The organism is Streptomyces sp. NPDC001889, from assembly GCF_053594535.1.
The window spans coordinates 1-112,927 of the sequence record NZ_JBSFER010000004.1 but is presented as its reverse complement, the minus strand read 5'-3'; the positions used below and the strand labels follow the sequence as shown (position 1 = coordinate 112,927).

At 73.3% G+C, this 112,927-nt stretch carries 99 protein-coding genes, 7 tRNA genes and 1 pseudogene; 74 read left to right on the top strand and 33 right to left on the bottom strand.

Annotated elements, in window-relative coordinates:
* Positions 1 to 453 precede the first annotated feature (453 nt).
* Positions 454 to 1,791 (top strand): transcriptional regulator, encoded by a 1,338-nt coding sequence (locus tag ACWCRA_RS05750; RefSeq protein WP_351555130.1) that lies wholly within the window; start codon positions 454 to 456, stop codon positions 1,789 to 1,791.
* 263 nt (positions 1,792 to 2,054) lie between these two features.
* Entirely contained in the window at positions 2,055 to 2,585 is a 531-nt protein-coding gene (locus ACWCRA_RS05745) for an NUDIX domain-containing protein (protein ID WP_351559722.1), read from the top strand.
* 31 nt (positions 2,586 to 2,616) lie between these two features.
* Here ACWCRA_RS05745 and ACWCRA_RS05740 read toward each other — a convergent pair whose 3' ends face one another.
* Positions 2,617 to 3,477, bottom strand: coding sequence for a 3-hydroxybutyryl-CoA dehydrogenase (locus ACWCRA_RS05740; RefSeq protein WP_351559724.1), 861 nt, complete (start codon positions 3,475 to 3,477; stop codon positions 2,617 to 2,619).
* A 170-nt stretch (positions 3,478 to 3,647) separates the two neighbouring features.
* On the opposite strand from ACWCRA_RS05740, the gene ACWCRA_RS05735 reads away from it, so the two are divergent.
* On the top strand, positions 3,648 to 4,898 hold the full coding sequence (locus ACWCRA_RS05735) for a glycoside hydrolase family 10 protein (RefSeq protein WP_351559726.1): 1,251 nt from the start codon (positions 3,648 to 3,650) through the stop codon (positions 4,896 to 4,898).
* 70 nt (positions 4,899 to 4,968) lie between these two features.
* Here the strand turns inward: ACWCRA_RS05735 and ACWCRA_RS05730 are convergent, their stop codons facing one another.
* Positions 4,969 to 5,160, bottom strand: coding sequence for a DUF1918 domain-containing protein (locus ACWCRA_RS05730; RefSeq protein WP_351559728.1), 192 nt, complete (start codon positions 5,158 to 5,160; stop codon positions 4,969 to 4,971).
* Between the two features lie 209 nt (positions 5,161 to 5,369).
* Positions 5,370 to 6,284 (bottom strand): DMT family transporter, encoded by a 915-nt coding sequence (locus ACWCRA_RS05725; protein ID WP_351559730.1) that lies wholly within the window; start codon positions 6,282 to 6,284, stop codon positions 5,370 to 5,372.
* On the opposite strand from ACWCRA_RS05725, the gene ACWCRA_RS05720 reads away from it, so the two are divergent.
* Together ACWCRA_RS05720 and ACWCRA_RS05715 are read left to right on the top strand one after the other, a co-directional pair.
* Positions 6,283 to 7,773 (top strand): aminotransferase-like domain-containing protein, encoded by a 1,491-nt coding sequence (locus ACWCRA_RS05720; protein WP_351559732.1) that lies wholly within the window; start codon positions 6,283 to 6,285, stop codon positions 7,771 to 7,773. The two genes, ACWCRA_RS05725 and ACWCRA_RS05720, sit on opposite strands and share 2 nt — an antisense overlap.
* Before the next feature lie 73 nt (positions 7,774 to 7,846).
* A complete protein-coding gene (locus ACWCRA_RS05715) occupies positions 7,847 to 8,422 on the top strand; it encodes a histidine phosphatase family protein (protein WP_351559734.1) in 576 nt (191 codons plus the stop codon).
* Positions 8,423 to 8,854: 432 nt separating this feature from the next.
* On the opposite strand, the gene ACWCRA_RS05710 is transcribed toward ACWCRA_RS05715, so the two are convergent.
* A complete protein-coding gene (locus tag ACWCRA_RS05710) occupies positions 8,855 to 9,439 on the bottom strand; it encodes a CGNR zinc finger domain-containing protein (protein WP_451066907.1) in 585 nt (194 codons plus the stop codon).
* 56 nt (positions 9,440 to 9,495) lie between these two features.
* On the opposite strand from ACWCRA_RS05710, the gene ACWCRA_RS05705 reads away from it, so the two are divergent.
* Positions 9,496 to 10,677 (top strand): MFS transporter, encoded by a 1,182-nt coding sequence (locus tag ACWCRA_RS05705; RefSeq protein ID WP_451066906.1) that lies wholly within the window; start codon positions 9,496 to 9,498, stop codon positions 10,675 to 10,677.
* 70 nt (positions 10,678 to 10,747) lie between these two features.
* Here the strand turns inward: ACWCRA_RS05705 and ACWCRA_RS05700 are convergent, their stop codons facing one another.
* Complete coding sequence (locus tag ACWCRA_RS05700; protein WP_351559774.1) at positions 10,748 to 11,206, bottom strand: carboxymuconolactone decarboxylase family protein; 459 nt, start codon at positions 11,204 to 11,206, stop codon at positions 10,748 to 10,750.
* Positions 11,207 to 11,335: 129 nt separating this feature from the next.
* Between ACWCRA_RS05700 and ACWCRA_RS05695 the strand changes: the two genes are divergently transcribed.
* Positions 11,336 to 12,121: a hypothetical protein gene (locus ACWCRA_RS05695; protein WP_451066905.1), complete on the top strand. Its 786-nt coding sequence runs from the start codon at positions 11,336 to 11,338 to the stop codon at positions 12,119 to 12,121.
* A 159-nt stretch (positions 12,122 to 12,280) separates the two neighbouring features.
* Positions 12,281 to 14,500 carry an NADP-dependent isocitrate dehydrogenase gene (locus tag ACWCRA_RS05690; RefSeq protein ID WP_351559778.1) on the top strand — a complete coding sequence of 740 codons (2,220 nt, stop codon included), beginning with the start codon at positions 12,281 to 12,283 and terminating at the stop codon, positions 14,498 to 14,500.
* A 137-nt stretch (positions 14,501 to 14,637) separates the two neighbouring features.
* Here the strand turns inward: ACWCRA_RS05690 and ACWCRA_RS05685 are convergent, their stop codons facing one another.
* Together ACWCRA_RS05685 and ACWCRA_RS05680 are read right to left on the bottom strand one after the other, a co-directional pair.
* Positions 14,638 to 16,071, bottom strand: a complete 1,434-nt coding sequence (locus ACWCRA_RS05685) for an NAD(P)/FAD-dependent oxidoreductase (RefSeq protein ID WP_451066904.1) — start codon at positions 16,069 to 16,071, stop codon at positions 14,638 to 14,640.
* Positions 16,072 to 16,187: 116 nt separating this feature from the next.
* A complete protein-coding gene (locus tag ACWCRA_RS05680; RefSeq protein WP_451066903.1) occupies positions 16,188 to 17,420 on the bottom strand; it encodes an MAB_1171c family putative transporter in 1,233 nt (410 codons plus the stop codon).
* 880 nt (positions 17,421 to 18,300) lie between these two features.
* On the opposite strand from ACWCRA_RS05680, the gene ACWCRA_RS05675 reads away from it, so the two are divergent.
* From ACWCRA_RS05675 to ACWCRA_RS05660, 4 genes are read left to right on the top strand one after another with little or no spacing between them, the layout of a single operon-like run.
* Positions 18,301 to 19,251: an alpha/beta hydrolase gene (locus tag ACWCRA_RS05675; protein WP_451066902.1), complete on the top strand. Its 951-nt coding sequence runs from the start codon at positions 18,301 to 18,303 to the stop codon at positions 19,249 to 19,251.
* On the top strand, positions 19,244 to 20,581 hold the full coding sequence (locus tag ACWCRA_RS05670; RefSeq protein ID WP_451066901.1) for an acyltransferase family protein: 1,338 nt from the start codon (positions 19,244 to 19,246) through the stop codon (positions 20,579 to 20,581). Before ACWCRA_RS05675 ends, ACWCRA_RS05670 begins: the two co-directional genes overlap by 8 nt.
* Before the next feature lie 17 nt (positions 20,582 to 20,598).
* The gene (locus ACWCRA_RS05665) at positions 20,599 to 21,897 is read left to right on the top strand and encodes a histidine kinase (protein ID WP_451066900.1); all 1,299 of its coding nucleotides are present in this window, start codon (positions 20,599 to 20,601) and stop codon (positions 21,895 to 21,897) included.
* Positions 21,894 to 22,565, top strand: coding sequence for a response regulator transcription factor (locus tag ACWCRA_RS05660; protein WP_351557872.1), 672 nt, complete (start codon positions 21,894 to 21,896; stop codon positions 22,563 to 22,565). Before ACWCRA_RS05665 ends, ACWCRA_RS05660 begins: the two co-directional genes overlap by 4 nt.
* 167 nt (positions 22,566 to 22,732) lie before the next feature.
* Here ACWCRA_RS05660 and ACWCRA_RS05655 read toward each other — a convergent pair whose 3' ends face one another.
* The gene (locus ACWCRA_RS05655) at positions 22,733 to 23,134 is read right to left on the bottom strand and encodes a MerR family transcriptional regulator (RefSeq protein ID WP_451066899.1); all 402 of its coding nucleotides are present in this window, start codon (positions 23,132 to 23,134) and stop codon (positions 22,733 to 22,735) included.
* 79 nt (positions 23,135 to 23,213) lie between these two features.
* Here ACWCRA_RS05655 and ACWCRA_RS05650 point away from each other — a divergent pair, with 79 nt between their 5' ends.
* Together ACWCRA_RS05650 and ACWCRA_RS05645 are read left to right on the top strand one after the other, a co-directional pair.
* Positions 23,214 to 24,122, top strand: a complete 909-nt coding sequence (locus tag ACWCRA_RS05650; RefSeq protein ID WP_351557868.1) for an NAD(P)-dependent oxidoreductase — start codon at positions 23,214 to 23,216, stop codon at positions 24,120 to 24,122.
* Between the two features lie 31 nt (positions 24,123 to 24,153).
* Positions 24,154 to 25,086: a phosphotransferase gene (locus tag ACWCRA_RS05645; protein ID WP_351557866.1), complete on the top strand. Its 933-nt coding sequence runs from the start codon at positions 24,154 to 24,156 to the stop codon at positions 25,084 to 25,086.
* A gap of 86 nt (positions 25,087 to 25,172) precedes the next feature.
* Here ACWCRA_RS05645 and ACWCRA_RS05640 read toward each other — a convergent pair whose 3' ends face one another.
* Entirely contained in the window at positions 25,173 to 25,523 is a 351-nt protein-coding gene (locus ACWCRA_RS05640) for a YciI family protein (RefSeq protein ID WP_351557864.1), read from the bottom strand.
* 243 nt (positions 25,524 to 25,766) lie between these two features.
* Between ACWCRA_RS05640 and ACWCRA_RS05635 the strand changes: the two genes are divergently transcribed.
* The 7 genes from ACWCRA_RS05635 to ACWCRA_RS05605 all read left to right on the top strand — a co-directional run bounded on the left by ACWCRA_RS05635 (position 25,767) and on the right by ACWCRA_RS05605 (position 31,990).
* Complete coding sequence (locus ACWCRA_RS05635; RefSeq protein WP_351557862.1) at positions 25,767 to 26,186, top strand: helix-turn-helix transcriptional regulator; 420 nt, start codon at positions 25,767 to 25,769, stop codon at positions 26,184 to 26,186.
* A 10-nt stretch (positions 26,187 to 26,196) separates the two neighbouring features.
* Positions 26,197 to 26,616, top strand: a complete 420-nt coding sequence (locus ACWCRA_RS05630; protein WP_351557860.1) for a VOC family protein — start codon at positions 26,197 to 26,199, stop codon at positions 26,614 to 26,616.
* Between the two features lie 87 nt (positions 26,617 to 26,703).
* Positions 26,704 to 29,112: an excinuclease ABC subunit UvrA gene (locus tag ACWCRA_RS05625; RefSeq protein WP_351557859.1), complete on the top strand. Its 2,409-nt coding sequence runs from the start codon at positions 26,704 to 26,706 to the stop codon at positions 29,110 to 29,112.
* A gap of 91 nt (positions 29,113 to 29,203) precedes the next feature.
* Complete coding sequence (locus tag ACWCRA_RS05620) at positions 29,204 to 29,701, top strand: hypothetical protein (RefSeq protein ID WP_351557857.1); 498 nt, start codon at positions 29,204 to 29,206, stop codon at positions 29,699 to 29,701.
* Positions 29,698 to 30,129, top strand: a complete 432-nt coding sequence (locus ACWCRA_RS05615) for a transcriptional regulator (RefSeq protein WP_451066898.1) — start codon at positions 29,698 to 29,700, stop codon at positions 30,127 to 30,129. The genes ACWCRA_RS05620 and ACWCRA_RS05615 overlap by 4 nt, the downstream gene beginning before the upstream one ends.
* Before the next feature lie 80 nt (positions 30,130 to 30,209).
* A complete protein-coding gene (locus ACWCRA_RS05610; protein ID WP_451066963.1) occupies positions 30,210 to 31,082 on the top strand; it encodes an ABC transporter ATP-binding protein in 873 nt (290 codons plus the stop codon).
* A complete protein-coding gene (locus tag ACWCRA_RS05605) occupies positions 31,079 to 31,990 on the top strand; it encodes an ABC transporter permease (protein ID WP_451066897.1) in 912 nt (303 codons plus the stop codon). Before ACWCRA_RS05610 ends, ACWCRA_RS05605 begins: the two co-directional genes overlap by 4 nt.
* Positions 31,991 to 32,026: 36 nt before the next feature.
* Here ACWCRA_RS05605 and ACWCRA_RS05600 read toward each other — a convergent pair whose 3' ends face one another.
* Together ACWCRA_RS05600 and ACWCRA_RS05595 are read right to left on the bottom strand one after the other, a co-directional pair.
* Positions 32,027 to 32,548, bottom strand: coding sequence for an AAA family ATPase (locus tag ACWCRA_RS05600; protein WP_351557851.1), 522 nt, complete (start codon positions 32,546 to 32,548; stop codon positions 32,027 to 32,029).
* A gap of 122 nt (positions 32,549 to 32,670) precedes the next feature.
* Entirely contained in the window at positions 32,671 to 33,843 is a 1,173-nt protein-coding gene (locus tag ACWCRA_RS05595; protein WP_451066896.1) for an epoxide hydrolase family protein, read from the bottom strand.
* A gap of 80 nt (positions 33,844 to 33,923) precedes the next feature.
* Between ACWCRA_RS05595 and ACWCRA_RS05590 the strand changes: the two genes are divergently transcribed.
* The 6 genes from ACWCRA_RS05590 to ACWCRA_RS05565 all read left to right on the top strand — a co-directional run bounded on the left by ACWCRA_RS05590 (position 33,924) and on the right by ACWCRA_RS05565 (position 39,492).
* A complete protein-coding gene (locus ACWCRA_RS05590; RefSeq protein ID WP_351557848.1) occupies positions 33,924 to 34,499 on the top strand; it encodes a CGNR zinc finger domain-containing protein in 576 nt (191 codons plus the stop codon).
* Between the two features lie 138 nt (positions 34,500 to 34,637).
* Positions 34,638 to 35,666, top strand: coding sequence for an N-acetyl-gamma-glutamyl-phosphate reductase (argC, locus tag ACWCRA_RS05585; RefSeq protein ID WP_351557847.1), 1,029 nt, complete (start codon positions 34,638 to 34,640; stop codon positions 35,664 to 35,666).
* Positions 35,663 to 36,817 carry a bifunctional glutamate N-acetyltransferase/amino-acid acetyltransferase ArgJ gene (gene argJ / locus ACWCRA_RS05580; protein WP_351557845.1) on the top strand — a complete coding sequence of 385 codons (1,155 nt, stop codon included), beginning with the start codon at positions 35,663 to 35,665 and terminating at the stop codon, positions 36,815 to 36,817. The genes argC and argJ overlap by 4 nt, the downstream gene beginning before the upstream one ends.
* Positions 36,814 to 37,746, top strand: coding sequence for an acetylglutamate kinase (argB, locus tag ACWCRA_RS05575; RefSeq protein WP_351557843.1), 933 nt, complete (start codon positions 36,814 to 36,816; stop codon positions 37,744 to 37,746). The genes argJ and argB overlap by 4 nt, the downstream gene beginning before the upstream one ends.
* The gene (locus ACWCRA_RS05570) at positions 37,746 to 38,948 is read left to right on the top strand and encodes an acetylornithine transaminase (RefSeq protein ID WP_451066962.1); all 1,203 of its coding nucleotides are present in this window, start codon (positions 37,746 to 37,748) and stop codon (positions 38,946 to 38,948) included. Before argB ends, ACWCRA_RS05570 begins: the two co-directional genes overlap by 1 nt.
* Before the next feature lie 7 nt (positions 38,949 to 38,955).
* Positions 38,956 to 39,492, top strand: a complete 537-nt coding sequence (locus ACWCRA_RS05565; RefSeq protein ID WP_351557841.1) for an arginine repressor — start codon at positions 38,956 to 38,958, stop codon at positions 39,490 to 39,492.
* Between the two features lie 293 nt (positions 39,493 to 39,785).
* On the opposite strand, the gene ACWCRA_RS05560 is transcribed toward ACWCRA_RS05565, so the two are convergent.
* Positions 39,786 to 40,370: a pyridoxamine 5'-phosphate oxidase family protein gene (locus ACWCRA_RS05560; RefSeq protein WP_351557839.1), complete on the bottom strand. Its 585-nt coding sequence runs from the start codon at positions 40,368 to 40,370 to the stop codon at positions 39,786 to 39,788.
* 118 nt (positions 40,371 to 40,488) lie between these two features.
* On the opposite strand from ACWCRA_RS05560, the gene ACWCRA_RS05555 reads away from it, so the two are divergent.
* Positions 40,489 to 41,682: an argininosuccinate synthase gene (locus ACWCRA_RS05555; protein ID WP_351557837.1), complete on the top strand. Its 1,194-nt coding sequence runs from the start codon at positions 40,489 to 40,491 to the stop codon at positions 41,680 to 41,682.
* A 122-nt stretch (positions 41,683 to 41,804) separates the two neighbouring features.
* Entirely contained in the window at positions 41,805 to 43,232 is a 1,428-nt protein-coding gene (gene argH, locus ACWCRA_RS05550; RefSeq protein ID WP_351557835.1) for an argininosuccinate lyase, read from the top strand.
* Here the strand turns inward: argH and helR are convergent.
* Positions 43,183 to 45,417, bottom strand: coding sequence for an RNA polymerase recycling motor ATPase HelR (gene helR / locus ACWCRA_RS05545; RefSeq protein WP_451066895.1), 2,235 nt, complete (start codon positions 45,415 to 45,417; stop codon positions 43,183 to 43,185). The genes argH and helR overlap by 50 nt on opposite strands.
* A 313-nt stretch (positions 45,418 to 45,730) precedes the next feature.
* On the opposite strand from helR, the gene ACWCRA_RS05540 reads away from it, so the two are divergent.
* Together ACWCRA_RS05540 and ACWCRA_RS05535 are read left to right on the top strand one after the other, a co-directional pair.
* Positions 45,731 to 46,285, top strand: coding sequence for a TetR/AcrR family transcriptional regulator (locus tag ACWCRA_RS05540; protein ID WP_351557831.1), 555 nt, complete (start codon positions 45,731 to 45,733; stop codon positions 46,283 to 46,285).
* Positions 46,282 to 47,820, top strand: a complete 1,539-nt coding sequence (locus ACWCRA_RS05535; protein ID WP_351557829.1) for an MFS transporter — start codon at positions 46,282 to 46,284, stop codon at positions 47,818 to 47,820. The genes ACWCRA_RS05540 and ACWCRA_RS05535 overlap by 4 nt, the downstream gene beginning before the upstream one ends.
* Before the next feature lie 61 nt (positions 47,821 to 47,881).
* On the opposite strand, the gene ACWCRA_RS05530 is transcribed toward ACWCRA_RS05535, so the two are convergent.
* On the bottom strand, positions 47,882 to 48,571 hold the full coding sequence (locus ACWCRA_RS05530) for a lysophospholipid acyltransferase family protein (RefSeq protein ID WP_351557827.1): 690 nt from the start codon (positions 48,569 to 48,571) through the stop codon (positions 47,882 to 47,884).
* A 210-nt stretch (positions 48,572 to 48,781) separates the two neighbouring features.
* On the opposite strand from ACWCRA_RS05530, the gene ACWCRA_RS05525 reads away from it, so the two are divergent.
* The 3 genes and pseudogenes from ACWCRA_RS05525 to ACWCRA_RS05515 all read left to right on the top strand — a co-directional run bounded on the left by ACWCRA_RS05525 (position 48,782) and on the right by ACWCRA_RS05515 (position 50,842).
* Entirely contained in the window at positions 48,782 to 50,005 is a 1,224-nt protein-coding gene (locus tag ACWCRA_RS05525; protein WP_351557825.1) for a glycerophosphodiester phosphodiesterase, read from the top strand.
* Positions 50,006 to 50,102: 97 nt separating this feature from the next.
* Positions 50,103 to 50,297, top strand: a pseudogene (locus ACWCRA_RS05520) (sigma-70 family RNA polymerase sigma factor); the annotation flags it as partial.
* A gap of 38 nt (positions 50,298 to 50,335) precedes the next feature.
* The gene (locus ACWCRA_RS05515; protein ID WP_351557823.1) at positions 50,336 to 50,842 is read left to right on the top strand and encodes a GNAT family N-acetyltransferase; all 507 of its coding nucleotides are present in this window, start codon (positions 50,336 to 50,338) and stop codon (positions 50,840 to 50,842) included.
* Between the two features lie 10 nt (positions 50,843 to 50,852).
* Here the strand turns inward: ACWCRA_RS05515 and ACWCRA_RS05510 are convergent, their stop codons facing one another.
* Both ACWCRA_RS05510 and ACWCRA_RS05505 read right to left on the bottom strand, forming a co-directional pair.
* Positions 50,853 to 51,314, bottom strand: coding sequence for a hypothetical protein (locus ACWCRA_RS05510; protein ID WP_351557821.1), 462 nt, complete (start codon positions 51,312 to 51,314; stop codon positions 50,853 to 50,855).
* A gap of 2 nt (positions 51,315 to 51,316) precedes the next feature.
* Positions 51,317 to 51,676, bottom strand: coding sequence for a hypothetical protein (locus ACWCRA_RS05505; protein WP_351557819.1), 360 nt, complete (start codon positions 51,674 to 51,676; stop codon positions 51,317 to 51,319).
* A 1,137-nt stretch (positions 51,677 to 52,813) separates the two neighbouring features.
* Between ACWCRA_RS05505 and ACWCRA_RS05500 the strand changes: the two genes are divergently transcribed.
* The 8 genes from ACWCRA_RS05500 to ACWCRA_RS05465 all read left to right on the top strand — a co-directional run bounded on the left by ACWCRA_RS05500 (position 52,814) and on the right by ACWCRA_RS05465 (position 64,298).
* Positions 52,814 to 53,899, top strand: a complete 1,086-nt coding sequence (locus ACWCRA_RS05500; RefSeq protein ID WP_351557025.1) for a methionine ABC transporter ATP-binding protein — start codon at positions 52,814 to 52,816, stop codon at positions 53,897 to 53,899.
* A complete protein-coding gene (locus ACWCRA_RS05495; RefSeq protein ID WP_351557022.1) occupies positions 53,896 to 54,699 on the top strand; it encodes a methionine ABC transporter permease in 804 nt (267 codons plus the stop codon). Before ACWCRA_RS05500 ends, ACWCRA_RS05495 begins: the two co-directional genes overlap by 4 nt.
* A 54-nt stretch (positions 54,700 to 54,753) precedes the next feature.
* Positions 54,754 to 55,578 carry a MetQ/NlpA family ABC transporter substrate-binding protein gene (locus ACWCRA_RS05490; protein ID WP_451066894.1) on the top strand — a complete coding sequence of 275 codons (825 nt, stop codon included), beginning with the start codon at positions 54,754 to 54,756 and terminating at the stop codon, positions 55,576 to 55,578.
* A 170-nt stretch (positions 55,579 to 55,748) separates the two neighbouring features.
* Complete coding sequence (locus ACWCRA_RS05485; RefSeq protein ID WP_351557016.1) at positions 55,749 to 56,384, top strand: GNAT family N-acetyltransferase; 636 nt, start codon at positions 55,749 to 55,751, stop codon at positions 56,382 to 56,384.
* A 307-nt stretch (positions 56,385 to 56,691) separates the two neighbouring features.
* The gene (gene cbiE, locus ACWCRA_RS05480) at positions 56,692 to 57,918 is read left to right on the top strand and encodes a precorrin-6y C5,15-methyltransferase (decarboxylating) subunit CbiE (protein ID WP_351557013.1); all 1,227 of its coding nucleotides are present in this window, start codon (positions 56,692 to 56,694) and stop codon (positions 57,916 to 57,918) included.
* A gap of 345 nt (positions 57,919 to 58,263) precedes the next feature.
* Positions 58,264 to 61,758, top strand: coding sequence for a nicotinate-nucleotide--dimethylbenzimidazole phosphoribosyltransferase (gene cobT, locus ACWCRA_RS05475; RefSeq protein WP_451066893.1), 3,495 nt, complete (start codon positions 58,264 to 58,266; stop codon positions 61,756 to 61,758).
* A gap of 422 nt (positions 61,759 to 62,180) precedes the next feature.
* Complete coding sequence (cobA, locus tag ACWCRA_RS05470) at positions 62,181 to 63,413, top strand: uroporphyrinogen-III C-methyltransferase (protein ID WP_451066892.1); 1,233 nt, start codon at positions 62,181 to 62,183, stop codon at positions 63,411 to 63,413.
* Positions 63,414 to 63,479: 66 nt separating this feature from the next.
* Complete coding sequence (locus tag ACWCRA_RS05465) at positions 63,480 to 64,298, top strand: TrmH family RNA methyltransferase (protein WP_351557004.1); 819 nt, start codon at positions 63,480 to 63,482, stop codon at positions 64,296 to 64,298.
* A gap of 159 nt (positions 64,299 to 64,457) precedes the next feature.
* Here the strand turns inward: ACWCRA_RS05465 and ACWCRA_RS05460 are convergent, their stop codons facing one another.
* The gene (locus ACWCRA_RS05460) at positions 64,458 to 65,675 is read right to left on the bottom strand and encodes a serine/threonine-protein kinase (RefSeq protein ID WP_351557001.1); all 1,218 of its coding nucleotides are present in this window, start codon (positions 65,673 to 65,675) and stop codon (positions 64,458 to 64,460) included.
* A 672-nt stretch (positions 65,676 to 66,347) separates the two neighbouring features.
* On the opposite strand from ACWCRA_RS05460, the gene ACWCRA_RS05455 reads away from it, so the two are divergent.
* The 3 genes from ACWCRA_RS05455 to ACWCRA_RS05445 all read left to right on the top strand — a co-directional run bounded on the left by ACWCRA_RS05455 (position 66,348) and on the right by ACWCRA_RS05445 (position 68,559).
* Entirely contained in the window at positions 66,348 to 66,554 is a 207-nt protein-coding gene (locus ACWCRA_RS05455) for a hypothetical protein (protein WP_351556998.1), read from the top strand.
* A 611-nt stretch (positions 66,555 to 67,165) separates the two neighbouring features.
* Positions 67,166 to 68,140, top strand: coding sequence for a phosphotransferase family protein (locus tag ACWCRA_RS05450; protein WP_451066891.1), 975 nt, complete (start codon positions 67,166 to 67,168; stop codon positions 68,138 to 68,140).
* A 65-nt stretch (positions 68,141 to 68,205) separates the two neighbouring features.
* On the top strand, positions 68,206 to 68,559 hold the full coding sequence (locus tag ACWCRA_RS05445; protein ID WP_451066890.1) for a TFIIB-type zinc ribbon-containing protein: 354 nt from the start codon (positions 68,206 to 68,208) through the stop codon (positions 68,557 to 68,559).
* A 66-nt stretch (positions 68,560 to 68,625) separates the two neighbouring features.
* On the opposite strand, the gene ACWCRA_RS05440 is transcribed toward ACWCRA_RS05445, so the two are convergent.
* The 5 genes from ACWCRA_RS05440 to ACWCRA_RS05420 form a co-directional block, all read right to left on the bottom strand.
* A tRNA-Val gene (locus ACWCRA_RS05440) sits at positions 68,626 to 68,700 on the bottom strand.
* Between the two features lie 70 nt (positions 68,701 to 68,770).
* Positions 68,771 to 68,842, bottom strand: a tRNA-Val gene (locus ACWCRA_RS05435).
* A 45-nt stretch (positions 68,843 to 68,887) separates the two neighbouring features.
* Positions 68,888 to 68,959: transfer RNA gene (locus ACWCRA_RS05430), tRNA-Val, on the bottom strand.
* A gap of 1 nt (position 68,960) precedes the next feature.
* Positions 68,961 to 69,034: transfer RNA gene (locus ACWCRA_RS05425), tRNA-Cys, on the bottom strand.
* Between the two features lie 37 nt (positions 69,035 to 69,071).
* Positions 69,072 to 69,144, bottom strand: a tRNA-Gly gene (locus ACWCRA_RS05420).
* 168 nt (positions 69,145 to 69,312) lie between these two features.
* On the opposite strand from ACWCRA_RS05420, the gene ACWCRA_RS05415 reads away from it, so the two are divergent.
* The 4 genes from ACWCRA_RS05415 (at position 69,313) to ACWCRA_RS05400 (ending at position 73,890) form a co-directional block, all read left to right on the top strand.
* The gene (locus ACWCRA_RS05415) at positions 69,313 to 70,389 is read left to right on the top strand and encodes a chorismate-binding protein (RefSeq protein ID WP_351556989.1); all 1,077 of its coding nucleotides are present in this window, start codon (positions 69,313 to 69,315) and stop codon (positions 70,387 to 70,389) included.
* A 22-nt stretch (positions 70,390 to 70,411) separates the two neighbouring features.
* Positions 70,412 to 71,248: an aminotransferase class IV gene (locus ACWCRA_RS05410; protein WP_351556986.1), complete on the top strand. Its 837-nt coding sequence runs from the start codon at positions 70,412 to 70,414 to the stop codon at positions 71,246 to 71,248.
* A gap of 100 nt (positions 71,249 to 71,348) precedes the next feature.
* Positions 71,349 to 72,188 (top strand): GNAT family N-acetyltransferase, encoded by an 840-nt coding sequence (locus ACWCRA_RS05405; protein WP_351556983.1) that lies wholly within the window; start codon positions 71,349 to 71,351, stop codon positions 72,186 to 72,188.
* Between the two features lie 118 nt (positions 72,189 to 72,306).
* Positions 72,307 to 73,890, top strand: a complete 1,584-nt coding sequence (locus tag ACWCRA_RS05400; RefSeq protein WP_351556980.1) for a GMC family oxidoreductase — start codon at positions 72,307 to 72,309, stop codon at positions 73,888 to 73,890.
* A 7-nt stretch (positions 73,891 to 73,897) separates the two neighbouring features.
* Here ACWCRA_RS05400 and ACWCRA_RS05395 read toward each other — a convergent pair whose 3' ends face one another.
* Together ACWCRA_RS05395 and ACWCRA_RS05390 are read right to left on the bottom strand one after the other, a co-directional pair.
* A complete protein-coding gene (locus ACWCRA_RS05395) occupies positions 73,898 to 74,665 on the bottom strand; it encodes an IclR family transcriptional regulator domain-containing protein (RefSeq protein ID WP_451066889.1) in 768 nt (255 codons plus the stop codon).
* Positions 74,666 to 75,111: 446 nt separating this feature from the next.
* Entirely contained in the window at positions 75,112 to 75,621 is a 510-nt protein-coding gene (locus ACWCRA_RS05390; protein WP_351556974.1) for a DsbA family protein, read from the bottom strand.
* 189 nt (positions 75,622 to 75,810) lie between these two features.
* Between ACWCRA_RS05390 and ACWCRA_RS05385 the strand changes: the two genes are divergently transcribed.
* Positions 75,811 to 76,245: a hypothetical protein gene (locus tag ACWCRA_RS05385; protein WP_351556971.1), complete on the top strand. Its 435-nt coding sequence runs from the start codon at positions 75,811 to 75,813 to the stop codon at positions 76,243 to 76,245.
* 114 nt (positions 76,246 to 76,359) lie between these two features.
* A complete protein-coding gene (locus ACWCRA_RS05380; RefSeq protein WP_351556968.1) occupies positions 76,360 to 76,521 on the top strand; it encodes a hypothetical protein in 162 nt (53 codons plus the stop codon).
* 14 nt (positions 76,522 to 76,535) lie between these two features.
* Here ACWCRA_RS05380 and ACWCRA_RS05375 read toward each other — a convergent pair whose 3' ends face one another.
* Together ACWCRA_RS05375 and ACWCRA_RS05370 are read right to left on the bottom strand one after the other, a co-directional pair.
* Positions 76,536 to 77,093 carry a CGNR zinc finger domain-containing protein gene (locus ACWCRA_RS05375; RefSeq protein ID WP_351556966.1) on the bottom strand — a complete coding sequence of 186 codons (558 nt, stop codon included), beginning with the start codon at positions 77,091 to 77,093 and terminating at the stop codon, positions 76,536 to 76,538.
* Positions 77,094 to 77,320: 227 nt separating this feature from the next.
* Positions 77,321 to 77,734 (bottom strand): SsgA family sporulation/cell division regulator, encoded by a 414-nt coding sequence (locus tag ACWCRA_RS05370; protein WP_003959770.1) that lies wholly within the window; start codon positions 77,732 to 77,734, stop codon positions 77,321 to 77,323.
* Positions 77,735 to 77,924: 190 nt separating this feature from the next.
* On the opposite strand from ACWCRA_RS05370, the gene ACWCRA_RS05365 reads away from it, so the two are divergent.
* Both ACWCRA_RS05365 and ACWCRA_RS05360 read left to right on the top strand, forming a co-directional pair.
* Entirely contained in the window at positions 77,925 to 78,413 is a 489-nt protein-coding gene (locus ACWCRA_RS05365; protein ID WP_351556964.1) for a TIGR02611 family protein, read from the top strand.
* A gap of 54 nt (positions 78,414 to 78,467) precedes the next feature.
* Positions 78,468 to 78,539: transfer RNA gene (locus tag ACWCRA_RS05360), tRNA-Val, on the top strand.
* Positions 78,540 to 78,708: 169 nt separating this feature from the next.
* On the opposite strand, the gene ACWCRA_RS05355 is transcribed toward ACWCRA_RS05360, so the two are convergent.
* A complete protein-coding gene (locus tag ACWCRA_RS05355; RefSeq protein ID WP_451066888.1) occupies positions 78,709 to 81,108 on the bottom strand; it encodes an SCO7613 C-terminal domain-containing membrane protein in 2,400 nt (799 codons plus the stop codon).
* Between the two features lie 101 nt (positions 81,109 to 81,209).
* On the opposite strand from ACWCRA_RS05355, the gene ACWCRA_RS05350 reads away from it, so the two are divergent.
* Both ACWCRA_RS05350 and ACWCRA_RS05345 read left to right on the top strand, forming a co-directional pair.
* Positions 81,210 to 81,704 (top strand): SRPBCC family protein, encoded by a 495-nt coding sequence (locus ACWCRA_RS05350; protein WP_351556959.1) that lies wholly within the window; start codon positions 81,210 to 81,212, stop codon positions 81,702 to 81,704.
* Positions 81,695 to 81,766: transfer RNA gene (locus ACWCRA_RS05345), tRNA-Val, on the top strand. Before ACWCRA_RS05350 ends, ACWCRA_RS05345 begins: the two co-directional genes overlap by 10 nt.
* 605 nt (positions 81,767 to 82,371) lie before the next feature.
* Here ACWCRA_RS05345 and ACWCRA_RS05340 read toward each other — a convergent pair.
* Positions 82,372 to 83,103, bottom strand: coding sequence for an exonuclease domain-containing protein (locus ACWCRA_RS05340; protein ID WP_351556956.1), 732 nt, complete (start codon positions 83,101 to 83,103; stop codon positions 82,372 to 82,374).
* Positions 83,104 to 83,293: 190 nt separating this feature from the next.
* Between ACWCRA_RS05340 and ACWCRA_RS05335 the strand changes: the two genes are divergently transcribed.
* Complete coding sequence (locus ACWCRA_RS05335; RefSeq protein WP_351556953.1) at positions 83,294 to 84,433, top strand: hypothetical protein; 1,140 nt, start codon at positions 83,294 to 83,296, stop codon at positions 84,431 to 84,433.
* A gap of 126 nt (positions 84,434 to 84,559) precedes the next feature.
* A complete protein-coding gene (gene thrS / locus ACWCRA_RS05330) occupies positions 84,560 to 86,536 on the top strand; it encodes a threonine--tRNA ligase (protein ID WP_351556950.1) in 1,977 nt (658 codons plus the stop codon).
* A 143-nt stretch (positions 86,537 to 86,679) separates the two neighbouring features.
* Here the strand turns inward: thrS and ACWCRA_RS05325 are convergent, their stop codons facing one another.
* Positions 86,680 to 87,351, bottom strand: coding sequence for a potassium channel family protein (locus ACWCRA_RS05325; RefSeq protein ID WP_351556947.1), 672 nt, complete (start codon positions 87,349 to 87,351; stop codon positions 86,680 to 86,682).
* A 66-nt stretch (positions 87,352 to 87,417) separates the two neighbouring features.
* Here ACWCRA_RS05325 and ACWCRA_RS05320 point away from each other — a divergent pair, with 66 nt between their 5' ends.
* On the top strand, positions 87,418 to 87,978 hold the full coding sequence (locus tag ACWCRA_RS05320; protein ID WP_351556944.1) for an HIT family protein: 561 nt from the start codon (positions 87,418 to 87,420) through the stop codon (positions 87,976 to 87,978).
* A gap of 72 nt (positions 87,979 to 88,050) precedes the next feature.
* Here ACWCRA_RS05320 and ACWCRA_RS05315 read toward each other — a convergent pair whose 3' ends face one another.
* Both ACWCRA_RS05315 and ACWCRA_RS05310 read right to left on the bottom strand, forming a co-directional pair.
* Positions 88,051 to 89,706, bottom strand: a complete 1,656-nt coding sequence (locus ACWCRA_RS05315) for a hypothetical protein (RefSeq protein WP_351556941.1) — start codon at positions 89,704 to 89,706, stop codon at positions 88,051 to 88,053.
* 216 nt (positions 89,707 to 89,922) lie between these two features.
* Positions 89,923 to 92,130, bottom strand: coding sequence for an elongation factor G-like protein EF-G2 (locus ACWCRA_RS05310; protein WP_351556938.1), 2,208 nt, complete (start codon positions 92,128 to 92,130; stop codon positions 89,923 to 89,925).
* A 433-nt stretch (positions 92,131 to 92,563) separates the two neighbouring features.
* Between ACWCRA_RS05310 and pgsA the strand changes: the two genes are divergently transcribed.
* The 15 genes from pgsA (at position 92,564) to ACWCRA_RS05235 (ending at position 108,055) form a co-directional block, all read left to right on the top strand.
* On the top strand, positions 92,564 to 93,223 hold the full coding sequence (gene pgsA / locus ACWCRA_RS05305) for a phosphatidylinositol phosphate synthase (protein WP_351556935.1): 660 nt from the start codon (positions 92,564 to 92,566) through the stop codon (positions 93,221 to 93,223).
* Positions 93,220 to 94,134, top strand: a complete 915-nt coding sequence (locus ACWCRA_RS05300; protein WP_351556932.1) for a phosphatidylinositol mannoside acyltransferase — start codon at positions 93,220 to 93,222, stop codon at positions 94,132 to 94,134. The genes pgsA and ACWCRA_RS05300 overlap by 4 nt, the downstream gene beginning before the upstream one ends.
* Positions 94,131 to 95,291: a glycosyltransferase family 4 protein gene (locus ACWCRA_RS05295; protein ID WP_451066887.1), complete on the top strand. Its 1,161-nt coding sequence runs from the start codon at positions 94,131 to 94,133 to the stop codon at positions 95,289 to 95,291. The genes ACWCRA_RS05300 and ACWCRA_RS05295 overlap by 4 nt, the downstream gene beginning before the upstream one ends.
* Positions 95,292 to 95,448: 157 nt before the next feature.
* On the top strand, positions 95,449 to 95,994 hold the full coding sequence (locus tag ACWCRA_RS05290; protein WP_351556926.1) for a LemA family protein: 546 nt from the start codon (positions 95,449 to 95,451) through the stop codon (positions 95,992 to 95,994).
* Between the two features lie 147 nt (positions 95,995 to 96,141).
* Positions 96,142 to 97,065 (top strand): pyridoxal 5'-phosphate synthase lyase subunit PdxS, encoded by a 924-nt coding sequence (gene pdxS, locus ACWCRA_RS05285; protein WP_351556923.1) that lies wholly within the window; start codon positions 96,142 to 96,144, stop codon positions 97,063 to 97,065.
* On the top strand, positions 97,065 to 97,664 hold the full coding sequence (gene pdxT, locus ACWCRA_RS05280; protein WP_451066886.1) for a pyridoxal 5'-phosphate synthase glutaminase subunit PdxT: 600 nt from the start codon (positions 97,065 to 97,067) through the stop codon (positions 97,662 to 97,664). The genes pdxS and pdxT overlap by 1 nt, the downstream gene beginning before the upstream one ends.
* A gap of 63 nt (positions 97,665 to 97,727) precedes the next feature.
* Positions 97,728 to 98,480, top strand: a complete 753-nt coding sequence (locus ACWCRA_RS05275) for a YebC/PmpR family DNA-binding transcriptional regulator (RefSeq protein ID WP_351556917.1) — start codon at positions 97,728 to 97,730, stop codon at positions 98,478 to 98,480.
* A gap of 155 nt (positions 98,481 to 98,635) precedes the next feature.
* The gene (gene ruvC / locus ACWCRA_RS05270; RefSeq protein WP_451066885.1) at positions 98,636 to 99,280 is read left to right on the top strand and encodes a crossover junction endodeoxyribonuclease RuvC; all 645 of its coding nucleotides are present in this window, start codon (positions 98,636 to 98,638) and stop codon (positions 99,278 to 99,280) included.
* Complete coding sequence (gene ruvA, locus ACWCRA_RS05265) at positions 99,277 to 99,894, top strand: Holliday junction branch migration protein RuvA (RefSeq protein ID WP_351559159.1); 618 nt, start codon at positions 99,277 to 99,279, stop codon at positions 99,892 to 99,894. The genes ruvC and ruvA overlap by 4 nt, the downstream gene beginning before the upstream one ends.
* Before the next feature lie 85 nt (positions 99,895 to 99,979).
* Positions 99,980 to 101,068 (top strand): Holliday junction branch migration DNA helicase RuvB, encoded by a 1,089-nt coding sequence (ruvB, locus tag ACWCRA_RS05260; RefSeq protein ID WP_351559161.1) that lies wholly within the window; start codon positions 99,980 to 99,982, stop codon positions 101,066 to 101,068.
* A gap of 164 nt (positions 101,069 to 101,232) precedes the next feature.
* Entirely contained in the window at positions 101,233 to 101,691 is a 459-nt protein-coding gene (yajC, locus tag ACWCRA_RS05255) for a preprotein translocase subunit YajC (protein WP_351559162.1), read from the top strand.
* A 146-nt stretch (positions 101,692 to 101,837) separates the two neighbouring features.
* Positions 101,838 to 103,646: a protein translocase subunit SecD gene (secD, locus tag ACWCRA_RS05250; protein ID WP_351559164.1), complete on the top strand. Its 1,809-nt coding sequence runs from the start codon at positions 101,838 to 101,840 to the stop codon at positions 103,644 to 103,646.
* Between the two features lies 1 nt (position 103,647).
* On the top strand, positions 103,648 to 104,781 hold the full coding sequence (secF, locus tag ACWCRA_RS05245; RefSeq protein ID WP_351559166.1) for a protein translocase subunit SecF: 1,134 nt from the start codon (positions 103,648 to 103,650) through the stop codon (positions 104,779 to 104,781).
* Positions 104,778 to 105,320 carry an adenine phosphoribosyltransferase gene (locus tag ACWCRA_RS05240; protein ID WP_451066884.1) on the top strand — a complete coding sequence of 181 codons (543 nt, stop codon included), beginning with the start codon at positions 104,778 to 104,780 and terminating at the stop codon, positions 105,318 to 105,320. The genes secF and ACWCRA_RS05240 overlap by 4 nt, the downstream gene beginning before the upstream one ends.
* A 170-nt stretch (positions 105,321 to 105,490) precedes the next feature.
* Complete coding sequence (locus ACWCRA_RS05235; protein WP_351559170.1) at positions 105,491 to 108,055, top strand: RelA/SpoT family protein; 2,565 nt, start codon at positions 105,491 to 105,493, stop codon at positions 108,053 to 108,055.
* Between the two features lie 9 nt (positions 108,056 to 108,064).
* Here ACWCRA_RS05235 and ACWCRA_RS05230 read toward each other — a convergent pair whose 3' ends face one another.
* Complete coding sequence (locus tag ACWCRA_RS05230) at positions 108,065 to 108,802, bottom strand: response regulator transcription factor (RefSeq protein ID WP_351559172.1); 738 nt, start codon at positions 108,800 to 108,802, stop codon at positions 108,065 to 108,067.
* Complete coding sequence (locus ACWCRA_RS05225; RefSeq protein WP_451066883.1) at positions 108,799 to 110,103, bottom strand: sensor histidine kinase; 1,305 nt, start codon at positions 110,101 to 110,103, stop codon at positions 108,799 to 108,801. Before ACWCRA_RS05225 ends, ACWCRA_RS05230 begins: the two co-directional genes overlap by 4 nt.
* A gap of 274 nt (positions 110,104 to 110,377) precedes the next feature.
* On the opposite strand from ACWCRA_RS05225, the gene ACWCRA_RS05220 reads away from it, so the two are divergent.
* On the top strand, positions 110,378 to 112,516 hold the full coding sequence (locus tag ACWCRA_RS05220; protein WP_351559176.1) for an MMPL family transporter: 2,139 nt from the start codon (positions 110,378 to 110,380) through the stop codon (positions 112,514 to 112,516).
* Positions 112,517 to 112,927 lie beyond the last annotated feature (411 nt).

Here is a 112,927-nt window from a genome sequence, read left to right as displayed (position 1 = left end):
GATTCCGGACGCGCCCCTGTGTGTTCCCCGCCGGAGCGGACAGCAAGGGGCCGCCGCGCGACTGGACGCGCGACGGCCCCGGTGGGCCCGGCGCGGAGTGGGGTGACACCGCGCCGGACCCGTCGGCGGTCCTCCGGCCGCTCGCAGCGTGGGTCGTTGCGGCGGAAGGCGGCGGGAGGACCGCCGGGTGCGGCCGGCGCCGCCCGTCCTGCCGCGGAGTGTCGGGCAGTTCAGCAGGACGGACGGCGCTCACGGCGACCACCGCACTGATACGAGGGGGAGCCCGGTGGTCCGGCCGCCTCTGTGAGAGGCATTCCAGTCAACACGCGTGCCCGGTACGGCGGCAGAGCACGCGCCGCCCCGGTCGGGGTACTCCGTTCACACCCCGTGCGAAGTGCCGCTCGCGGCGCGTGCCGTCCACTACGCTGAGCTGACCGAGCCCCCGGAGTGGCCATGCAGCCCAACACCCTGCTCGACGCCCTGCTGGACGAGGCGGGTTTCTCCCACGCGGGCCTGGCCGCCCGGGTGAACCAGGCCGGTCGCGCCCGGGGGCTGGCCCTGCGGTACGAGCACACCGCCGTGGCCCGGTGGCTGAAGGGCCAGCGCCCCCGGGGCCAGGTGCCCGACCTGCTGTGCGAGGTGCTCGCCGGCCGGCTCCAGCGCGCTCTGACCCTCGGTGACATCGGCCTCGGAAGCCCCGGCGACACCGCCGACCCGTCGTCCCCGCTCTCCGGTTTCGTCGAGCGGGCCGCCGCCCTCTGGCGCTCCGACGAACAGCAGCGCCGCCACATCATCGAGGCGCCCGCCGTCACCGGAACGCCCGCCGTGATGCCCGTCTGGGAGTGGGAGAACCCCCCGGAGGACGCCGATGTCTCCCGTACCGGAAAGAACCGTGTCTCACCGGCCGACATCGGTATGCTGCGGGCCGCGCGCGCCCACTACGAGCTGATGTACCGACGGGCGGGCGGCATGGCGACCCGCGCCCGGATCGTCGGATTCCTCAACGCCGAGACCGCGCCGCTGCTGCGCGGCACCTACAGTGACGCCCTGGGGCGGCAGTTGCACCGGGCGACCGGCGGGCTGGTCGCGGTCGCCGGGATCTGCGCGTACGACTCCGACGCCCACGGCCTGGCCCAGCGCTACTTCCACCAGGCGCTGCGCCTGGCGAAGGCCAGCGGGGACCGGGGGCTCGGCGCCTATGTGATCGCGCTGCTGGTCAACCAGTCGCTCTTCATGGCCGAGTACCGGCAGGCGGTGGCCTTCGCGGAGGCCGCGCTGCGGGCCTCCGGCGGCCGGATCACTCCGGCGCTCGCCGCCGATCTGCACGCCATGCAGGCCAAGGCGTACGCCCATCTCGGCGACGGCGGGGCCGCGCTGGGCTGTATCCGGCGGGCGGAGCAGGAGGCGGAGCGGATTCGTCCGGTGCACGAGCCGGACGAGACCGGCTATGTGCAGCCGGGGCTGGTCAATGTGCAGGCCGCCGAGGCGCTGCTCAGCCTGGGGGATCTGCGCGCCGCCCATGAGCACGCGACGGCGGCCGTGGGCGTGCCCGCGCACGACCGGGGCCGGGTGCACCGGCTCGCCATGCTCTGCCAGATCGAGCTGCGGCAGGGCGAGGCCGACCGGGCGGCGGGGACGGCCGGGGAGATGGCCGAGCAGGTGCGGGGGATGGAGTCGCAGCGGCTGCGGGACCGGCTGCGCGCGGTGCGCGAGTATCTGGTGGCGAGTGGCTCCGCCCGGGCGGCGGAGGCGACGGAGCTGATCGACGGGGCGCTGCGCGTGCCGCTCTGACCGCCGGTGGCGCGGCTCGGCCGGCTGTCCTCCCGGCCGAGCCGCGCCGGGTGCGCCGGGTGCGCCGGGGCTCCGCCCTCCGCCCGGCCGGGGTGCCGTGCGCGGGCTGCCCGGTGGGGCGCCCGGAGGAGGCCCGAAGGACGCCCGCCGCGTGCCCGCCGGATGCCCGAAGGACGCCCGCCGGATGCCCGGCGGATGGCTTTTCCGACCCTCCGGCCGCTGCTGCGATGTTGCCACCTACTGGTCGAAAGGTGGCCCAGAACGTGCAGTGGACGAACTTGAACGAACAAAATGTGTATGAGAACCGCTGGTTCAGCGTCAATCTGGCCGATGTCGCTCTACCGGACGGCCGACGGCTGGACCACTTCGTGATACGGATGCGCCCGGTCGCGGTCGCCACCGCCGTCAACGACGCCAATGAGGTGCTGCTGCTGTGGCGGCACCGTTTCATCACGGACAGCTGGGGGTGGGAGCTGGCCGCCGGGGTGGTCGAGGACGGCGAGGACATCGCGGCGGCGGCGGCCCGGGAGATGGAGGAGGAGACCGGGTGGCGCCCGGGTCCCCTCCAGCCGCTGATGTGCGTCGAGCCGTCGAACGGACTCACCGACGCCCGCCACCACCTCTACTGGTCCGATTCGGCCGTCTGGACCGGTCACCCCGAGGACGACTTCGAGTCCTCGCGCCGGGAGTGGATTCCGCTCAAACTGGTGCCCGACATGATCGCCCGCGGTGAGGTCCCGGCCGCCAATATGGCGGCCGGGCTGCTGATGCTCCACCATCTGCGGCTCGGCTGAGCCGGCCGTGGCGCCGGGGCGCCCGGCGGGGTCAGGAGTACGGGTAGAAGCCCGCGCCCGTCTTGCGGCCGAGGCGCCCCGCGTCCACCATCCGCTGGAGCAGCGGGGGAGCGGCGTACAGCTGCTCCTTGTACTCGCTGTACATCGAGTCCGCCACCGACGCGACCGTGTCCAGACCGATGAGGTCGGCGAGCTTCAGCGGGCCCATCGGATGGGCGCAGCCCAGCTCCATGCCGTTGTCGATGTCCTCGCGGCTGGCGATCCCCGACTCGAACATCCGGATCGCCGAGAGCAGATACGGGATGAGGAGGGCGTTCACCACGAAGCCCGAGCGGTCCTGGGCGCGGATGGGGTGCTTGCCGAGGACCTTCTCCACCACGGCCTCGGCGCGCAGCACGGTCTCCTCGGAGGTGGTGAGCGCCGGGATCAGCTCCACCAGCCGCTGGACCGGGGCCGGGTTGAAGAAGTGGATGCCGATGACCTGGTCGGGCCGGGAGGTCGCGACGGCCAGCTTCACCAGGGGGATCGAGGAGGTGTTGGAGGCGAGAATCGCGTCGCGGCGGGTGACCACCTGGTCGAGCACCTGGAAGATCTCGGTCTTGACCTGCTCGTTCTCCACGACGGCCTCGATGACGAGATCGCGGTCGGCGAACTCCCCGAGGTCAGTGGTGAAGCTGAGCCGCTCCAGCGTGGCGTCCCGCTCCATCTCGGTGATCTTGCCGCGCTCGGCGGCCTTCGCGAGTGAGTTGTAGAGCCGGGTCCGGCCGATCTCCAGGGCCTCGCCCGTGGTCTCGGCGACCTTCACCTCCAGCCCGCTGCGCGCGCACACCTCCGCGATGCCCGCGCCCATCTGGCCACAGCCCACCACTCCGACGCGTGCAATGTCGGCCATTGAGTCCGTCACCTCGTGCCTTTCGCTGATCCAGTGCTGGTCGTGCGGGGGCGGCCCCGCCGGGCTCACCGGCGGGACCGCGACCCTCGCACGTTACTCCGCGCGGTGCCGTGGATGACGGCCAGGGGCGGGCATGCTGTCGGCAGGGACCGAGAGAGGCGAGGGTGCATATGGCACATTTCGGGAGAAGAGGGTTTGTGGCCACGGCGGCGGGCGCACTCGCCGGGCTGACGGTCACGGGGGACGCCGCCGCGGCCCCGGAGCGGTCACCGGCCGGGGGCCGCGCGTCGTACCGGGACTTCCGGGGGATGTGGCTGGCGACCATCACCAACCGCGACTGGCCCTCCCGCGCGGGCCTCGGCGCCGATCAGCAGCGCCGTGAGCTGCTCGCCCACCTCGACACCGCCGTCGACCGCCGGCTGAACACCGTCGTCCTCCAGGTCCGGCCCGCCGCCGACGCGCTGTGGCCGTCGCCGCACGAGCCGTGGTCGCAGTATCTGAGCGGTACGCAGGGCAAGCACCCCGGCTGGGACCCGCTGGGCACCGCCGTGACCGAGGCCCACCGGCGCGGCCTGGAGCTGCACGCCTGGTTCAACCCCTACCGGGTCGCCACCCACACCGACCCGTCCCGGCTGGCCGAGAGCCACCCGGCCCGCAAGCACCCGGACTGGGTCCTGCCGTACGGCGGGAAGCTCTACTACAACCCCGGCATCCCGGAGGTCCGCGCCTTCGTCCAGGACGCGATGATCGACGCCGTACGCCGCTATGACATCGATGCCGTCCACTTCGATGACTACTTCTACCCCTACCCGGTCGCGGGCCAGAGCTTCGACGACGGCGAGACCTACGCCCGGTACGGCTCGGGCTTCGCCGACCGGGCGGCCTGGCGCCGCGACAACATCGACCGGCTGGTACGGGAGATGTCCGCGCGGATCAAGGAGACCCGGGCGGGCGTCCGGTTCGGGATCAGCCCCTTCGCGGTCTGGCGCAACCGCTCCACCGACCCGCGCGGCTCGGACACCCGGGCCGGGGTCCAGACCTACGACGATCTGCACGCCGACACCCGCACATGGGTCCGGCAGGGCTGGATCGACCATGTGATCCCGCAGATCTACTGGCACATCGGCTTCGGCGCCGCCGACTACGCCAAGCTGGTGCCCTGGTGGAACGAGCTGGTACGGGGCACGGGCGTCGACCTCGTCATCGGCGAGGCCCTCTACAAGGCGGGCGACCCCGCCCAGCCCGAGCCCTGGCAGGACCCGGCCGAGCTGTCCCGGCATCTGACACTCACCCGCGACTACGGCGGAGTGCGCGGGCACTGCTTCTTCTCCGCCAAGGAGGTCGGGGCCGACCGCAACGGCGCGATGGCGCGTGTGGTCGCCGACCACTACCGGGACGCCGCGCGACGGCGGAGAGGGTAGGCGGGGCCGCCCGGCCGGAGAGACCTCCGGCCGGGCGGCCGTGGTGTCGCGGGGGCGGCGCCCGGGTCCGTCAGACGGGCTCGTGCGGCCTGATCACACAGTCGGGGCCCGGCGACATCACCGTCTCGTGCCCGTCCTCGAAACGGACCCGGAACGGAGGAGCGCCTTCCGGCCCCAGCACCTCGACAACCTCGGCGACCCGGTCGTGCTGCCCCACGGTCCTGCCGTGCACCAGCAGCTGATCGCCCACCTGTGCCCGCATCGGGATCGACCTCCTCGACCTCATCGAAGGCGGTGGTCCGTGGTTCCGAGTCTACGGCGGGGTCCGCGACGCGCATCCGCGCCGCCGCCCCCGGGGCCGGCGCCGGCCCCGGGATGGGCCCGCGCCGTTCGGGGGCGGCACCCGGACGGGGCCCGTGCTCGGGGCCCGTCCGGCGCCCGGCGGGGGCCGGCCGCTCCGGGGCGGGCGGCTCAGCTGCGGGCGCGCTGGGTGACCGCGATGCACAGCAGCACCCCGCCGGCGGCGAGCGGCGCGGCCGGGGAGAGCCGCTCGCCGAGCAGCGCCACCGACCACACCAGCGTCAGCAGCGGCTGCGCGAGCTGGAGCTGGCTCGCCCGGGCGATGCCGATCGCGGCCATGCCCCGGTACCAGACGTACAGCCCGAAGAAGGACGAGACAGTCGCCACCCAGACCAGACCGGTCACGCCCTGGGCCGTCAGCCGCACCGGCTCCAGAGCCAGGGCCACCGCCGAGCCCGCCAGGGAGAGCGGCAGACACAGGACGAGGGACCAGCCCGCCACCTGCCACCCCGGGATCTCACGGGCCAGCCGCCCGCCCTCGGTGTAGCCCGCCGCGCACACCAGCAGCGCCCCGAGGAGATACAGATCCCCGCTCCGGAACCGGCCGCCGCTCTCCGCCACCGTGAACACGACCACCACCGCCGCCCCGGCCACCGCCGCCAGCCAGAAGGCGGGGGAGGGGCGCCGGCCGGTGCGGACGGCCGCGCAGCCCGCGGTGGCCAGCGGCAGCAGCCCCACCACCACGGCGGCGTGGGAGGTGGTGGAGGTTTCGAGGGCGAGGGTGGTCAGCAGCGGGAAGCCCACGACCACACCCGCGCAGACCACCGCGAGAGAGCCCCAGTGGCGGCGCTCCGGCAGCCGCACCCGCAGCGCCAGCAGCACGCCGCCCGCGACCAGCGCGGCGAGTGTGCCGCGCACCGACACCAGCGACCAGGGGCCGAAGGACTCCAGACCCCAGGCCGTGGCCGGGAAGGTGAGCGAGAAGGCGACGACTCCCAGCGCGGCGACCAGGGTGCCGCTCAGGGCCGCTGGGCGGCCGGTGACCGCTATCGGAGAAGGGAGAGTAGCGCTATCCTGTGCTGTCATGCATGAGCGTAGCAGTGTGGCCGAACTGGCAGCGGTGCTGAGAAATGAGCTGGACCGCTATCCCCATGGTGGAAAGCTGCCGTCGAGTCGAGCGCTGGTGGAGCGCTTCCGGGTCTCCCCGGTGACCGTCTCCCGCGCCCTGGCCCGGCTCACCGCCGAGGGCCTCGTCGTCACCCGCCCCGGCGCCGGTGCCTTCCGGGCCGAGGGCCGCGACCGCACGCCCGTCCCCGGGGACACCTCCTGGCAGGAGGTGGCGCTGAGCGCCGACCCCTCCGCCGACGCCGTGCCGCGCACCGTCGACGCCTCCGGGGTGCTGGTCACGCTCGCCGCCCCGGCACCGGGCGTCATCGAGTTCAACGGCGGCTATCTGCACCACGCGCTCCAGCCGGAGCGGGCGATGGCCGCCGCCCTCGCGCGGGCCGGGCGCAGGCCGGGGGCCTGGGGGAGGCCGCCATCGGAGGGCCTCCCCGAACTGCGCGAATGGTTCGCCCGGGGGCTCGGCGGCACCCTCGCGCCCGCCGATGTGCTGGTGACGGCCGGCGGGCAGTCCGCCCTGACCGCGGCCCTGCGCGCGCTCGCCCCGCCCGGCGCGCCCCTTCTGGTCGAATCCCCCACCTATCCCGGGATGCTCGCCATCGCCCGCTCGGCGGGGCTGCGGCCCGTGCCCGTCCCCGTGGACGCCCAGGGGGTCCGCACCGAACTGCTCGCCGAGGCGTTCCGCGCCACCGGCGCGCGGGTCTTCGTCTGCCAGCCGCTCTACCAGAACCCCACCGGAGCGGTGCTCTCCGCCGAGCGGCGCCCAGAGGTGCTGCGCATCGCCCGCGAGGCCGGGGCCTTCGTCGTCGAGGACGACTTCGCCCGCAGGCTCGCCCACGAGGACGCGGGCCCGCTCCCGGAGCCGCTCGCCGCGGACGACCGCGACGGGGTGGTGGTCCATGTCGGCTCGCTGACCAAGGCGACCTCGCCCAGCCTGCGCGTGGGGATGCTCGCGGCGCGCGGGCCGGTGCTGGAGCGGCTGCGCGCCATCCATGTGGTGGACAACTTCTTCGTCTCCCGGCCGCTCCAGGAAGCCGCGCTCGAACTGGTCGGATCGCCCGCCTGGGCACGGCATCTGCGGTCGGTGGCGGCCGAGCTGACCACCCGGCGCCGCGCCATGACCGCCGCTCTCGGGCTCCGGCTGCCCGAACTCGCCCTGCCGTACGTCCCGTCCGGGGGCTTCCACCTCTGGCTGCGGCTGCCCGAGGGCGCCGATGAGGCGGTGCTGCACTCCGCCGCCCTGCGCGCCGGAGTGGCCATCGCGCCCGGCCGCCCGTACTTCAGCGCGGAGCCCCCGGCCGCCCACGCGCGGATCAGCTTCGCCGGGGTGGCGGGCGGGTCGGAGATCGCCGAAGGGGTGCGGAGGCTGCGGGCGGCGGCCGACGAGGCGCTGGGCCGGCGGTGGGGCAGTGGTGGGGCCGCGGTGGGTGACGCCGCCGGAAACTCCTGGTGAACCCCTGCTCGCCGGGGCGGAGTGGACCGTTCTGTCTCTTGACCACCCGGCGCCCGGGGCTCACTATCTCGCCATGAGTGTCCGGATCACGCTGGTTGCCGCCGGTCGCTGTTCCTCCCTGCTCGCGGAGCGCTTCGGCGACGACCGGTCCCTCGACCGGACCGGCTGGTACGAGGTGCAGCTCGCCGCCCCCGCCCTGCTGCCGCTCAACGCGGCCGAACTCCGCTACTGCTCCCCGACGCCCCGCAGCCGGACCACCGCGCAGGCGCTCGGCTACGCCCCCATGGCGCAGCCCGCGCTGCGCGACTGCGACATGGGCCGCTGGCGGGGCTTCACCCTGGCGGAGGTGGCGGCGGTCGACCCCGGGGCGGTGGACACCTGGCTGAGCGATCCGCGCGCGACGCCGCACGGAGGGGAGTCGCTGCTCGCGTTCATCCGGAGGGTGGGGGGCTGGCTGGATACGCGGCCGGCGGGGGAAGGGGGGTGGGTGGTGGCGGTCGCGGAGCCGTCGGTGGTGAGGGCTGCGCTGGTGTACGCGCTGAAGGCTCCGCCGCACGCGTACTGGAGTGTGGAGGTGCGGCCCCTGTCCACTCTCACCCTCCAGGGCACCTCGGGTTACTGGACCCTGCGCCTGGAGACCCCGACCTGACCCCTCTCACGCCTCCATCGCCGGCGGGGCTGCCTCCGCGTCGCCCTGCCGCGAGCCCGTCACCGCCCGAGTGCCGGTCCGTCTGGGGGCAGCTCTCAGAGCCGCCGGCTCTGGGGGAGCTTGAGGACGGCCCCTGTGCCACAGGACCCCGCACAGTGCGGGCCACGGTCGGGGGCCGGCCCCCGAACCCCCGCTCCTCAAACGCCGGAGGGGCTGGATTTCGTGCCTCAGCCCGCTGGAGGGGCCGGGGGTGTGTGGCTGAAACGCCGGAGGGGCCGGGTGGTGCGGCTCAGCCACGGGTCGGGTGGTGCGGTTCAGGTGGCGGAGAGGTCGGGTGGTGCGGTTCAGGTGGCGGAGAGGGGTGAGAGGGTGCCGCTCACGCTGCGGAGGGGGCGGGTGGTGCGGGGCAATCCGGGGGAGAGGCGGGCCGGGTCAGGGGGAGCGGTGGGCGCGGCGGTGGGCCGCGACGCGTTCGCGGGTCGCGCAGCGGCGCGAGCAGTAGCGGCGCCCCGGCCCACCCCCCTGAACCAGAAACACATTCCCGCAGGCCGCCGCCGCACACACCCCACCGGGCCCCCGCTGCCGATCCCACACCAGCACCATCAGCGCCAGACACGAGGAAGCGAGCATCCACTCCCCCCAGGGCGCGTCGTCGTCGCCGTCCAGATGGGGGTGCCAGGGGGACGCGCCCCGGTGCGAGGTCAGGCGGAGGCGCCCGGCGCTCCGGGGCAGCAGGTCGTTGAGGCGGGCGGCGGCCTCATCCACCCCGTCGGCCGCGAAGACCTCGCGGAGCCGCACGGCGGCCTCCCGCATCTCCGCGACATCCCGTTCGGCCGGCTCGGGAGCCCCCGCCTCCCCGTGCTCGCGCAGCACCCGCGCCAGCGCGGCGGGGGACGGCGGACCGGTCTCGGCGGTCAGCACATTGATCAGGGCCGCGGTGCGCCGGGCCACGGCGGAGACCGAGTGCCGGGCGGACCACGCGCTGCCCGGGGCCGGAGGGTCCGAAGGAGCTGCCATGAGGCGAATGTAACGCATCTGGCGCATATTTGAGTTACCTGAGTAACGTCCTGGAGATGGGAAAGCGTTACGGCCTGTGGGGTTACACAGCGGGAGCCACCGCCGCCCGCACCGGCGACGAGATGGCGGGCCCGGCCCTTCTCCTGGCGGGAGCCGCCCTCACGGGATCGGCCGCACCGGCCTCGGCGCTGCTCGCCGGGATGACGGCCGCCGCCGCGGTGGGCGGCCCGCTCATCGGCGTACTGCTCGACAGATCCCCGGCCCCGGGCCGGCTGCTCGCCTCGGCCCTCGCCGGGTACGCGCTGGCGCTGGGCGCCGTCCTGCTCTGCCTCGGCCGCGCCCCGCTGGAAGCGGCCGTCCTCGTCGCCGTCGCCGCGGGCCTCCTCGCCCCCGCCCCGGCCGGCGGCTGGACCGCCCGGCTCCCGGACGTGGTCCCCCCGGCCGCCCTCCCCCGCGCCAACGCCCTCGACGCCCTCACCTTCAACGCCGCGAGCCTGGCGGGCCCGGCCCTCGCCGGAGTCCTCGCCCAGCTCGCGGGAGCGCGTGCGGGGGTGGCGGCGGCCGTCGCCCTGATCTGTCTGGCGCTCCCCTCCGCCCTCCGCCTCCCGCGCGGGGCCGCACCGGTCCCGGGCCACCCGGCGCGGGACCCCCGCCCGCCGGGGCTCCCGCGCGAGGTGGCGGCCGGGTTCCGGGCCATCGTGCGGAGCCGCCCCCTCGCCCGTGCCACGGCGGCCTCCACCGTGTCCTGCGCCGCCGAGGGCATCTTCGTCGCCTGCACCCCGCTGCTCGGGGAGCGGGTGCTCGGCGGCGCCGGGCCCGGAGTGCTGCTGCTCTCCGGGGTGGCCGCGGTGGCCCTGGCCGCCAACGCGCTGCTCGCCCGCCGGCCCGCCCTGCTGCCCCCGGACACCGCCGTCGCGCTCTGCCCCCTGCTGCTCGCCGCCGCGATGGCACTCGCCGCGACGGGCGCCCCGCTCCCGCTGCTCGCGGCGGTCGTCCTCGCGGGTCTGGGCGAGGGACCGCAGCTCACCGCGGTGTTCGCGATCCGGCACCGGGAGGCGCCCGATCACCTGCGCGCCCAGATCTTCACCACCGGCGCGAGCCTCAAGCTCACCGGCTTCGCCGCCGGCGCGGCCATCGCGGGGCCGCTGGCACAGCGGTCGCCGGCCGGCGCGCTGCTCACCGCCGCGGGCGTCCAGCTGCTCGCGGCCCTCTGCGCCGCCCTCCGGCCCCGCCGATGACCCCCGGACCCGGGGCCTTCCGTGTGGACCCGACCCCGCTCACTGATCCAGCCCGATCCACACGAAAGACCTACCAGCTCCCGCCCGCCGGCTGCCGGGTCGTCACATTGATCCGGTTGAAGAAGTTGGTCAGGCTGATCATCAGGACGAGCGACGCGATCTGCTTCTCGTCGTAGTGGTCGGCCACCTCGTCCCAGACATCGTCCGGCACCGCGTCCGACTGGTCGCTCAGCCGGGTCATGGACTCCGCCAGCCGCAGCGCGGCCCGCTCCGCTTCGGTGAAGAAGGGGGTGTCGCGCCAGGCGGCCACCGCGTTCAGCCGCTCATCGGTCTCGCCGTCCTTCTTCGCCAGCGGATACGCCCCGACCAGGCAGTAGCTGCATCCGTTGATCTGGCTGGCCCGCTGGTGGACCAGGTGCAGGGTGAGCGGCTCGACCCCGCCCTCCTCCTTCGCCGCCCTGATCGCCTCCAGGATCGCCGGGTAGACGGTGGGGAAGACCAGTGCCGGGTTCTTCATGCGTGCTGTCACAGCGTTCTCCTGTTAGAGCCGTTCGATGATCGCTTCCACTTCTCTGACGTTTCCCGGCGGGAGAATGTGACAGCGCGCGCCGGCGACTTCCGACCGCCGGCGCCGATCCGACCGGGGAAGGCCGCGCCCATGCACGCTCTCGAACTCTTCACCGCCGCGCTGAACGGGGACGACGGCCGGCTCCGCGCCCTCGCCGGACCCACCGGTCTGCTGTGTGCCGTCCCCGCGCTGTCGAGCGTGCTCCTGGTGGAGAACACCGCCGGCGAAACCCAGCGCGCCACCCTCGCCCTCGCCGGTCCGAACGGCGGGGGGATGGTCCGCACCGTGCCGCTGCCCCGCTCCTTCCGGGTGCGCGCCCTCGCCGAGGAGGGCGGGGAGTACGTCCTGACCGGCCCCGGCGGCCGTACCGTGCGCGGCACCCCGGACCAGTTCGCCCGGCATGTCAGGCTGATCGGCCCGGAGCACGACCCCGCGTACGAGAGCCACCGCGAGGAGGCGTTCCTCGCCACCCACCTCCTGCCGGTCGGCGGCCGCCGCGCGCCCGGTCTCGACGGCGGCGGGGAGGCCACGGTCACCGCGGCCGGCCAGGAGCTGTCGGTGGGCTTCGACAGCGCGGGACCGGAGAAGGCCGCCGCCCTGATGCCCCACCTCCGCTCGCTGCTGGACTCCTTCGACGGCGTCCGGCGCGCGGGGACCGCCTTTCTGTGGGAGTGGGGCGCCGACGGCACGGAGTCCGCCGGCGAGCGGGCCCGCTTCCTCGCCGGGACCGTCCCCACCAGCCTGGTCCTCCTCCGCTCGGGCGGCTTCGAGCTGCACTACGAGGACCTCGGCGAGGACGCCTTCCCGGAGGGCCACTGGCCCGCCGTCCGCTTTCTGGCCGACCGGACCCCCGTGGACGTCGTCGTCGAGTCCTGAGCCCCCGGCCCCTCGTCCTGCCCGGGGGCTCCCGCCGCGCCGCCGGACCCGTCGCACGGCCCGGCTCCACCGCCCGGGAGGGAGGGCCCTTTCGAGAGGGACCCGCACACGGGATATCTTGATGTCGAGCAATGTTGCAGACGTGGAGCGGAGCACCCGGTGACTGACTCGACCATCATCTATACGCACACCGACGAGGCCCCAGCCCTGGCCACGCACTCGTTCCTGCCCGTGGTCGAGGCCTACGCCTCGACCGCCGGGATCAGGGTCGAGAGCCGTGACATCTCCCTCTCGGGGCGGATCATCGCGAGCTTCCCCGAGCGTCTCGAGGAGAGCCGGCGCATCGACGACGCGCTCGCCGAGCTGGGCGAGCTGGCCAAGACCCCCGGCGCCAACATCATCAAGCTGCCGAACATCTCGGCGTCCATCCCGCAGCTCAAGGCGGCCATCGCCGAGCTCCAGGAGCAGGGCTACGCGCTCCCGGACTACCCGGACGACCCGAAGACCGACGAGGACCGCGACGTCCGCGCCCGGTACGACAAGGTCAAGGGCAGCGCCGTCAACCCGGTGCTGCGCGAGGGCAACTCCGACCGCCGCGCCCCCGCCTCGGTCAAGAACTACGCCCGGAACCACCCGCACCGCATGGGCGCCTGGACCCCCGAGTCCAGGACGAACGTCGCGCACATGACCGCCGACGACTTCCGCTCCACCGAGAAGTCCGCGGTCGTCGCCGAGGCCGGCACCCTCCGGATCGAGCTGGCCGGGGACGACGGCAGCACCACCGTGCTGCGCGAGTCGGTACCGGTCCTCGCGGGCGAGGTCGTCGACGCCTCCGTCATGCGGGTCGCGGTGCTGCGCGAGTTCCTGGCCGCGCAGGTCGCCCGCGCCAAGGCCGAGGGCGTGCTCTTCTCCGTCCACCTCAAGGCCACCATGATGAAGGTCTCCGACCCGATCATCTTCGGCCATGTGGTGCGCGTCTTCTTCCCGAAGACCTTCGCCGAGCACGGCGAGGCGCTCGCCGCGGCCGGACTGAGCCCCAACGACGGGCTCGGCGGCATCCTCAAGGGCCTCGACTCGCTCGCCGACGGCGCCGCGATCAAGGCGTCCTTCGAGGCCGAGCTGGCCGACGGCCCCGCGCTCGCGATGGTCGACTCGGACAAGGGCATCACCAACCTCCACGTCCCCAGCGATGTCATCGTCGACGCCTCCATGCCGGCCATGATCCGCACCTCCGGCCACATGTGGGGCCCGGACGGCCAGGAGGCCGACACCCTCGCCGTCATCCCCGACAGCAGCTACGCCGGGATCTACCAGGCCGTCATCGACGACTGCCGGGCGAACGGCGCGTACGACCCCGCCACGATGGGCTCGGTGCCCAACGTCGGTCTGATGGCCCAGAAGGCCGAGGAGTACGGCAGCCACGACAAGACCTTCGAGATCCCCGCCACGGGCACCGTGCGGGTCCTCGACGGCGCGGGCGAGGCCGTGCTGGAGCACGCCGTGAGCGCCGGCGACATCTGGCGCATGTGCCAGACCAAGGACGCCCCGATCAAGGACTGGGTCAAGCTCGCGGTCACCCGCGCCCGCGCGACCGGTGTCCCGGCGGTCTTCTGGCTGGACGAGACCCGCGCGCACGACGCGAGCCTCATCGGCAAGGTCCGGGCCAACCTGCCCGAGCACGACACCGAGGGCCTCCAGATCGAGATCAGGAACCCGGTCGACGCGATCACCTTCTCCCTGGAGCGGATTCGCCGCGGCGAGGACACCATCTCCGTCACCGGCAATGTGCTCCGTGACTACCTCACGGACCTGTTCCCGATCCTGGAGCTGGGCACCAGCGCCAAGATGCTCTCCGTCGTGCCGCTGATGAACGGTGGCGGACTCTTCGAGACCGGTGCCGGCGGCTCCGCGCCCAAGCACGTCCAGCAGCTCGTCAAGGAGAACTACCTGCGCTGGGACAGCCTGGGCGAGTTCCTCGCCCTCGCGGTCAGCTTCGAGCACCTCGCGCAGACCACCGGCAACGCCCGCGCCCAGGTCCTCGCGGACACCCTCGACCGCGCGACGGCGACCTTCCTCAACGAGGACAAGTCGCCCAGCCGCCGCCTCGGTGGCATCGACAACCGCGGCAGCCACTTCTACCTCGCGCTGTACTGGGCGCAGGAGCTGGCGAAGCAGACCGGCGACGCGCAGCTCGCGGAGGCGTTCGCGCCGCTCGCCAAGACGCTCGCCGAGCAGGAGGAGACCATCGTGGCCGAGCTGATCGCGGTCCAGGGCTCCCCGGTCGACATCGGCGGCTACTACCGGCCGGACGCCGCCAAGGCGTCCGCGGCCATGCGCCCGTCCGCCGCGTTCAACCAGGCGCTGTCGATCCTCGGCTAGGGAGTTCCCCCCCCCCGGCGCGTCCCGGCACGATCCGAAAGAGACTGCCCGGATCCCGGGAACCCGGCGCACCAACGCCGTGCGCCGCGCCCCGGCCGGAGTTCCCTCCGGCCGGGGCGCGGCGCGTACGGACCCCGTCAGCCGGCCCGGCGCGGCCCGCTCCCGGTGATGGCGGACAGCTCGCGCCCGGTCAGCGGCGGCGCGCCGAGCGGCGGATGCCGCGGCCCCAGCGCCGCGGCCAGCAGCACCCGCGGCCGTACGAGCGCGCTCAGCGGAGCCTCCAGCGAGGAGACCCGGGTGAACTCCCGGGTGATCAGGAAACTCCCCGTGGAAGTCTTCAGCAGCCGGTCCACATAGCGGGCGAGGAGCCGGTCCGCCGGGCCAGGCGCGCCTCCGCGCACCCCGGGGAAGAAGATGTCCTGCCCGACCGCCAGCTCCCAGGCCACCTCCACCCGCCGGGCCACCGCCCGCTGCACCCGCCGGGCCAGCCCCGGCGCCGTGACACCCTCCCGGGACGTCACCTCCCGCAGCGCCACCGCGCTCTGCGCCGCGATCGACATCCCGTGCCCGTAGACCGGGTTGAAGGTCGCCACCGCGTCGCCGATCACCACGAACCGCTCGGGCCAGTTCCGCGCCTTCTCGTAGAAGTGACGCCGGTTGCGGGTGCTGCGGTTGACCGTCACCCCGCCCAGCGGCTCCAGATGGGAGATCAGCTCCCCGACGATCGGGTGCCGCAGCCGCCGGGTGAACGGCTCGAACTCCTCCGGCCGGTCCGTGGGCTCCCCGCCCCGGGTCCCGGAGACGGTGACCAGCCACCGGTCCCCCTCGATCGGCAGCATCGACGCGCTCTGCCCCGGGCGCTCGGCCCGGGAGTCCGCCTGCACGGTGATCACCGGGGAGTCCGCCGTGCCCTCCGGAGCCCGGAAGACCCTGGTCGCGTACACCAGACCGAGGTCCACCGTCCGCTCGGGCACCGGTCCCGCGCCCAGCTCCACCAGCCACCGAGGGGTACGGGAGCCCCGCCCGCTCGCGTCCACCACCAGGTCGGCCCCGATCACCCGCTCCGCGCCGCCGGCCTCGCGCACCCGTACCCCGGTGACCCGTCCCGCCGTGCCGGTCAGCCCCTCCACCCGGGTGCGCTCCAGCACCCGCACCGAGCGGTCGGCCACCACCATGTCCCGTACGACGGAGTCCAGCAGGTCCCGGCTGCACGCGATCAGGAAGTGGGTCTCGTGCTGCCAGCGCCGGAACCAGCCCTGCGAGCTGAACCCCACCATCCCGGTGGGGATCGGTATCCGCCGCGCGCCGGCCGCCAGCCACCGCCGGGTCACCCCGGGCAGCAGCGCCTCCACCGCCCGCACCCCGCCGCTCCACAGCAGATGCACATGGCCCGCCTGGGGCAGGCCGCGCCGGGGAACGGGGCCGCCGGGCAGCTCGTCGTTCTCCACGACGCGGATGTCGTCCACCACTCCGCGCAGCGCCGCCGCCGCGAGCATCCCCGCCAGCCCTCCGCCGATGACGACGGCCCGGCGCCCACGCGCGTCCGCACTGAATGTTCCGGGGTCGGTCATGTGTCTGCTCTCTGCCAGGCCGCCGGGGGCGGGTCGGGTCGGCAACGGACGGTACGTCAGCGGGGCCCGGGAGCGCGGAGGGTGACGGCCGGCCGGGTCCACGGCCCCATGATCGCTCAGTGGGTCCGAGGGGCACCCGGGGTGTCCCGGTCACCCGCCGCCGGTCCGCCCGCCGTCCGGGGCCCGCCCCCCGCCGCCCGGCCGGCGGCACCCCGCCGAGGGGGAGCGGACAGCGCCCGGGACATCCGCAGCAGATCGCGCGACGCGTGCCCCGCCCCCGGCTGGAGAGTCCGGGAGGAGGCGATCACCCGGTGCTCGGGGTCGGCGCGCAGGGCCGCGAGCGCGGCGGTGACCATGGCGGCCTCCGCCGCCGCCTCCGCGTCCCGGGGGTCCGCGCCGGCGGCGAGCGCCCCGGCCAGCACCCCGGCCCTGACCCCGGGGTCGAAGTACGGATTGAGCGTCAGCAGCCCGTCGTGGATGTCGGACTCCCGCTGGAGCAGCCGCACCCCGGCAGAGGAGAACGGGGAGATCCTGACGCTGCCGCGCCCCTCGGCCGCCTCGCCCAGCAGCCGCCACAGGGGGCCCAGCCGCCGGTAGCGGCACCAGTCGCGCCAGGGGCTCTCCAGCCGCTGCACGACGAGCGGCAGCCCCAGCCCGGTGGCGATCAGGAAGGAGGCGGCGGACGCGAACGGGCGGGCGACGCCGGTGCTCAGCGCGTCCCAGTCGTGGCCCGCCCAACGGGCGCCGACCGCGGCAAACTTGCAGACATCGTAGGCCAGCGTCAGCAGATACCCCGCCACCATGAGGAACAGGCCCGCGCGCAGCACCCCGCTGACATCCCTCGACCAGCGTCTGCACAGCACCGTCATGATGATCGCCGACACGGTGTGCGCCAGCAGATAGAGGACGATCATCTCCCGGATGCAGGGGGTGGTGATGTAGTACGTGTCCAGGTCCCGCAGCCGCTCGACCGGCGCGTCCCCCAGGAAGAACAGCACGAAGAGCGCGACCCCGACCAGACCGTAGATCCCGGCGCACCAGCGGGTGGCCCGCCGGATGCGCTCGGGCGGGCCACCGCGCCAGTTGATGATCAGCACGATGCACGAGCCGCTGAAGGCGGTGAGGATCGTGTAGACGAGCGGGGCGGAGAAGTTGGGTACCCCGGTGACCTCGTTGACCCAGGCGATCGTGGGGATGGCGCCGAAGAAGAACACCCCCCAGCCCGTGATCAGGAGCAGGGCCACGGCCCGCAGCAGGGGGTCGCGCGGGTTGCGGAGCAGGCCGGGTAATCGGATGAGGAAGGCGAGGCCGCCGAGCGCCGCGGGCCCGTAGAAACTCAAGTCGGACATGGCAGGCCCCGCGCCTCTCGCTGCCGGGGAGCGGCGCGGGGCCGCTCCGTGACGGTCCGTGCTTCCCGCGCTCCCGGGGGCCCGGGGGCCCGGGTGTGGTGTGCGGTCAGGGTGACCCTAGTGGGCGGCGGGCGCGGAGTCAGCGGGGTGTGACGTACGCGCGGGGGAGTCGGGGGCGGGGGTGATACCTGAGAGCTATCCGGGAAGTGGGGACCGCGGCGGGACGCGGGTGATGCCTGCCGGCTCCTAACGTGATCGCCACAACCCGCACGGTGCGGGTTCCGGTGCCCCGGGCTCAGTCCTCAATCTCCCCCAGAGCTGCCTCTGGGGGGTGCCCCCAGACGGGCTGGGTGCGTCGGCCCTCCGGGCGATTGAGGGGTGCTGTCCCGGTGCGTCCGGTGTTTGAGGAGTGCCGCCCTGGCCCGTCCGATGTTTGTGCCGTACTACCCCGGCCCGTCCGGTGTTTGAGGAGCACCACGCCGACACCACCACCATGTCAGCCCCTCCGGCGAGCTGAGCCACACCACCTCAGCCCCTCCGGCGTTCGAGCCGTGCCACTTCAGTCCCGCCGGGAACCTGAGCAAACCCATCCCGGCCTGCGTTTGAGCCGTGCCACTTCAGCCCCTCCGGAGACCTGAGCAAACCCAGCCCCTCCGGCGTTTGAGGAGCGGGGGTTCGGGGGCTGGCCCCCGACCGTGGCCCGCACAGTGCGGGGTCCTGTGCCTCAGGGTCCGTCCTCAAGCTCCCCAGAGCTGCCTCTGGGAGGTGCCCCCAGACGGGCTGGGGCCGGCGCGGGGGCCGGCGCGGGGGCCGGCGGACCCGGGCCACCGGGTCCACCGGGTCCGCCGAGACGAAACACCCACCCTGGAAGGGAAACCCCATGCCCCGCCTCCGCCGCACCCTCCTCGCCGCCCTCATCGCCGCCTCCATCGCCCTCCCCGTCTCCGGCGCCGCCCACCCCGCCGCCGTCCCCGCCCCCACCCCCGCCGATCTCGGCCCGCTCCCGGCCGCCACCCCCACCGCCCTCGGCGCGCGGTACACCGCCAGCCGTGAGGGCGTCCGCGCCGCCGCGCGCGCCGCCGCCGGCCACGGCGACCGGCGGCGCGCCCTTGCCCTGCGGGCCATGGCGGGCCCGGACCGCCACTTCCTCACCTTCGACGGCCGCGACGGAGGCCGCACCGCCGAGGTCTTCGGCGACCTCTCCCGGGCCGGCCGCGTCGCCGTGCTGGTCCCGGGCGCCGACACCGGCCTCGACACCTATGAGCGGTTCCGGACCGACGCGTCCGCCCTCCAGCGGGAGCTGGGCCCCGGCGCCGCCGTCGTCGCCTGGCTCGGCTACCGCACACCCGGCACCACCACCCCCGAGGTGCTCACCACGGACCGCGCCGACGGAGCCGCCCCCGGCCTCCGCCGCTTCGTCCGGGAGCTGACCTCGGCCGCCCCCGCCGCCCGGGTCTCCCTGCTCTGCCACTCGTACGGCTCGGTCGTCTGCGCCCGCGCCGCCCCGGGTCTGCCCCTCGACACGATCGTCCTGTTCGGCAGCCCCGGCACCGGCGCCGACCACGCGGACCGGCTGCGCACCCGGGCGGCCGTCTGGGCCGGCCGCGGCTCGGGCGACTGGATCGGCGAGGTGCCCCACACCCGGCTCCCGCTGCTCTTCACCACCGTCGGATTCGGCCCCGACCCGGTCTCCCCGGAGTTCGGGGCCCGCACCTTCGACGCGGGCTCCGCCGGGCACGCCGACTATCTGAGACCGGGCTCCGTGTCCCTGCGGGCGATCGCCGGGATCGTCTCCGGGAGCACCTCCTCCGGGGAGGCGTCCCGTGCGTGAGCGAGCCCGCCGGATCGACGCCGCCACCCCGCGGGACCGCGACCGCGCCCTGGACGCCCTGCGCGCCTTCGCCATCCTCGGGGTGGTGCTCGGCCACTGGCTGGTGACCGCCCTGGTCACCGACAGCGGAACCGTGCGCACCACCAGCCCCCTGAACGTCCTCCCGGAGCTGGCGCCCGTCTCCTGGGTGCTCCAGACCCTCGCCGTGTTCTTCCTCGTCGGCGGTGTCCTCGGCGCGAGGAGCCGCACCTCGGCGCGTGCCCGGGGCCGGGGCTACCGGTGCTGGCTCCGCGCCCGGCTGGCGCGGCTGCTGCGGCCGGTCGTGGCCGTCCTCGTGGTGTGGGCGGTCGCGGCGGCGGCGATGCTGATCGCCGGGACCGGGCTCGCCACCGTGCACGCCCTGGTCCGGCTGGTCCTGGCGCCGCTCTGGTTTCTGCTGGTCTTCGCCGCGCTGACCGCCGCGACCCCGCTGATCGCCCGGCTGCACCCGCTCTGGCCGCTCGCGGTGGTCCTCCATGTGGACCTGCTCCGCTTCGCCTTCGGCGCGCCGGAGTGGATCGGCTGGCTGAATCTGGCGGCCGGCTGGCTGGTGCCGTACTGCCTGGGAACGCTCTGGGCCCGGTCCGGACTCCCGGGGCCCGCGACCGGCTGGGCGCTGCTCACCGCGGGCGCGCTCGCCACCACCGCGCTGGTGCTGTACGCCGGTTATCCCGCCGCGATGGTCGGCATACCCGGCGCCGGCACCTCCAACCTCAGCCCGCCGACCCTCGCGGCCGTCACCTTCGGGCTCGCCCAGTGCGGCGCCGCCCTGCTGCTGCTCCGCCCGCTGCGCCGGGCCCTCCGGCGCCCCGCGCTCTGGGCGGCGGTGGCCCTGCTGAACCTCTCCGCGATGACCGTGTTCCTCTGGCACCAGAGCGCGATGATCGCGGTCACCGCCCTCGGTCTGCTGGCGGGCGGCGGTCTGCCCGGGCTGCACACCGCCCCGGACGGTGCGGAGTGGGTGCTCGCCCGCACCGCCTGGCTGCCGGTGTTCGCGCTGGCGCTGCTGGTCTGCCGGGCGGCGTTCCGCGGCTGGGAGAGCGGTCGGGCCGGCGGTGGGGAGAGCGGCCGGAACAGCGGCCGGAACAGCGGCCGGAACAGCGGCCGGAACAGCGGCCGGGAGGGCGGCCGGGCCGGCGGTCGGGCCTGCGCTGAGGAGAGCGGCGGGAGGAGCGGTCCGGAGAGTGGCCGGTCGAGCTGCGGGAAGCGCGGTCGCGAGAATGTCCGGGAGGGCGGCCGGGACACCGCCACCGCCCCCGCCGCCCGGACGACCCCGGGGTGGGGCGGATGAGAGAGAGGGCGGGGGAGATGACACCACACCTGCGCACAGCGGCCACGGCGCTCCGGGCGGCCGGTCGCGCGCTCCGCGCGGATCTGCTGACGACGGACGGCGGCCCGCCCCCGGGCGCTCCCCGCCCCCGCCGGTCGGACTGGCTGCCGGTGTACGGAGTCCTGCTGACGCTCACGGCGGCGGTGCTGCTGATCGTCACCGTCGACCAGTACGTCTCCGGCTTCGGCCTGGGCACGGCGGCCGGGATCGCGCTCGCCTCGCTCCAGTACGGGGCGCTGGTCGCCGCCCTGTTCCGTCCCGTCCCCGCCTGGTGGACGACGCTGGTCGCCACCGTCGCGGTCACCCTTCTCATGGACCCGGGCCCGGGCGCCGACGCGCCCTACCCCTGGACCGAGTGGGCGATCGCCGGCCAGGCCGGAGTGCTCTTCGCGGTGGCCCTGCGGGCCCGCCCCCGGGTCGCGGCCGAGACCCTGGTGGTCAGCGCCGTCACCGGGCTGCTGTGCGGGATCGCCGTGTCCGGGGACACCCGGGGCGCGCCGGTCGCGCTGATGTCCCTCGCCCTGTCCACCGCGGTCGGCGCGGCGCTGCGCGGGCGGCAGCGGGCCCGCTCCGAACTGGTCGCCCAGGAGGAGATCACGGCCGGTGAGCGGGCCCGCCGCACCCTCCTGGAGGAGCGCAACCGGATCGCCCGCGAGCTGCACGACGTGGTCGCGCACCATATGTCGGTCATCTCCATCCAGGCACAGGTCGCCCCCCATCTGACCGAGAACCCCTCCGACGAGCTGCGCGAGAACCTCGCGGGCATCCGGCGGAGCGCGGTCGACGCGCTCGCCGAACTCCGCCGCGTCCTGGGCGTGCTGCGCTCCGAGGACGCCCTCTCCCAGGCCGTACGGCACGCCCCCCAGCCCACCCTCGACCGGCTGGACGAACTGTTCGCCCGGGTCCGCGCCACGGGACTCGTGGTCACCGCCCGCGCCACCGGCGAACGCCGGCCCCTGCCCCCGGGCGTCGAACTCTCCGCGTACCGCATCGTGCAGGAGGCCCTCAGCAACGCGATGCGGCACTCGCCCGGCGCGGCGGTGCGGGTGGACACCCGGTACCAGCCGTCGGGGATCATGATCAGGGTCACCAACTCCCCGCCGGAGCGACCGGCTCCGCCGACCCCGGGCGCCGGGCACGGACTCCTCGGGATGCGCGAGCGCACGGCGATGCTGGGCGGCGAGCTGGCCTGCGGAGCCACCCCGGACGGCGGCTGGGAGGTATGGGTGACCCTGCCCCGGCACACCGCTGCCCAGAGCTCCGAGGAGACCGTGTGACCACCGTCCGCGTACTGATCGCCGACGACCAGATGATGGTCCGCCAGGGATTCACCGTCCTGCTGAACGCCGAACCCGGTATCGAGGTCGTCGGCCAGGCCGTGGACGGGGCCGACGCCGTCGCCCGGGTCGGCGAACTCGCCCCCGATGTGGTGCTGATGGACATACGGATGCCGGGCATGGGCGGCATCGAGGCGACCCGGCTCATCACCGAGGCGGCGGGCACCACCGTCCGGGTGCTGGTGCTGACCACCTTCGACCTCGACGAGTACGTGTACGACGCGCTGCGCGCCGGGGCCTCCGGGTTTCTGCTGAAGGACGCGTCCGCGGACGAACTGGCCCACGCGGTACGGGTGGTGGCGGCCGGCGACGCCCTGCTCGCCCCGAACATCACCCGCCGGCTGATCTCCGAGTTCTCCCGCATGACCGGCACCGCCCGCGCACCCCTCCGGGAGCGGGTCGGCGAACTGACGGAACGCGAGACCGAGGTGCTCCTGCTGATCGCCCGGGGCATGTCCAACGCGGAGATCGCCGCCCGGCTGGTGGTGGCCGAGCAGACGGTGAAGACCCATGTGGGCCGCGTCCTGGTGAAACTGGGCGTGCGCGACCGGACCCAGGCCGCGGTCCTCGCGTACGAGACCGGACTGGTGCGCCCCTCCCGCAACTGACCCCGGCGGGCCCGGGACCCGGTACCGTGCCGGGCCGTCCCTTCCGGATCTCGCCGGGCTCGCGGGCCCTGGCACCGCGACCCCGCTCACCGGCCCGATCCGATCCGATCCGGCCCGGTCCGATCCAGTCCGGTCCGGTCCGGCCCAGGCCGGAAGGAACCAACTCCCTAGCGGACGAGGCACTCCTCGGCCCCGCCGGGGCCGCCGGCCGGGTCCTGCTCCGGGGCGGCGGCGATCAGGGTGTCCAGCGCGGCCCGTGCCGTCAGCAGACCGGCCACCGCGCTGTCGATCCGCTCCCGCTCCCGGTACAGCTCGTCCACCAGCCCGGGACAGCCGGGCACCAGGTCCGGCCCGTCGTCGACCATGCAGGGCAGCAGCTCGGCGATGGTCCGGGTGCCCAGCCCCGCGCCCAGCAGGGTGCGGATGTTGTCCACCGTACGGACGGTCTCCTCGTCGTACTCGCGGTATCCGCTGGGCCGCCGCTCGGGGACCAGCAGACCCTGCTCCTCGTAGTAGCGCAGCAGCCGGCGGCTGACGCCGGTCCGCCGGGACAGAGCGCCGATCCGCATGGGCCGTACCTCCGGGTCTCCGGGTCTCAGGGAAGTGAGGTTGACTCTCACACCGATGTGAGACTTTAGCGTGTTCCCCATGACACCACAGACCTCAACAGACCAGCTCATCACCCCTGTTACCGTCATCGGCCTGGGTCCCATGGGGGTGCCGCTCGCCGACGCGCTGCTGGCCCGGGACCATCGGCCGACCGTCTTCAACCGCACCCCCGGCAAGGACACCGCCCTCCTCGCCCGGGGCGCCACCGGCGCGGCGACCGCGGCGGACGCGGTGGCCGCGAGCCCGCTCACCCTCCTGTGTCTCAAGGACTACGACGCCATGTACGCGATCCTCGGCGCCGCCGGTGACGCGCTGAAGGGGCGGGTTCTGGTGAACCTCGGCTCCGGCACACCCGAGGAGGCCCGCCGGGCGGCCCGCTGGGCGGCCGAGCGGGGCGCCGAGTACCTGGACGGCGCGATCATGGTGCCGCCGCCGATGGTGGGCGCCCCCGGTTCGGTCTTCCTCTACAGCGGCCCCAGGGAGGTCTTCGACCGGCACCGGGAGCTCCTCGCCGCCCTGGGCGACCCCCGGTACCTCGGCTCCGACCCCGGTCTCGCGGTGCTCCACAACACCGCGCTGCTGGAGATCATGTACGCGACCATGAACGGTGTCCTCCACGCCACCGCCCTGGTCGCGTCGGCCGGGGTCCCGGCGGCCGACTTCGCCGAACTCGCGCTCGGCTGGTTCATGCCGTCCGTGGTGAACTCGACGCTCGCCGAGGAGGTGGCGGAGCTGGGCTCGGGGAACTACCCCGGCGACGCGGGCACCATGGAGATGAACCTCGCCGCCCTGGAGCACATCGTCCGCACCTCCGCCGAGCAGGGCGTCCACACCGACCAGCCCGCGCTGATGCGGGCCGTCGCCGAGCGGGCCATCGCGCAGGGCCACGGAGGCGACAACTATCTGGCCGTCTACGAGGTCTTCCGCAGGGCGGCGGCCGTTGGTTGACCACGGGGGTGGGCCGGGCCAGGATCGTCACATGATCCAACCCTCCGCGGCCACTCTCGCCTGGGCGGCCGCCGCCGCCGGGTCCGAGATCCACGACATCCGGGGCCTGCGGGACGGGGGCAGCCCATGGCTGCTCCGTCTCACCGGCGGGCCGCTGGAGGCGGTGGTGCTCAGGACCGGCGCCCCCGGCCCCGACGGCCCGCACGCGGGTTTCGCGGCCGAGGCCGCCGCCCTGGAGCTGGCCGCCGGGCACCGCCTCCCGGCGCCCCGGCTGATCGCCGCCGACCCCGACGGCCGGTCGGCCGGCACCCTCGCGGTGCTGACCACGGCGGTACGGGGGAGCAGCCGCATCCCCGCCCTGCCGACCCCCGGCCGGCTGCGGGCCCTGGGCGCGGCGGCGGCAGCCCTGCACGCGGTCCCGCTGGACCCGCGCCCCGGGCTGCCCCTGCGGGACCGCTCGATCGGCGGGGTGGACTTCGCCGCGATGCGGCGCGACGGCGGCCTCCCGCCCCTTCTCGCGGAGGCGGAACGGGCGGTCGCCGGCCCACCGCCCGGCCCCGGGGTCCGGCCCGTCCTGGTCCACGGCGACCTCTGGCAGGGCAACACCCTGTGGGAGGGCGAGACGCTGACCGGCATCGTGGACTGGGACTCGGCGGGCGCCGGTCACTGGGGCGTCGACCTGGGCTCGCTCCGCTGCGACGCGGCGGTCCTCGCCGGGCCGCCGGCCGCCGACGAGGTGCTCACCGGCTGGCTGCGGGCCCCGGGGCGGGCGCCTCAGGAGGCGGACGCGCGCACCCTGGCGTACTGGGACGTGGTGGCCGCCCTGAGCACCCCGCCCGATCTGGCCCTCTGGCTCCCGGCTTTCGCCGGCCAGGGCCGGGGCGACCTCTCCCCGGCGACGGCGACCGGCCGGCGGGACGCCTTTCTGCGCGGCGCCCTGGACCGGCTGGGCCGGGGCGGGTGAGACGCGGCGCCCGCGCCCGCCCCGGCGGCGGGCCGCCCGGACCGGCCCGCCCCCGAGGGGGCGGCGGTCCCGGACCCGGCCGGGGATCAGCCCTCCGCGATCTCGCGGACCTCGGCGGTCAGGGTCCACCGGTCGTCGTGGACCTGGAGGAACCGCGTGGCCCACTCCAGCGCCTCGGCCTTGTCCTTGGCCTGCACGATGGAGTACCCGCCGATGACCTCCTTGGTCTCGGTGAAGGGCCCGTCCGTGTGGCTCAGCTCCCCGTTCGACCAGGTGACCCGGGTGGCCTCGGCGGTGTCGGTGAGCTTGCCGGTGTCCAGCATCACCCCGGCCCTGGTGATCTCCTCCAGCAGGGCGCCCATGCGCTCACCCAGCTCGGGCCCGTCGGCGGGGGCGGTCCGCTCGTCGACACGGATCATCGTCAGGAAGCGCGGCATGGTGACTCCTCGTCGGAAGGGCGGGGCCTCTCCCCGCCTCTCACCTGTGCGTCGAACGGGCTGGGCCCGGATCGACACCGTCCCGGAAATTCTTTCCGGAATTCTCCGGGACGGCCTCCGGGCCTCCGAACGGCCTCCGGCAGGCTCCCGGGACGGCCTCCGGAACGGCCTCGGGGACGGCCTCCGGCACCGGACGCCCGCCGCCCGCCGGGAGCCCCCGGCCCCCGTGCGATGCTGGTGGGCATGACCCTGGAGGACCTGGTACGACTGCGCCGCGCCCGGGACGTGATGGACCGCGACTACGCGCGGCCCCTGGACGTCCCGGCGCTGGCGAAGGTCGCCCTCATGTCGTCCGGGCACTTCTCCCGCAGCTTCCGCGCCGCCTTCGGCGAGACGCCCTACAGCTATCTCATGACGCGCCGGGTCGAGCGGGCCAAGGCGCTGCTGCGCCGGGGCGACCTGAGTGTCACGGACGTCTGTTTCGCCGTGGGCTGCACCTCGCTGGGGTCGTTCAGCTCGCGCTTCACCGAGCTGGTCGGCGAGCCGCCCAGCGCCTACCGGGCCCGCTCCCACGAGGCCGGAGCACCGATCCCGGCGTGTGTCGCCAAGGTCCTCACACGACCGGTCAGGATCGGAGAAGCGCGATCCACCGCCGCCTCGTAACGTCGACAGCATGAACAGCATCAAACTCTCGCAGTGCTTCATCGCCGTCGACGACCACGACAAGGCGCTCGCCTTCTACCGTGACGCCCTCGGCCTGGAGATACGCAACGACGTCGGGTTCGAGGGAATGCGCTGGGTGACCGTCGGCTCACCCGAGCAGCCCGATGTGGAGATCGTCCTCGAACCGCCGCTCGCGGACCCCAACGCCTCGCCCGCCGACCGGCAGACCATGGCGGAACTGCTGGCCAAGGGCATGCTGCGCGGTGTGATCTTCTCCACCGACGACTGCGACGCCACCTTCGAACGCGTCCGGGCCGCCGGCGGGGAGGTGTTGCAGGAGCCGATCGACCAGCCCTACGGCGTCCGTGACTGCGCCTTCCGCGACCCGTCCGGCAACATGCTCCGCTTCACCCAGGCCCGCGAGCAGTAGCACCCCCCGGCCGTGGTGCGGCCCCCGCCCGACGACGCGGGCGGGGGCCACGGCCCGCACCGAACAGATGGATGGAGAGAGAAGACCATGAGCAGGGCCACGAGGAAGGGCACGCGGCCGCCCGCGCGCCACGGTGCCGACAGCCACGATCTGATCCGTGTGCACGGCTCACGCGTGAACAACCTCAAGGACGTCAGCATCGAGATCCCCAAGCGCCGGCTGACGGTCTTCACCGGGGTCTCCGGCTCGGGCAAGAGCTCCCTGGTGTTCGGCACGATCGCCGCCGAGTCGCAGCGGCTGATCAACGACACGTACAGCGCCTTCGTCCAGGGCTTCATGCCGGCCGCCGCCCGGCCCGAGGCCGATGTGCTCGAAGGGCTGACCACCGCGATCATCGTCGACCAGCAGCGGATGGGCGCCGACCCCCGGTCCACCGTCGGCACCGCCACCGACGCCAACGCGATGCTGCGCATCCTCTTCAGCCGGCTCGGGCAGCCGCACATCGGCTCGCCCAACGCCTTCTCCTTCAATGTCGCCTCGGTCCGGGCCAGCGGCGCGATCACGGTCGAGCGGGGGGCCGGCACCAGGACCGTGAAGCAGACCTTCACCCGCACCGGCGGCATGTGCACCCGCTGCGAGGGCCGGGGCACGGTCTCGGACATCGATCTCACCCAGCTCTACGACGACTCCAAGTCGATCGCCGAGGGCGCGTTCACCATCCCCGGCTGGAAGTCGGACAGCTGGTGGACCGTGCGGACCTACGCCGAGTCGGGCTTCCTCGACCCCGACAAGCCGATCCGCAGATTCACCAAGAAGGAGATGCGGGACTTCCTCTACCGGGAGCCGACCAAGGTGAAGGTCGAGGGGGTGAACCTCACCTTCGAGGGGCTGATCCCCAAGATCCAGAAGTCGTTCCTCTCCAAGGACCGGGAGGCGATGCAGCCGCACATCCGGGCCTTCGTGGACCGGGCGGTCACCTTCACCACCTGCCCCGAGTGCGACGGCACCCGGCTCAGCGAGGTGGCCAGGTCGTCGCGGATCGGCGGTGTCGGCATCGCCGACGCGTGCGCGATGGAGATCCGCGATCTGGCCGTCTGGGTCCGCGGCCTCACCGACAGATCCGTCGCACCGCTGCTGGCGACCCTGGGGAAGACCCTGGACTCCTTCGTGGAGATCGGGCTCGGCTATCTCTCGCTCGACCGGCCGTCCGGCACCCTCTCCGGCGGCGAGGCCCAGCGCGTCAAGATGATCCGCCACCTCGGCTCCGCGCTCACCGATGTCACCTATGTCTTCGACGAGCCCACCATCGGGCTGCACCCCCATGACATCCAGCGGATGAACGAACTCCTGCTGCGGCTGCGCGACAAGGGGAACACCGTGCTCGTCGTGGAGCACAAACCGGAGACGATCGTGATCGCCGACCATGTCGTCGACCTCGGGCCCGGCGCCGGCACGGAGGGCGGCACCATCTGTTTCGAGGGCACCGTCGAAGGACTGCGCACCGCCTCCACCCTCACCGGCCGCCATCTCGACGACCGCGCCGTCCTCAAGGAGACGGTGCGCGAGCCCACCGGGGCGCTGGAGATCCGCGGCGCCTCGGCGCACAATCTGCGGGATGTCGACGTCGACATCCCGCTCGGGGTGCTCTGCGTGGTCACCGGGGTCGCCGGCTCCGGCAAGAGCTCACTGCTGCACACGGCACTGCCCCAGCAGCCCGGCGCCGCCGACGCCGGTGTGATCTCCATCGACCAGGGCGCGATCCGCGGCTCCCGGCGGAGCAACCCCGCGACCTACACCGGGCTGCTCGACCCGATCCGCAAGGCGTTCGCCAAGGCCAACGGGGTGAAGCCGGCGCTGTTCAGCGCCAACTCCGAGGGCGCCTGCCCCAACTGCAACGGCGCCGGCGTCATCTACACCGACCTCGCGATGATGGCCGGGGTGGCCACCGTCTGCGAGGAGTGCGAGGGGAAGCGGTTCCAGGCCGCGGTGCTCGACCACCACCTCGGCGGACGCGACATCAGCGAGGTGCTCGCGATGCCGGTGACCGAGGCCGAGGAGTTCTTCGGCGCCGGCGAGGCCCGCACCCCGGCCGCGCACCGGGTCCTCGGCCGGCTCGTGGACGTCGGGCTCGGCTACCTCACCCTCGGCCAGCCGCTCACCACCCTCTCCGGCGGCGAGCGCCAGCGGCTCAAGCTGGCCACCCACATGACCGAGAAGGGCGGCGTCTACCTCCTCGACGAGCCGACCACCGGACTCCACCTCGCGGATGTCGAGCAACTCCTCGGCCTGCTCGACCGGCTCGTCGACTCCGGCAAGTCGGTCATCGTGATCGAGCACCACCAGGCGGTGATGGCACACGCCGACTGGATCATCGACCTCGGCCCCGGCGCCGGCCACGACGGCGGCCGGGTCGTCTTCGAGGGCACCCCCGCCGACCTGGTCGCCGACGGCTCCACCCTCACCGGCGAGCACCTCGCGGCCTACGTCGGGAGCTGACCGGCGAACCCGGCGGCCCGGGGCCGACTTGCCCACCGGGAAAGCCGAAGGTAGCTTTCCCGGTGGGAAAGTAAAGCGTCACGGGAGGGCGATGGTCGTGAGCACACCGGTCGATGCCGAACAGGCATGGAGGGATCTGCAGCGCGTCCGCGTGCCGCAGGAGCGCGTGTACGACGAGATCGAGCGGCGCGCCTCGGGCGGTTCCGGCGCCGCCCGCGCCACGGCGGCGCTCATGTGGGTCTTTCTGGCCGGTCTGGGTCTGGAGCCGCCCCGCTGGGGCGTCCCGCTGATCGTTGTCGCGTACGTCGCGCTGCTGGGCGCCCTGGCGGTGCTCCACCACCGGGGGGACCGGGTGCGGCTGCACCACTCCCGCCACACCTGGCGGACGTCCGCCGTGTTCGCCGCCGGGGCGCTGCTGACCGGCGGCACGGCCCTGCTCTGCGGCCGGCTGGCCGGATCGCTGGAGCCGCTGCCCGGCAGTCTGATCCAGGCCACGGTCTCGGCCGGGGTGTTCCTGCTGTTCATCGGTCCGGCGAACCGCTGGGCGACCGGCTCCCTCCGTCTCCGCGGTGAGCGGGAGGACGGATGAGCGTCCCCCGGGGCTTCGACGAACTGATCCACCCCGCCACCCGGCTGTCGGTGGTGGCGCTCCTCGCCACCACCGAATGGGCGGACTTCGCGTTCGTCCGCGACAGCCTCTCGCTCAGCGACTCCGCGCTCTCCAAGCAGTTGCACACCCTGGGCGAGGCCGGATATCTGGAGATCCACAAGGAGGGCGGCGGCCGCAAACGGCGCACCAGGGTGCGGCTGACGGACGCCGGCCGCACCGCCTTCGAGGGGCATGTGGCCGCGCTGCGGGCGATCGTCGAGCGCGCCGGGCTCCCGGCCCCGGCCGGACCCGCGCCCACCGGCCCGGCGGCGGACGGCGCTTCCCCGGCGGACGGCGCTTCCCCGGCGGACGGCCCCGGACCGGCGCACCGGCCCCGCCGCCGGCACCACGCGGAGACGGGACGGTGACGGCGCTCGACCACGGCCCCGTACCGCCCGCGCCGCCCTCCGCCCCCGCCCACCCCGTCATCCGGGCGCGCGGTGTGACCATGGCGTACGGCGGCATCGATGTCCTCCACGGCATCGATCTGGACATCCACCGAGGTGAGGTCTTCGCCCTGCTGGGGCCCAACGGCGCGGGGAAGACCACCACCGTCGAGATCCTGGAGGGCTTCCGGCAGCGCACCGCGGGGGACGTCAGCGTCCTCGGCGCGGACCCGGAGCGCGGCGACGACGCCTGGCGCGGCCGTATCGGACTGGTCCTCCAGTCCTGGCGCGACCACGGCCGCTGGCGGGTCGCCGAGCTGCTGGCGCACTTCGCGACGTACTACCCCGACCCCCGCGACCCGGCCGAACTGCTGGCCCTGGTCGGTCTCACCGACCAGGCGGACCGGCGGGTGGACCGGCTCTCCGGCGGCCGGCGCCGGCGGCTGGATGTCGCGCTCGGCATCGTCGGCCGCCCCGAACTCCTCTTCCTGGACGAGCCGACCACCGGTTTCGACCCCCGGGCGCGGCACGAGTTCCACCTCCTGGTCGAGCGGCTGGCGCGCGATGAGGGCGTCACCGTTCTGCTCACCACCCACGACCTGGTCGAGGCCGAGCGGCTCGCCGACCGGATCGCCATGCTGGTCAGCGGCCGGATACGGGCCTGCGGCACTCCGTCGGAGCTGGCCCGGCGGGCCGCCGCGCGGGCCGAGGTCCGCTGGACGGCCGACGACGGGACGCCCCGCCGCGAACGCACCGAGGACCCCTCGCGGCTGGTCTGGGAGCTCCACCGGGACGCGGCCGGACCGATCGCCGGTCTCGAAGTCCGCCGCCCGACGCTGGAGGACACCTATCTGCACATGGTGCACCGGCAAGACCGGCAAGACCGGCAGGAGCCGGAAGGGAACGGCACGGACGGGGAAGCGCGGGCCGTATGAACGACACCCCCACGACGGAGGGGCGGGCCGGAGCGCACCGCCCCGTCCGCCGCTCCTGCCGCGCGGGTCTCCTGCGCGGCTCCATCGAGCTGCGGCACCTGCTCCGCAATCCCAAGGAGCTGTCCGGCCATCTGACCAATGTGGTGGTCGCCCTGGTGATCGCGGGCTATGTCAGCGGAGATGTGCCCGGCACCGGTGTCCCGATGACCCATCTGGTGCTCGCGGGCTTCGCCGCCTATCTGCTGTTCCAGATCGGGATGATCAGTCTTCCGCAGCTGCTGGTGACCGAGCGGGAGGAGGGCGCCCTGCTGCGGCTGCGCGCCACACCCGGCGGGATACCGGCCTATCTCGTGGCCAAGTGCCTGCTGGTGGTCGTCACGGCGGCCGTCACCCTGGCCCTGCTCCTGGCGGCCGGGGCGCTGCTGGTGGACGGACCGCTGCCGCGGGGACCGGCCGGCTGGCTGACGCTGCTGTGGGTCACCGCGCTCGGGCTGCTCGCCGTCGTACCGCTGGGCGCGGCCATCGGCGCCGTACTGCCCAATCCGCGCGAGGCGCTGGCGCTGATCATGCTGCCCACGATGGGGCTGCTGGTCACCTCCGGAGCGGTCTTCCCGATCACCTCGCTGCCCGGGCCGGTCCAGCAGGTGGCCTCCGTCTTCCCGCTCAAGTGGATGGCGCAGGGCCTGCGCTCCGCGCTGCTGCCGGACTCCGCGCGGGCCGCCGAGCCGGCCGGCTCCTGGGAGCTGCCCATGGTCGCCCTGGTCCTGGCCGCCTGGGCGGTCATCGGATTCCTCCTGGCGATCCCCCTGCTGCGCCGCGCCGCCCGCCGGGAGTCGGGCTCCCGGCTGAGCGCGCGCCACAGCAGGGCGGTCCGGAGCGGGGCGGTCCCCGAGCGGGCCGGCTCGTAGGAGCGGGCGCGGCCCGGCGGTACCGCCCCGGGGACCTCAGCCCCTGACCGCGTCCGCGATCCGCAGGGCCGCCTCGGCCGGTGTGAGGTGGGTGGTGTCGACGACCTCGGCCTCGCGGTGCAGCCAGGTGCGGGCCGCCTCGGCGTAGGGGTCGAGATAGCGGAGGCGGAAGGGGGAGGGGCCGAGGACGGTGTCCCCCTCGATGCGTCCGCGCAGGGTGTCCCGGTCGGCGTGGAGGACGAAGTGCCGCACCGGGACGCCGTGCTCCGCGAGGCCCGCGCTGATCTCGCGCCAGTACTCCTCGACGATGACGGTCATGGGCATCACCAGGGTGCCGCCGGTGTAGTCGAGCACCCGCCGCGCGGTCTCGACCACGAGGGGCCGCCACGGTGGCCAGTGCTGGAAGTTGTCCGTCGCGGGCAGCCCGGGAGCGATGTCCATGAGCGTCTCGCCGACCTTCTCGGCGTTGAACACCCGGGAGTCCGGGATGAGCGGCTGAAGGAGCGCGCTGGTCGTCGTCTTGCCCGCGCCATGGGTGCCGTTGAGCCATACGATCATGGGTTCGACGCTAGTGGTGCGCGACCCCGGCGCCCGTGCCGGCCGTGTCACAGAACCGCCACGACGGGATGCCGGTCCGCGAGGAGGCCCCGCCCGGGACCGGGTACCGCCACCCGCCGCGTTCACCGGCGCGCGGCCAGCACTGCCGCGAGGCCCTCGCGCAGATCGGTGACGAAGTACCCGGGGACCTCCAGCGACGGGAAGTGTCCCCCCTTCCCGGGTGACCTCCACCGGACGATCCGCCGGTACCGCTCCCGCGCCCAGGCGCGCGGACTCTTCTCGATGTCGCGGGGGTACATGGTGATCGCCGACGGGACGTCGACCCGGAGTCCGGGATCGAGCGAATCATGGCTCTCGTAGTAGATACGGGCCGACGACGCGCCGGTCCGCGTCAGCCAGTACAGGGTGACGTCGTCGAGAACGCGGTCCCGGGAGATTGTCTCGAACGGGCTGTCCTCGGTGTCCGACCACTCGGCGAACTTGTCGAGTATCCAGGCGAGAAGACCGACCGGTGAGTCGACGAGCGAGTAGCCGATGGTCTGCGGCCGGGTCGCCTGCTGCTTCGCGTACGCCGCGCGGTGGCGCCAGAAGTCGCGGGTCTCCTCGGTCCACTCGCGCTCCTCCGCCGTCAGCCCGTCCGCCGTCAGCCCGGGCGGCGCCTCCGCGAACGTGGTGTGGATGCCGAGGACGTGCGCCGGGAACCTGCCGCCGAGCACCGTGGTGATATTGCCTCCCCAGTCGCCGCCGTGGGCCGTGAAGGTGCCGTAGCCGAGCCTTCCCATGAGTTCCACCCACGCGGCCGCGATCCTCTCGGTCCCCCACCCGGTGGTGGCCGGCTTGTCGCTGTGGCCGAAGCCCGGCAGCGACGGGACCACGACGTGGAAGGCGGGCGCGTCCGGGTCCTCCGGATCCGCCAGCTCGTCCACCACATCGGTGAACTCGGCGATGCTGCCGGGCCAGCCGTGCGTCAGGACCAGAGGGGTGGCGTCCGCGCGCGCGGACCGGCGGTGCAGGAAGTGGATTCCCAGGCCGTCGATGGTCGTCCGGAACTGGCCGATCCGGTCGAGCCGCTCCTCGAACGCCCGCCAGTCGTACCCGGTGCGCCAGTAGTGCACGACATCGGCGAGGTCGGCGAGGGGAACGCCCTGCGCCCACCGCGGGGAGCCGGGCCCCGCGCCCTGGACCGTCTCGGCCTCCGGCAGCCGCGCCGAGGCCAGTCGCGCGCGCAGATCGTCGAGGTCGGCGTCGGTCGCGTGGGCTTCGAACGTGTGCACGTCGCTGGTCGGGCGGGGCATGGGACCTCCTGGCTAGCGGAACCGGCATTGACGGTTCTAGCAGCTCTCCGGGCCGTGTCGCAACCGGCTATGGTGGTTCCATGCGTGCCGACTTCCCTGACTTCCGCCTCGGTTCGGTGCTGGCGACCAGCTTCACGGGGACCCTGTCGGAGCGTCATGGCGACGCCGTGGAACGCCTTCCCGTGCCGCACCGGCTCATCGACTGGCTGGCCGTGTACGGCCTCGCCGTGGACTCCTGCACCGCGCTCCAGCTCGGCCTCGCCCGGGAGCTGAGGGAGTCGATCCACGCCGCCGCCACGGCGGCCGCCGTCCAGGACGCCCTCCCCGCGTCCGCCCTGCGGGTCATCAACGCCCGCAGCTCCCGGGGCCGGGCGGCGGCCTTCCTGACGCCCGGCGGCGAGCGGCGCTGGCGGCTCGGCCCGGCCTCCCCTCTGGAGGACGCCCTCGGCGTGATCGCCGCCGACGCGATCAGCGTCATCTCGGGTGAGCGCGACGGAAGGCTGGCCCTGTGCGCCTCGCCGACCTGCCGGGCCGCCTTCTTCGACACCAGCCGGAGCCGCACCCGCAGATGGTGCGACATGAACACGTGCGGGAACCGCCAGAAGAAGGCGCGCTTCCTCGCCGGCCGGCAGGGAAAGTCCGGACCGGTGGAGTGATCGTCGCCCCGGAGCGCCCGTGCGGGACCCTCCGTACCGCGCCGCGTCCGGCACGGCGGGACGGTCCGCGCGGCCATCCGACTCATTGCATAAAACTGCATAGCTGCGTATAGTCATGCCGTCGACGAGGAGGGTTCGATGGCGGTACGAGCAGCAGTGGCAGGCGCGAGCGGATACGCGGGCGGGGAAGTCCTCCGGCTGCTCCTCGCGCATCCCGGGGTCGAGATCGGCGCACTCACCGGCAACTCCAACGCGGGGCAGCCGCTCGGCGGGCTTCAGCCGCATCTGGTGCCGCTCGCCGGACGGGTGCTCGAAGCGACGACCGCGCAGGTCCTCGCCGGGCACGACGTGGTCTTTCTCGCGCTGCCGCACGGGCAGTCCGCCGCCGTGGCCGAGCAGCTCGGGGACGAGGCGCTGGTGATCGACATGGGCGCCGACTTCCGGCTGAGGGACCCCGCCGACTGGGAGCGGTTCTACGGCTCCGAGCACGCCGGCACCTGGCCGTACGGACTGCCCGAGCTGCCCGGCGGCCGGAGCGCGCTGGAGGGGGCGCGCCGCATCGCGGTGCCCGGGTGCTACCCGACCGCCGTGTCCCTCGCGCTCTTCCCCGCGTACGGTGCGGGCCTCGCCGAGCCCGAGGCCGTGATCACCGCCGCCTCCGGCACCTCCGGCGCCGGCAAGGCGCCCAAGGCGCACCTCCTGGGCTCCGAGGTGATGGGCTCCATGAGCCCCTACGGCGTCGGCGGCGGCCACCGCCACACCCCCGAGATGATCCAGAACCTCAGCGGCGCGGCGGGGGAGCCGGTCACCGTCTCCTTCACCCCCACCCTCGCGCCCATGGCCCGCGGCATCCTCGCCACCTGCTCGGCGAAGGCCCGGCCCGGCACCACCGCGCAGGACGTGCGCGCCGCCTACGAGAAGGCGTTCGCCGACGAGCCCTTCGTCCATCTGCTCCCCGAGGGGCAGTGGCCCGCGACCGCGTCCGTGTACGGGTCCAACGCCGCGCAGATCCAGGTCGCGTACGACGAGAGCGCCCGCCGGATCATCGCGATCAGCGCCATCGACAACCTCACCAAGGGCACCGCGGGCGGTGCGGTCCAGAGCATGAACATCGCCCTGGGCCTCGACGAGACCACAGGACTCTCAACGATCGGAGTGGCACCGTGAGCGTCACGGCAGCACAGGGGTTCACCGCGGCGGGCATCGCCGCGGGACTCAAGGAGAACGGCAGCCCGGACCTGGCCCTCGTGGTCAACAACGGCCCCCGCCGCGCCGCCGCCGGCGTCTTCACCTCCAACCGCGTCAAGGCCGCCCCGGTCCTCTGGTCCGAGCAGGTCCTCAAGGGCGGCGCGGTGACCGCCGTCGTCCTCAACTCCGGCGGCGCCAACGCCTGCACCGGCCCCCAGGGCTTCCAGGACACCCACGCCACCGCCGAGAAGGCCGCCGAGGTCCTCGACGGCCACAGCGCCGGCGAGATCGCCGTCGCCTCCACCGGCCTCATCGGCCTGCTGCTGCCCATGGACAAGCTGCTCCCGGGCGTGGAGAAGGCCGCGGGCGAACTCTCCGAGTACGGCGGTGAGAAGGCCGCCATCGCGATCAAGACCACCGACACCGTCCACAAGACCGCCGTCCACCAGGGCGACGGCTGGACCGTCGGCGGCATGGCCAAGGGCGCGGGCATGCTCGCCCCCGGCCTCGCCACCATGCTCGTCGTCCTCACCACCGACGCCGATCTCGACAGCCCCGACCTCGACCGGGCGCTGCGCGACGCCACCCGCACCACCTTCGACCGGATCGACTCCGACGGCTGCATGTCCACCAACGACACCGTGCTGCTGCTGGCCTCGGGCGCCTCCGGCCGCACCCCCGCCCACGACGAGTTCGCCGGCGCCGTCCGTACCGTCTGCGACGACCTCGCCCGCCAGCTCATCGGCGACGCCGAGGGCGCGTCCAAGGACATCCGGATCGAGATCGTGGGCGCCGCCACCGAGGCGGACGCGGTCGAGGTCGGCCGCTCCATCGCCCGTAACAACCTCCTCAAGTGCGCCATCCACGGCGAGGACCCCAACTGGGGCCGGGTGCTCTCCGCCATCGGCACCACCGGCGCCGCCTTCGAGCCCGACCGGCTCCATGTCGCCATCAACGACGTCTGGGTCTGCCGCAACGGCAGCGTCGGCGAGGACCGCGACCTCGTCGACATGCGCTACCGCGAGGTACGGATCACCGCGGACCTCTCCGCCGGGGACGAGTCCGCCGTCATCTGGGCCAACGACCTCACCGCCGACTACGTCCACGAGAACAGCGCGTACAGCTCATGAGCGGAATCAACCCCCCGGCGCGCAAGCACACCGCCCTGCCGAAGGCCCGCATCCTCGTCGAGGCACTGCCCTGGCTGACCCGGCACCACGGCAAGACGGTGGTCGTGAAGTTCGGCGGCAACGCCATGGTCGACGAGGACCTGAAGGCGGCCTTCGCCCAGGACGTCGTCTTTCTGCGGCACGCCGGCCTCAAACCCGTCGTTGTGCACGGCGGCGGCCCCCAGATCAGCGCCCAGCTCGACAAGCAGGGCCTGGTCAGCGAGTTCAAGGCGGGCCTTCGGGTCACCACCCCCGAGGCGATGGACGTCGTACGGATGGTGCTCGCCGGACAGGTCCAGCGCGAGCTGGTCGGGCTGCTCAATCAGCACGGGCCGCTCGCCGTCGGGCTCACCGGCGAGGACGCCCACACCATCACCGCCATCAAGCACCAGCCGCTCATCGACGGTGTGCCGGTCGACATCGGCCGGGTCGGCGAGGTCACCAGGATCGACACGGGCGCCGTCACGGCGCTGCTGGAGGACGGCCGCATCCCGGTCATCTCCTCCATCGCCCGTGCGGAGGACGACGGACATGTCTACAACGTCAATGCTGATACGGCGGCTGCGGCTCTCGCTGCGGCGCTTGGCGCGGAGACCCTGATGGTGCTCACCGATGTCGAGGGGCTGTACGAGGACTGGCCCCGCAGCGACGAGGTGATCAGCCGGCTCACCGCCACCCAGCTGGAGAAGCTGCTGCCCGACCTCTCCAGCGGGATGGTCCCCAAGATGGAGGGCTGTCTCTTCGCCGTCCGCAACGGGGTCAACACCGCCCGAGTGATCGACGGCCGGGTGCCGCACTCGATTCTGCTGGAGATCTTCACCGATGAGGGCATCGGCACCATGGTCGTGCCCGATGTTCCGTTCGTGACATCCGTGACGGAGGGGGAATGATGACCAACCAGGAGTTCGCCCGGCGCTGGCAGGGCGTGATGACCGACAACTACGGCACACCGCCGCTCTCCCTGGTACGCGGCGAGGGCGCCACACTCCACGACGCCGACGGGGCCGTCTACACCGACTTCGTCGGCGGGATCGCCGTGAACGCGCTGGGCCACGGCCACCCCGCCGTCGTCGAGGCGGTCTCCCGGCAGATCGCCGCCCTGGGGCATGTCTCCAACCTCTACACCGCCGAGCCGCCGCTCGCGCTCGCCGAGCGGCTGATCCAGCTCGCCGGCCGCCCCGGCAGGGTCTACTTCTGCAACTCGGGCGCCGAGGCCAACGAAGCGGCCTTCAAACTCGGCCGGCTGACGGGCCGCCCGCACATGGTCGCCACCGCCGGGGGATTCCACGGCCGCACCATGGGGGCGCTCGCGCTGACCGGGCAGCCGGGCAAGCGGGAGCCGTTCCTGCCGCTGCCGGGCGAGGTCACCCATGTTCCGTACGGGGACGCCGACGCGCTGCGCGCCGCCGTCACCACCGACACCGCGCTGGTGATCCTGGAGCCCATCCAGGGCGAGAACGGGGTGGTCACCCCGCCCGCCGGCTATCTGGAGGCGGCCCGGGAGATCACCCGGGCCACCGGCACCCTGCTCGTCCTGGACGAGGTGCAGACCGGGATCGGCCGGACCGGCCACTGGTTCGCGGCCCAGGCCGAGGGGGTCGAGGCCGATGTCGTCACCCTCGCGAAGGGGCTCGGCGGGGGGCTGCCGCTCGGCGCCACGCTGGTCTTCGGCCCCGCCGCCGATCTGCTGCGGCCCGGCCAGCACGGCACCACCTTCGGCGGCAACCCCGTCGCCTGCGCCGCCGGTCTCGCCGTTCTGGACACCCTCGCGGCCGATGGGCTGCTCGACCAGGTCAAACGGTTCGGGGAGAAGATCCGGGACGGAGTGGAATCTCTCGGACACGATCTGGTCTCCCATGTCCGTGGTGCCGGCCTGTTGCTGGGTATCGTGCTCAACGAGCCCCTCGCGCCCCAGGTGCAGCGGGCGGCTCAGAGCGCCGGCTTCCTGGTGAACGCCCCGGCCCCCGATGTCGTACGGCTGATGCCGCCGCTCATCATCGGTGAGGCGGATGTGGACGCGTTTCTCCGGGCCCTGCCCGGCGTGCTCGACGCGGCCCGCGAGCGGGACGGGACAGGACAATCCGGAGAATGAGACGACGATGACCGAGGCGCAGGACTCCGAGCAGGGCGGGCAGGCGGTGCCGCAGACCCGTATGGCCCGCCACCGTCGGATCGTGGACATCCTCAACCGGCAGCCGGTGCGCTCCCAGAGCCAGCTGGCGAAGCTCCTCGCGGACAACGGGCTGAGCGTCACTCAGGCGACGCTCTCCCGGGACCTCGACGAGCTGGGTGCGGTGAAGATCCGCAACACCGGTGGGGAGCTGATCTACGCGGTGCCGAGCGAGGGCGGGTTCCGCACTCCGCAGGCGCCGCTCGGGGAGTCCGCGAAGGAGGAGCGGATGCGGAGGCTCTCCGCGGAGCTGCTGATCTCCGCGGAGGCGTCGGCGAATCTGGTGGTGCTCCGGACGCCGCCGGGGGCGGCGCAGTTCCTCGCCTCGGCCATCGATCAGGCCGAGCTGCACGACATCCTCGGGACGATCGCCGGGGATGACACGCTGATGCTGATCAGCCGGCATCCCACCGGGGGGCAGGCTCTGGCGGACCACCTCCTCCGCCTGGCCCAGAAGGAACGCTGACCAGCAACCCGATCCCGTCCGCCCCCTCCGGGCCTCGGTCGGGGGCCGGCCCCCGAACCCCCGCTCCTCAATCGCCGGAGGGGCTGAGGTGTGCGCCCCGGCGGGGCTGGGGGGTGCGGCTCCATCTCTCCCAGAGTTGCCTCGGGGAGGTTTCCCCCGGACAGGCCGAGCAACCTCAGCCCGTCTGGGGGGCTCCTCCCCGAGGCAGCTCTGGGGGAGGACGGACCCCGCGCCACGGGACCCTCCGCGCCCCAGGCCCCCGCCCCGGAACCACCCCCCCGGAGGGAAAACCCTCAGGCCGTGCGCCGCGGCAGCGGCAGAGGGAGGGCCGGGAGGCCGTCCAGGCTCACCCCCATCCCCTTCTTCTCGCAGTACACCGCGAACTCCTCCTCCGACTTCCGCCCGAAGTGCTCCGCGTGCTGCGTCCGCTCCTCCCGGTAATCCAGGAACGGCACCGCGAACCCGCACGCGTCCGAGACCCGCTCCGCCCGCACCACGATGATCGCCCGCGCCCCCGGCCCGTCCACCTCCGTGAAGTGCTTGATCAGCTCCTCCCAGCGCGGGTCGTCCCGGAAGACCGCCTCCCCGCTCCCGTACACCCGCAGCACCTTCGGCGGCCCGGAGAAGGCGCACCACATCAGCGTGATCCGGCCATTCCCCTCCTGGCGCAGATGCGCGATCGTCTCGGCGCCGCTGCCGCCGAAGTCCAGATAGGCCACGGTCAGGTCGTCGAGGACGACCAGGGTGCCGCTGCGGCCCTTGGGGGAGAGGTTGATGTGCCCGTCGCCGCCGAGCGGGGCGGTGGCCGTGAAGAACACGGGCTGCTGCTCGATGAATGCGCGGATGCGTCCGTCTATTCGTTCGTAGAGCTTTGCCATGCACGGATTATCCGGCGACCCCCCGCCCCGGCGCGCCCCCAATATCCGTCGACGTTGACGAAACATGCGTAACGCTGCATACTTATTCCATCATCGACTGCACCGTAAGGAGAATCCCGTGACCGAGCGCGTCGTACTCGCCTACTCAGGCGGTCTGGACACCTCTGTCGCCATCGGCTGGATCGCCGAGGAGACGGGCGCCGAGGTCATCGCCGTCGCTGTGGATGTCGGCCAGGGCGGCGAGGACCTGGATGTCATCCGCAAGCGCGCGCTCGCCTGCGGTGCCGTCGAGGCCGAGGTCGCCGACGCCAGGGACGAGTTCGCCGATGAGTACTGCCTCCCGGCGATCAAGGCCAACGCCCTGTACATGGACCGGTACCCGCTGGTCTCCGCGCTCTCCCGGCCCACGATCGTCAAGCACCTGGTCGCCGCCGCGAAGAAGCACAACGCCGGCATCGTCGCCCACGGCTGCACCGGCAAGGGCAACGACCAGGTCCGCTTCGAGGCCGGCATCTCCGCCCTCGGACCCGATCTGAAGTGCATCGCCCCGGTCCGGGACTACGCCATGACCCGCGACAAGGCCATCGCCTTCTGCGAGGAGAAGCAGCTCCCGATCGTCACCACCAAGAAGTCCCCGTACTCCATCGACCAGAACGTCTTCGGACGGGCCGTGGAGACCGGATTCCTGGAGGACATCTGGAACGCGCCGATCGAGGACGTCTACGAGTACACCTCCAACCCCGCCGAGCCGCGCGAGGCCGACGAGGTCGTCATCTCCTTCGAGGCGGGCGTCCCGGTCGCCATCGACGGCCGCCCCGTCACCGTCCTCCAGGCGATCCAGCAGCTCAACGAGCGGGCCGGCGCCCAGGGCATCGGCCGGATCGACATCGTCGAGGACCGGCTCGTGGGCATCAAGTCCCGTGAGGTGTACGAGGCCCCCGGCGCGATCGCGCTGATCACCGCCCACCAGGAGCTGGAGAACGTCACCGTCGAGCGCGAGCTGGCCCGCTACAAGCGGCAGGTCGAGCAGCGCTGGGGCGAGCTGGTCTACGACGGCCTCTGGTTCTCCCCGCTCAAGCGCGCTCTGGACGGCTTCATCAACGAGGCCAACCAGCATGTCACCGGTGACATCCGGATGACCCTGCACGGCGGCCGTGCCGTGGTCACCGGCCGCAGGTCGGACAAGTCGCTGTACGACTTCAACCTCGCCACCTACGACACCGGCGACACCTTCGACCAGTCCAAGGCGCAGGGCTTCATCGAGATCTTCGGCCTCTCCTCGAAGATCGCCGCCCGGCGCGACCTCGTCTGACCGCACGCCGCGCCGCGCACCACCGCCGCCCCCCTCCTCGTCGACGGGGCGGCGGCGGCCCGGTCCCGCCCGCCCGTGCACCGGTCCCGGCCCCGCACCCACCCCTCCGAGGAGATTCAGCAGTGAGCAGCAACAACGGTGATGTCCGGCTCTGGGGCGGACGGTTCGCCGACGGCCCCGCCGAGGCGCTGGCGGCGCTCTCCGCCTCCGTCCACTTCGACTGGCGCCTCGCGCCGTACGACATCGCCGGCTCACGCGCCCACGCCCGGGTCCTGCACACGGCGGGCCTGCTCGACGCGGACGAGCTGACCCGGATGATCGCCGGGCTCGATCTGCTGGAGGCCGATGTGGCCTCGGGCGACTTCGTGGGCACGGTGGCCGACGAGGACGTCCACACCGCCCTGGAGCGGGGCCTGCTGGAGCGCCTCGGCCCCGACCTCGGCGGCAAGCTGAGGGCCGGCCGCTCCCGCAACGACCAGGTCGCGACCCTCTTCCGGATGTACCTCCGCGACCACGCCCGGATCATCGGCGGTCTGATCGCGGATCTCCAGGACGCGCTGGTGGGCCTCGCCGAGGCACACCCGGACGTCGCCATGCCGGGCCGTACGCATCTCCAGCACGCCCAGCCCGTCCTCTTCGCCCACCATGTGCTCGCCCATGTCCAGTCGCTCTCCCGGGACGCGGAGCGGCTGCGCCAGTGGGACACCCGTACGGCGGTCTCGCCGTACGGCTCCGGGGCGCTGGCGGGCTCCTCGCTGGGGCTCGACCCCGTGGCGGTCGCCGCCGATCTGGGCTTCGAGCGCGGCTCGGCGGGCAACTCCATCGACGGCACCGCATCGCGGGACTTCGCCGCCGAGTTCGCCTTCATCACCGCGATGATCGGCGTCAACCTCTCCCGGATCGCGGAGGAGATCATCATCTGGAACACGAAGGAGTTCTCCTTCGTCACCCTCCACGACGCGTTCTCCACCGGCTCCTCGATCATGCCGCAGAAGAAGAACCCGGACATCGCCGAGCTGGCGCGCGGCAAGTCCGGCCGGCTCATCGGCAACCTCACGGGCCTGCTGGCGACGTTGAAGGCGCTCCCCCTCGCGTACAACCGCGACCTCCAGGAGGACAAGGAGCCGGTCTTCGACTCCTGCGACCAGCTGGAGGTGCTGCTGCCCGCCTTCACCGGGATGATGGCCACCCTCACCGTCCACCGGGAGCGGATGGAGGAGCTGGCCCCGGCCGGCTTCTCGCTCGCCACGGACATCGCGGAGTGGCTGGTGCGGCAGGGGGTGCCGTTCCGGGTCGCCCACGAGGTCGCCGGTGAGTGCGTCAAGGAGTGCGAGAGCCGGGGCGTGGAGCTGAACGGACTGACGGACGAGGAGTTCGCGAAGATCTCCCCGCATCTGACCCCGGAGGTCCGCTCGGTCCTCGACGTCCCCGGCGCGCTGGCCTCCCGCGACGGCCGGGGCGGTACGGCCCCGTCCGCCGTGCGGACCCAGCTCGCCGAGGTCAAGGCCGATCTGGTGATCCAGCACGCCTGGGCCGAGGCCAAGCGGTAGGGCCCGGCCCGCCCGGGGACCCCGTCCCGCCCGGACCCCGGGGGCTGGTGAGGATCACCAGGTCGCTGGTCGCCCTGGTCATCGCGACATAGCGGTCCACCGCCCCCTCCACACCCTCGCCGAACGCCTCCGGGTCGACGAGGACGACCAGATCGAATTCCAGCCCCTTCGACAGCTCCGGGGTCAGCGACCGGACGCGGGGTGTCGCCCGGAAGGCGGGATCGCCGATGACACAGGCGGTCCCGTCGGCGTGCGCGGCGAGCCAGGAGTCGAGGACCGGGCCGAGCTCGGCGGTGGAGCCGTGGAGGACGGGGACGTGGCCGCTCCGGACGGAGACCGGCACATTGGCGTCCGGGAGCACGGCACGGATCATCGGCTCGGCCTCCGCCATGATCTCCTCCGGCGTCCGGTAGTTGACGCTCAGGGAGGCCAGGCGGACCCGGTCGACGCCGATCCGTTCGAGCCGCTCCCGCCAGGACTCCGTGAACCCGCGCCGGGCCTGGGCGCGGTCGCCGACGATGGTCAGGCTCCGGGACGGGCAGCGCAGCAGCAGCATCTGCCACTCCGCGTCGGTCAGCTCCTGGGCCTCGTCCACGACGATGTGCGCGAACGGCCCGGCGAGCCGATCCGGTCGGCGGCCCGCGAACGCGCTCTCGTCGACCAGACTGTTTCTGAGGTCCTCCCCGCGCAGCATGGTCACCACGCCCTCGCCGTCGTCGTCGGCGGCCAGCAGGGCGTCGACGACCCGGGTCATGTGCGCGCGTTCGGCGGCGACGGCGGCGGTGTGCCGGCGCTCGCGCCGCGCCGCCTCCGGGTCGCCGAGGCGCTGCCGCGCCGCGTCCAGGAGCGGCAGGTCGGAGACGGTCCACGCCCGGGGGGCCGGGCGCTGGAGCCGTGCCACCTCGTCCGGGGTGAGCCAGGGGGCGCACACGCGCAGATACGCGGGTACGGACCACAGGTCCCCGACCAGGTCGGCCGCCTCGATCAGCGGCCACGCGCGGCCGAAGGCCGTGAGCAGCTCCCGGTTCCGGCGCAGTGACGCGCGGAGCTGCTCGTCGGGGACGTCGCCGTCGTGCAGGTCCACCAGGATCGTGAGCAGCTCCTCCCAGACCTGCTCGCGCGCCTCGTTGTGCGGGGTGCCGGGGTCCGCGGCCCCGAACGCCGCGGCCCAGTCGTCGGCGCCCAGCGGGATGTCGGACCAGGGGGTGGTGACCGTCATGCCCTGGGCGGGCGGCTCCTCGTGGAAGCGGACGGCCGCCTCGATCGCCCCGACCAGGCGGGCGGAGGACTTCAGCCCGGCCACCTCCGGGTCGGTCTCGGCCACCGCCCCGGCTCCCTCGGCGACGAGGTCCCGCAGGGTGCAGATCTGTACGCCCTCCTCCCCGAGGCTGGGCAGGACATCGGAGACATACCCCAGGTAGGGCTCGTGCGGGCCGACGAACAGGACGCCGCCCCGGCGGTGCGCGAGACGCGGGTCCGCGTGCAGCAGATAGGCGGCGCGGTGCAGGGCGACGACGGTCTTCCCGGTGCCGGGGCCGCCGTCGACGACGAGGGCACCCCGGGAGCCCGCGCGGATGACGGCGTCCTGGTCGGCCTGGATGGTGCCGAGCACATCGCGCATCCGCGCCGAACGGTCGCCGCCGAGACTGGCGATGAAGGCGGACTGGTCGTCGAGCGCGGCGTGCCCGGCGAACCCGTCCCGGGTGAACACCTCGTCCCAGTAGTCACCGACCCGGCCGCCGCTCCAGCGGTACCGGCGACGGCTCGCGAGCCCCATCGGATGGGCGTGGGTGGCCCCGAAGAACGGCTCGGCGGCGGGTGAGCGCCAGTCGAGCAGCAGCCGGCGGCCCGTGCTGTCGGTGAGTCCGAGCCGTCCGATGTACACGGGGTCGCCGCCGTCGGCGCCTACCATGCGCCCGAGACAGAGGTCCAGCCCGAAGCGGCGCAGGGTCCGCAGCCGCGCGGTCAGCCGGTGCACCTCCATGTCCCGGTCCATCGCCTGCCGGCCGATGCCACCGGGTGCCCGGCGCTCGGTGTCGAGACGGTCGGAGAGATCGGCGACCGAGTGCGCGAGGCACTCCGCGATGGCCGCGAAGTGCTGCTCATCGCCGGCGATCAGCGCGGGGTCGGCTTTGGCGGCGAGGCGGTCGGGAAGGTCGAACGCGCTGGTGGGGAGGGGTTTCAACGGCGTGGCTCCGATCTGGGGGCCATCGGCGCCCCCGGCTTCGATCGGCGATTCTGGGCCATACCCGGGGCCTTGCGGCAAGCCCCCCGGTGCGCTATAAGTTGGCTATGGCCAGGAGAGTCAGCTCTCCCGGCCTTTTCTTCTGCCCCGACACCCTGCCGAGCGCTGCCCCGACGCCCCGCCGAGCGGCCCGGGCGCGCGGGCCGCGGCTCCGTCGTGCGGCTCCGTCGTGCGGCTCCGTCATGCGGCCCCGGAGGGCACGGCGCGGATATTCAATGAGACATTCGTGTCTCAATCTGCATATGATTGTCTCATGACTGTCGACCGTGAGCAGGTGCTGAGAAAGGCCGCCGCCCTGCTCTCCCGCAAGGCCACCGCCACCATGGACGAGGTCGCCCGGGCCGCGGGTATCGGGCGGGCCACGCTGCACCGGCACTTCGCCGGCCGGGACGCGCTGGTGCGGGCGCTGGAGGACTTCGGGCTGACGGAGTTCGAGACCGCCGTCGAGGCGGCCCGGCTCCATGAGGGCAGCGCCACCGAGGCGCTGCGGCGGCTCGTCGCGGCATCCGAGTCCGCCTCCGGGCTGCTCTCGTTCCTCATCACCGAGAACCAGCTCTTCGAGGGCGCGGAGATGAACGAGGGCTGGAACCGGATCGACGACCGGATCGCCGCCCTCTTCCTGCGCGGCCAGGAAGAGGGGGACTTCCGGATCGACCTCACCGCCACCTGGCTCACGGACGCCCTCTACGGGCTGATCACCTCGGCCGCCTGGGCCGTCCAGTCCGGCCGGGTGGCCGCCAAGGACTACGAAACGATGATCGCCGAGCTGGTGCTCGGCGGCTGCACACGACGGAGCGTGAAGCAATGACCGGCACCGACCTGAAGGCGCAGGAGACCGTCCGCGCGCCGGGCCGCTGGCTGGCGCTCGCCGTTCTGGTGTTCGCCGTGCTGCTGGTCGCGGTCGACGCCACCGTACTGGGTCTCGCGACCCCGTACCTGAGCGAGGACCTCAAGCCCTCCGGCACCCAGCTGCTGTGGATCGGTGACGTCTACTCCTTCGTCATCGCCGGTCTGCTGATCTCCATGGGCAGCCTCGGCGACCGCATCGGCCGCAAGAAGCTGCTGCTCGTCGGCGCCGTGGCGTTCGGCGCCGTCTCGGTGCTCAACGCCTACGCCACCAGCCCCGAGGCGATGATCGTGGCGCGCGCCCTGCTCGGTGTCGCCGGCGCCACCCTGATGCCGTCCACGCTCGCCCTGATCCGCAACCTCTTCCACGACCCCAAGGAACGCAGCATCGCCGTCGGCATCTGGGGCGCCGCGGCCTCCGCCGGCGCCGCCGTGGGCCCCGTGGTCGGCGGGGTGCTCCTGGAGCACTTCTGGTGGGGCTCGGTCTTCCTGATCAACCTGCCGGTCATGGCCGTGCTGGTCGTCGTCGGCATCAAGCTGCTCCCCGAGTCGCGCAACCCCGACCCGGGCCCCTGGGACCTGATAAGCGTCGCGCTCTCGCTGATCGGCATGGTCTCCGTGGTCTACGCGATCAAGGAGCTGGCCGTGCACGGCGCCGGTCTCGGTGTCGCCGCGTCCGCCGTCATCGGCATCGGCGCCCTCGTCTGGTTCGTCCGCCGGCAGTTGACGCTGCCGTCACCGCTGCTGAACGTCCGGCTCTTCCACAACCGGGGCTTCTCCGGCGCTGTCCTGGCGGATCTGCTGACCATTCTGGGCCTCTCCGGGCTGGTCTTCTTCCTCTCGCAGTTCCTCCAGCTCGTCCAGGGCCGCTCGCCGCTGGAGGCCGGTCTGATCGAACTCCCCGCCGCCGTCGGCGCCGTGATCTCGGGTCTGCTGGCCGGTTATCTCGCCCGCCGGGCCTCGGTGCGCAGCGCCGTCTCCGGCGGACTGACGGCCGTCGGCCTCGCGCTCGGCTCCTGTGTGCTGCTGACCGCCGACACCGCCCCCCTGGCCATGGGGCTCGCGCTCTTCCTCGGCGGCCTCGGCGCGGGGCTCGCCTTCACGGTGACGGCCGATGTCATCCTCTCCAGCGTCCCCAAGGAGCAGGCCGGCGCGGCGTCCGCGGTCTCCGAGACCGCGTACGAACTGGGCGCGGCGCTCGGTATCGCCCTGCTCGGCTCGGTGGTCACCGGTGTCTACCGGGGCTTCACCGTCCCCGAGGGCGTCCCCGCCGGGACCGCCGACGCGGCCAGGGACTCCCTCGGCGGCGCCGCCGACGCGGCGCAGTCGCTGCCCCCGGAGCAGGGCACGGCGCTGCTCTCCTCCGCGCAGGGCGCGTTCGCGGACGGGTTCCACCTGGCCGGTGCCGTCGGCTCGGCGGTTCTGCTGCTCACCGCCGTCGCCGCCTGGTTCCTGCTGAAGGGCCAGCGCCTGGAGGACGGCATCGAGCACCCCTGAGCGCGGATACGACGCAGGGCCGGACCCCGAATCGGGGTCCGGCCCTGCGTCATGACCGCGCTCAGGCGGCCTTGGCCTTGGTGGCGTACATGTCCACGTACTCCTGGCCGGAGAGCCGCATGACCTCCGTCATCACCGAGTCCGTGACCGCCCGCAGCACATAGCGGTCGCGGTCCATCCCCTCGTACCGCGAGAACTCCATCGGCGCGCCGAAGCGCAGCGTCACCCGGCCCGGGCGCGGCAGCCCCGATCCGCCGGGCTGGAGCTTGTCCGTGCCGATCACCGCGAACGGCACCACGGGCGCGCCGGTCATCAGGGTGAGCCGGGCGATGCCGGTACGGCCCCGGTAGAGCCGTCCGTCGGGGGAGCGGGTGCCCTCGGGGTAGATGCCGAAGACCCGGCCCTCCTCCAGCACCCGGCGCCCCGTCATCAGGGCCGCCACTCCGCCGTTCGCGCCGTCCCGGTCCACCGGGATCATGCCGACACCGATGAAGAACCACGCCATCGCCCGGCCCTTGAGGCCCTTCCCGGTGACGTACTCGTCCTTGCCGATGAAGTACACCGGGCGGGAGCAGACCAACGGCATGATCATCGAGTCGATGAAGGTGAGGTGGTTCCCGGCCAGAATGACGGGGCCGGAGCCCGGGATGTTCTCCACGCCTTCCACACGGGGGCGGAACATCAGCCGCAGAAACGGTCCTAGGACGGCCTTGATGACAGTCAAGCGGGACAACGGGTCCTCCGGTGTCATGGACGGACGGTGGCGTGGCCGGCCCGGGTCCGGGCAGGTGAGGACGATACTCGCGGATCATGCCCGACCGCACATCGGGTTCACGAACCGGATACGAAGCGTTGACACCTCTTTGCGCCACGTTCTCCCAGGGTCTTCCCGGTGGAAGCCCGCCCTCCCTAGCGTCGGGGACTGCCTGACAGGTGCGGGACATCACACGGAGGAGCCTCGATGACACAGGGCGCGACCAGCGGCACGGACCACGGCGGTGGCCACGGCACGGACCGGGGGAGGGGTACGGGTCCGGGGCGGCGGACGCTGCTCGGCGCGGCGGTCCTCGGCGGCGCCGCACTCGGGGCCGGCGGCGCGGCGGCGGCCCCGGCCGCCGCGGCCGGACGGCACCCCGGCCGCCCCGGCTCCCACCGGGACCTGCCCGTCCCCACGGTGATCGCGCACCGGGGCGCCAGCGGCTACCGCCCCGAGCACACCATCGGCGCCTATCAGCTCGCCCTCGACATGGGCGCCGACGTCATCGAACAGGATCTCGTGCCCACCCGGGACGGCCATCTGGTGTGCCGTCACGAGAACGACATCACCGGCACCACCGATGTCGCCGAGCACCCGGAGTTCGCCGCCCGCAGAACCACCAAGAAGGTCGACGGCACCACCCTCACCGGCTGGTTCACCGAGGATTTCACCCTCGCCGAGCTGAAGACCCTCCGCACCCGGGAGCGGATCGCGCGCAACCGCCCCAAGAACACCCTCTACAACGACCGCTGGACCATCCCCACCTTCGACGAGGTGCTGCGCTGGGCCGAGCGGGAGGGCCGCCGCCGGGGCCGTCCGGTCTGGCTCCACGCCGAGACCAAGCACCCCACCTACTTCCGGGGGCTCGGGCTCGGCCTGGAGGAGCCGCTCGCCCGGCTGCTGCGCCGCCACGGCCGCCACCGCGCCGGCTCGCCGGTCTTCCTCCAGTCGTTCGAGCCGGGCAGCATGCGCCGGATGGCCCGGCTCGTCTCCTCGCCGAGGGTGGTGCTGCTCTCCGCCGCCGGCGACCGGCCCTGGGACTTCGTCGAATCGGGGGACCCGCGCACGGTCGCCGACCTCATCACCCCCGAGGGGCTGAGGTGGATCGCCTCCTTCGCCCAGGGCATCGGCCCCACCCTGGACCTCGTCATCCCCCGGCGCGCGGACGGCACCCTCGGCAGTGCGACGACGCTGGTGCGCGACGCCCACCGCAGGGATCTGATCGTCCATCCGTACACCCTGCGCAACGAGAACAGCTTTCTGCCCGCCGACTTCCGGCGCGACCACGGCCTCGATCCGGCCGTCGCCGCCAATGAGTACGGCGATGTGTTCGGCGCCTACCGGCGGTACTTCGCGACCGGGATCGATGGCATCTTCACCGACCACCCGGACACGGGTCTGCTGGCCGCCGCCGACTTCCGCGGCTGACCGCCGTGCCGGTCACGGCCCCCGCACGGCCCGGCGCCGGGAGGTGTCACCCGTCCGGAGGGCCGTGACCCCTCCGGGTGGTTTCGGGGGCCGCACCCGCACACCGGGAGCGTGGATGCGGTTGCCGGCTGCGATGTTGCCCCTGAATCGCCCCACTTACCGCGAAATCACAGGAGAGTTGGGTATCTCACAGAGAAGTCTGGGGCCCAACCGTTCCCGTTGCCTGGGATGCCTGCGCAGAATGCTCCCGGCAGAGGTTGCAGCTCCTGAACATGGGGGAATGGAGCGGTAGACAACCGGAGAGAACAGGTGAGCGGGAGGCATGCGCGCATGGGCATGAGCGTGACCATCTCAGCGGCGACGGCACAGGATGTGGAGCACATCCTCAAGCTGCAGTATCTGTGCTACCAGAGCGAGGCTGAGCTCTACGGCGACTATGCGATCGAGCCCCTCACCCAGTCACTCGACGATCTGCGCGCCGAGATCTCCGGCGGCCACGCGCTGGTCGCCCGCCTCGGCGACGAGGTGGTCGCCTCCGTGCGCGGCCGGGTCGACGAGCACGGCATCGCCCATATCTCCAAGCTGATCGTCCACCCCCGGATGCAGCGTCACGGCCTGGGCGGGCGGCTGCTCGACGCGATCGAGGACAGCTTCGCGGCCGAGCCGGCGCCCCAGCGGTTCCAGCTCTTCACCGGTCACCGCAGCGAGGGCAATCTCCGTCTCTACCGCAGCCGGGGGTACGTCCCGGTCGCCCGGGAGGAGGTCGGCCCGAGGCTCACCCTGGTCACCCTGGAGAAGGGCGCGGCCGGTATCGGGGCCTTCGTCACCAGCGCCTGAGCCGGCCCGCTCAGTTCTTCCGGGTGCCGCTCCCGGGGGCCGCGCCACGGGCGCGGCGCAGCCAGAGCATTCCGGTGACCGGCAGGAGGACGGGGATGAAGAGATAGCCCATGCCGTACTCCGACCACACCGTGGAGTCGGGGAAGGCGGCCGGGTCCAGCACCGTCCACGTACCGACGATCAGCACCCCGGCCAGCTCGGCGGCGCAGCACACCAGCGCCGCCCTGCGGGCCCTCTCGCCGCCGCGCACCAGGGTGTAGGTGATGAAGGCGTACACGACGGCGGCGACGGCGGAGAGCGAGTGCGCGAGCGGGGCGGTGTCGAAACGGACGGCGATCTCATAGGCCGAACGCGACACCGCCCCGACCGACATCACCGAGTACAGCCACACCAGCAGCAGGCCGGGGCCCGCGACCAGCCTGGTCCGCGCCCCGTCCTCGGTGTCCTTCTCCCCGGTGGTGGGCTCGGGCATGGTCAGCCTCCCCAGATGTCGTGGAGCCGGACCTGGAGCACCGCGAGCACCACGGCCCCGGCGGCCACGGTCGCCGAACCCCAGCGGGTCCGCTCCGCCAGCGAGAGGAAGCCGGCGGCCGGGACCGCGGCGAACGCGCCGATCAGATAGACGACGAAGATCGTCGCGCCCTCGTGGGCCTCCGCGCCGCCCGCCAGCCGGACGATGCCCACCACCAGCTGCGCCAGCGCCAGCAGGGACACCACGGCCATGCCGATGAAGTGCCAGTCCTTGGTCGGCTGGTCGCGGAATGCGGCGAGACCGCACCAGGCGGCGAGGGCGAGCGCGGTCACGGAGACCGCGACCGTCAGGGCGTCGAGCATGCCCCCGAGAGTATTACGCCCCTTCTCCCGCGCCCGCCCCCACCCCGTCCCCCACCTGTCCCGGCACTCCCGGGAAACCCAGAGGCAGCCCTGGGGAATTCCGAGGACAGGACCCCGCACCACGGGGTAGCCCGAGCAAATTCAGCCCGTCTGGGGGTACCTCCCAGAGGCAGCTCTGGGGGAGTTCGAGGACGGACCCCGCACCCCGGGCAGCCCGAGCAATCCCAGCCCGTCCGGCAATCCCAGCCCGTCCGGCGTTTGAGGACGGACCCTGTGCCACAGGGCCCCGCATCCTGCGGGCCACGGTCGGGGGCCAGCCCCCGAACCCCCGCTCCTCAATCGCCGGAGGGGCTGAGGGGTGCTCCTCGGTCGCCGGAGGGGCTGAGGGGTGCTGCTCGGTCGCCGGAGGGGCTGGGTGGTGCTGCTCGGTCGTCGGCGGGGCTGAGGGGTGCGGCTCAATCGCCGGAGGGGCTGAGGGGTGCGGCTCGGTCGCCGGAGGGGCTGAGGGGTGCGGCTCAATCGCCGGAGGGGCTGAGGGGTGCGGCTCGGTCGCCGGAGGGGCTGGGTGGTGCTGCTCAGCCGCCGGCAGGGCTGAGGGTGGCGCGACCGCGCCATGGGTGCGGCCCGTGGCCTTGACCACAGCACCACCACCCCACCACCCCCCCGACCCACCCCGAAAACCTCACATCAGCCCAGGTCAGCACCCCCTCCCCCCAGCCCACCGCCCCGCACCCCCCGCGTCCGCATGACAGATCGAAGCTGTCCGCTATGCGGACAACCCCCTTCCCCCGCCGACCCCATCTGCTTTACTTGCCGACATGACCACGACGAGCAGCCGCACCCTTGCGACCGAGGCGATCACCACGCCCGGTGCTCGTTGTATGTGTCGAATGTGCGCCTTCTGAGGGCCCCTGCCTGTACCTCGCGCCCCGAAGTGAGACCGCGCCGCCGAGCGTGCCGCTGACCGCGGCCCGCCGTCGCCCCGCGCACGCGCCGAACCGACCGAACCCCGACCGGATGCCCTCCCAGGCGCCCCGGCCCCCGGACGTGCCGCGCTCCCACCAGAAAACCCGGAAGACGAACGCCCCGTGCCCGGCGAGGACGCTCGCCCCGCACTCGACAGTGACGGACATCCCAGTGATCACCACAACGGGCCTCACCAAGGTCTACCGCTCGCGAGGACGCGAGGTCACCGCCCTGGACGGCGTGGACCTCCATGTCAGAGAGGGCGAGGTGTACGGCGTCATCGGCCAGAGCGGCGCCGGAAAGTCCTCGCTCATCCGCTGCGTCAACCTCCTGGAGCGCCCCACCTCCGGCACCGTGACCGTGGACGGCCAGGACCTCACCGCACTCGCCGGGCGCGGACCGCGCGCGGGCAAGCAGCTGCGTGAGGCCCGCAGCCGCATCGGCATGGTCTTCCAGCACTTCAATCTGCTCTCCTCCCGCACCGTGCGGGAGAACGTCGAGCTGCCGCTGGAGATCCTCGGCCACTCCGGGAGCGACCGTTCCCGCAAGGCCCTGGAACTCCTCGACCTGGTCGGGCTCTCCGACAAGGCCAAGGCGTACCCCAGCCAGCTCTCCGGCGGCCAGAAGCAGCGCGTCGGTATCGCCCGCGCGCTCGCCGGGGACCCCAAGGTCCTCCTCTCCGACGAGGCGACCAGCGCACTCGACCCGGAGACCACCCGCTCCATCCTCCAGCTGCTGCGCGACCTCAACCGGCGCCTCGGGCTGACCGTTCTGCTCATCACCCATGAGATGGACGTCGTCAAGACGGTCTGCGACTCCGCCGCCCTGATGGAGGGCGGACGGATCATCGAGTCCGGCACCGTCAGCGAGCTGCTGGCCACCCCCGGCTCGGAGCTGGCCGCCGCGCTCTTCCCGGTGAGCGGCGACGCCTCCGGCGACGACCGCACGGTCGTGGACGTCACCTTCCACGGCGACGCCGCCACCCAGCCGGTGATCTCCCAGCTCTCCCGTACCTACAACATCGACATCTCGATCCTGGGTGCCGCGATGGACACCGTCGGCGGCCTCCAGGTCGGCCGGATGCGGATCGAGCTGCCCGGCCGCTTCGAGGAGAACGTCGTCCCGATCGGGTTCCTGCGCGAGCGGGGCCTCCAGGTCGAGGTCGCCGACACGGTGACCCCGCCCCCGGCCGCCGCCGCTCCCGCGGCCCCCGCCCCCGCCGCCACCTCCACCGTTGCCAAGGAAGGTGCCAAGTGACCTGGTCGGAGATGCAGCCGCTGCTGGAGCAGGCCTGTTGGGACACGCTCTACATGGTCGGCTGGTCCGGTGTCATCGCCGTGGTCGGAGGGCTCCCCCTGGGTATCCTCCTCGTCCTCACCGACCGGGGCGGGCTGCTGGGCAACCCCCTGGTCAACAAGGTGACCGGTCAGCTCGTCAACATCACCCGGTCGATGCCGTTCATCATCCTCATGGTCGCCCTGCTCCCCTTCACCAAGGCGATCACCGGCACCACCATCGGCCGCGAGGGCGCGATCGTGCCGCTCGCGATCGGCGCCATACCGTTCTTCGCCCGGCTGGTCGAGACCGCCGTGCGCGAGGTGGACGGCGGGCTCGTCGAGGCCGTGCAGTCGATGGGCGGCAGCACCTGGACCGTCGTCCGGAAGGTACTCGTCCCCGAGTCGCTGCCCTCGCTGATCGCGGGCGCCACCACCACCGTCGTGGCCCTGATCGGCTACTCGGCGATGGCGGGCACCGTCGGCGCCGGCGGACTCGGTGACATCGCCACCCGCTACGGCTACATGCGCTTCGAGACCGAGCTGATGTGGATCACGGTGGCGATCCTCGCCGTCGTCATCTCCGTCATCCAGTTCGCCGGCGACTGGGCCGCCCTGAGCCTGCACCGCCGCGGGCGCGGCGGCTCGGCCCCCCGGCTGCGGCTCCTCCGGGCCCGCACAAAGGACCTTCCGCAGCCGAGGACCGCCCTGGACAGCGCCGAGGCCACCGCCGTCGGCCTGCCGTACCCCCGCTCCGACTCGGAGCGCGCCAAGTCCCTCTGAACCAGCCCCACCCGGGGCGCACCACCGCACCACTCATGGAGAAAGGCACTTTTCGTGCGTAACACCGCCAAGATCACCACCGCTGTCCTCGCCGCCGGAGCCCTCACCCTCGGCCTCTCGGCCTGCGGCTCCGACTCCGGCTCCGACTCGAAGGACTCCGCGCTCATCGTCGCCGCCACGTCCGTCCCGCACGCCGAGATCCTCGGCTACGTCAAGGACAACCTGGCCGCGAAGGAGGACCTCAAGCTGGAGGTCAAGGAGTTCACCGAATACGTGACGCCCAACACGGCGACCCAGAGCGGCGAGGTGGGTGCGAACTTCTTCCAGCACAAGCCGTACCTCGACGACTTCAACAAGAAGAACGGCACGACCATCGTGCCCGTGACCACCGTGCACCTGGAGCCGCTGGGCCTCTACTCCAACAAGGCCGACAAGCTCGCCGACCTCAAGGACGGCGCCACGGTCGCCGTGCCCAACGACACCACCAACGAGGCCCGCGCCCTCAAGCTGCTGGAGGAGAACGGCCTCATCGAGCTGAAGGCCGGCGCGGGCAACGAGGCCACGCCCAAGGACATCGTCAAGAACCCGAAGAAGCTCACCTTCAAGGAGCTGGAGGCGGCCCAGGTGCCGCGCGCCCTCGACGAGGTCGACGCCGCGGTCATCAACGGCAACTACGCCGTCGAGGCGAAGCTCAGCCCCAAGAAGCACTCCCTCGTGCTCGAATCCGCGACGGACAACCCGTACGGCAACTTCCTCGCCGTGAAGAAGGGGAACGAGAAGGACGAGCGGGTCGTGAAGCTCGGCAAGCTGCTCAACTCGCCCGAGGTGAAGAAGTTCATCGAGGACGAGTACGACGGCTCGGTCATCGCCGCCTTCTGAGCCCCGCTCCCGGCACACTCCACCGCCGGGGCCCCGCCCGCCCCACCGGGTGCGCGGGGCCCCCGGCTCCGGGACACCCCGGGCCCCAAGCGCGGGACCCTGTGGTGCGGTTCGCCCGGCCCATGCTGCATGCTGGGTTTTTCGGCAGGCCCCTGGTTACGGAGCGGCGCATGACTTCCACCTTCCCGGACGTGTCCATCAGCACGGAGCGGTTGGTGCTGCGCCCCTTCGAGGAGTCCGACATCCCGGCGTACACCGAGATGATGAACGACGACCAGGTCACCTCCTGGACCACCGCGCCCCATCCGTACATCAACGCCCACGCCCGCGACTGGGTCCGCAGGCTCGCCCCCGCCGAACGGCTCAGCGGCCGGGGCATCGCCCTGGCCGTCACCGAGTTCCTCACCCAGCGGCTGGTCGGCACCGTGAGCCTCACCCACACCAACTGGCGCACCCGTGCCACCGAGGCCGCCTATGTCACCGCGCCGTGGGCACGCGGCGAGGGGTACGCCACCGAATCGCTGCTCGCCACCGCCAAGTGGCTCTTCCGCGATCAGCGCTTCGAGCGGCTGGAGCTGCGCACCGCCGCCGGCAACACCGCGGGCCAGCAGGTGGCGCAGAAGACCGGCGCGATCAGCGAGGGAGTGCTGCGCAACGCCTGGATAGCGCGGACCCAGACGGCCGACGGCGGATGGGCCCGGATTCGCACCGATCTGATCGTCTGGAGTCTGCTGCCCGAGGATCTGGAGGGCGGCACGGAGGAGATGGCGGAGTTCGGCTACTCCTCCTTCACCGAACTGCGCTGAACCCTCCTGGGCTGAACCCCCACCGGGCCGCACCGGTCCGTGCCGACCGGCCCGGCCGCACCGTCCCGTCCCCCACACTGCACCGCACCGCACCGCCTCCGCGCCCCCGCGACCGCACCACCCCGCCCGGCCCCTCCCGCCCGGGAACCCGCCGCCCGCGAGGGCCCGGACCGACCGGAAGCCGGCGGTCCACTGGCGCCGGCCGGTCCGAACTGATTCAGTGGGGCCCCACGCCGGGTACCCTCACCCTGGCCGCGTCCGCCGGCCCTCCACCCCACCTGCGACAACACCAGGGAGACTGACGACGATGGCCGACCGCGTCACGGTGATCGGCTGGGACGGCTCGCCCCTCACCGCCGCGGCCACCTCCGCACTCTCCGCCGCGACGCTCGTCGCCGGAGCGGCCCACCATCTCGCTCTCCCCGAAGTGCCCGGGAGCGCCGAGCGCATCCGCCTCGGCAGCGTCGATCTCGCCGCCCGCCGGATCGCCGGCCACCGGGGCACCGCCGTCGTCCTCGCCGACGGGGACCCCGGCTTCTTCGGAGTCGTCCGCACGCTGCGCGCCCCGGAGCACGGCCTGGAGGTCGAGGTCGTCCCCGCCGTCTCCTCGGTGGCCACCGCCTTCGCCCGCGCCGGCATGCCCTGGGACGACGCCCAGGTCGTCGTGGCCCACCCCCGCACCCTGCGCCGCGCCGTCAATGTCTGCCGCGCCCACCCCAAGGTCGCCGTCCTCACCTCCCCGGGCGCGGGCCCCGCCGAGCTGGCCCTGCTGCTCGAAGGCGTCCACCGCACCTTCGTCATCTGCGAGGAACTGGGCACAAGCCGCGAGCAGATCTCCGTCCTCACCTCGGACAAGGCCGCCGACCACGTCTGGCGCGACCCCAATGTGGTGATCGTCATCGGCGGCCAGGCCGGCCCGGCGGCGACCGCGGGCGGAGGCTGGATCGCCGGCCGCGCCACCGGCACCCCGCCCGGGGTACGCGGCTGGGCACTGCCCTCCCGGGCCCCCGGCTCCCCGGCGCCCGGCGAGGGCGAGTCGGAGCCCCTGCGCGCCGTCCAACTGGCCCGCCTCGGGCCCCGTACCGGCGATCTGGTCTGGGACATCGGCTCCGGCAGCGGCGCCTTCGCCGCCGACGCGGCCCGCTTCGGCGCCGCCGTGCTCGCCGTCGACGCCGACCTGGAGGCCTGCGCCCGCACCGACGCCACCGCCCGCCGCGCGGGTGTGCAGATCCAGGTGGTCCACGGAAGCGCCCCCCATGTACTGGAGCGGCTGCCCGAACCCGATGTGGTACGGATCGGGGGCGGGGGAGCCACCGTGGTCACCGCCTGCACGGACCGCCGCCCCGAACGCATCGTCGCCCACGCCTCCACCCGTGACGAGGCGGAGGCGATCGGCGCCGCGCTCTCCGGCGGCGGCTACACCGTCGAATGCGCGCTGCTCCAGAGCGTGGAGCTCGATCCGGGGGGCTGGGAGGAGCGCGAGCGGTCCGTTGTCTTCCTGCTCTCCGGGAGGCAGCCGGAGCGCGCCCCGTGACCCCGTCTGTCGGTGGCGCCAGGTAGGCTGACCGACCGTTGTACCGCACCCCGGCCGTTGTCGCCTCGTTCGCCGACACCGGGGAGAACCGGAAAGTCAGTGTCGCTTTGGCTCCGGTATGTGGTACGTCGTAGCCGGGGCCGCGCAGCGTGGCGCAGCCCACAGCGGACCATGGCGGATCTCCCTGTCGTGGCCGTGAACGGCCGCGAGAATGCTTGGAGTCCGTGGGGCGATCGTGCCGCGTGGCGCACGCGCTCGTTCTAGTCGACGGGCGCCCGCCCGCGCCACGGCCTGCCGTCGGGGGCGATGGGCGAAGGATTCACAAACGATGGGCGAGGGGTACGCATGACTGACACCGGCCAGATCCCGGGCGACGGGCAGCCGGGGAACGCAGGCGTGGTGGAGCAGCAGCAGCCGGGCATGCCCGGCCCTGACGCGTACACCTTCCTGGACCCCTCGCCGCAAGCCCCCGAAGAGGACGATCTGCTGCTGATGCCGAGCGCGCAGGGGGCGTGGAGCGACCCCCAGATCGTGCCGCCCGTCCCGCAGCCGGCGCAGCCGCTTCCGCGGCCCTTGCCCCAGCAGCCGGACCCGCAGTCGCAGCCGCAGGCCGTGGCGCAGGAGTTCCCGCCGCGGCCCGAGCCCGTGGCGCCGGACACGGTCCCCGCGCCGGAGCTGGCCGCGCCGACCGATCTGGGGGCTCCGGAGCACGCGGCGGCGGCACCAGGGATACCGCCCGTCGCGGACGCCGCGGCGGCCGGGCAGCCCGCGCCGGCTGCCGCCCCGCCGGTCTCCGCGACCGCCGAGGAGCAGCCCGGCGCCGAGGCGCCGGTGCAGACGCCGGCCGCGCCCGAGGCCCCGGTGGAGCAGCCCGCCGCCGTGTTCCCGCCGACGTCCTCGACTCCGACCCCGCCGCCGGCCAGGCGCCCGCTGCACATGGGCCCGCCGCTGCCCGACACCTCGGGCGGAGTGGTGCGTTCCCTCGCGGACCGGGGTCCGGCGGGCGCACCGCCGCACCCGCTGACCGTGCCGAGCGTCCCCGGCCCCGAGTACCTCGACACCCCGCGCGAGGAGCCGGTGAGCGCCCTGCCGGTGCAGCCCGCGGTGGAGATCCCGCCCCAGGCCGGCGCCCCGTGGGACAGCCTGCCGCCGCAGCAGCCCGAGCCGGCCGCGCCCGAGGCCCCGGTGCGGGCCGAGCCGGTGGAGGCTCCGGTGGAGCCGGTTGTCGCCGAGACGCCCGAGCCCGGGCAGCCCGAGGCGGAGGCACCGGCACCCGAGCCGGCGCCGGAGCCTGTCGAGGCCGTGGAGCCCGCGGCGGAGCTGCCGGCCGAGGTGGCTGCTGCTCCCGAGGCCCCGGAGGCCCCCGAAGCCCCCGGGAGCCCCGAGCCCGCACCGGTCGCCGGGGTGGCCGCCGAGCAGGCCGAGCCGCCCGTGGCCGAGCCCGCGCCGGTCGCGGAGGTTCCCGAGCCCGGGCTTGAGGCCGACCCCGAGGCCGTTGAGGTTCCCCCGGCCCCGGAGGCTCCCGAAGCCGCCGAGGTGGCCGAGGTCCCCGAGGTCGTGGAAGCGACGGAGCAGCCCGAGCCGGTACAGACCGTCGAGACCACGGAGGTCACGGAGACCACGGAGGTCACGGAGACCACGGAGGTCACGGAGGCCGTCGACACCGTCCAGGCCGTCGCGATCGCTGAGGCGGTTGAGACCGTCCAGCCGGTGGTCGCGGAGCAGCCCGCCCCCGCCCCCGTACCGGTGATGGAACCCGCGCCCGCGTCCGAGCCGCCCGCCGCCGAGCCGGCGCCCGCCCCCGCTCAGGTGGTGGCGCCGGAACCGGCCCCCGTGCCCGCGGCCGTCGTCGAGCCGGCACCGGCCCCCGTGCCCGTGGCCGTCGTCGAGCCGGCACCGGCCCCCGTGCCCGTGGCCGTCGTCGAGCCCGAGCCCGAGCCCGAGCCGGAGCCGGAGCAGGCACCCGAGCCGCAGCAGGAGCCCGTCCCCGCGCCGGAATCCGCCCCCGTCTCCACGCCCGAGCCCGTCTCCGCGCCCGAGCCCGCCCCGGTCGCCGCCCCCGCCCCGCCCCCCGTCCCCGACCCGGTCGCGGCGGCCCCCGCCCGGAGCGCGCCCGCGCCCGGGTACGACGACGCCGAGCGCGAGGCCGTGCTCCGGGTGATGCGTGAGCGCCGGGACATCCGCAACGGCTTCCGCAGCGACCCCATCCCGCACGAGATCCTGCTGCGGGTCCTGGAAGCCGCCCACACGGCACCGAGCGTCGGCCACTCGCAGCCCTGGGACTTCGTCGTCATCCGCTCCGCCGAGACCCGGCGGACGATGCACGAGCTCGCCCAGCGCCAGCGCGACGCCTACGCGAAGTCGCTGCCGAAGGGCCGGGCGAAGCAGTTCAAGGAACTGAAGATCGAGGCGATCCTCGAAACCCCGGTCAATATCGTCGTCACCGCCGACCCGACGCGGGGCGGCCGGCACACCCTGGGCCGGCACAGCCAGCCGCAGATGGCGCCCTACTCCTCCGCCCTCGCGGTCGAGAACCTCTGGCTCGCCGCCCGTGCCGAGGGCCTGGGCGTGGGCTGGGTGAGCTTCTTCGACGAGCGCGAGATGGTCCGTGCGCTGGGGCTGCCCGAGCACCTCGAAGTCGTGGCGTATCTGTGCGTCGGTTACGTCGACGAGTTCCCCGAGGACCCCGAGCTGATGCAGTCGGGCTGGTCCAAGCGCCGCCCGCTGTCCTGGGTCGTCCACGAGGAGACCTACGGCCGCCGCGCGCTGCCCGGTGAGGAGCCGCACGACCTCCTCAAGGAGACGGTCGCCAACATCCGCCCGCTGGACGCCAAGGCGCTCGGCGAGGCGTGGGAGCGGCAGAAGCGGATGACCAAGCCGGCCGGGGCACTGGGCATGCTGGAGATCATCTCCGCACAGCTCAGCGGGCTCTCCCGGATGTGCCCGCCGCCGATCCCGGAGCCCGCGGCCGTGGCGATCTTCGCCGGGGACCACGGGGTGCACGCCCAGGGCGTCACGGCGTGGCCCCAGGAGGTCACCGCCCAGATGGTGGCGAACTTCCTCGGCGGGGGCGCGGTGTGCAACGCCTTCGCCAACCAGGTCGGGGCGGAGGTCTGCGTCATCGATGTCGGCGTCGCCGCCGACCTCCCGCCCGGCCCCGGACTGCTTCCGCGCAAGGTCCGCGCGGGCACGGCCGACTTCACCACGGGCCCGGCGCTGAGCCGGGAGGAGGCGCTCCAGGCGATCGAGGTCGGCATCGAGACCGCGCGCGATCTGGTGGCCGCCGGGAACAAGGCCCTGCTCACCGGGGAGATGGGGATCGCGAACACCACGGTGTCGTCGGCGTTGATCTCCGTGTACACGGGGATCGACCCCGGGGAGATCACCGGGCGGGGCACCGGGATCAACGACGAGATGCACGCCCGCAAGGTCGATGTGGTCCGCCGGGCGCTGGAGCTCCACGCGCCGGACCCGGCCGACCCGGTCGGCGTCCTGGCCGCGATCGGCGGGCTGGAGCACGCGGCGATGGTCGGGCTGATCCTGGGCGGCGCGTCACTGCGCACGCCGGTGCTGCTGGACGGGGTCTCGGCGGGCGCGGCGGCACTGGTGGCGCGGGCGATCGCCCCGGAGGCACTGGCGGCGTGCATCGCGGGGCACCGCAGCGCGGAGCCGGGGCATGTGGCGGCCCTGAACAAGCTGGGGCTGCGGCCGCTGGTGGATCTGGATCTGAGGCTGGGGGAGGGGACGGGGGCGCTGCTGGCGCTGCCGGTGGTGCAGAGTGCCGCGCGGGCGATGCACGAGGTGGCGACGTTCGACTCGGCCGGCGTCACCGAGAAGTAGCCCTCCGGGCCGGAGAGCCCGGGAGTCCTCCGGCCCGTCGGGCGTCGAGGGCGGCCCCCGGGCCACGGGCGCCCGGGTGCCTGCGGGACGGCGGCCGGCCCCCGGGCAGCCGCGCGGGCATCCGAGGTGCGGGGAGCCCGACCGGTTCAGGGTCCTCGCGCACAGGGTCCGTCCTCGAACTCCCCCGGAGCCGCCGCTGGGAGGTGCCCCCGGACGGGCTGGGTTTTCCCGCTCTGTCCGTGGACGCCGGACGGGCCGGGTTTCTCGCGCGGGCTCGGGATTCCCCGGGCTGTGGCAGGGGGCCGCAGGGTGGCCCCTCGGGAGGGGTGGGCGCGGGCGCACCGTAAAGTTGGAGGCGGCCGAGAGGGCCGGTTTCACCTGCCGCTTCGTCGGCGCAGCGCACCCCGAGGAGCCCCACCCCCATGGTCGATCACCCCGCCTACCCCGTAGGTCTCCGCCTCTCCGGGCGCCGCGTCGTCGTCATCGGCGGGGGACAGGTCGCCCAGCGCAGGCTCCCCGCCCTGATCGCCGCGGGCGCGGACATCGTCCTGGTGTCGCCGTCCGCCACCCCCTCCGTGGAGGCGATGGCCACCGGCGGCGAGATCCGCTGGGAGCGCCGCCGCTACACCCGGGGCGACCTCGAAGGCGCCTGGTACGTCCTCATCGCCACCACCGACGCGGACGCCAACACCCGCGCCTCCGCCGAGGCCGAGCAGGCCCGCGTCTGGTGCGTGCGTTCCGACGACGCCGACGCCGCCACCGCGTGGACCCCGGCGAGCGGGCGCTCCGAGGGCGTCACCGTCGCCGTTCTCACCGCGGGCCCGGACGGCCGCGACCCCCGCAGGGCCGCCGCCGTCCGTGACGCCATCGTGGAGGGCCTGCACAACGGCACGATCGCCGCCCCCCACCACCGTACGAGAACCACGGGCGTCGCCCTCGTCGGCGGCGGACCCGGCGACCCCGACCTGATCACGGTCCGGGGCCGCCGTCTCCTCGCCGAGGCGGATGTGGTGATCGCGGACCGGCTCGGCCCCCGCGACCTCCTCGCGGAGCTGCCCCCGCACGTCGAGGTGATCGACGCCGCCAAGATCCCGTACGGCCGCTTCATGGCCCAGGAGGCCATCAACGCCGCCCTGATCGAGCACGCGAAGGCCGGCAAGGCGGTCGTCCGGCTCAAGGGCGGCGACCCCTTCGTCTTCGGCCGGGGCATGGAGGAGGCCGAGGCGCTCGCCGAGGCCGGTATCCCCTGCACCGTCGTCCCCGGCATCTCCAGCTCCATCAGCGTGCCCGCGGCGGTCGGCATCCCGGTCACCCACCGCGGCGTCGCCCATGAGTTCACCGTCGTCAGCGGCCATGTCGCCCCGGACGACGACCGCTCCCTCGTCGACTGGCCCGCGCTGGCCCGGCTGCGCGGCACGCTGGTCGTGCTGATGGGCGTCGACAAGATCGGCGCCATCGCCCGGACCCTGGTGGCGAACGGGCGCGCCCCGCACACCCCGGTCGCGCTGATCCAGGAGGGCACCACCGCCGCCCAGCGGCGGGTGGACGCGACGCTCGCGACGGTCGCCGACACGGTCGTCGCCGAGGAGGTGCGCCCCCCGGCGGTCATCGTCATCGGCGAGGTCGTCACCGTCGGCCGCCCGGCCACCGGCTGACCCCGGCCCCCGCCCCGCTCCCGCGCCGGCATTGGCACCCCACCCAGGAGAAGGCAGTATCACCCTGTGGCTGATCTCATCACCATCGAGGACCCCGACGACCCGCGCCTGCACGACTACACCGGTCTGACCGATGTCGAGCTGCGCCGCCGGCGCGAACCCGCCGAGGGTCTCTTCATCGCCGAGGGCGAGAAGGTCATCCGGCGCGCCGGGGAAGCCGGCTACGCGATGCGGTCGATGCTTCTCTCCGCCAAGTGGGTCGACGCCATGCGGGACGTCATCGACGAGCTGCCGGCGCCGGTCTACGCGGTGACCCCGGAGCTGGCCGAGCGCGTCACCGGCTACCACGTGCACCGGGGCGCGCTCGCCTCCATGCAGCGCAAGCCCCTGCCCACCGCGGCCGAACTGCTCACCACGGCCCGCCGTGTGGCCGTCATGGAGTCCGTCAACGACCACACCAACATCGGCGCGATCTTCCGCAGCGCCGCCGCGCTCGGCATGGACGCGGTCCTGCTCTCCCCGGACTGCGCCGACCCGCTCTACCGCCGCTCGGTGAAGGTCTCGATGGGCGCCGTCTTCTCCGTGCCGTACGCCCGGCTGGACGGCTGGCCCAAGGGCCTGGAGACGGTACGGGAGGCGGGGTTCCGGCTGCTCGCGCTCACCCCGCACGAGAAGGCCACCCCGATCGACGAGGCGGCACCGCACCGGCTGGACCGGGTCGCGCTGATGCTCGGCGCGGAGGGCGACGGGCTGTCGCCCCGGGCGCTGATGGCGGCCGACGAGTGGGTCCGTATCCCGATGGCCCACGGCGTCGACTCGCTCAATGTGGGCGCGGCGGCGGCCGTGGCCTTCTACGCGGTCACCACCGGCCGCCCCCAGGACTAGGTCGTCTCTTCCGGATCGTGCCGGGGCTCGCGAGCCCCGGCACCGCGCCTCGCCGCGTTGTCGTCGGTCGCCGGCGCTCCGCGTGGGCTCCGTCCTCCGCCCTGCGATCCACGGCACCGGACCCCGCTCACCGATCCGGCCCGATCCGAAAGAAACTCCCTAGAGCTGCTGCGCGGCGGCGATGCCCAGCGCCACGATCAGGGTCACCACGACGAAGACCACGATCCGCTGCCGCAGCAGCCTCGGGTTCGCGGGCCGCAGCCCGGACGAGGTCGTACGGACTCCGGAGCCCGTACCGGAACCCTGACGGCCCTTGGCGCGCCCCTTGGCCCGGCCGGCGGGCCGCTGTCGCTGGGGCCGGGAGCCGCCGGTACGCGACCCTCCGGTACGGGACGGCTGTGAGCGCGGCCCGGACCCCCCGGCCGTCCGGCGGCCGTCCGGCCGCTCCATCCGCTCGGTGCGCTCCAGCCGGTCCCCCCGCTCCGGGTAGCGCGCGGTGGGCCGTTCGGCCTCGATCCGCTCCCGCTGGGCCGGCGGCCTGCCCTCCGGCAGCCCCTGGGCCTCACGGGCGGCGATCTCCTTGAGCCGCATGGAGAGCTGAAGGGTGCTGGGGCGTTCCTCGGGGTCCTTCGCGAGACAGGCCCGCAGCAGCGGGGCCAGCGCGTCGGGCACTCCGTGGAGCTGCGGCTCCTCGTGCACCACCCGGTAGAGCATGACCTCGGAACCGCCGTGCCCGAAGGGGGAGTCCGCGGTCGCCGCGTAGGCGAGGGTGGCACCGAGGGCGAAGACATCCGTCGCCGGGGTGACGGCGACCCCGCGCACCTGCTCGGGGGCGAGGAAGCCGGGGGAGCCCACCGCCGTCCCGACATGGGTGAGCGTGCTGGCGCCGGTGGCCCAGGCGATGCCGAAGTCGATGATCCGGGGGCCCTTGGGGGAGAGCAGGATGTTCGAGGGCTTCAGATCCCGGTGGACGACCCCGGCCTCGTGCACCGCGACCAGTCCCTCGGAGAGGGCGGCGCCGATGGCGGCGACCTCGGCCGCCCGGAGCACCCCGTCCTCGGCCACCCGGTCGTGGAGCGAGGGCCCGGGGACGTACTGGGTGGCGAACCAGGGGCGCTCCGCCTCCAGGTCGGCCGCCACCAGCCGGGCGGTGCAGCCGCCCCGGATGCGCCGTGCCGCCGAGACCTCACGGGCGAACCGGGACCGGAACTCCTGGTCCTCGGCGAGATCCGGGCGGATCACCTTCAGCGCGACCCGCTGGCCGCGCCGGTCGGAGCCCAGATAGACGACACCCATCCCGCCGGCGCCGAGCCGCCGGTGCAGCCGGAACGAGCCGACGACACGCGGGTCCTCGCGCCGGAGCCGCATCATCGCCATGACCGTCCCCTACCTGGGGGTGGGGTCTGCCCACCCCCCTGCCTGCGGCGGGAGGAGGCCCCGCCCCTGCTGAACGGGTGGGAAGGCCCACCCCGCTGCCTGATCGTCCGTTTTTGCCGTGGCACAGCTTACGTACCCCTGCCCCGGTGCGCTCATAGGCCGCGCCCTCGGGGCCGGGTCGATTGTCGGTGCCGGCCGGACGCCCCGAAGTGCCGCCGGGGGGAGCGAGATCCGGCCGGGGTGGCCGGAGCCCGCCGCCAACGGATGCTGATCACAGGGGGATTGACCGGCGGCCGGGGGAGCGGAGGGGCCGGTACCGGGTGGGTGCGACACCACGCGTACGGACGAAGTCATGGCAAGCCGGACGGGGTGCCGGGCGGGTGGCGCACGGCGGGGGAGGGGGGCGGACGTGAGGGAAGTCACCCGCGCGGGGCCGTTCGGGCCGCCCACCGGGCATTCCCTCCGGGAAGACCCCAATACCGGGGCCCCTCTCTCCACCCAGGGGAGTACATCGAGGGGTGACGGCTCATCCTCCGGGAGGCCCGTCAATCGGTACGCGGGCATGACGTGGTGGCCCCGGTGAGTACCTAGTGTTGAGGTCAAGCGGCGGGTGCAGCACTCGTCCCCCGAGGTCAGGCACCCGCCGCTGTTTCATACGACAGGAGAGGAACCATGGCGGACACGGCAACGCGGACGATCATCCGCACGCAAGGACGCAGGGCTTCGACCGCGTTCGGCGCCCGCCGGTCCGGGCAGCGCCACCCCCTGGTGGCGACGGCCATGGTCCTTCCCCTGGCGACCCTGCTGGTGGTCGTCTTCGGCGGCTGGGAGGCAGTGGTCACACAAGCGTCGTCCGTGGGCGTGATGCTGGGGCGCTGAGCGGCGCCCCGGACCCGGAAGAGCGGTCCGGGTCGGGGACATCCGGCCAACAACCCCGTGGGGACGGGGGTGCGGCGGACGGCAAGCAATGGCCGGTCAGCTGGGGAGCTGACCGGCCATCGCGCTGCCCGCACCCGTACACCCACCCGGACCGGCGCTCGGACCGACTGGTCCCCGCCACCCGTGTACGGCTCGGCCGGCCTCCGCACCGACATCCCGACCACGTGTCGTGGGTGATCACCGGCACCCGTGAGCACGCGCCGTGCAGGTCGTCGCCGACAGCGCGTGAGCACGGACTGCGGGACGTCACCGGGCACTGTGGGCGCGCGGCTCAGTGTCCTCACCGGCGGCGCTGCCACGCACCGTGCGACCCACCCCCAGCACGGGCCGTGGGGCTCTTACCCAGACCCCCGACCACACGTCGTGCGACCCACCTCCCAGCACCGGCCGTGGGCCGTCGCCGGCACCGACACGGCACCCAACCCACCCCGAGCTGCCCCGCTCGGCCGGGCCCGGCCCAGCCCCGTCCGAACCGGCCGGCCCGCCCGGCCCACCCCCCGGCGCTGCGCATAGGCTCCGGCGGGTACGACATCGCGCCCCGGGGGAGTCATGTGAGCACAGCCGTCATCGCCGCACTCGCCGGAGCGGCCCGGGCCGCCGCGCACCCGGGTGGCCTCCCCGGGGACTGTCCGGACTGCCGGTCGCCCGAGGCGGTCGTCCTCGCGGACCGGGACGGCGGAGTGGTCGTGCGCCACGGCCGGGCCGTCGCCAAGGCCCACGCGCCCGGTACCGACCCCGTGGGACACCGCGCCCGGCTCACGGTCTCCGGCCACCCCCTGCTCGCGGGGACTCTGCTGCCGCCGCTTCCGCCCGCCGGCGCCCCGGAGGCCGCGGGCCGCCCCGTCACCCTCTGGCCGTACGGGGTGCCCGTCGACCCGGCGGACCCCGGCGCCGCGCCCTGGGAGGCGGCGGCGGGGCTGCTCGCCCGGCTCCATCTGACCGGCCCCGGCGCCCTGCCCGGTCCGCTGCCGCCGATGCGCGGCCCCGCCAAGGTGGCGCGGGCGCTGACCCGGATGCGGGCGGCGCCGGGGGCGCCCCCGGCGGCCGTCGCCGCCGTCGAGCGGGCCGGCGCGCTGCTGCCCGCCTGGGCCCGGGGGGAGTCCCCCGCGCCCCCGGCCGGCTTCCTCTGCCACGGCGATCTCCACCTCGGCCAGCTCGTCCGGCACCCGGCGCCCGCCGGCCCCTGGCTGCTGATCGACATCGACGATCTGGGGCTCGGCGACCCGGCCTGGGATCTGGCGCGCCCGGCGGCCTGGTTCGCTGCGGGGCTGCTGGCCCCGGAGGTCTGGCAGCGGTTCCTCGGCGCGTACACGGCCGCGCGGGGCCCCGCGGTGGCCGCGGCCGGCGACCCGTGGGAGCGGCTCGACCTGCCGGCCCGGGCGCTCACCGTGCAGACCGCCGCGCTCGCGCTGGCGAGGGCGGCGGCCGAGGAGCGCGCGCCGGACGAGGTCGACGGGGCGGTGATCGACGCCTGTGCCCGAATCGCTTCCCTCTCGGGCGAGTTGGCGGGCGGTCATCCGTCGTAGGCTGCTGTCGTCCGCCGCGATCATGCGGGCGGGACCGATCGACCGGCGAGGAGCTGAGTACGGCCATGCAGTGTCCCAAGTGCCACGCACCGATGCACACCTACAACCGCAACGGCGTTCAGATCGAGCAGTGCAGCGGCTGCCGGGGGATATTCCTCGACTACGGCGAGCTGGAGTCCCTGACCCGGCTGGAGGCCCAGTGGAACCAGCAGGCTCCGCCGCCCGCCCCGCCCGCCCCGGCTCCCGCCCCGCAGGCGTACCCGGCCCCTCCGGCACCCGCGTGGGGCGCCCCGCAGCACGGCGCACCCCACGGCGGCCACGGTCACGGCAGCCATGGCCATGGCGGGCACGGCGGGCACGGCCATGGAGGCCACGGCCATCACAACCGGGGCTTCGGCCGGATGCTCTTCTCCTCCTGAGCGACCCGGAGCACCCGTGGAACGACGAATCCCCCGGCCGTCGGGACGGCCGGGGGATTCGGGCGGTGGTGCGCGATACTGGGATTGAACCAGTGACCTCTTCCGTGTCAGGGAAGCGCTCTCCCGCTGAGCTAATCGCGCGGGGTTCCCGGACCGAGGACCGGGGCTGTACTGCCGGTGGTGCTGTGCCGCACCGTGCGGTGCGTGTGCGTGCGCGATACTGGGATTGAACCAGTGACCTCTTCCGTGTCAGGGAAGCGCTCTCCCGCTGAGCTAATCGCGCCGGGCTCCCGGACCGAGGACCGGGTTCGAATCCTCGCGGATTCAGTGGACGATACTGGGATTGAACCAGTGACCTCTTCCGTGTCAGGGAAGCGCTCTCCCGCTGAGCTAATCGTCCTTGGAGGTGGAGACGGGATTTGAACCCGTGTAGACGGCTTTGCAGGCCGTTGCCTCGCCTCTCGGCCACTCCACCCGGAGTGCGGGGGTTCGGGAAAAGATCCCCCACTTCGAGCGGACGACGAGATTCGAACTCGCGACCCTCACCTTGGCAAGGTGATGCTCTACCAACTGAGCCACGTCCGCTTGTCTGTTTCCGTTCCGCTGGCGCGTCCCGGCGACGTGTTGAACTCTAGCGGATTCCTGAGCCAGCACAAAAACGCGTTTCCGCAGCGTGCTGACGTGTGTTCGCCCCGCAGCGGGCGGAGCGCCGTCCGCCGCCGGGCCATCCGCGCCGGTCATAGACTCGGCAGCGTGCATGACCTCGTTCCTCTCGCCCGCTTCGGGCGGCTTGTCGCCACCGGCCTCCGGGATGTCACCAGCGACCCCGAAGCTCTTGACTCGTCCGGCTTCTGGGCTGTCGCCGCCGACTTCGAAGGGGCTCTGACCTGCGCCCGCTTCCAGGACGTCCGTACCGAACCGGTCCCGGCGCCCGTGCCCGGGCGCTGGCGCGGACCCGCCACGGGCGAGTGGACGTCATCGCTGGACCGGGCCGGCTACACCGCGGGCGTCCGGCGCGTCCGGGAGCACATCGCGGCCGGGGAGGTCTATCAGGCCAACCTCTGCCGGGTGCTCTCCGCCCCGCTGCCCGCGGCGGACACCGCCGACATCGACGCGCTGACCGCGCTGCTGGCGCGCGGCAACCCGGCCCCCTACGCGGGAACGATCCGCCTGCCCGCCCACGGGGTGGAGATCGCCACGGCCTCGCCCGAGCTGTATCTGCGGCGTACGGACTCCGTGATCGAGTCGGGTCCGATCAAGGGCACCGGCCGCACCGCCGGGGATCTGCTCGCCAAGGACCACGCCGAGAACGTCATGATCGTGGACCTGGTCCGCAACGACCTGGGCCGGGTCTGCGCCACCGGGACCGTGAGCGTGCCCCGGCTCTGCGCGGTCGAGGCCCACCCGGGCCTGGTCCATCTCGTCTCGACCGTACGGGGCGAACTGGGCCCCAAGGAGGGGTGGCGGCAGCTCCTGGACGCCACCTTCCCGCCCGGCTCGGTCACCGGAGCCCCCAAATCCGCCGCGCTGAAGATCATCGAAGCGCTGGAGACGGCGCCCCGGGGGCCGTACTGCGGGGGCGTCGGCTGGGTGGACGCCGACCGCCGCACGGCGGAGCTGGCCGTCGGCATACGCACCTTCTGGATCGACCGGGCCCCCGGCGCGGGAGCGGTTCTGCGGTTCGGCACCGGCGCCGGGATCACCTGGGGCTCCGACCCCGACCGGGAGTGGGACGAGACCGAGCTGAAGGCGTCCCGGCTGCTCGCGATAGCGTCGGCCCAGGACAGCGGCGCGCACAGCGCGTACGCCGCCGACAGCGCGGGCGGATGACGACAGCGGAGGGATCAGCCAGATGAAGCTTTGGGTCAACGGCGGACTCAGGGACGCGGACGATGCCCGGGTCTCGGTGCTCGACCACGGCCTCACGGTCGGGGACGGCGTCTTCGAGACCCTGAAGACGGTGGACGGCCGGCCCTTCGCGCTCACCCTGCACCTGGAGCGGCTGACCCGCTCGGCGCTGGGCCTCGGGCTGCCGGAGCCCGACCACGACGAGGTCCGCCGCGCCTGCGCCGCCGTGCTGGAGGCCAATCCGCTGCCGCGCGGCCGGCTCCGCGTCACGTGCACCGGCGGACTCTCCCCGCTCGGCTCCGAGCGCGGCACCGCCACACCCACCCTGGTCGTCGCGCACGCCCCGACCCCGGCCCGCCCCGACACCACCGCCGTGGTCACCGTCCCCTGGACGCGCAATGAGCGCGGCGCGGTGACCGGCCTGAAGACCACCTCGTACGCGGAGAACGTGGTCGCGCTCGCCAGGGCGGCGGGACAGGGCGCGTCCGAGGCCCTGATGGCCAACACGGTGGGACGGCTCTGCGAGGGCACCGGCTCCAATGTCTTCGTCGTCGTCGACGGCGAGCTGCACACCCCGCCCGTCTCCTCCGGCTGTCTGGCGGGCATCACCCGTGCCCTGGCCGTGGAGTGGACCGGCGCCCGGGAGACCGATCTGCCCTTCGACGTCCTGGAGCGGGCGGATGAGGTCTTCCTCACCTCCAGCCTGCGCGATGTCCAGGCGGTGCGCCGGGTCGACGGCCGGGAACTGCCGGGCGCTCCGGGCCCGGTGACCGCCAAGGCCATGCGGATCTTCGCCGAGCGAGCCGCCGCCGACCCGGACCCGGTGTCCGCCCGCTCCTGAGCCGCCGCCCCCGCCGGACCCTGCCCCGTGCCCCCTGTCCCCGGCCCCGCTTCCGTGAAATCGCGTGACGTGCGGCCGTCCAGCAGGTACAACACCCCTGATGACCACCACCCTGCGGCCGTCCGGGCCGCTTCAGCGGACGGCGGACGGCGGACGTTCGCGCGGCTACGAGGTCTGTGACAACAGCCGCCCCGTCGGCTCGGTCGAGATCGCCTCACTCCCCTCGGTCGAAGCGGGCTGCGGCACCGTGCGCGGCCTGCGGATCGCGGAGTCCGACCGCCGCAGGGGCCGGGGAACCGTCGCCGCGCTCGCCGCCGAGGAGGTGCTGCGCGGCTGGGGGTGCACCCAGGTCCAGGTGTCCGTACCGCCGGACGCGACCGCCGCGGCACGGCTCACCACCGCGCTCGGCTACACCGAGCGCAGCCGCACCATGGTCAAGCACCTCCCCGAGGCCCCGCCGGCGCTGCCCGACGGGGCCTCGGCGCGCCCCATGACCGCCGACGAGTTCGCGGTGTGGTGGGAGGAGGGCCTCCAGGGCTATGCCCGGAGCTGGGCCGAGCGCGGACTGACCCCCGCCGCGGCACGGGCCAAGGCCGAGGCCGACCGGAGCGCCGGACTGCCAGGGGGGCGGGCCACGCCCGGGGTCCGGCTGGAGGTGCTGGAGTACGCGGGGGAGCCGGCCGGCCATCTCTACCTCGGCCGCCGGGAGCTGCTCCCCGGCGAGCACGCCGCCTATGTGTACGACATCGAGGTGTACGGCGAACGGCGCGGCCGGGGACACGGCCGGGCGCTGATGCTGCACGCGGAGCGGTGTGCGCTGGCGGCCGGGGAGCGCCGGATCGGGCTGCATGTCTTCGCGGGCAATGAGCCGGCGCTCGGGCTCTACGCCTCGCTCGGTTACCGGACGACCGCCGTCCACTCCTTCAAGCACCTGCTGTAGCCGCGGCCCCCGCCCCCGCCCGGGGCCGCCCGCCCGCCGCAATTCCGTTGTTCCCGGAGGGCCTTGGGGCCTACGGTGCTCCAAGAAGGCGAACTTTGGTGCGGTAATCGAACATTCGATGCGTGGAGGCGTTGTGGTGGCACGGAACGGCTGGGATCTGATCGTGGTGGGCGCCGGGTCCTCGGGAGCGGTGCTCGCCGCCCGCTCGGCCGCGCGGGGCAAGCGGGTGCTGCTCCTCGAAGCGGGCCCGGACTACCGGTCCGCGCGGATGCCCGAGGTGTGGCGCTCGCCGAATCCGATGCGCGCCCTGCTCGACCCGGCCGCCGCCGGGGAGCTGATCTGGCCCGGCCTGCTCGCCACCCGCACCGAGCGGCAGGCCCCGGCGCCGTTCTGGCGGGGCCGGGGAGCGGGCGGCAGCTCCGCCGTCAACGGCCAGATAGCCATCCGGCCGCCGATGGCGGACTTCGAGGAGTGGGCGCGCGCCGGCTGCACGGGCTGGTCGCCCGAGGACGTACTGCCCTACTTCGCGAAGCTGGAGGACGACGAGGAGTACGGCGACACCCCCCACCACGGGCGCGGGGGTCCCATCCCCGTCCACCGCACACCCCGCGAGCGGTGGGGCGCGGTGGACACCGCCCTGGACCGCGCGGCCCACCGCGCCGGGCACGGCCGGGCCCCCGATGTGAACGCCCCCGGGGCGACGGGCGTCTCGCCCTACCCGGTCAACTCGCGCGCGGGCCGCCGGGTGTCGGTCAACGACGCCTATCTGGAACCGGCGCGGGAGCTGCCGGGGCTCACCGTCCGGGGCGGGGCGCTGGTCGACCGGGTGCTGATCTCCGGCGGCCGGGCCACCGGCGTCCAGGCGCTGGTGGACGGCGGCCTCGTGAGGGAGTACGCGGATCTCGTGGTCCTGAGCGCCGGAGCCGTCCACACCCCGGCGGTCCTCCAGCGCTCCGGCGTCGGCCCGGCCGGGGTGCTGCGGCGGCTGGGGATCGAGGTGCTGGCCGATCTGCCGGTCGGCCGGGGGCTCCAGGACCATCCGGTGGTGTTCGTCGGGATTCCGCTGACCGGGGAGTCGGCGGTCCGGACACCCGACGACCGGCACACCAATGTCTGTGTCCGCTACACCAGCTCCGGCCCGGACGCCCGGGAGAACGACATGATGATCACCGCCGGGAACCAGAACGTGCTGGCGATGGAGGTCGCCGAACTCCACTTCGGCGCGGGCGCCTTCGGGGTCTGGGTCAACCAGGTCCACTCCCGGGGGACCGTGGAGCTGGTCTCCGCCGACCCGGAGGCCCACCCGGAGGTGCACGAGCGGATGCTCTCCGACGCGCGGGACCTCGCCCGGCTCCGCACCGGGGTCAGGGAGGTGCTGGAGCTGGCCCGGGGCCCGGAGGTCGCGGCCATCGCCGCCGGGGCGCCCGACCGGCTCAACGCCGCCCTGCTCGCCGCCGTCGACGACGACGCCCTGCTGGACCGCCATCTGCTCGCCACCGCGTCCGACGCGCAGCACGCCACCAGCACCTGCCGGATGGGTGACCCCTCGGACCCCGGCACCGTGGTCGGCCCCGACTGCCGGGTGCTCGGGATCGAGGGGCTCCGGGTCGTCGACGCCTCGGTCTTCCCGGCCGTGCCGAGGGCCAACACCCATCTGGCGGCCGTGATGGCGGGCGAGCTGATGGCCGACCGGCTGGACTGAGAAGGCGCTAGAGCAACTGCTCGCGCAGCTCGCTCGCGGCGTCGTTGAGCAGGGTGAGCACCGCGCCGTGCATGGTCTCCGGGGCGATCCGCTCGACCGTGCAGCCCACGTGCAGGGCCGCGACCACCCGCCCGTCGCGCCGCCGCAGCGGCACGGCGATCGAGTGGGAGCCCATCTCCACATCGTGGGCGACATAGCTGAAGCCGTCCTCGCGGATGCGCGCGAGGACGGCCTCGGGCGGCAGGGGGGCGGCGGTGCGCTCGCCGGGGGCCGGGTGCGCGAGGAGGACCTTGCCGAGGGACGAGATGGCGGCGGGGGTGCGGTAGCCGATGTCGCTGCCCACCGCGATCAGCCGGTGGGGTACGGCACGGGCGACGATCAGCGCGTCCGCGCCGTCGAGCACCGCCACCGAGCAGGCCTCGCCCAGCTTGCCGGAGATCCGGTCGCAGACGGGCTGGAGCACGGCGGCGACGGGGCTGGAGTTCAGATAGCCGGCGGCGAGCCGCAGCACCCGCGGGGTCAGCTCGTAGGAGCGGCCGTCGGCCGCCAGATATCCGAGGTGCTCCAGGGTGAGGACGGCCCGGCGCACGGTGGCCCGGGAGAGGCCCAGCTCGCGGGCGAGCTCGGCCTGGGTGAAGCGGGGGCGGCCGGCGCCGAAGGCGGAGAGCACGGTGAGCCCTCGGGCCAGGGCCTCGGAGAAGTCGGCCGCGCCGGCCCCGCCGGGCAGCCGCCGCTGCCGCCGCGCCTCACTGTCCCCGTCCGCCAGCCGCCCCATCCCGCCACCCCGTCGACTCGCCCCGCCTGTTGCGCGAAGGTATCCAGCGCACAGGTGTGCGTCAATCGAACCGCTCGCGCCCGCGAGGCCCGGGGCCGCGCGTCGGCCCGGGCGGCCCCACTCTCACCGGTCCGGCTCCGCCGGTGTTCGAGGCGCACCTTCCGGCGCCGCCGGTGCTTGAGGCGCGGGGGTCCGGGGGCGGCCCCGACGGTGGCCCGCGGGGTGCGGGTTGCCCGTGGCGCGGGGTCGGTTCTCAAGCTCCCCCGGAGCTGCCTCTGGGAGGTGCTCCCGGACGGGCTGGGAGTGCCCGGTGCGGGTTGCCCGTGGCGCGGGGTCCGTCCTCAAGTTCCCCCGGAGCTGCCTCTGGGAGGTGCCCCCAGGCCGGCTGGAAGTGTCCGGTGGCCTTCCCTGTGGCACGGATGCCGTCCTCGGGCGTTGGCCCGAGGTCAGCTCGGCAGCAGGCTGTCCGCGATCGCCTCGATCCGGGCCCGCAGGCCCTCCTGGCTCACCCCGCCGTCCAGGCGCTCCCCACCGATCACATACGTGGGCGTCCCCGTCACCCCGAGCGCCTTCCCCTCCGCCTGGTCGGCGTCGACCAGCAGCAGATGCCGCCCGTCGATCAGCGCGGTGTCGAACTCCTCAGCGTCCAGCCCCAGTTCCCCCGCCGTCTCCAGCAGCACCGGCTCCCCCCGCTCCCGCAGCTCGTCCACCCGGGCGAGCAGTGCCTCGTAGTACTCCCGGCCCTTCCCCTGGTCCACCGCCTCCTCGGCGGCCTGCGCGGCGGCGTAGGAGTGCTTGTTCTTCTCCAGCGGGAAGTGCCGCAGCCGTACCTCCATCCGGTCGCCGTAGCGCTCGCGCAGCACGCGGACATCGTCGAGGGCGGTGAGGCAGTCGGGGCACGAGAGGTCGCACCAGACGTCGAGGACGACGGCGCGGTCGGTGGGGGAGTCGCTCATGGAACCAGTCTCCCAGCCCGCCGCACCCCCGCCCAACCGGCCCGGGACCCCCTCCCCGGACAGGACCTGAGGATGATCCTTTCCCCGAGATATCCCTGAGGTGATACGGGGCCGTGGCCCGCACCCCGCGGCTCGGTGCAGGATGGAAGGGACGTAACCGCACATGCCCGCCACAGCCTGGAGGACCGGATGATTGCCGAGACCATAGGTGCAGCGGTGTCGGCGGCCGGTTTGGGCATCGCCGGGATCACGGCGTACCGCCGGCGCTTCCTCACCGCCGCCCGGATCGCCGCCTACGCCCTCGTCCCCCTGGGCCTGGTGCTCACCGGCGCCGTGGAGTGGGCCGTGAACACCGCCTTCAGCCCCACGGCCTGGATCGGCTTCGGTCTGCTGGGCGGCGCCTGGGCGCTCTTCATGACCACCCGCGCGGTGGAACGGCGCTCGGGTACCAGCCGCAAGGAGCGCAGGGCCGCCGCCAAGGCCGCCCGGCGCGATCCGGTCGCCCCCGCCGCCTCCAAGCCCTCGCTCGGCCGGGGCGGTGCCCCCGCCGCCAAGCCCGCCTCCTCCGGCGCCGGTGACGACTTCAGTGATATCGAGGCGATCCTCAAGAAGCACGGCATCTGAGCCGCGGGCGCCCGGGAGGTCCCGGGGCGGAACACGACAGTGTGATGAACTCCCCTCGCCGCGGCGCGTGTTGCCGGTTCACCGGGGCGCGGGCTGCGTCATCATCGCCCCGAGATGCTCGATACCTCCAGCGGCGACGCCCCCGCACCCACGAATGAGCCGGACGAGCCGCGAGGCTGTCTCTTCGCGCTCTCCCAGCCACCCTTGATGATCTTCCTTACGGTGATCGGAGTGCTGCTCCTCATGGCGGCCGTCCACGATCTCTTCCTCCTGTGAGGCGCCGGCGGTTCTCAGCCGGCCGCTTCCCTCCGGCGCGCCCGGTACGCGGCCACATGCAGCCGGTTCCCGCAGGTGCGGCTGGAGCAGTAGCGGCGCGAGCGATTGCGCGAGAGATCGACGAAGGCGCGCCCGCAGTCCGGTGCCTCGCAGCGCCGCAGCCGCTCCTGCTCGCCCGCGACGACGATGAACGCCAGCGCCATCCCGCCGTCCGCCGCGAGATGGTCGGCGACCGAGGCGCCCGGCGCGAAGTAGTGCACATGCCAGTCGTAGCCGTCGTGGTCGGTCAGCTGGGGGGTGGTGCCCGCCGACGCCACCAGTTCGTTGAGCAGTTCCGCCGCCACCGCGCTGTCGGCCGCCGCGAACACCTCCGCGAACCGGGACCTGACCTCCCGTACCGCTTTCAGATCCCGCTGGCTCAACTCACCCACATCGCTGATGTTGTGCCGGGATACGAATTCGGCCAGCGCGGAGAGATCCGTCAACCCATCGGCCTGATCGTCGTCCGGTGCGGTGTTCACCAGATCGATGACCGCCTCAAGGGCATATCTGGTGTCGTGGGGGATCAGCACGATTCGCTCCCTGGCCTGCTTGCGGGCCGGTGCCCGCCGAATTGCGCTGACTCTAGCGGCTCGTGCCTATGCGTATCGGCGCCGTCACCGCGCTGGAATGCGCGATGACGGCGCCGAAGGGTCCGCCCTATGTGGTTGTCCGCCTCAAGGGGCTGTTCGCCGGATGAGGCTGTCCGCGCGGCGCCGTCTCCCCGAGTAGGACGGCGCCGTGCAGCTCTCGGCCTGGCTCAGCTCTCGGCCAGGATGTGCGAGAGCTCCGTGTCGAGATCGAAGTGACGATGCTCGGTGCCCGGTGGCACCGCGGCGTCGGTCCGCTTGAGGAACGACTCCAGGGCCCGCGCCGGGGCCTCAAGCAGGGCTTCGCCCTCCGGGGAGCTCAGCGCGATGCAGACGACTCCCTGGCCATGGCTGCGTGATGGCCAGACGCGGACGTCGCCCGTGCCTGTGGGCCGGTGCAGGCCCTCCGCGAGAAGGTCGCGGGCGAAGACCCATTCGACCGTCTCCTCGGCTCCGGTGTGGAAGGTGGCGTGCACGGCATAGGGATCGGCCGTGTCATACCGCAGGCCCGCGGGTACAGGCAGTGAAGACTCGCTCGATACAACGAGGCGCAGGTGCAGCTCGCAGCTGACCGTGGTGTTCATAAGCGCCAGGGCCTTTCGCTCAGTGTGCGCTCGGGGATTCGCACGTCGGCGAAATCGACATGCCACCTACGGTGCCGTTGTAAACCCCTCTGAGGGATTTGGGTGTCTTTAGGTACCCCTAACGGCGGAGTGATTGTTCGTCCGCAGGGACCATTCCGGTGACTGCGGAACGTCGGGTAGATTTGCTGGTATGAACACGGGGAGTAACGGCACGGAGGTCGCGGTGGCGGCTGATGACATCAAGCCGGGGCCGGGCGAACGGGCCGGGCAGCCGAAGTCGGCCGACAGTGGACTTGTGGACGGTGAGAAACCGCTCGGTTCCCGTGCGCCGGCCTTCGTCAAGGCGCGCCGGACCCTGCATCTGAGCTGGCAGGTCGGTGTCTTCGTGGTCGGCCTCGCGGTCGTCTCCGCGGGGGTGGCCATGCTGGTGCTGCCGGGGCCCGGCTGGGTGGTGATCTTCGCCGGTATGGCGATCTGGGCGACCGAGTTCGTCTGGGCCCAGCTGGTGCTGCGCTGGACCAAGCGCAAGGTGAGCGAGGCGGCACAGCGGGCGCTCGACCCGAGGGTGCGGCGGCGGAACATCATCCTCACCAGCGTCGGCGGGGTGATCTGCGCGGCCCTGGCCGCGGTCTACCTCTGGAAGTTCGGCATCGCCCTGCCGTGGAAGATCGATTCCTAGCCCGAAAAGGGTCCGGGGCACCCGCTGACATGGGGTAATGTTGGCGCTGCGCCCGGGCGATTAGCTCAGCGGGAGAGCGCTTCGTTCACACCGAAGAGGTCACTGGTTCGATCCCAGTATCGCCCACATGTTCGAGGGTGGAGCAGTTCGCGAAAGCGACCGGCTCCACCCTCGTTTCGTCCACCGTCGCACGCAGGGCCCCGGGAGCACCGTCCCCGGGGCCCTGCGTGTGTCCGCCCGGCCCGCCCGGCCCGCCCGGGGTGCCGGGGCGGGCCCCGGCCCGGCCCGCTGTCTGTCAGCGCAGCCGGCCCAGGCCCTCCCGCACCCTGCGCGCGTCCCGCAGCCGCTGCTCGTAGGTCGCGCCGACCGCCAGCAGCAGCGCCCCGGCGAGCGCGGGCGGCAGCCAGCGGGGCAGCGCGTCGACGACCTGGACCACATACGGCGCCAGCTCGTGCAGCGCCACCAGCGCCAGCACCACCGCACCCGTCAGCAGCGGGGCCTGGAGCCGCCGCCGGGCGCCGACGAGCGTCACCGCCAGCGCGGCGAGCCCCAGCAGCAGCGGGCGCACCCAGTGGGAGTCCCCCCAGACCAGCAGCAGGCTCGGCACCATCGTGACGCCGAGACCGGGCCCGTACGCCGTCCACGACGACGCCCGCGGGTCCCGGCGGCGCCGCAGAGCGCCCAGCGCCAGCGCCGGGATGGTCACGGGCAGTGAGTACGCCTCTGGGACCGCCACCCCCGAGACCGCCAGCCGCGCCCAGGCGGCCAGGACGAACAGCACCCCGGCGACCGGGGCGGCGACCCGGCGCCGCTCGGGCCGCACCGCCGTGCCTGCGGCGATCACCCCGCCCAGCGAGAGCACCAGGGCGAGCACCGGGAGCCGGCCATGGGCGAGGACCACCGCGAGCAGGCCCGCCGAGGCACCGGCCCACTCCAGGGGGAGGCCGACGGGGTGGCGGGCGGCCCGGGCGCCGAGCACCGCCGTCACCGCCGGTACCGCGAGCAGCAGCAGCCCGGCGTGGTGCGGTGCGAGATCCGCCGCGCGGGCACCCGCCAGGAGCAGGGCGGCCGCGGCCGCGACGGCGGTGCAGCCGAGCACGGCCCGTACGGCGTTCCCGGCGCGCGAGACCACCGAGGCGCCCGCCGACACCGCCAGCAGGGCGCCCAGCACCGCGAAGGTCGCCGGGCGGCTCGCGAGCGCCAGGGCCGTCACACTCGCGGCCCCCGCCAGACCACAGCCCAGCGCGACCGCGACGGCCTCCCGGGAGGCCGCCCGGACCGCGGTGACCGCGAGGACGCCGACCGTCAGCGGCAGGTGGTACGCCACCGTGGCGGCATGCCCCGCGTCGAACGCGGCCGGCACCGCGAACAGCCCGCCCCACGCCACCACCGCTCCCGCGCCGCGGACCCTCGCCGGAACAGCGGGCCACGGCCCCGGGCGCCGGCCGAGTGCCAGCGGCACCGCCGCCACCAGCAGCACCACCAACGGGACCGCCGCCGGATACACCGCGGGCAGTCCGGCGCCCAGCGCCTCACGCGCACCCGGTGCCGCGCCGGACCAGACCGCGGGCGGGGCCACCAGGGGACCCGTCAGAGCGAGCGCCACCAGGGGCAGCGCCCAGAGCAGGGCCAGCGCGTGGACCGCCGCGGCCGCGCCGGCCAGCCCCGGCACCACCCCGCGCGGTGCCGCCGCCCGCACCCGGGGCAGCGACACGGCGCCCAGGAGCGCCACCGCGCCCAGCAGATACCCCGGCACCGCCCAGCCGGCCGGGACCACCGTCCGGACCGGTCCGCCGGCCGCCGTCACCAGCGCGAGCCCGGCGGCCACCGACAGCGCCACCGCGAGGGCGGGCGGCCGGCGGGCCGCGAACAGCGCCACCGCCGCCGCCGTCACGAGCAGCGCGGCGGGGGCCGCCGCCGCGCCGGGGGAGTGCGCGGACAGCGACTGGAACGCGCCGATGAGCAGCGCCGGACCCCCCGTCACCGCCAGACCGGCCGCCGCGCACCGGCGTATCAGCGGGCTTGTCGCCCGCACCACGAGCACCGCGTCGAACGCGGCCGTCCCCAGCAGCGCCCACTCCGGCGGCAGTGTCACCTCGGGCGACACCGACCACAGCACCAGCGGCAGTTGCGCCGCGGCCACCGAGGCGATCAGCGGCGGGCGCAGCCGCCCGGCCGCGAGCCCGTACGCCGCCCAGAGCGCGGCCAGCACCGCCGCCGCCCCCGCCGTGTACGCCAGGGGGTCCGTTCCGGCCAGGGCGACCCGGCGCAGGGCGTACGCGTCCAGCACCGTCAGCGCCAGGGCGAGCCCGGCCACCGCCTCCGCCGTGGACCGCAGCCGCCGCCTCAGGAGCACGGCCGGCGCCAGCCCCGCCGCGAGGGTCACGGTCCCCAGGACGGCGGCCCGTCCGCCGATCCCCAGATGCCCCCAGCCGACCGCGGTGAAGGCGACGGCGGCGATGGTCAGCAGCAGCCCGCCGAGGATGAGCAGCACATTCTGCGCCCCGGGACCGGAGGTCTCGGCGGGGCGGGTGGTGGCCCGGGCCCCGGCGTCGGCCGCTGGCGGGCGCGCTTGGGTGAGCAGCCGGGCCCGGCGGGTCAGCAGCAGGGCCCTGCGGGCGTCGAGCCGCACCAGCTCATGGTCGAGCAGGGCCAGTTCCTCGGCCGGCGGGAGGGAGGGCGGAGGGTTTGTCATGGCCGGATTGTGGTCCCCGGGAGGCGCCGGGGGGATGGGCGCGGATACTCAGACCGCGTGTGAGTAGGCGCCGTGCGCCCGGCCGGGCGCAGACTTGGGCCATGAACCGGTCCCACTACCGCTTCCGCTCGGTCTGGGAGCTGACCGCGCCCCCCGGCGCCGTGTTCACCGCCCTCGCCCGGGCGGAGGAGTACCCGCTCTGGTGGCCCCAGATCCGTGAGGCGACGCGGCTCGGCCCGGACCGGGGCACGGTGCGTGTCCGCTCCTTCCTCCCGTACGAACTCCGGGTCACCGTCGGCACGCTGCGCCACGACCCGGCGGCCCGGGTGCTGGAGGCCCGCCTCACCGGGGACATGGAGGGCTGGGCGCGCTGGACGCTGACGCCGCACCACGCCGGCACCCGTGCGGTGTACGAGCAGGAGGTGGAGGTCCGCAGGCCGCTGCTGCGGAGGCTGGGGCCGCTCTGCAGGCCGGTGTTCCGCGCGAACCACGCGGTGATGATGAGGGCGGGGAGGAGGGGGCTCGAGGCGTGGGTGGGGGGATTTGGAGCGGGGGGTGGGGGGACTGTATGGTTCAGTGCGTTCCCGGGCGATTAGCTCAGTGGGAGAGCGCTTCGTTCACACCGAAGAGGTCACTGGTTCGAACCCAGTATCGCCCACCGGGAAAGGCCGGTCCGTCTGCTCGACGGACCGGCCTTCACGTTTCCCGCCCACGGGCGGCCGTCCCGACCTCGATCCCCCGGAGCCACCTCCACGAGGTGCCCCCTCGGACGGGCTGGGCTGCTCGGTCTCGACGGGGACCCTGGCTACCGCAGCCCGCCGGCGTTCGAGCACACCCTGCCCCGCCTCGGGGCCGAGGCACGAAATCCGGCTTCGCCGGCGTTTGAGAGCGGGGGTTCGGGGGCCGGCCCCCGACCGTGGCCCGCAGCGTGCGGGGTCCTGCGGCACAGGGTCCGTCCTCAAACGCCGGACGGGCTGGGTTTGCTCGGGTTACCTGTGGTGCGGGGTCTGTCCTCAAGCGCCGGACGGGCTGGGTTTGCTCGGGATACCTGTGGTGCGGGGTCCGTCCTCAAACGCCGGACGGGCTGGAGTCGCTCGGGTTATCCGTGGCACAGGGGCCGTCCTCAAGCGCCGGACGGGCTGGGTTTGCTCGGGTTGCGCGTTGAGCGGGGGTCGTCCTCAATCTCCCCCTGAGCTGACTCCGGGAGGTGCCCCCGGACGGTTCGGGATTGCCCGGGTTACCCGTGGGGCGGGTGAGGCGGGGTCAGACGCCCGAGGGGCTGAGGGTGGTGGGGCGGAGGGGCCAGGAGGGGTCCACCGGTTCCGGCGTGCCGCCACGGGTGAACCAGGCCTGGAGCCCCCGCGCCTGCGCGGCATGCCACTCCTGCTGGAGCGAGTGCAGCTCCGGCGGCGTGAGCCGGTCCATCCTCGCCGCGAACCTCCTCCCCACCGCCCGCGTCACCTCCAGCGCCCCCAGCGCGTCCGCCGCCGCGTCATGCGCCCCCTCCAGCACCACCTCGTACTGCGCGCACAGATCCGCGAGCGTGCGGCGGCCCTTCCGGTAGCGGTCCAGCTGCCGGTCCAGCACCTTCGGGTCCAGCACGCACAGCGGCGTGTGCTGGAGCACCCGGCCCAGCGAGGAGGCGCGGTGCCGCCGCAGCTCCCGGTCGAGGACCGTCAGATCGAACGGCGCGTTCATCACCACGAGCGGACGCGACGCCGCGCACTGCTCCGCCAGCACCCGCCCGATCTCCTCCATCACCGGCGCCGGCCAGCGCCCGTTGCGCCGCAGATGGTCCTCGGTCAGCCCGTGCACCTCCGTCGAGGCGCGCGGCACCGGAATGCCCGGATTGACCAGCCAGCGGGTGGTGCGCGGCCGTCCGCCCGCGGAGTCCTGCACCACGATCGCCGCCGCCACGATCCGGTCCTCCTCGACATCGACCCCCGTCGTCTCGGTGTCGAAAGCGGCCAGCGGCCCGTCGTACCAGAGCGTCATCCCCGAACTCCCGTCCCCTGCCTGCCGGATGGCGTGATCCCTCGCCGAAGCGGTGATACCCGTGCCGTTTGCGCCGTACGCGGGGCGGTGACAACACAGATGACAGGTACCGCATCCGATGTCCCGTGCGGCGCCCGGCCCGGCCGGGCGCCCGGGAGCCGGCGCCGGCCGGAGCGGGAGGGAGCCCCTGATGCAGCCGCCCCATGACGACCTCTCCCGCGCGGCCCCGCCGGCCCCCGGCGCCCGGCACCCCGACCCGGCCGGTGTCGACCCCGTCGTCCTCTCGGCCCTGCTGGACCGGCACGGCTGGCGGCGGCGGGGCGGTACCGCCGGGCGGTGCGCCCGGTGGATGCCGCCCGGCCGGGCGCCGGGCGCCGGCAGCCTGCTCGTACCGGAGAGCCGCTCCTTCCCGGGCTCCGAGGACCTCCTCGGCGCGGCGCTCACCGCGCTGGCCCGCAGCGCGGTCCCCTCCGCGCGGGAGGTGCTCCTCGGTCTGACCGTCCCCAGCGACGAGATCCGCTGGCGGCGCGAGGTGCCGCAGCGGCCGGTGCCCGGCGCTGCCTGGGCCGTGGAGGAGCAGCTGCGCTCGGCGGCCCGGCAGCTGCTGATGGCGGGGGCGCTCGCGGCGCGCGGCCGGGCGGGCTACCACGGCGCGCGCCACCGGCGGCAGGCACAGGCATCGCTCGAAGGGGTGCTGGTCTCGCCCGCGCGCGGCGGGCGCACCCTCACCGCGTTCGTTCCGGCCGCGACCGCGCGCCCGGTCACGCTCCGGCTGCACCAGGCGCTGCGGGCGACCCGCGAGGCCCTCGACCAGCTGACCGCGACCGGCAGGATGGACGGCTTCGACGCGGCCGTGGCCCGGGGGGTGAGCCGGGAGCTGACCGAGGCGGTGATCGCGCTGATGCGCGGCTCGGAGGGGGTGCGCGCCGAGGTGGAGTGGGCCTCCGGCGCCGGCGCACCCGAGGGCTGCGCCGACGGCGGGGGCCCGCTGGCGTTCTCGCCGGCCGACCTGCCCGCGCTGCGCGAGGCGGGCGCCCGCTTTCTGCGGGAGGAGCCGTCGATGCCGGTCCGGATCACCGGTGAGGTGGTGCGGATGCGCCGCTCCGGTCCCGGTGGCGCGGGGACGGTGCGGCTGAGGGTGCTGGCCGGCGCGGAGGTGCCGTACGTCCGGGCGGCGCTGGAGCCGGAGGCGTACGCCACCGCCGGGCGGGCGCATCTGGCCGGGCTGCCGGTGCGGATGGCCGGCCGGCTGGAGAGCCGGGGCGGCTTCCGCCGGCTGACCGACGCCTCCGGGGTGGAGCACCTCCCCGCGGACACGGCCCCCGGCTGAGGGAGAGCCGGGTCCGGTTCCCCGTCACCGGCCGGGCAACCCTTTCGCGGAGGGGGCTCCGGGCTCGGTACGATTCAGGGGCGCCCGGTGCCCACCGGCGCGCACCCCCTCAGTCAGGAGAGACCGGTGTCAGACGTCCGTGTGATCATCCAACGCGATTCCGAGCGGGAAGAGCGCGTGGTGGCCACGGGCACGACGGCCGCCGAACTCTTCACCGGGGAGCGCACCGTCGTCGCCGCCCGGGTCGCGGGCGAGCTGAAGGACCTGGCGTACCCGGTCCGTGACGGCGAGGAGATCGAGCCCGTCGAGATCTCCTCCGAGGACGGCCTCAACATCCTCCGCCACTCCGCCGCGCACGTCATGGCGCAGGCGGTCCAGGAGCTGTTCCCCGAGGCGAAGCTCGGCATCGGCCCGCCGGTCAGGGACGGCTTCTACTACGACTTCGATGTCGCGCGGCCCTTCACCCCCGAGGACCTGAAGGCCGTCGAGAAGAAGATGCAGGAGATCCAGAAGCGCGGCCAGCGGTTCTCCCGCCGGGTGGTCAGCGACGAGGAGGCCCGCGCCGAGCTGGCCGACGAGCCGTACAAGCTGGAACTGATCGGGATCAAGGGCTCCGCCTCCAGCGACGACGGCGCGGACGTCGAGGTCGGCGCCGGTGAGCTGACGATCTACGACAACCTGGACGCCAGGACCGGCGAGCTGTGCTGGAAGGACCTCTGCCGGGGCCCGCACCTGCCGACCACCCGGAACATCCCGGCGTTCAAGCTGATGCGCAACGCCGCCGCGTACTGGCGCGGCAGCGAGAAGAACCCGATGCTCCAGCGGATCTACGGCACCGCCTGGCCCTCCAAGGAGGAGCTGAAGGCGCATCTGGAGTTCCTCGCCGAGGCCGAGAAGCGCGACCACCGCAAGCTCGGCAACGAGCTGGACCTGTTCTCCATCCCGGACGAGGTCGGCTCCGGCCTGGCCGTCTTCCACCCGCGCGGCGGCATCATCCGCCGGGTCATGGAGGACTACTCCCGCAAGCGGCACGAGGAGGAGGGGTACGAGTTCGTCTACTCCCCGCACGCCACCAAGGGCGCCCTCTTCGAGAAGAGCGGCCACCTGGACTGGTACGCGGACGGCATGTACCCCCCCATGCAGCTCGACGGTGGTACGGACTACTACCTCAAGCCCATGAACTGCCCGATGCACAACCTGATCTTCGACGCCCGGGGCCGCTCCTACCGTGAGCTGCCGCTGCGGATGTTCGAGTTCGGCACGGTCTACCGGTACGAGAAGTCCGGCGTCGTGCACGGTCTGACCCGGGCCCGCGGCTTCACCCAGGACGACGCGCACATCTACTGCACCCGCGAGCAGATGGCCGAGGAGCTGGACCGCACCCTCACCTTCGTCCTCAACCTCCTCCGCGACTACGGTCTGACCGACTTCTATCTGGAGCTGTCCACCAAGGACCCCGAGAAGTACGTCGGCTCGGACGAGGCCTGGGAGGAGGCCACCGAGGTGCTGCGCCAGGTGGCCGAGAAGCAGGGGCTCCCGCTGACCCCCGACCCGGGCGGCGCGGCCTTCTACGGCCCGAAGATCTCGGTGCAGGCGCGGGACGCGATCGGCCGGACCTGGCAGATGTCCACCGTCCAGCTCGACTTCAACCTGCCCGAGCGCTTCAACCTCGAATACACCGCGCCGGACGGCTCGCGCCAGCGGCCCGTCATGATCCACCGCGCGCTCTTCGGCTCGATCGAGCGGTTCTTCGCCGTGCTCCTGGAGCACTACGCGGGCGCGATGCCGCCGTGGCTGGCTCCGGTGCAGGCCGTCGGCATCCCGATCGGCGACGCGCACGTCGACTACCTCCAGGAGTTCGCGGCCGAGGCGCGGAAGCAGGGCCTGCGGGTGGAGGTCGACGCCTCCTCCGACCGGATGCAGAAGAAGATCCGCAACCACCAGAAGCTGAAGGTCCCCTTCATGATCATCGTCGGTGACGAGGACATGAACGCGGGCACGGTCTCCTTCCGCTACCGCGACGGCTCGCAGGAGAACGGCGTGCCGCGCGACGCGGCCCTGGCCAAGCTGGCCCAGGTGGTCCAGGACCGCGTCCAGGTCTGAGACCGCCTCCGGCGCCACCCCGGGTCCGGGACCGCGCAGGGCCCGCGTCCGGGTCCGGGATAGCGTCCGGGCCCGGGGCGGCCGGGTTCCGGGACCGGCTCCCGGACCGTGTCCGCCCGTCCCGGCCCCGGTGGCGGCAGTGCTCAGACGGCTCCCGGGGAACCCCCCGGGGGCCGTCGGTCCTCGTCCAGGGTGAAGGTCTGGATCAGCCACGAGGAGAACGATCCCGTGACCGCCCCCAGCAGCGCCATCCCCCCGGCCATCATCCCCGTCGCCACCACCCGCCCCAGCGGGGTCACCGGTGTGATGTCGCCGTACCCGACCGTGGTGAGCGTCGAGCACGCCCACCACACGGAGTCCCCGAAGGTCACGATCGACGCCCCGGGCGCGCCGCGCTCCGCCGAGTAGACGGCGAGCGCGCCCGCGAAGCCCAGCAGCACCGCCGAGAGCCCCGCGTAGGCGATCACCCGCGCGTACAGGGACAGCCGCGCGTGTGCGCGGCGGTGCCGGACCGTCTCGTAGATCTGTACGATCCGCAGCGGGCGCAGCAGCGGCAGCAGCACCACGACCGCGTCCATGAGATGCCGGCGGAGATAGGCCGGGCCCTCCCCGCTGAGCCGCCAGCGCACCGCGTAGTCCACGGCGAAGAGCGCCCACACCGCGTAGGTCACCGTCAGCAGCGCGTCCTGCCACCCCCCGGGCAGACCGTGGGCCAGCACCCGTACCGCGTAGCAGGCGAGATAGAGCGCCGACGCGGCGAACAGCGGAATCTCCATGCGTCGGCGCCAGGCCCACAGCCTGCTCTCATCGTCCATCCGTCCAGCATCGCCGGGCCCGGCGGACCCCGCCCCCGGCGACACGCTCCGCAGGGGCGACGCCATATGCTGCACAGCATGACGAGTGACCCGGAGCAGCAGATGGGAGTGGGGACGCCCGACGCGTTTCAGCGCCTCTGGACGCCTCACCGGATGGCCTACATCCAAGGGGAGAACAAGCCGAGCGGGCCCGAGGCCGGTGACGGCTGCCCCTTCTGCTCCATCCCGGCCAAGTCCGACGAGGACGGGCTGGTGATCGCGCGCGGTTCGTCCGTCTACGCGGTGCTCAACCTCTATCCGTACAACGGCGGGCACCTGATGGTGGTCCCCTTCCGGCATGTCGCCGACTACACCGAGCTGAACGGCGCGGAGACCGCCGAGCTGGCGGACTTCACCAAGCGGGCGATGACCGCGCTGCGGACGGCGTCAGGGGCACACGGCTTCAATATCGGGATGAACCAGGGCATCTCCGCAGGTGCGGGGATCGCGGCCCATCTGCACCAGCACATCGTTCCGCGCTGGGGCGGGGACACCAACTTCATGCCGGTCGTCGGGCACACGAAGGTGCTGCCGCAGCTTCTCGCGGACACCAGGGCGATGCTGGCGGGCTCCTGGCCCACGGACTGAGCCGTCCCGTACGGAGAGCGCCCCCCGGCGACGGCCGGGGGGCGCTCTCCGTGCCGCGATCGCGGCGGCGGCTCAGGCGTCGTACAGATCCGCCTTCTTCGGCGCCGCGTCCTGCACCCCGCCGCTGACGGCCATCGACCGGCCGGCGAAGCGCGCGGTGTCCACGCCGTTCTCGTCCAGCACCCGCAGCGCGGCGGCGTGCGCCACCCGCAGGACGGGCGTGGCCGCGCGCATCGCGTCGTCGGCCATGAACCGGTGCCGCCAGGGCTTGTCCGCCCAGGGGTGCCGCAGCCCGAACGGCTCCGGCAGCACCAGCTTGCCGCCGAGGAACTCCAGCAGCGGCGGATACCAGGTCAGCGGCGCCCGCACCATCAGCCGCACCACCTCCCGCGCCTCCACCAGGGGCAGGGTGCGGGTCCGCGTCTCCCAGAAGCGCAGGGTCTTGCTCACCGTGACGGTCTTCGGCGAGGACTTGGTGGTGAAGAAGCCGTGCACCGGGCCGAGTGCGTGCCCGGTGACCTCCACGCGGAGGGTCTCGTGCAGCACCGTCACGGTGATCATCATCGTGATCACCAGCTGTCCGTCCCAGAGGGTGAACTGCACGCCCAGATAGTGGCGGTTGCCGCTGCCGAACTGCTGATGGTTGCAGATGCGCTGTATCTCATGGCCCTTGACCTGGAAGGACTCCACATCCGCGCCCTCCGGCCGGGAGACCGAGCCCGCGTTCTCGCCGACCGGCGAGACGATCCAGTGCTTGACCGAGGGAGCCGGGAAGCCGCCGGAGTTCAGCGGGCCGCGCTCCAGCAGCTTCAGCTTGTCGTGGATCGCCCGTATGACATCCCAGCTCCGGAACTGGTTGATCTCCTTGCCCGGCTCCTTGGAGACCAGTTCCTCGGCCATCTGCCAGCTTCCCCAGCGGGTGCCCATGCCCAGTATTCCCTTGGGGCCGGCGTAGAAAGCCGAGTTGGCGTGCTGCTCGGCGGTGAGCTTCTCCAGGCTCTGCCGCAACTGCTCCCGCGCCGAGTCCTGCGGGCCGCCGGGGACCGTGTCGGGGATCTTGGCGCCGATGCCGCCGCCCGAGAGCAGCCCGTCCCAGCGGTCCCGCAGATCCTTCGCCGTGGACTCGCAGAGCCGCTTGGCCAGCAGCCACCCCACCACCGGGGCGATGATCATGCCCCGCAGATAGAAGGCCCAGAAACCGGCGAACGGCAGCCGGATCAGCAGCAGCAGCGCCAGCCCGCCGATCGCCAGCAGCAGGACCGTGCCCAGCGCGCCCGCCCGCTTGTTGGAGGCCCCGGCGATGGTGCGGCGCAACTGGAAGACGCCCATCCACAGCAGCATCCCGGGCAGGAAGAGCAGCCCGCAGACCGCCATGATCATGGTGAGCCTGGTGTCGCGCTCCTTGCGGATGTGGCTGGCGGCGAGACAGTGCTCGACCACGGTCTGCGGCTCCATGCCGAACGACTGGATCAGCGCGCCGCGCCCGCTTCCGAGCATCCGGTTCTGCACGGCCCGGGAGAACGCCTCACCGAGGTTCGGCTCGAAGAGCGAGAACTTGCCCTTCTTCACCTCCGACTTGTGCCACTCGCTGTTGGCGTCGAGGATCGCCTCGGCCGGGCTGTCGCGGTACGCCGCCGAGGCCAGCGCCTGTGTCGCCGCGGTCTGCCCCGCCGAGCCCATGAGCGGGACCTGTGCTCCGGGACTGAAATCGAAACTGTCGCTCGCCACTTACCGCCCCCAACATCGCCGCATTGTCGTCCGCTCTGCGGCCTGTTCCCAACTGCCGCGCCCCGCACACCTGCTGAGCTGGGCACCTCAGCGTATCCGGGCTGTGTCGTCCGCGTCACGGTACTTCCGTACCCGGCGGGAATTGCCGCCCGGCCCCCGGAGGGCCGGGCGGCGTCCTTCGGGGCACCGGCTGCCGCGGGTTTCCGCCCCGGGGTGTCAGACCCGGGCCCCGGTCCGCTCCCGCACCTTCTCCGCGACCTGCGGCGGCATCGCCTCATGACGGGCGTACGCACGGCTGAACCGGCCCGTGCCGTGCGAGATCGAACGCAGATCCACCGCGTACCGCCCGATCTCGATCTCCGGGACCTCGGCCCGGACGACGGTCCGGGACCCGGCGGCCTGTTCGGTGCCCACCACCCGGCCGCGCCGCCCCGACAGATCGCTCATCACCGGGCCCACGTACTCGTCCGGCACCAGCACCCGCACCTCGGCCACCGGCTCCAGGAGATGGATCGGGCAGCCGGCCGCCGCCTCGCGCAGCGCGAGCCCGCCCGCCGTCTGGAACGCGGCATCGGACGAGTCCACCGAGTGCGCCTTCCCGTCCCGCAGGGTGATCCGCACATCGACCAGCGGACAGCCGGCGGCGAGCCCGCGCGCCGCCTGGGCGCGCACCCCCTTCTCCACCGAGGGGATGAACTGCCGGGGCACCGCACCGCCCACCACCCGGTCCACGAACTCGATCCCGGACCCCGCGGGCAGCGGCTCCACCTCGATCTCACAGATCGCGTACTGCCCGTGTCCGCCGGACTGCTTCACATGGCGCCCCCGCCCGGCCGCCCGCTCGCCGAAGGTCTCCCGCAGCGACACCCGGTGCGGCACCACATCGACCCGGACGCCGTAGCGGCTGCGCAGCCGCTCCAGCGCGACATCGGCATGGGCCTCGCCCAGACACCAGAGCACCACCTGGCGCGTCGCCTGGTTCTGTTCGAGACGCATCGTCGGGTCCTCGGCGACCAGCCGGGCCAGCCCCTGGGAGAGCTTGTCCTCGTCCGCCTTGCTGTGCGCCTCGATGGCCAGCGGCAGCAGCGGGTCCGGCATCGTCCACGCCGCCATCAGCAGCGGATCGTCCTTCGCGGAGAGCGTGTCGCCGGTCTCCGCGCGGGACAGTTTGGCGACACAGGCGAGATCACCGGCGATGATCCGGTTGAGCGGGCGCTGATGCCTGCCGAAGGGGACGGAGAGCGCCCCGACCCGCTCGTCCACGTCGTGGTCCTCGTGGCCCCGGTCGGTGAGGCCGTGCCCGGAGACATGGACCGTCTCGTCCGGGCGCAGGGTGCCGGAGAAGACCCGTACCAGCGAGATGCGCCCGACATACGGATCGGAGGCCGTCTTGACGACCTCCGCCACCAGCGGCCCGTCCGGGTCGCAGCCCACGGCGGGCCGGGGCGCGCCCCGGGGCGTGGTGACGGGCGGGCACTCGGGCTCCAGCGGGGTCGGGAAGCCCCCGGTGATCAGCTCCAGCAGCTCCACCGTGCCCAGCCCCTGCCGGGCCCCCTCGGCGGCCGGCGCCGCGGCCAGCACCGGATGGAAGGCCCCGCGGGCGACGGCCTTCTCCAGATCGGCGATCAGCGTGCCGAGATCGATGTCCTCGCCGCCGAGATACCGGTCCATCAGGGTCTCGTCCTCGCTCTCGGCGATGATCCCCTCGATCAGCCGGTTGCGGGCCTCCTCGATCAGCGGGGCCTGCTCCGGGCCGGGGGCGACCTCCTTCCGCTCCCCGGAGGAGTAGTCGAAGATCTTCCGGGAGAGCAGCCCCACCAGACCGGTGACCGGCGCGTGCCCGTCCGGGCCCGGGGTGCCGTACCGCGGCAGATGGAGCGGCAGCACCGCGTCGGCGTCGCCGCCGCCGAAGATGTCGGCGCAGACGGCGGTCAGCTCGTCGTACCCGGTGCGGGCGGTCTCCAGATGGGTGACCACGATCGCCCGGGGCATCCCCACCGCCGCGCACTCCTCCCACACCGCCCGGGTCGCGCCCGCCACCGCCTCGGCCTCCTGCGCCGCCGACACCACGAAGAGGGCCGCGTCCGCCGCCCGCAGACCGGCCCTCAGCTCCCCGACGAAGTCCGCGTACCCGGGGGTGTCCAGCAGGTTGATCTTGATTCCGCCCCACTCGACGGGCACCAGCGAGAGCTGTACGGAGCGCTGCTGCCGGTGCTCGATCTCGTCGTAGTCGGAGACCGTCCCGCCGTCCTCCACCCGGCCCGCCCGGTTCACCGCGCCGGAGGTGAGCGCGAGCGCCTCGGTCAGCGTCGTCTTTCCCGCACCGCTGTGGCCGACCAGCACCACATTCCGTATCGCGGAGGGCTGGTCGGCCGCCGTGGCCCTGCCGGCGGCCCCGGGGTGTGTGTTCGCTCTGTCGCCCATGATTCATGCCTCCCGATCGATCCGGTCGATTGCACCCAGTGCGCGGTGAGGAGATGAGGAGATACGGGCCGCGGGCGCGGGAACCCTCGCGTCAATGCCTCCGGACGGAGCCGCGGAGCCGAGGATGAGGCCCCGGACGGCGCCCGGGAGCACGCTCCGGTGCCGCCCGCGGTCGTCTTCTGTCCGAGCTTTCCAGCTTCCAGTCGTCTTTCGAGCTTTCCACTCCGCTCATGGTGCGTCCATATGCCGGACGGCACCGCGCGGACGGGACCACCCGCCCCGAGGGCCCGCCCGCAGGGCCGCCCGGCGGCCCCCGGGCGGCCCCGGGGACGGGCCCTGGACGGGTCCCGGCGGTGGAGAGCGCCGGTCCTGGCTACGATGGGCCAGCCGGTGGCCGATGGGGCCACACGGCCCACCGAACCTCGGGAAGGCCATGCTGAACAAGTACGCGCGTGCATTCTTCACGCGTGTCCTCACACCGTTCGCCGCATTTCTGCTCCGCCGTGGAGTGAGCCCCGACGCGGTCACTCTCATCGGAACGGCCGGGGTGATGGCGGGTGCTTTGGTCTTCTTCCCCAGGGGAGAGTTCTTCTGGGGCACGATCGTCATCACGCTTTTCGTGTTCTCGGATCTGATCGACGGCAATATGGCGCGCCAGGCGGGCATCTCCAGCCGCTGGGGTGCCTTTCTCGACTCCACCCTCGACCGGGTCGCCGACGGAGCGATCTTCGGCGGATTCGCGCTCTGGTACGCGGGCACGGGGAACGACAATGTGCTCTGCGCGGTGTCGATCTTCTGTCTGGCGAGCGGGCAGGTCGTCTCCTACACCAAGGCCCGCGGGGAGGCGATCGGTCTCCCGGTCGCCGTCAACGGGCTGGTCGAGCGCGCCGAGCGGCTGGTGATCTCCCTGGTCGCCGCGGGCCTGGCCGGGCTGCACGCCTTCGGCGTGCCCGGAGTGGACGTGCTGCTCCCGATCGCCCTGTGGATCGTCGCCATCGGCAGCGCCGTGACCCTGGGGCAGCGTGTCGTGACGGTGCGCCGGGAGTCCGCCGAGGCCGATGCCGCGACCCAGAGCGAGGCCGAGGCGAAGTGACCGCGCGGGACCGTCTCACCGACGGGCTGTACGGGCTGGGCTGGAGCGCGGTCAACAAGCTGCCCGAACCGGCCGCCGCCTCGCTCGGCCGGACCATCGCCGACACCGCCTGGAAGCGGCGCGGCCAGGGGGTGCTCCGGCTGGAGGCCAACCTGGCCCGGGTCGTCCCGGACGCCGGCCCCGAGCGGCTCCGCGAGCTGTCCCGGGCCGGCATGCGCTCGTACATGCGGTACTGGATGGAGTCCTTCCGGCTGCCGTCCTGGAGCGCGGAACGGGTCCGGGACAGCGTCGAGATCAAGAACATCCACCGGATGACCCAGACCCTGGCCGACGGCCGGGGCGTGATCCTCGCACTGCCGCATCTGGCCAACTGGGATCTCGCGGGGGCCTGGCTGACCAGGGCCCTGGACATCCCCTTCACCACGGTCGCCGAACGGCTGAAGCCGGAGACCCTGTACGACCGGTTCGTGGCCTACCGCGAGAGCCTCGGCATGGAGGTGCTGCCCCACGCGGGCGGCGCCGCCTTCGGGACCCTCGCCCGGCGGCTGCGGGCCGGCGGTCTCGTCTGCCTGGTCGCCGACCGCGATCTGTCGTCCTCGGGGGTGGAGGTCGAGTACTTCGGCGACACCGCCCGGATGCCGGCCGGACCCGCGCTGCTCGCCCAGCACACCGGGGCGCGGCTCTTCCCCGTCACCCTCTGGTACGGGCCGGAGCCCATGATGTACGGCGAGGTCCACGACCCCGTGGAGGTGCCCGGGGCGGGGACCCGGGCCGAGAAGACCTCCGCCATGACCCAGCTCCTGGCGGACGCCTACGCCGAGGGGATCGCCGAGCACCCGGAGGACTGGCACATGCTGCAACGACTGTGGCTCTCGGATCTGGAGCCCCGGCCGGGGGAGGCCCGCGCGTGAGGATCGGCATCGTCTGCCCGTACTCCTGGGACGTCCCCGGCGGGGTCCAGTTCCACATCAGGGATCTGGCCGACCATCTGATCCGGCTCGGCCACGAGGTGTCCGTGCTGGCCCCGGCCGACGACGACACCCCGCTGCCGCCGTTCGTCGTCTCGGCGGGCCGCGCCGTGCCCGTCCCGTACAACGGCTCCGTCGCCCGGCTGAACTTCGGGTTCCTCTCCGCCGCGCGGGTGCGGCGCTGGCTGCACGATGGCACCTTCGACGTCATCCACATCCACGAACCGACCTCGCCGTCGCTGGGGCTGCTCGCCTGCTGGGCGGCGCAGGGGCCGATCGTGGCGACCTTCCACACCTCCAACCCGCGCTCCCGGGCCATGATCGCGGCCTATCCGATCCTCCAGCCCGCGCTGGAGAAGATCAGCGCCCGGATCGCGGTCAGCGAGTACGCCCGGCGCACCCTCGTGGAGCACCTGGGCGGGGACGCGGTGGTGATCCCCAACGGCGTCGATGTCGGCTTCTTCGAGCGGGCCGAGCCGAAGCCCGAGTGGCAGGGCGGGACGATCGGCTTCATCGGCCGCATCGACGAGCCCCGCAAGGGCCTGCCGGTCCTGATGCGCGCCCTCCCCGCGATCCTGGCCGCCCGCCCCGGCACCCGGCTGCTGGTCGCCGGGCGGGGCGACGAGGAGGAGGCGGTCGCCGCCCTGCCGAAGGAGATGCGCTCACGCGTCGAGTTCCTCGGGATGGTCAGCGACGAGGACAAGGCGCGGCTGCTGCGCAGCGTCGATGTGTACGTGGCGCCCAACACCGGAGGGGAGAGCTTCGGGATCATCCTGGTGGAGGCGATGTCGGCGGGGGCGCCGGTGCTGGCGAGCGATCTGGACGCCTTCGCGCAGGTGCTGGACCAGGGGTCGGCGGGGGAGCTGTTCGTGAACGAGGACGCGGGGACGCTGGCGGAGGCGGCGATCCGGCTGCTGGGGGACGAGGAGCGGAGGGAGGAGCTGCGGAAGCGGGGGAGTGCGCATGTGCGCCGCTTCGACTGGTCGACGGTCGGCGCGGACATCCTCTCGGTCTACGAGACCGTCACCGACGGCACCTCGTCGGTGGCCACCGACGACCGCCCCGGCCTCCGCGCCCGCTTCGGCCTGGCCCGCAACTGACCCCCGACGCGGGCCCCTGCGCACCAGCTGAGCCCGCTTCTGTCGGCGGGCGAGGCGCACTATCTCAGCCTCTCCGGCGATTGAGGAGCGGGCGCTCGGGGGCCGGTCCCCGAGCGTGGGCCGCGGGGTGGCGGGGGCGGCGGTAGCGTAGGGCGCCGTGACCGCAACGTTCATCTGGATTCTCGCCGCCCTCCTCACCACCGCCCTCTACCTCAGCTGGACCGCCGGCCGCCTCGACCGCCTCCACACCCGCATCGACGCCGCCCGCGCCGCCCTCGACGCCCAGCTCCTGCGCCGCGCCTCGGTCACCCAGGAACTCGCCACCGCCGGCGTCCTCGACCCCGCCGCCTCGATCGTCCTGTACGAGGCCGCGCACGCCGCCCGCCAGGCGGAGGAGGAGCAGCGGGAGGTCGCGGAGAGCGAGCTGAGCGCAGCCCTGAGGGCCGTCTTCGAGGAGGCCGAACAGCTCGACGCGGTCCGCCGGGTCCCCGGCGGCGAGGACGCCACCCTCGAACTCGCGCAGGCCGTCCGCCGCGTCCCCATGGCGCGCCGCTTCCACAACGACGCCGTCCGCGCCGCCCGCGCCCTCCGCCGCCACCGCAAGGTCCGCTGGTTCCGCCTCGCCGGCCACGCCCCCTTCCCCCTCGCCTTCGAGATGGACGACGAACCCCCCACCGCCCTCGCCGACCGCCCCACCGGCTGACCGCCCACCTCCCGGGAAACGATCCACCGCCTGCTCATTGGCCCTTGCAGTGGACTGGTCCACGGATGTTCCATCGATTCCGTCGATGCCGCGCCGCACCGCCGGGCGCGCCCCGATCCGTAACCCCCAGTCCCCAGTGAGGTCTCCGTGTCCAGCACGCCCACCCCCGCCCCGCTCCCCACCGACGGCCCGGCGACCGGCACCGCCCGGGTCAAGCGCGGCATGGCCGAGCAGCTCAAGGGCGGCGTCATCATGGACGTGGTCAACGCCGAACAGGCGAAGATCGCCGAGGACGCGGGCGCCGTCGCCGTCATGGCCCTGGAGCGGGTCCCCGCCGATATCCGCAAGGACGGCGGAGTGGCCCGGATGTCCGACCCCACCATGATCGAGGAGATCATCGAGGCGGTCTCCATCCCGGTCATGGCCAAGTCCCGCATCGGCCACTTCGTCGAGGCCCAGGTCCTCCAGTCGCTCGGTGTCGACTACATCGACGAGTCCGAGGTGCTCACCCCCGCGGACGAGGTCAACCACTCCGACAAGTGGGCCTTCACCACCCCCTTCGTCTGCGGCGCCACCAACCTCGGCGAGGCCCTGCGCCGCATCGCCGAGGGTGCGGCCATGATCCGCTCCAAGGGCGAGGCCGGCACCGGCAATGTCGTCGAGGCCGTCCGCCACCTGCGCCAGATCAAGAACGAGATCGCCCGGCTGCGCGGCTGCGACAACAACGAGCTGTACGCCGCGGCCAAGGAGCTGCGCGCCCCCTACGAGCTGGTCAAGGAGGTCTCCGAGCTGGGCAGGCTGCCGGTGGTCCTCTTCTCGGCCGGCGGTGTGGCCACCCCCGCCGACGCCGCGCTGATGCGCCAGCTCGGCGCCGAGGGCGTCTTCGTCGGCTCCGGCATCTTCAAGTCCGGCGACCCGGCCAAGCGCGCCGCCGCCATCGTGAAGGCCACCACCTTCCACGACGACCCGAAGATCATCGCCGATGCCTCCCGCAATCTGGGCGAGGCCATGGTCGGCATCAACTGCGACACCCTCCCCGAGACCGAGCGCTACGCCAACCGGGGCTGGTGATGACGGCTCCCGGCGCCCCCCGCATCGGGGTTCTCGCCCTCCAGGGCGATGTACGGGAGCATCTGACGGCACTGGCCGCGGCGGGCGCCGCGGCCGGTCCGGTCAGGCGCCCCGGGGAACTCGCCGGGGTCGAGGGCCTGGTGATCCCCGGCGGGGAGTCCACCACCATGTCCAAGCTGGCGAAGCTCTTCGGCATGATGGAGCCGCTCCGCGCCCGGGTCGCCGACGGGATGCCGGTCTACGGCACCTGCGCCGGTCTGATCCTGCTCGCCGACAAGATCCTCGACCCCCGCTCCGGCCAGGAGACCATCGGCGGCATCGACATGATCGTCCGCCGTAACGCCTTCGGCCGCCAGAACGAGTCCTTCGAGGCGTCCGTCGCGCTGAGCGGCGTGCCCGGCGGCCCCGTCCAGGGTGTCTTCATCCGCGCGCCCTGGGTGGAGTCGACCGGCGCCGAGGTGGAGATACTCGCTGAGCACGAGGGCCATGTCGTCGCCGTGCGCCAGGGGCGCGCGCTGGCCACCTCGTTCCACCCGGAACTCACCGGGGACCACCGGGTGCACGCCCTCTTCGCCGACATGGTGCGCGCGGCCCGATGACCCGTTCCCGGTAGGATCTCTGCGGAACGCAGCAGCACTGGGTAACGCGAAGGAGACAGGCAGATGTCCGGCCACTCTAAATGGGCTACGACGAAGCACAAGAAGGCCGTGATCGACGCCAAGCGCGGCAAGCTCTTCGCGAAGCTGATCAAGAACATCGAGGTCGCGGCCCGTACCGGTGGCGCCGACATCGACGGTAACCCGACCCTCTTCGACGCCATCCAGAAGGCGAAGAAGCAGTCGGTTCCCAACAAGAACATCGACTCCGCGCTCAAGCGCGGCGCGGGCCTGGAGGCCGGCGGCGCCGACTACGAGACGATCATGTATGAGGGTTACGGCCCGAACGGCGTCGCGGTCCTCATCGAGTGTCTGACCGACAACCGCAACCGCGCCGCCTCCGACGTGCGGGTCGCGATGACCCGCAACGGCGGCTCGATGGCGGACCCGGGCTCGGTCTCCTACCTCTTCAACCGCAAGGGCGTGGTGATCGTCCCCAAGGGCGAGCTGTCCGAGGACGACGTCCTCGGCGCGGTCCTGGAGGCGGGCGCCGAGGAGGTCAACGACCTGGGCGAGTCCTTCGAGGTGCTCAGCGAGGCCACGGACCTGGTCGCGGTGCGCTCCGCGCTCCAGGCCGAGGGCATCGACTACGACTCCGCCGAGGCCAACTTCGTCCCGACCATGCAGGTCGAGCTGGACGAGGACGGCGCGCGGAAGATCTTCAAGCTGATCGACGCGCTGGAGGACAGCGACGACGTGCAGAACGTCTTCGCCAACTTCGACGTCTCGGACGAGGTCATGGAGAAGGTCGACGCCTGACCGGCGCACGGCCGGCCGGCCGGGGCCGGCGACCCGGCACACTCCGGGGCAGGGCGGGCCGGCGGGTGATTCACCCGCCGGCCCGCCCTCCTTCGTATGCGTTGTCAGTGCCGCCGGATAGCCTGCACGGACAGATGAACGACGGGAGGGGCGGCGTGCGTGTGCTCGGGGTGGACCCAGGGCTGACCCGGTGCGGGGTCGGGGTGGTCGAAGGCGTCGCCGGCCGTCCGCTGACCATGCTCGGCGTCGGAGTCGTCCGCACCCCCAGCGATGCCGAGCTGGGCCACCGCCTGGTCGCCATCGAGCGGGGCATCGAGCAGTGGCTCGACGACCACCGCCCGGAGTGCGTCGCCGTCGAGCGCGTCTTCAGCCAGCACAATGTGAGCACGGTCATGGGCACCGCCCAGGCCAGCGCCGTGGCCATGCTCTGCGCGTCCCGCCGGGGCATCCCGGTCGTGCTGCACACGCCCAGCGAGGTGAAGGCCGCCGTCACCGGCAGCGGCCGCGCCGACAAGGCGCAGGTCGGAGCGATGGTCACCCGGCTGCTGCGGCTGTCCGCCCCGCCCCGCCCGGCCGACGCGGCGGATGCCCTCGCCCTCGCCATCTGCCACATCTGGCGCTCTCCCGCGCAGAACCGCCTCCAGCGGGCCGTCGCCCGGCACGCCACGACGGCCCGGCCGGCCGCCACGGCCCGGCCCGCAACGCCCGCCCGGCCGCCCACCGCGGGCGGGCCCGCCGAGGCGGCCCGGCCCTCCACGGCAGCCCAGCAGACCCCCGCACCGAAAGGCCGTACCGCATGATCGCCTCCGTGAGCGGCACCGTCGCCGCCCTCGCCCCCACCACCGCGGTCATCGAGGTCGGCGGCGTCGGCATGGCCGTCCAGTGCACCCCGGACACCCTCTCCGGCCTCCGGATCGGCCAGGAGGCCAAGCTCGCCACCTCCCTGGTCGTCCGCGAGGACTCCCTCACGCTCTACGGCTTCGCCGACGACGACGAGCGCCAGACCTTCGAGCTGCTCCAGACCGCCAGTGGCGTCGGCCCGAGGCTCGCCCAGGCCATGCTCGCCGTGCACCGCCCCGACGCCCTGCGCCTCGCCATCGCCACGGCCGACGAGAAGGCGCTGACCGCCGTCCCCGGCATCGGCAAGAGGGGCGCCCAGAAGCTGCTGCTGGAGCTGAAGGACCGCCTCGGTGAGCCGCTGGGCACCCACGGCGCCCAGCGGGGCGCCGGCGCCGCCGTCACCGCCTCCTGGCGCGACCAGCTGCACGCCGCCCTGATCGGCCTCGGCTACGCCACCCGCGAGGCCGACGAGGCCGTGGCCGCGGTCACCCCCCAGGCCGAGGCGTCCGGGACCGCCCCCCGGGTCGGTGTGCTCCTCAAGGCCGCCCTCCAGACCCTGAACCGCACCCGCTGACCCCGGTGCGGCCCCCGAGCCCCCCGCGACTCCCCGCCCGCCCCGCGGCCTGACCGCCGCCCGCACTCCACGAGGCACACACGCAGTGAACTGGGACGACAGCACCCCCGGCCCGGCCGATGAGGCCCCCGTCGCCGACGGCCGGATCGTCGAGGCCTCCGCCGACGGCGAGGACCAGGCCGTCGAAGCGGCGCTGCGGCCCAAGTCCCTCGGCGAGTTCGTGGGCCAGGAGCGCGTCAGGGAACAGCTCGACCTGGTGCTCAAGGCGGCCCTCGCCCGGGGCGCCACCGCCGACCACGTGCTGCTCTCCGGCGCCCCCGGCCTGGGCAAGACCACCCTCTCGATGATCATCGCGGCGGAGATGCAGGCCCCGATCCGGATCACCTCGGGCCCCGCCATCCAGCACGCGGGGGACCTCGCCGCCATTCTCTCCTCCCTCCATGAGGGTGAAGTCCTCTTCCTCGACGAGATCCACCGGATGTCCCGGCCCGCCGAGGAGATGCTCTACATGGCCATGGAAGACTTCCGGGTCGATGTGATCGTCGGCAAGGGCCCCGGCGCCACCGCGATCCCCCTGGAGCTGCCCCCCTTCACCCTCGTCGGCGCCACCACCCGCGCCGGGCTGCTGCCGCCCCCGCTCCGGGACCGCTTCGGCTTCACCGCCCACATGGAGTTCTACGACCCCGCCGAGCTGGAGCGGGTCATCCACCGCTCCGCCCAGCTCCTCGACCTGGAGATCGAACCGGCCGGCGCCGCCGAGATCGCCGGCCGCTCCCGGGGCACCCCCCGGATCGCCAACCGGCTGCTGCGCCGGGTCCGCGACTACGCCCAGGTCAAGGCGGACGGCCTGATCACCCGCGAGGTGGCCGCCGCCGCCCTGAAGGTGTACGAGGTCGACACCCGCGGTCTCGACCGGCTCGACCGGGCCGTGCTCCAGGCCCTGCTGAAGCTCTTCGGCGGCGGCCCCGTGGGGCTCTCCACCCTCGCCGTGGCGGTCGGGGAGGAGCGTGAGACCGTGGAGGAGGTCGCCGAGCCCTTCCTCGTACGGGAGGGCCTGCTGGCCAGGACCCCGCGCGGCCGGGTCGCCACCCCCGCCGCCTGGGCCCACCTGGGGCTCGTGCCCCCGCAGCAGGCCCCGGGCCGGGGCGGCGGGGGCGGCTTGTTCGGGGTGTGACGGCGCGGAGACTCCCCCGGGGGGAACCACGGTGCGATGCTGGGCGTTGTTCCAATGATGCGGACTCGCTTAGACTCCGCCGATGCCGACCTTCCAGGTTGGCGTACCCACCCCCGTAGATAGGCCGCCTCTCCGACGCGGTCGTGTGAAGGAAGTTTCTTCCCGTGAGTCTCGTGACCCTCCTCCCCTTCATCGTGCTCATCGGGGCCATGTTCCTGATGACCCGGTCCGCCAAGAAGAAGCAGCAGCAGGCCGCAGCGATGCGCGACTCGATGCAGCCCGGCACCGGCGTGCGGACGATCGGGGGCATGTACGCCACCGTCAAGGAGCTTCACGCCGACACCGTGCTCCTTGAGGTCGCCCCCGGCGTCCACGCCGTCTACGCGAAGAACGCCATCGGCGCGGTCCTCGACGACGACGAGTACAACCGCATCGTGCACGGCGACGACACCGGCGCCGAGGCGACCCCGGTCGTTCCCGACGACGCGTCCTCGCTGACGGAGTCCGCGGACTCCGAGGCGCCCAAGATCGACCTCGGCAAGAAGCCCGAGAAGGACGAGCCCGGGACGAAGGACGCCGACAGCGCCGAGACCAAGGACAACAAGTCCGACGGCGACAAGTAGTCGTGTTCGGGGACCGCGGCGGCACCCAAGGGTGCCCGGCGGTCCCCCGGTCGTGTTGACTTCTGCGGGGGCAGGTCCCCACAACACTTCGTGGCCGCCCCGGCGCATACCCGGCACGGGGCGGTTGGACAGGGAGAAACGAAAAGGTGGCAGCACCGAACAGGGGCCGAAGGCCCGCGGGGGCTCAGGGGAAGCCAGGTCGCACCCTGGTTCTGATCCTGATCGCCATGGTCGCGCTGACCGGCGGGATGTTCGCGACCGGGGACACCACGCCGCGTCTGGGCATCGACCTCGCGGGCGGTACGACGATCACGCTCAAGGCCAAGGCGGAGCCCGGCAAGGAGAGCGCGGTCAATGAGACCAATATGAACACCGCGGTCGGCATCATCGAACGCCGTGTCAATGGTCTCGGTGTCTCCGAGGCAGAGGTCCAGACCCAGGGCCGCGAGCACATCATCGTCAACATCCCCAAGGGGACGGACTCGGAGCAGGCCCGCAAGCAGGTCGGCACCACCGCTCAGCTGTTCTTCCGGCCGGTCCTGACCGTGGCCGCCGGCGGTACGACTCCCGAGCCCAAGCCGAGCGCGTCGCCGTCCGGCACGGACAAGGAGAAGGCCACCGACGGCAAGAAGGACGAGAAGGGCACCGAGTCGGCGTCCCCGTCGTCCGATGCCTCCGGATCGCCCAGCGGCACCCCCACCACACAGGGCCGCGCCGTCAGCGAGGGCCTCAGGGCCCCCCAGGCCGACCCGACCGGTTCCGCCTCCGCCGACCCGAAGGCGCCCAAGGCGTCCGAGGCGCCCAAGGGCTCCGAGTCCCCGGCGCCCGACGCCTCGGCCTCCGCCGAGATGAGCGCGCTGGAGAAGCAGTTCACCGCTCTGAACTGCTCCGACGAGAAGGCCCGCAGTGCCCTCGGCGACAGCACCCGTCCCGAGAAGACCGCTGTCGCCTGCGGCAAGGACGGCGCCGGCCAGTGGGAGAAGTACATCCTCGGCCCGGCCGAGGTCGACGGCAAGGACGTCGACGACGCCAAGGGCCAGCTGGACCAGCAGCGCGGCATGTGGATCGTCACCATGGACTTCACCAGCTCCGGCGCGAAGAAGTTCCAGAAGATCACCAGCAAGCTCTCGCAGCAGCAGTCCCCGCAGAACCAGTTCGCGATCGTCCTCGACGGCGAGGTCATGTCGGCCCCGCAGGTCAACCAGACGCTCAGCGCGAACGCCGAGATCTCCGGAAACTTCAACCAGGACTCCGCCCAGGACCTGGGCAACATGCTCTCCTACGGCGCGCTGCCGCTGACCTTCTCCGAGGAGAGCGTCACCACGGTCAGCGCCGCACTCGGCGGCGAGCAGCTCCTGGCCGGTCTCATCGCCGGTGCCATCGGCCTCGCGCTGGTCATCATCTACCTGGTGGTCTACTACCGCGGTCTGGCCCTGATCGCGATCCTGAGCCTCCTGGTCTCCGCGGCCCTGACCTACAGCCTGATGGCACTGCTCGGCCCCGCCATCGGCTTCGCGCTCAACCTGCCCGCGGTCTGTGGAGCGATCGTCGCGATCGGTATCACAGCGGACTCGTTCATCGTGTACTTCGAACGGGTCCGGGACGAGATCCGCGAGGGCCGCACCCTGCGTCCGGCCGTCGAGCGGGCCTGGCCGCGCGCCCGGCGCACCATCCTGGTCTCCGACTTCGTGTCGTTCCTCGCCGCCGCGGTGCTCTTCATCGTCACCGTCGGCAAGGTCCAGGGCTTCGCGTTCACCCTCGGTCTGACCACCCTGCTCGACGTCGTCGTGGTGTTCTTCTTCACCAAGCCGCTGATGACGCTCATGGCCCGCACGAAGTTCTTCGCCAGCGGTCGTCCCTGGTCCGGACTCGACCCCAAGCGCCTCGGTGCCAAGCCTCCGCTGCGCCGCTCGCGCCGCACCTCCGTCGTCCCCACCGACCCGAAGGAGGCGTGAGATGTCGCGTCTCGGCACCATTGGCGCCCGGCTCTACCGCGGCGAGATCGGCTACGACTTCGTCGCCAAGCGCAAGTTCTGGTACGCCGTCTCGATCCTGATCACCATCACGGCCATCGTCGGCCTGGCCGTCCGCGGCCTCAACATGGGGATCGAGTTCAAGGGCGGCGCGGTCTTCACCACCCCGAAGACCAGCGTCTCCGTCACCGACGCCAAGGAGTACGCGGAGGAGGCGTCCGGCCACGACGCCATCGTCCAGAAGCTCGGCAACGGCACCATGCGCATCCAGGTCAGCGACCTGGACACCGCCGCGGCGACCAAGGCCAAGGCCCAGCTGGCCGCGGACATGAAGATCGCCCCGGACAAGATCAACGCCGAGCTGGTGGGCCCCAGCTGGGGTGAGCAGATCGCCAACAAGGCCTGGACCGGCCTCGCCGTGTTCATGATCCTGGTGGTGATCTATCTCGCCATCGCCTTCGAGTGGCGCATGGCGCTCGCCGCGCTCATCGCGCTGATCCACGACCTCACCATCACGGTCGGTGTCTACGCGCTGGTCGGCTTCGAGGTCACCCCGGGCACGGTGATCGGTCTGCTCACCATCCTCGGCTACTCCCTCTACGACACCGTCGTCGTCTTCGACGGTCTCAAGGAAGGGGCCGTCGGGATCACCAAGCAGACCCGGTACACCTACAGCGAGATCGCCAACCGCAGCCTCAACGCCACCCTGGTGCGCTCCATCAACACCACCGTGGTCGCCCTGCTCCCGGTCGCCGGACTGCTCTTCATCGGCGGTGGCTTCCTCGGCGCGGGCATGCTCAACGACATCTCGCTGTCGCTGTTCGTGGGTCTCGCGGCCGGCGCGTACTCCTCGATCTTCATCGCCACCCCGCTGGTCGCCGACTTCAAGGAGCGCGACCCGCAGATGAAGGCCCTGAAGAAGCGGGTCCTCGCCAAGCGCGAGGCAGCCGAGGCCAGGGGCGAGTCCCCCGAGGGGGACGACGACCCCGGCACACAGGGTGACGACGACGGCCGGGACGACGCGCTGCCCGGAGAGGTCGCACCCGCCGGAGCCGGCTCCGTGGTCGCTCCCCGGGGCGGGCGCGGCCGGGGCCGCTCATCGGGCCGGCGCCGATGACGGCCACCCGCGAGGAGCTGCTGCTCAGCCGCATCCGCGATGTTCCCGACTACCCGCGGCGGGGAGTGGTCTTCAAGGACATCACCCCCCTGCTCGCGGACCCGGTGGCCTTCGGCGCCCTCACCGACGCGCTCGCCGACTCGTGCGCGCGCCACGGCGCCACCAAGGTCGTCGGCCTGGAGGCCCGGGGCTTCATCCTGGGCGCCCCGGTCGCGGTCCGCGCGGGCCTCGGCTTCATTCCCGTGCGCAAGGCCGGCAAGCTCCCCGGAGCCACCCTGGCCCAGGCGTACGACCTGGAGTACGGCACCGCCGAGATCGAGGTCCACGCCGAGGACCTGAGCCCGGACGACCGGGTCATGGTCATCGACGACGTCCTGGCCACCGGCGGGACCGCCGGCGCCGCGATCGAGCTGATCCGCCGCGGCGGCGCCGAGGTCGTGGGCATAGCGGTCCTGATGGAGCTGGGCTTCCTCGGCGGGCGGGCCCGCCTGGAGCCCGCCCTGCGCGGAGCCCCGCTGGAGGCGCTGCTCACCCTCTGATCACCCTCTGAGCCCCCCCCGCGCGGGGGGTGCGGACACCGGCCTCTGGGGTCCCGGGAATCCCGGGACCCCAGAGGTCTGTTTCATCCCCTGGGGCACCGGAACACCGAGGTCGATACCATGGCCTCTCCGGACCTGAACCGGGGGACCGGAATGCACGAGGAGCGCTCTTGCCAGACGAGGCCCGTCCCGCCACAGCCGCGCAGCCCGACCGGAAGGCCGATCAGGCCGCGGCGGCGCCCGCCGCGCCCGCGAAGCAGCAGGCCGACACCTCCGGCCGGGCCACCCCCGAGCGGCCCCACGGCGCGACCTCCGTATCGGCCCTGAAGCCCGCGGGGAAGCCCGCCGAGAGCGCGGCGAAGCCCACGGGCGCCTCCGGGTCCAAGACCCCCGCCAAGACCCCGTCACGGCCCGCCCCGGCGGCCCTGCCGCGCGGCGCCGGCTCCTCCAACCGGGTCCGCGCCCGCCTCGCCCGTCTCGGCGTCCAGCGCTCCTCGCCGTACAACCCGGTCCTGGAGCCCCTGCTGCGGATCGTGCGCAGCAACGATCCCAAGATCGAAACCGCCACGCTCCGCCAGATCGAGCGCTCCTACCAGGTCGCCGAGCGCTGGCACCGGGGCCAGAAGCGCAAGAGCGGCGACCCTTACATCACCCACCCGCTCGCCGTCACCACCATCCTCGCCGAGCTGGGCATGGACCCCGCGACCCTGATGGCCGGGCTGCTGCACGACACCGTCGAGGACACCGAGTACGGCCTCGACACCCTCCGCCGCGACTTCGGCGACCAGGTCGCCCTGCTCGTCGACGGCGTCACCAAGCTGGACAAGGTCAAGTTCGGCGAGGCCGCCCAGGCCGAGACCGTGCGCAAGATGGTCGTGGCGATGGCCAAGGACCCGCGCGTCCTGGTGATCAAGCTCGCCGACCGCCTCCACAACATGCGCACCATGCGCTACCTCAAGCGGGAGAAGCAGGAGAAGAAGGCCCGCGAGACCCTGGAGATCTACGCGCCGCTCGCCCACCGCCTGGGCATGAACACCATCAAGTGGGAGCTGGAGGACCTCGCCTTCGCGATCCTCTACCCCAAGATGTACGACGAGATCGTGCGGCTGGTCGCCGAGCGCGCCCCCAAGCGCGACGAGTACCTCGCCATAGTGACCGACGAGGTCCAGTCCGATCTGCGGGCCGCCCGCATCAAGGCCACCGTCACCGGGCGCCCCAAGCACTACTACAGCGTCTACCAGAAGATGATCGTCCGGGGCCGGGACTTCGCGGAGATCTACGACCTGGTCGGCATCCGGGTCCTGGTGGACACCGTCCGCGACTGCTACGCGGCGCTCGGCACCGTCCACGCGCGATGGAATCCGGTCCCCGGCCGGTTCAAGGACTACATCGCCATGCCGAAGTTCAACATGTACCAGTCGCTGCACACGACGGTCATCGGACCCAACGGCAAGCCGGTCGAGCTCCAGATCCGCACCTTCGACATGCACCGCCGCGCCGAGTACGGCATCGCCGCGCACTGGAAGTACAAGCAGGAGCCGTCCGCCGGGGCCTCCAAGGTGCGCACCGACGTGCCCAGGAAGTCCGGCAAGGACGATCACATCAACGACATGGCGTGGCTGCGCCAGTTGCTGGACTGGCAGAAGGAGACCGAGGACCCCTCGGAGTTCCTGGAGTCGCTCCGCTTCGACCTCTCCCGCAACGAGGTCTTCGTCTTCACGCCGAAGGGCGATGTCATAGCGCTCCCGGCGGGCGCCACACCGGTGGACTTCGCCTACGCGGTCCACACCGAGGTCGGCCACCGCACCATAGGGGCACGGGTCAACGGACGGCTCGTACCGCTCGAATCGACCCTCGACAACGGCGATCTGGTCGAGGTCTTCACCTCCAAGGCCGAGGGCGCCGGCCCGTCCCGCGACTGGCTGGGCTTCGTCAAGTCCCCCCGGGCCCGCAACAAGATCCGCGCCTGGTTCTCGAAGGAGCGCCGGGACGAGGCCATCGAGCAGGGCAAGGACTCCATCGCGCGCGCGATGCGCAAGCAGAATCTGCCCATCCAGCGGATTCTCACCGGGGACTCGCTCGTCACCCTCGCCCATGAGATGCGCTACCCCGACATCTCCTCGCTGTACGCGGCGATCGGCGAGGGCCATGTCGCGGCCCAGGGGGTCGTACAGAAGCTGGTGCAGGCCCTCGGCGGCGAGGAGGCCGCCAACGAGGACATCGCCGAGTCCGCGCCGCCCTCCAGCGGCCGGGCGAAGAAGCGCCGCTCCAACGCCGATCCCGGTGTGGTGGTCAAGGGCGTGGACGACGTCTGGGTCAAGCTGGCCCGCTGCTGTACGCCGGTGCCGGGCGATCCGATCATCGGCTTCGTCACCCGGGGCAGCGGAGTCTCGGTCCACCGCGCCGACTGCGTCAATGTCGACTCCCTGTCACAGCAGCCCGAGCGCATCCTGGAGGTGGAGTGGGCGCCCACCCAGTCCTCCGTCTTCCTGGTCGCCATACAGGTGGAGGCCCTGGACCGGTCCCGGCTCCTCTCGGATGTCACCCGGGTCCTCTCCGACCAGCACGTCAACATCCTCTCGGCCGCCGTCCAGACCTCCCGCGACCGGGTGGCCACCTCGCGCTTCACCTTCGAGATGGGCGACCCCAAGCACCTGGGCCACGTCCTCAAGGCCGTCCGGGGCGTCGAGGGCGTCTACGACGTCTACCGGGTGACGTCCGCCCGGCGCCCCTGACGGGCCCGGCTAGGGCGAGCCGCCGTCCGCCGCGCGGGCGGTGACCAGGCCCGATTCATAGGCCGCGATGACCGCCTGGGCGCGGTCGCGGACGGCGAGCTTGTCGAAGATGCTGGTGATGTAGTTCTTGACCGTGGAGGGACTGATCTCCAGGGCGCGGGAGATCTCGGAGTTGTCGAGGCCGGTGGCCATCAGCCGCCACACCTCGACCTCCCGGGGGGTGAGTTCACCCGGGCCGGTGTGGGCCGGCCGCGCGTCGTGGGGCGCCCGCACATAGGTGGAGATCAGCCGGGTGAGCAGACGTGGCGCGACGATGGCCTCGCCGGTGTGGACGGTACGGATCGCCGCGCTCAGGTCCTCCGGGGAGCTGTCCTTCGGCAGGAACCCGTAGGCACCGGCGCGCAGGGCGCCCACCACGTACTCGTCGACATCGAAGGTGCTCAGGGCCAGGACCCGGCTGCCGGGCACGGTGGCCGCGAGTTCCCGGGTCGCGCCGACCCCGTCGAGCACCGGCATCCGGATGTCCATCACCACGACGTCGGGGCGCAGTTCGCGGGCGAGCGAGACGGCCCGCGCGCCGTTCTCGGCCTCTCCCACCACGTCGATGGACGGGTCGGGGGAGAGGATCAGTGAAAGGCCGCGCCGCACCAGCGGCTGGTCGTCCACGATCAGCACTCTGATCCTCGCCCCCGTTGCCTCTGCCACCTCTGCCGCCTCCGTCGGTCCCGTCGGCCCGGCCCCGGTCATCGGTGCGCTCCCTCGTGCCGGCCCGCCGCCTCGGCGGCTTCGGTGGCTTCGGCGGCCTCGGCCGTCTCGTCCCCGGTCAGCGGCAGATCGGCCACCACGGAGAACCCTCCATCGGGCCGCGGCCCGGCGGTGAGGGTGCCGCCGTGCAGAGCGACCCGCTCGCGCATACCGATCAGACCGTAGCCACCCGGGCCCACCGCCGGTGCCTCCTCCCGCGGCGGCTCGCCCCCGCCGTCGTCCCGCACTTCCACGGTGACACCGTCCTCGCGGTAGGCGAGCCGTACGGACGCCCGGGCCGGCCCCGCGTACTTGCGGGTGTTGGTCAGGGCCTCCTGGGCGATCCGGAACACCGTGAGCCCGACGGTGGGCGGCAGGGGACGCGGTGTCCCGTGGATGCCCAGTTCGGTCGGCAGACCGGCGAGGCGGGACTCGGCCACCAGACGCTCCAGGTCGTCGGCGCCGGGCTGGGGCAGCGAGGGCGCGGCCTCCGGCTCGTCACCGGCCCGCAGGACGTCCAGGAGCTGGCGCATCTCGCGCAGGGCGAGCCGCCCCGAGGACTCCAGGGTGACCAGGGCGTCCCGGACCACCTCCGGCCGGTCGATATTGGCCCGGGCCCCGCCCGCCATCAGCTGCATGGTGGTGATGTGGTGGGCCACGATGTCGTGCAACTCCCTGGCTATGCGGCGCCGTTCGTCGGCCACCGCGCGGTCGGCGAGCAGTCTGCGGTTGGCCGCGACCTCCCGCTGCCAGCGGTTGACCGCCAGGGCGGTGCCGACGACGATCAGGGTGGAGGTGGGCGCGCTCACGGCCTCCTGCCAGGACGGAGTCCGTCCATTGCTCTGGCTCAGCAGCGCCAGCGAGGCCGTCGCCGTGGCCGCGACCGCCGTCACCCGCCCCGGGCGGGCCCGGGCGACCGAGTAGAGCGCCACCACCAGCACGGCACCGAAGTGGATGGGCAGCGGGATGGTCAGGGCGGCCGTCACATCGAGAGCCAGTACGGCGGCGAGCGCCGCCACCGGGTGGCGGCGGCGGACGAGCAGGGGGACCGCCGTCAGCGCGACGAGGAGGAAACCCGCCACATCCACCTCGTGCCGGCCCTCGGGGTCGTCGAAGAACACATAGCTGAGCAGGTTCATCGCACACGCCCCGGCGGTCACCAGCGCGTCGTTGCGGGTCCACGGCGGCTCCGTGCCGGCACCGGTTCCGCCACCGGTTCCGGCATCGGTTCCGCCACCGGTGGCGCCGCCGTCCGGTGCCGCCGCCGCGACGCCGCCGGGCGCGGTCCGTCGGTTCCTGAGCATGTCCGTTTCCCCCTGTGTCCGGCCCTCGCGGCCCCGGCACAGCCTCGCACAGCGGAGGTGCCGGTCCCACCCGCGGCGGCGGTCCGCGGCCCGGGTTCCCCCCGGGGACCTGGACCGGACCGGGACCAGGGTCCTGGTCGCGGGCCGGGGGAGGACCCAGGGCCCCCGTCCGGATCATCCGCTGCCACGACGCCCGGCGGCCCTCGCGGGTGATGGTCTGGAGACCGGCCGGGAACCCCCGGCAGACATCCGAGGCCGTCCGCCGGAGGACATCGTGATCCGTGCCCTGACCGGGTACTCCACCAGACATCCGTGGAAGGTCATCGCCCTCTGGGCGGTGCTGGGTGTCGCGCTGAGCGCCCTGGCCCCGACGCTGATCTCCCGCGTCACCCAGCACCAGACCGGGGACTTCCTGCCCCGCTCGTACGACTCGGCCGCCGCGCTGGAGATCGCCCGGGAGCAGTTCGGGGTGGACCCCGAAGCCACCACGGTGACGGTGCTGGTCGCCCGCGACGACGGCAGGGCCCTCGGCGCCGCCGACCGGAAGCGGATCGGGGAGGAGGCCGCGAAGCTGGGCCGGCAGCGGGTGATCATGCCCCGGGAGGACGACACCCCGCACTTCCTGGTCCCCGACCGCTCCCAGACGCCCAGGGTCGCCCCGGCGATGACGGCACCCGACCGGAGCTTCGGGCTGCTCTCCGTCCAGCTGACCGGGAACCCCTCGGACAAGGGGGTCCAGGGCGTCTACCGGGAGTTCCGGGACGCCGCCCGGGCGCAGTTCTCCGAGGCGGGGATGCGCACCGGTTTCACCGGAGGGCTCGCCGACACCGTCGACACCACCGATGAGCACGAGACCGCGGCGAAGGTCGGGAGCGGCCTCGTCATGGGGTTCATCGTCCTGCTCAACGTCCTGGTCTTCCGCAGCGTGCTCGCGGCGGTGCTGCCGCTGCTCGCGGTCGCCCTGATCGGCGGGGTGGCGGGGGGCGCCGTCGCGGGTGGCGCGCTGCTCACCGGGCGCAAGCTCGACGCGGGGACCCCGGAGCTGATCAATGTGGTGCTGCTCGGGATCGGCATCGACTATCTGCTGTTCCTGCTGTTCCGCTTCCGGGAGGAGCTGCGCGGCCGGCCCGGGCAGCCCGCCCGCGAGGTGGCCGCACAGGTCTCCGGCCGGGTGGGCACCGCGATCACCTCGGCGGCGCTGACCATCGTGGCCGCGTTCGCCACACTGGGGCTGGCGAGCTTCGGGCAGTTCCGCTCGCTGGGGCCCGCGATCGCCATCGCGGTCCTGGTGATGCTGCTCGGCAGCCTCACCCTGCTGCCGGCGCTGCTCGCCGCCGCCGGGCGCGGGATGTTCTGGCCCTCCAAGGCCCTGCTCCACGAGCCGCGCGATGGGCGGGCCACCCGGTTCGCCGACCTGGTCACCCGGCGGCCCCTGCTGATGCTGACCGCGTCCGTCGCCCTGCTGGCCGCGCTGTCCGCCGGGCTGATCGGCATCCGCATGGACTACGGCCGGGGCGACTCGGGTGACCGGACGCCCGCGGCGGCCACCGCGGCGGAGATATCGCGCGCGCTGCCGGCCGGGGTGTCGGACCCGACGACGGTCTTCGTCACCGCCACGGACGGCGGCACCCTCACCACCGGCGGACTCGACGGCCTCTCCGGCGCGCTGACCCGGGTCGAGGGTGTGGGCAAGGTCGCGGAGACGGTTCTGAACGAGGACCGCCGGGCGGCCAGGATCGACCTCTACCCCACCGCCGACCCGCAGAGCGAGCAGGCGCGCGACCTGGCCTCCGGGCCGATCCGGGACGCGGTGGCGCGGCACACGCCCGCCGGGGCGTCGGCGCACGTGGGCGGGACGGCGGCGATCTTCGCCGATGTCGCGACCGCCGTCGACCGCGACCTGAGGATCGTGTTCCCCGTCGCGGCGGGGCTGATCGCGCTGATCCTTCTGGTGCTGCTGCGCAGCCTGCTCGCGCCGGTGGTGCTGATGCTCTCCGTCGGGCTCGGGTTCGCGGCCACGCTCGGTGCCGCCACACTGCTCTTCCAGCATGTGCTGGGTGAGCCCGGGGTCGGTTTCACCCTTCCCCTGGTGCTGTTCCTCTTCGTCGTGGCGCTGGGCACCGACTACAACATCCTGATCGCCGACCGGATACGGGAGGAGATGCGGCGGCCGGGGCCGGCGCGGGCGGCGGTGGGGCGTGCGGTACGCCACACGACGCCGGCGATCGCCACGGCGGGGCTGGTGCTGGCGGGGTCGTTCGCCACGCTGGGGGCGACGCCCGGCAGTGAGCAGGTCGCTTTCGCGATGGCGCTGGGGATCATGCTCTCCGCGCTGGTCCTCTCCCTGATCCTGGTCCCGGCCCTGTCCACCCTCCTGGCCCACCGCCTCTGGTGGCCCACCAAGAGCTCTTGAGCCCACCCCTGGAGCCCCCGCATCCCGCGGGCCCGGGGCCCCGGAACCCCCGCTCCCCCAGAACTGCCTCCGGGAGGCGCCCCCAGCGAGCCCGGACACCCCGGCCCGTCCAGCGCTTGAGGACGGACCCCGCACCCCGGCTACCCGAGCAATCCCAGCTCGTCCAGGCACCCCCAGCCCGTCCGGCGTTTGAGGACGAACCCCGCACCCCGGGCGGCCCGAGCAACCCCAGCTCGTCCAGGCACCCCCAGCCCGTCCGGCGTTTGAGGACGGACCCCGCACCCCGGCTACCCGAGCACCCCCAGCCCGTCCGGCGTTTGAGGACGGACCCCGCATCCCGCGGGCCTCGGTCGGGGGCCGGCACGCCGACTATCTGGCGGCCGACGGGTTCACCGCGCTCAACACCGTCTC

Coding starts and splice junctions, on each gene's coding strand:
- cobA (WP_451066892.1), top strand. CDS start 62,181: ATGGTCGATCACCCCGCCTACCCCGTAGGTCTCCGCCTCTCCGGGCGC.
- ACWCRA_RS05460 (WP_351557001.1), bottom strand. CDS start 65,675: ATGGCGATGATGCGGCTCCGGCGCGAGGACCCGCGTGTCGTCGGCTCG.
- ACWCRA_RS05380 (WP_351556968.1), top strand. CDS start 76,360: ATGCTCGATACCTCCAGCGGCGACGCCCCCGCACCCACGAATGAGCCG.
- ACWCRA_RS05325 (WP_351556947.1), bottom strand. CDS start 87,351: ATGGACGATGAGAGCAGGCTGTGGGCCTGGCGCCGACGCATGGAGATT.
- ACWCRA_RS05410 (WP_351556986.1), top strand. CDS start 70,412: ATGAAGCTTTGGGTCAACGGCGGACTCAGGGACGCGGACGATGCCCGG.
- ACWCRA_RS05705 (WP_451066906.1), top strand. CDS start 9,496: ATGGGAAAGCGTTACGGCCTGTGGGGTTACACAGCGGGAGCCACCGCC.
- ACWCRA_RS05275 (WP_351556917.1), top strand. CDS start 97,728: ATGTCCGGCCACTCTAAATGGGCTACGACGAAGCACAAGAAGGCCGTG.
- ACWCRA_RS05525 (WP_351557825.1), top strand. CDS start 48,782: ATGACACAGGGCGCGACCAGCGGCACGGACCACGGCGGTGGCCACGGC.
- ACWCRA_RS05715 (WP_351559734.1), top strand. CDS start 7,847: ATGAGTGTCCGGATCACGCTGGTTGCCGCCGGTCGCTGTTCCTCCCTG.
- ACWCRA_RS05595 (WP_451066896.1), bottom strand. CDS start 33,843: ATGCCCCGCCCGACCAGCGACGTGCACACGTTCGAAGCCCACGCGACC.
- ACWCRA_RS05445 (WP_451066890.1), top strand. CDS start 68,206: ATGCAGTGTCCCAAGTGCCACGCACCGATGCACACCTACAACCGCAAC.
- secF (WP_351559166.1), top strand. CDS start 103,648: ATGTCGCGTCTCGGCACCATTGGCGCCCGGCTCTACCGCGGCGAGATC.
- ACWCRA_RS05365 (WP_351556964.1), top strand. CDS start 77,925: ATGAACACGGGGAGTAACGGCACGGAGGTCGCGGTGGCGGCTGATGAC.
- ACWCRA_RS05680 (WP_451066903.1), bottom strand. CDS start 17,420: ATGTCCGACTTGAGTTTCTACGGGCCCGCGGCGCTCGGCGGCCTCGCC.
- ACWCRA_RS05340 (WP_351556956.1), bottom strand. CDS start 83,103: ATGACGCTCTGGTACGACGGGCCGCTGGCCGCTTTCGACACCGAGACG.
- ACWCRA_RS05675 (WP_451066902.1), top strand. CDS start 18,301: ATGCCCCGCCTCCGCCGCACCCTCCTCGCCGCCCTCATCGCCGCCTCC.
- ACWCRA_RS05515 (WP_351557823.1), top strand. CDS start 50,336: ATGGGCATGAGCGTGACCATCTCAGCGGCGACGGCACAGGATGTGGAG.
- ACWCRA_RS05225 (WP_451066883.1), bottom strand. CDS start 110,103: ATGCTCAGGAACCGACGGACCGCGCCCGGCGGCGTCGCGGCGGCGGCA.
- ACWCRA_RS05750 (WP_351555130.1), top strand. CDS start 454: ATGCAGCCCAACACCCTGCTCGACGCCCTGCTGGACGAGGCGGGTTTC.
- ACWCRA_RS05735 (WP_351559726.1), top strand. CDS start 3,648: ATGGCACATTTCGGGAGAAGAGGGTTTGTGGCCACGGCGGCGGGCGCA.
- ACWCRA_RS05630 (WP_351557860.1), top strand. CDS start 26,197: ATGAACAGCATCAAACTCTCGCAGTGCTTCATCGCCGTCGACGACCAC.
- ACWCRA_RS05635 (WP_351557862.1), top strand. CDS start 25,767: ATGACCCTGGAGGACCTGGTACGACTGCGCCGCGCCCGGGACGTGATG.
- ACWCRA_RS05505 (WP_351557819.1), bottom strand. CDS start 51,676: ATGCTCGACGCCCTGACGGTCGCGGTCTCCGTGACCGCGCTCGCCCTC.
- ruvA (WP_351559159.1), top strand. CDS start 99,277: ATGATCGCCTCCGTGAGCGGCACCGTCGCCGCCCTCGCCCCCACCACC.
- ACWCRA_RS05685 (WP_451066904.1), bottom strand. CDS start 16,071: ATGACCGACCCCGGAACATTCAGTGCGGACGCGCGTGGGCGCCGGGCC.
- ACWCRA_RS05655 (WP_451066899.1), bottom strand. CDS start 23,134: ATGCGGATCGGCGCTCTGTCCCGGCGGACCGGCGTCAGCCGCCGGCTG.
- ACWCRA_RS05730 (WP_351559728.1), bottom strand. CDS start 5,160: ATGCGGGCACAGGTGGGCGATCAGCTGCTGGTGCACGGCAGGACCGTG.
- ACWCRA_RS05720 (WP_351559732.1), top strand. CDS start 6,283: ATGCATGAGCGTAGCAGTGTGGCCGAACTGGCAGCGGTGCTGAGAAAT.
- ACWCRA_RS05650 (WP_351557868.1), top strand. CDS start 23,214: ATGACACCACAGACCTCAACAGACCAGCTCATCACCCCTGTTACCGTC.
- ACWCRA_RS05640 (WP_351557864.1), bottom strand. CDS start 25,523: ATGCCGCGCTTCCTGACGATGATCCGTGTCGACGAGCGGACCGCCCCC.
- ACWCRA_RS05535 (WP_351557829.1), top strand. CDS start 46,282: ATGACCGGCACCGACCTGAAGGCGCAGGAGACCGTCCGCGCGCCGGGC.
- ACWCRA_RS05510 (WP_351557821.1), bottom strand. CDS start 51,314: ATGCCCGAGCCCACCACCGGGGAGAAGGACACCGAGGACGGGGCGCGG.
- ACWCRA_RS05645 (WP_351557866.1), top strand. CDS start 24,154: ATGATCCAACCCTCCGCGGCCACTCTCGCCTGGGCGGCCGCCGCCGCC.
- ACWCRA_RS05710 (WP_451066907.1), bottom strand. CDS start 9,439: ATGGCAGCTCCTTCGGACCCTCCGGCCCCGGGCAGCGCGTGGTCCGCC.
- ACWCRA_RS05350 (WP_351556959.1), top strand. CDS start 81,210: ATGAACCGGTCCCACTACCGCTTCCGCTCGGTCTGGGAGCTGACCGCG.
- ACWCRA_RS05620 (WP_351557857.1), top strand. CDS start 29,204: ATGGTCGTGAGCACACCGGTCGATGCCGAACAGGCATGGAGGGATCTG.
- ACWCRA_RS05370 (WP_003959770.1), bottom strand. CDS start 77,734: ATGAACACCACGGTCAGCTGCGAGCTGCACCTGCGCCTCGTTGTATCG.
- ACWCRA_RS05385 (WP_351556971.1), top strand. CDS start 75,811: ATGATTGCCGAGACCATAGGTGCAGCGGTGTCGGCGGCCGGTTTGGGC.
- ACWCRA_RS05240 (WP_451066884.1), top strand. CDS start 104,778: ATGACGGCCACCCGCGAGGAGCTGCTGCTCAGCCGCATCCGCGATGTT.
- ACWCRA_RS05400 (WP_351556980.1), top strand. CDS start 72,307: ATGCGTGGAGGCGTTGTGGTGGCACGGAACGGCTGGGATCTGATCGTG.
- ACWCRA_RS05485 (WP_351557016.1), top strand. CDS start 55,749: ATGACTTCCACCTTCCCGGACGTGTCCATCAGCACGGAGCGGTTGGTG.
- ACWCRA_RS05740 (WP_351559724.1), bottom strand. CDS start 3,477: ATGGCCGACATTGCACGCGTCGGAGTGGTGGGCTGTGGCCAGATGGGC.
- ACWCRA_RS05390 (WP_351556974.1), bottom strand. CDS start 75,621: ATGAGCGACTCCCCCACCGACCGCGCCGTCGTCCTCGACGTCTGGTGC.
- ACWCRA_RS05405 (WP_351556983.1), top strand. CDS start 71,349: ATGACCACCACCCTGCGGCCGTCCGGGCCGCTTCAGCGGACGGCGGAC.
- ACWCRA_RS05530 (WP_351557827.1), bottom strand. CDS start 48,571: ATGACACCGGAGGACCCGTTGTCCCGCTTGACTGTCATCAAGGCCGTC.
- ACWCRA_RS05625 (WP_351557859.1), top strand. CDS start 26,704: ATGAGCAGGGCCACGAGGAAGGGCACGCGGCCGCCCGCGCGCCACGGT.
- ACWCRA_RS05695 (WP_451066905.1), top strand. CDS start 11,336: ATGCACGCTCTCGAACTCTTCACCGCCGCGCTGAACGGGGACGACGGC.
- ACWCRA_RS05615 (WP_451066898.1), top strand. CDS start 29,698: ATGAGCGTCCCCCGGGGCTTCGACGAACTGATCCACCCCGCCACCCGG.
- ACWCRA_RS05230 (WP_351559172.1), bottom strand. CDS start 108,802: ATGACCGGGGCCGGGCCGACGGGACCGACGGAGGCGGCAGAGGTGGCA.
- ACWCRA_RS05600 (WP_351557851.1), bottom strand. CDS start 32,548: ATGATCGTATGGCTCAACGGCACCCATGGCGCGGGCAAGACGACGACC.
- ACWCRA_RS05310 (WP_351556938.1), bottom strand. CDS start 92,130: ATGGGCGACAGAGCGAACACACACCCCGGGGCCGCCGGCAGGGCCACG.
- ACWCRA_RS05665 (WP_451066900.1), top strand. CDS start 20,599: ATGACACCACACCTGCGCACAGCGGCCACGGCGCTCCGGGCGGCCGGT.
- ACWCRA_RS05355 (WP_451066888.1), bottom strand. CDS start 81,108: ATGACAAACCCTCCGCCCTCCCTCCCGCCGGCCGAGGAACTGGCCCTG.
- cbiE (WP_351557013.1), top strand. CDS start 56,692: ATGGCCGACCGCGTCACGGTGATCGGCTGGGACGGCTCGCCCCTCACC.
- ACWCRA_RS05320 (WP_351556944.1), top strand. CDS start 87,418: ATGCTGCACAGCATGACGAGTGACCCGGAGCAGCAGATGGGAGTGGGG.
- ACWCRA_RS05540 (WP_351557831.1), top strand. CDS start 45,731: ATGACTGTCGACCGTGAGCAGGTGCTGAGAAAGGCCGCCGCCCTGCTC.
- ACWCRA_RS05610 (WP_451066963.1), top strand. CDS start 30,210: ATGGCGTACGGCGGCATCGATGTCCTCCACGGCATCGATCTGGACATC.
- ACWCRA_RS05605 (WP_451066897.1), top strand. CDS start 31,079: ATGAACGACACCCCCACGACGGAGGGGCGGGCCGGAGCGCACCGCCCC.
- ACWCRA_RS05560 (WP_351557839.1), bottom strand. CDS start 40,370: ATGGCAAAGCTCTACGAACGAATAGACGGACGCATCCGCGCATTCATC.
- cobT (WP_451066893.1), top strand. CDS start 58,264: ATGACTGACACCGGCCAGATCCCGGGCGACGGGCAGCCGGGGAACGCA.
- ACWCRA_RS05455 (WP_351556998.1), top strand. CDS start 66,348: ATGGCGGACACGGCAACGCGGACGATCATCCGCACGCAAGGACGCAGG.
- ACWCRA_RS05725 (WP_351559730.1), bottom strand. CDS start 6,284: ATGACAGCACAGGATAGCGCTACTCTCCCTTCTCCGATAGCGGTCACC.
- ACWCRA_RS05395 (WP_451066889.1), bottom strand. CDS start 74,665: ATGGGGCGGCTGGCGGACGGGGACAGTGAGGCGCGGCGGCAGCGGCGG.
- ACWCRA_RS05565 (WP_351557841.1), top strand. CDS start 38,956: ATGACCGAGGCGCAGGACTCCGAGCAGGGCGGGCAGGCGGTGCCGCAG.
- ACWCRA_RS05570 (WP_451066962.1), top strand. CDS start 37,746: ATGACCAACCAGGAGTTCGCCCGGCGCTGGCAGGGCGTGATGACCGAC.
- pgsA (WP_351556935.1), top strand. CDS start 92,564: ATGCTGAACAAGTACGCGCGTGCATTCTTCACGCGTGTCCTCACACCG.
- ACWCRA_RS05335 (WP_351556953.1), top strand. CDS start 83,294: ATGCAGCCGCCCCATGACGACCTCTCCCGCGCGGCCCCGCCGGCCCCC.
- ACWCRA_RS05590 (WP_351557848.1), top strand. CDS start 33,924: ATGCGTGCCGACTTCCCTGACTTCCGCCTCGGTTCGGTGCTGGCGACC.
- pdxT (WP_451066886.1), top strand. CDS start 97,065: ATGACGGCTCCCGGCGCCCCCCGCATCGGGGTTCTCGCCCTCCAGGGC.
- argC (WP_351557847.1), top strand. CDS start 34,638: ATGGCGGTACGAGCAGCAGTGGCAGGCGCGAGCGGATACGCGGGCGGG.
- argB (WP_351557843.1), top strand. CDS start 36,814: ATGAGCGGAATCAACCCCCCGGCGCGCAAGCACACCGCCCTGCCGAAG.